Source organism: Kribbella sp. NPDC049227 (genome assembly GCF_043197265.1).
In the GTDB taxonomy this organism is placed as follows: Bacteria; Actinomycetota; Actinomycetes; order Propionibacteriales; family Kribbellaceae; genus Kribbella.
The window spans coordinates 891367-1002831 of the sequence record NZ_JBICST010000001.1; the positions used below are offsets into that span (position 1 = coordinate 891367).

At 68.3% G+C, this 111465-nt stretch carries 116 protein-coding genes, 1 tRNA gene and 1 pseudogene (2 of these 118 cut by a window edge); 66 read left to right on the plus strand and 52 right to left on the minus strand.

Translation table 11 applies throughout. The features are described 5' to 3' along the window. Together ACGFH6_RS04525 and ACGFH6_RS04530 are read right to left on the minus strand one after the other, a co-directional pair. On the minus strand, window positions 1-1076 hold the 5' portion of the coding sequence (locus ACGFH6_RS04525) for an extracellular solute-binding protein (protein ID WP_393380422.1). The gene continues 235 nt to the left of window position 1, outside the view; 1076 of the gene's 1311 nt are visible here — the first part of the coding sequence; its start codon is at window positions 1074-1076; its stop codon lies beyond the left edge, outside the window. 2 nt (window positions 1077-1078) lie between these two features. After that, entirely contained in the window at window positions 1079-2953 is a 1875-nt protein-coding gene (locus ACGFH6_RS04530) for a glycoside hydrolase family 127 protein (RefSeq protein ID WP_393380423.1), read from the minus strand. Between the two features lie 171 nt (window positions 2954-3124). Here ACGFH6_RS04530 and ACGFH6_RS04535 point away from each other — a divergent pair, with 171 nt between their 5' ends. From ACGFH6_RS04535 to ACGFH6_RS04545, 3 genes are all read left to right on the plus strand, one after another. Then, complete coding sequence (locus ACGFH6_RS04535; protein ID WP_393380425.1) at window positions 3125-4123, plus strand: LacI family DNA-binding transcriptional regulator; 999 nt, start codon at window positions 3125-3127, stop codon at window positions 4121-4123. A 69-nt stretch (window positions 4124-4192) separates the two neighbouring features. After that, window positions 4193-5413: a hypothetical protein gene (locus ACGFH6_RS04540; RefSeq protein ID WP_393380426.1), complete on the plus strand. Its 1221-nt coding sequence runs from the start codon at window positions 4193-4195 to the stop codon at window positions 5411-5413. A gap of 26 nt (window positions 5414-5439) precedes the next feature. After that, entirely contained in the window at window positions 5440-6261 is an 822-nt protein-coding gene (locus ACGFH6_RS04545) for a TrmH family RNA methyltransferase (RefSeq protein ID WP_393380428.1), read from the plus strand. Between the two features lie 204 nt (window positions 6262-6465). Here ACGFH6_RS04545 and ACGFH6_RS04550 read toward each other — a convergent pair whose 3' ends face one another. Then, window positions 6466-7260, minus strand: coding sequence for a class I SAM-dependent methyltransferase (locus ACGFH6_RS04550; RefSeq protein WP_393380430.1), 795 nt, complete (start codon window positions 7258-7260; stop codon window positions 6466-6468). A gap of 167 nt (window positions 7261-7427) precedes the next feature. Between ACGFH6_RS04550 and ACGFH6_RS04555 the strand changes: the two genes are divergently transcribed. Continuing rightward, entirely contained in the window at window positions 7428-7724 is a 297-nt protein-coding gene (locus ACGFH6_RS04555; protein ID WP_393380431.1) for a putative quinol monooxygenase, read from the plus strand. Continuing rightward, on the plus strand, window positions 7721-8494 hold the full coding sequence (locus tag ACGFH6_RS04560) for an isocitrate lyase/phosphoenolpyruvate mutase family protein (protein WP_393380433.1): 774 nt from the start codon (window positions 7721-7723) through the stop codon (window positions 8492-8494). The genes ACGFH6_RS04555 and ACGFH6_RS04560 overlap by 4 nt, the downstream gene beginning before the upstream one ends. Here the strand turns inward: ACGFH6_RS04560 and ACGFH6_RS04565 are convergent. Then, window positions 8437-9609: a helix-turn-helix domain-containing protein gene (locus tag ACGFH6_RS04565; protein ID WP_393380435.1), complete on the minus strand. Its 1173-nt coding sequence runs from the start codon at window positions 9607-9609 to the stop codon at window positions 8437-8439. The genes ACGFH6_RS04560 and ACGFH6_RS04565 overlap by 58 nt on opposite strands. Before the next feature lie 137 nt (window positions 9610-9746). On the opposite strand from ACGFH6_RS04565, the gene ACGFH6_RS04570 reads away from it, so the two are divergent. From ACGFH6_RS04570 to ACGFH6_RS04580, 3 genes are read left to right on the plus strand one after another with little or no spacing between them, the layout of a single operon-like run. After that, window positions 9747-10295, plus strand: coding sequence for an AAA family ATPase (locus ACGFH6_RS04570; protein WP_393380437.1), 549 nt, complete (start codon window positions 9747-9749; stop codon window positions 10293-10295). Window positions 10296-10338: 43 nt separating this feature from the next. After that, window positions 10339-11016 carry an RraA family protein gene (locus ACGFH6_RS04575; protein WP_393380439.1) on the plus strand — a complete coding sequence of 226 codons (678 nt, stop codon included), beginning with the start codon at window positions 10339-10341 and terminating at the stop codon, window positions 11014-11016. After that, window positions 11013-11897, plus strand: a complete 885-nt coding sequence (locus ACGFH6_RS04580) for an aldo/keto reductase (protein ID WP_393380440.1) — start codon at window positions 11013-11015, stop codon at window positions 11895-11897. Before ACGFH6_RS04575 ends, ACGFH6_RS04580 begins: the two co-directional genes overlap by 4 nt. On the opposite strand, the gene ACGFH6_RS04585 is transcribed toward ACGFH6_RS04580, so the two are convergent. After that, entirely contained in the window at window positions 11898-12782 is an 885-nt protein-coding gene (locus ACGFH6_RS04585) for an LLM class flavin-dependent oxidoreductase (RefSeq protein ID WP_393380442.1), read from the minus strand. 92 nt (window positions 12783-12874) lie between these two features. Here ACGFH6_RS04585 and ACGFH6_RS04590 point away from each other — a divergent pair, with 92 nt between their 5' ends. Next, complete coding sequence (locus ACGFH6_RS04590) at window positions 12875-13300, plus strand: MarR family winged helix-turn-helix transcriptional regulator (RefSeq protein ID WP_393380444.1); 426 nt, start codon at window positions 12875-12877, stop codon at window positions 13298-13300. Then, complete coding sequence (locus ACGFH6_RS04595; RefSeq protein WP_393380446.1) at window positions 13301-13975, plus strand: alpha/beta fold hydrolase; 675 nt, start codon at window positions 13301-13303, stop codon at window positions 13973-13975. It abuts the gene before it with no gap. A 2-nt stretch (window positions 13976-13977) separates the two neighbouring features. Here the strand turns inward: ACGFH6_RS04595 and ACGFH6_RS04600 are convergent, their stop codons facing one another. The 3 genes from ACGFH6_RS04600 to ACGFH6_RS04610 all read right to left on the minus strand — a co-directional run bounded on the left by ACGFH6_RS04600 (window position 13978) and on the right by ACGFH6_RS04610 (window position 16062). Further along, window positions 13978-14499, minus strand: coding sequence for a YciI family protein (locus tag ACGFH6_RS04600; protein WP_393380448.1), 522 nt, complete (start codon window positions 14497-14499; stop codon window positions 13978-13980). 19 nt (window positions 14500-14518) lie between these two features. Then, window positions 14519-15622, minus strand: a complete 1104-nt coding sequence (locus ACGFH6_RS04605; protein ID WP_393380449.1) for a hypothetical protein — start codon at window positions 15620-15622, stop codon at window positions 14519-14521. A 182-nt stretch (window positions 15623-15804) separates the two neighbouring features. Further along, window positions 15805-16062, minus strand: a complete 258-nt coding sequence (locus tag ACGFH6_RS04610; protein WP_393380451.1) for a hypothetical protein — start codon at window positions 16060-16062, stop codon at window positions 15805-15807. Between the two features lie 243 nt (window positions 16063-16305). Between ACGFH6_RS04610 and ACGFH6_RS04615 the strand changes: the two genes are divergently transcribed. The 4 genes from ACGFH6_RS04615 to ACGFH6_RS04630 all read left to right on the plus strand — a co-directional run bounded on the left by ACGFH6_RS04615 (window position 16306) and on the right by ACGFH6_RS04630 (window position 19485). Continuing rightward, a complete protein-coding gene (locus ACGFH6_RS04615; protein ID WP_393380452.1) occupies window positions 16306-17040 on the plus strand; it encodes a VOC family protein in 735 nt (244 codons plus the stop codon). A gap of 320 nt (window positions 17041-17360) precedes the next feature. Beyond that, window positions 17361-17873 (plus strand): hypothetical protein, encoded by a 513-nt coding sequence (locus tag ACGFH6_RS04620; protein WP_393380454.1) that lies wholly within the window; start codon window positions 17361-17363, stop codon window positions 17871-17873. A 353-nt stretch (window positions 17874-18226) separates the two neighbouring features. Then, window positions 18227-19126, plus strand: coding sequence for a DUF6602 domain-containing protein (locus ACGFH6_RS04625; RefSeq protein ID WP_393380455.1), 900 nt, complete (start codon window positions 18227-18229; stop codon window positions 19124-19126). 119 nt (window positions 19127-19245) lie between these two features. Beyond that, complete coding sequence (locus tag ACGFH6_RS04630; protein WP_393380456.1) at window positions 19246-19485, plus strand: DUF6221 family protein; 240 nt, start codon at window positions 19246-19248, stop codon at window positions 19483-19485. 68 nt (window positions 19486-19553) lie between these two features. Here ACGFH6_RS04630 and ACGFH6_RS04635 read toward each other — a convergent pair whose 3' ends face one another. The 3 genes from ACGFH6_RS04635 to ACGFH6_RS04645 form a co-directional block, all read right to left on the minus strand. Beyond that, window positions 19554-20849, minus strand: a complete 1296-nt coding sequence (locus ACGFH6_RS04635; RefSeq protein WP_393380457.1) for a HEPN domain-containing protein — start codon at window positions 20847-20849, stop codon at window positions 19554-19556. A 51-nt stretch (window positions 20850-20900) separates the two neighbouring features. Then, the gene (locus tag ACGFH6_RS04640) at window positions 20901-22019 is read right to left on the minus strand and encodes a hypothetical protein (RefSeq protein ID WP_393380459.1); all 1119 of its coding nucleotides are present in this window, start codon (window positions 22017-22019) and stop codon (window positions 20901-20903) included. Window positions 22020-22164: 145 nt separating this feature from the next. After that, window positions 22165-23268, minus strand: a complete 1104-nt coding sequence (locus ACGFH6_RS04645; RefSeq protein WP_393380460.1) for a hypothetical protein — start codon at window positions 23266-23268, stop codon at window positions 22165-22167. 714 nt (window positions 23269-23982) lie between these two features. Here ACGFH6_RS04645 and ACGFH6_RS04650 point away from each other — a divergent pair. Next, window positions 23983-25299 (plus strand): DUF1254 domain-containing protein, encoded by a 1317-nt coding sequence (locus ACGFH6_RS04650; RefSeq protein ID WP_393380461.1) that lies wholly within the window; start codon window positions 23983-23985, stop codon window positions 25297-25299. A gap of 63 nt (window positions 25300-25362) precedes the next feature. After that, complete coding sequence (locus ACGFH6_RS04655; protein ID WP_393380463.1) at window positions 25363-26934, plus strand: alkaline phosphatase family protein; 1572 nt, start codon at window positions 25363-25365, stop codon at window positions 26932-26934. A 157-nt stretch (window positions 26935-27091) separates the two neighbouring features. Here ACGFH6_RS04655 and ACGFH6_RS04660 read toward each other — a convergent pair whose 3' ends face one another. From ACGFH6_RS04660 to ACGFH6_RS04670, 3 genes are all read right to left on the minus strand, one after another. Then, entirely contained in the window at window positions 27092-28138 is a 1047-nt protein-coding gene (locus ACGFH6_RS04660; RefSeq protein WP_393380464.1) for a hypothetical protein, read from the minus strand. A gap of 108 nt (window positions 28139-28246) precedes the next feature. Beyond that, on the minus strand, window positions 28247-28801 hold the full coding sequence (locus ACGFH6_RS04665) for a flavoprotein (protein ID WP_393380466.1): 555 nt from the start codon (window positions 28799-28801) through the stop codon (window positions 28247-28249). Further along, complete coding sequence (locus ACGFH6_RS04670) at window positions 28798-29991, minus strand: helix-turn-helix domain-containing protein (protein WP_393381152.1); 1194 nt, start codon at window positions 29989-29991, stop codon at window positions 28798-28800. The genes ACGFH6_RS04665 and ACGFH6_RS04670 overlap by 4 nt, the downstream gene beginning before the upstream one ends. Before the next feature lie 485 nt (window positions 29992-30476). Between ACGFH6_RS04670 and ACGFH6_RS04675 the strand changes: the two genes are divergently transcribed. The 14 genes from ACGFH6_RS04675 (at window position 30477) to ACGFH6_RS04740 (ending at window position 41574) form a co-directional block, all read left to right on the plus strand. Further along, window positions 30477-30695 carry a hypothetical protein gene (locus ACGFH6_RS04675; protein WP_393380468.1) on the plus strand — a complete coding sequence of 73 codons (219 nt, stop codon included), beginning with the start codon at window positions 30477-30479 and terminating at the stop codon, window positions 30693-30695. Window positions 30696-30791: 96 nt separating this feature from the next. Next, window positions 30792-31040, plus strand: coding sequence for a DUF6284 family protein (locus tag ACGFH6_RS04680; RefSeq protein ID WP_393380469.1), 249 nt, complete (start codon window positions 30792-30794; stop codon window positions 31038-31040). A gap of 257 nt (window positions 31041-31297) precedes the next feature. Continuing rightward, window positions 31298-32266, plus strand: coding sequence for a hypothetical protein (locus tag ACGFH6_RS04685; RefSeq protein WP_393380471.1), 969 nt, complete (start codon window positions 31298-31300; stop codon window positions 32264-32266). Then, window positions 32266-33837 (plus strand): DNA cytosine methyltransferase, encoded by a 1572-nt coding sequence (locus tag ACGFH6_RS04690; RefSeq protein WP_393380473.1) that lies wholly within the window; start codon window positions 32266-32268, stop codon window positions 33835-33837. Before ACGFH6_RS04685 ends, ACGFH6_RS04690 begins: the two co-directional genes overlap by 1 nt. Next, window positions 33834-34037, plus strand: coding sequence for a hypothetical protein (locus tag ACGFH6_RS04695; RefSeq protein WP_393380475.1), 204 nt, complete (start codon window positions 33834-33836; stop codon window positions 34035-34037). Before ACGFH6_RS04690 ends, ACGFH6_RS04695 begins: the two co-directional genes overlap by 4 nt. Continuing rightward, window positions 34034-35185, plus strand: a complete 1152-nt coding sequence (locus ACGFH6_RS04700; RefSeq protein WP_393380477.1) for a hypothetical protein — start codon at window positions 34034-34036, stop codon at window positions 35183-35185. The genes ACGFH6_RS04695 and ACGFH6_RS04700 overlap by 4 nt, the downstream gene beginning before the upstream one ends. Further along, window positions 35131-36336 (plus strand): hypothetical protein, encoded by a 1206-nt coding sequence (locus tag ACGFH6_RS04705; protein WP_393380479.1) that lies wholly within the window; start codon window positions 35131-35133, stop codon window positions 36334-36336. The genes ACGFH6_RS04700 and ACGFH6_RS04705 overlap by 55 nt, the downstream gene beginning before the upstream one ends. A gap of 249 nt (window positions 36337-36585) precedes the next feature. After that, window positions 36586-36912 (plus strand): hypothetical protein, encoded by a 327-nt coding sequence (locus tag ACGFH6_RS04710; RefSeq protein ID WP_393380481.1) that lies wholly within the window; start codon window positions 36586-36588, stop codon window positions 36910-36912. Window positions 36913-36923: 11 nt separating this feature from the next. After that, on the plus strand, window positions 36924-37280 hold the full coding sequence (locus ACGFH6_RS04715) for a hypothetical protein (protein WP_393380483.1): 357 nt from the start codon (window positions 36924-36926) through the stop codon (window positions 37278-37280). After that, on the plus strand, window positions 37277-37570 hold the full coding sequence (locus tag ACGFH6_RS04720; RefSeq protein ID WP_393380484.1) for a hypothetical protein: 294 nt from the start codon (window positions 37277-37279) through the stop codon (window positions 37568-37570). Before ACGFH6_RS04715 ends, ACGFH6_RS04720 begins: the two co-directional genes overlap by 4 nt. Before the next feature lie 207 nt (window positions 37571-37777). After that, window positions 37778-38236, plus strand: coding sequence for a DUF2742 domain-containing protein (locus tag ACGFH6_RS04725; protein ID WP_393380486.1), 459 nt, complete (start codon window positions 37778-37780; stop codon window positions 38234-38236). Next, a complete protein-coding gene (locus tag ACGFH6_RS04730; protein WP_393380488.1) occupies window positions 38233-39876 on the plus strand; it encodes a YfjI family protein in 1644 nt (547 codons plus the stop codon). The genes ACGFH6_RS04725 and ACGFH6_RS04730 overlap by 4 nt, the downstream gene beginning before the upstream one ends. Window positions 39877-39943: 67 nt before the next feature. Beyond that, the gene (locus tag ACGFH6_RS04735; RefSeq protein ID WP_393380490.1) at window positions 39944-40144 is read left to right on the plus strand and encodes a helix-turn-helix transcriptional regulator; all 201 of its coding nucleotides are present in this window, start codon (window positions 39944-39946) and stop codon (window positions 40142-40144) included. After that, the gene (locus tag ACGFH6_RS04740; protein WP_393380492.1) at window positions 40141-41574 is read left to right on the plus strand and encodes a tyrosine-type recombinase/integrase; all 1434 of its coding nucleotides are present in this window, start codon (window positions 40141-40143) and stop codon (window positions 41572-41574) included. The genes ACGFH6_RS04735 and ACGFH6_RS04740 overlap by 4 nt, the downstream gene beginning before the upstream one ends. A gap of 112 nt (window positions 41575-41686) precedes the next feature. Here the strand turns inward: ACGFH6_RS04740 and ACGFH6_RS04745 are convergent. Continuing rightward, window positions 41687-41772 (minus strand) — tRNA-Tyr (locus ACGFH6_RS04745). Between the two features lie 82 nt (window positions 41773-41854). On the opposite strand from ACGFH6_RS04745, the gene ACGFH6_RS04750 reads away from it, so the two are divergent. Next, a complete protein-coding gene (locus ACGFH6_RS04750) occupies window positions 41855-42346 on the plus strand; it encodes a YajQ family cyclic di-GMP-binding protein (RefSeq protein ID WP_393380494.1) in 492 nt (163 codons plus the stop codon). Between the two features lie 131 nt (window positions 42347-42477). After that, window positions 42478-43413, plus strand: coding sequence for a phosphotransferase enzyme family protein (locus tag ACGFH6_RS04755; protein WP_393380496.1), 936 nt, complete (start codon window positions 42478-42480; stop codon window positions 43411-43413). Here ACGFH6_RS04755 and ACGFH6_RS04760 read toward each other — a convergent pair. Together ACGFH6_RS04760 and ACGFH6_RS04765 are read right to left on the minus strand one after the other, a co-directional pair. Continuing rightward, window positions 43410-44144 (minus strand): hypothetical protein, encoded by a 735-nt coding sequence (locus ACGFH6_RS04760; protein ID WP_393380497.1) that lies wholly within the window; start codon window positions 44142-44144, stop codon window positions 43410-43412. The genes ACGFH6_RS04755 and ACGFH6_RS04760 overlap by 4 nt on opposite strands. Window positions 44145-44211: 67 nt before the next feature. Beyond that, window positions 44212-45447, minus strand: a complete 1236-nt coding sequence (locus ACGFH6_RS04765; RefSeq protein WP_393380499.1) for a vanadium-dependent haloperoxidase — start codon at window positions 45445-45447, stop codon at window positions 44212-44214. Between the two features lie 148 nt (window positions 45448-45595). On the opposite strand from ACGFH6_RS04765, the gene ACGFH6_RS04770 reads away from it, so the two are divergent. Beyond that, window positions 45596-46348, plus strand: coding sequence for a response regulator transcription factor (locus ACGFH6_RS04770; RefSeq protein ID WP_393380500.1), 753 nt, complete (start codon window positions 45596-45598; stop codon window positions 46346-46348). Here the strand turns inward: ACGFH6_RS04770 and ACGFH6_RS04775 are convergent. After that, the gene (locus tag ACGFH6_RS04775; RefSeq protein WP_393380502.1) at window positions 46345-47118 is read right to left on the minus strand and encodes a helix-turn-helix domain-containing protein; all 774 of its coding nucleotides are present in this window, start codon (window positions 47116-47118) and stop codon (window positions 46345-46347) included. The two genes, ACGFH6_RS04770 and ACGFH6_RS04775, sit on opposite strands and share 4 nt — an antisense overlap. Window positions 47119-47219: 101 nt before the next feature. On the opposite strand from ACGFH6_RS04775, the gene ACGFH6_RS04780 reads away from it, so the two are divergent. Together ACGFH6_RS04780 and ACGFH6_RS04785 are read left to right on the plus strand one after the other, a co-directional pair. Beyond that, the gene (locus ACGFH6_RS04780) at window positions 47220-48083 is read left to right on the plus strand and encodes a phytanoyl-CoA dioxygenase family protein (RefSeq protein WP_393380504.1); all 864 of its coding nucleotides are present in this window, start codon (window positions 47220-47222) and stop codon (window positions 48081-48083) included. Next, a complete protein-coding gene (locus tag ACGFH6_RS04785) occupies window positions 48080-48394 on the plus strand; it encodes a hypothetical protein (RefSeq protein WP_393380506.1) in 315 nt (104 codons plus the stop codon). The genes ACGFH6_RS04780 and ACGFH6_RS04785 overlap by 4 nt, the downstream gene beginning before the upstream one ends. On the opposite strand, the gene ACGFH6_RS04790 is transcribed toward ACGFH6_RS04785, so the two are convergent. Further along, window positions 48384-49898 carry an HD domain-containing phosphohydrolase gene (locus ACGFH6_RS04790; RefSeq protein ID WP_393380508.1) on the minus strand — a complete coding sequence of 505 codons (1515 nt, stop codon included), beginning with the start codon at window positions 49896-49898 and terminating at the stop codon, window positions 48384-48386. The two genes, ACGFH6_RS04785 and ACGFH6_RS04790, sit on opposite strands and share 11 nt — an antisense overlap. Before the next feature lie 119 nt (window positions 49899-50017). On the opposite strand from ACGFH6_RS04790, the gene ACGFH6_RS04795 reads away from it, so the two are divergent. Both ACGFH6_RS04795 and ACGFH6_RS04800 read left to right on the plus strand, forming a co-directional pair. After that, window positions 50018-51193 carry an MFS transporter gene (locus ACGFH6_RS04795; RefSeq protein ID WP_393380509.1) on the plus strand — a complete coding sequence of 392 codons (1176 nt, stop codon included), beginning with the start codon at window positions 50018-50020 and terminating at the stop codon, window positions 51191-51193. Window positions 51194-51204: 11 nt separating this feature from the next. Then, window positions 51205-51801 carry a hypothetical protein gene (locus ACGFH6_RS04800; RefSeq protein ID WP_393380511.1) on the plus strand — a complete coding sequence of 199 codons (597 nt, stop codon included), beginning with the start codon at window positions 51205-51207 and terminating at the stop codon, window positions 51799-51801. Between the two features lie 23 nt (window positions 51802-51824). Here the strand turns inward: ACGFH6_RS04800 and ACGFH6_RS04805 are convergent, their stop codons facing one another. Both ACGFH6_RS04805 and ACGFH6_RS04810 read right to left on the minus strand, forming a co-directional pair. Next, on the minus strand, window positions 51825-52841 hold the full coding sequence (locus ACGFH6_RS04805; protein WP_393380512.1) for a lactonase family protein: 1017 nt from the start codon (window positions 52839-52841) through the stop codon (window positions 51825-51827). 26 nt (window positions 52842-52867) lie between these two features. Next, window positions 52868-53395: a GNAT family N-acetyltransferase gene (locus ACGFH6_RS04810; protein WP_393380514.1), complete on the minus strand. Its 528-nt coding sequence runs from the start codon at window positions 53393-53395 to the stop codon at window positions 52868-52870. A gap of 17 nt (window positions 53396-53412) precedes the next feature. Between ACGFH6_RS04810 and ACGFH6_RS04815 the strand changes: the two genes are divergently transcribed. Further along, entirely contained in the window at window positions 53413-54270 is an 858-nt protein-coding gene (locus ACGFH6_RS04815; RefSeq protein ID WP_393380515.1) for an arylamine N-acetyltransferase, read from the plus strand. Here ACGFH6_RS04815 and ACGFH6_RS04820 read toward each other — a convergent pair. From ACGFH6_RS04820 to ACGFH6_RS04850, 7 genes and pseudogenes are all read right to left on the minus strand, one after another. Further along, window positions 54259-55710 carry an NADH-quinone oxidoreductase subunit N gene (locus ACGFH6_RS04820; RefSeq protein ID WP_393380517.1) on the minus strand — a complete coding sequence of 484 codons (1452 nt, stop codon included), beginning with the start codon at window positions 55708-55710 and terminating at the stop codon, window positions 54259-54261. The two genes, ACGFH6_RS04815 and ACGFH6_RS04820, sit on opposite strands and share 12 nt — an antisense overlap. Next, window positions 55707-57236 (minus strand): NuoM family protein, encoded by a 1530-nt coding sequence (locus ACGFH6_RS04825; protein ID WP_393380518.1) that lies wholly within the window; start codon window positions 57234-57236, stop codon window positions 55707-55709. Before ACGFH6_RS04825 ends, ACGFH6_RS04820 begins: the two co-directional genes overlap by 4 nt. Beyond that, window positions 57233-58996, minus strand: a complete 1764-nt coding sequence (locus ACGFH6_RS04830) for an NADH-quinone oxidoreductase subunit L (RefSeq protein ID WP_393380520.1) — start codon at window positions 58994-58996, stop codon at window positions 57233-57235. Before ACGFH6_RS04830 ends, ACGFH6_RS04825 begins: the two co-directional genes overlap by 4 nt. Continuing rightward, entirely contained in the window at window positions 58993-59340 is a 348-nt protein-coding gene (gene nuoK / locus ACGFH6_RS04835) for an NADH-quinone oxidoreductase subunit NuoK (protein WP_393380522.1), read from the minus strand. The genes ACGFH6_RS04830 and nuoK overlap by 4 nt, the downstream gene beginning before the upstream one ends. Before the next feature lies 1 nt (window position 59341). Continuing rightward, entirely contained in the window at window positions 59342-59842 is a 501-nt protein-coding gene (locus tag ACGFH6_RS04840; protein ID WP_393380524.1) for an NADH-quinone oxidoreductase subunit J, read from the minus strand. Between the two features lie 140 nt (window positions 59843-59982). Next, window positions 59983-60210, minus strand: a pseudogene (locus ACGFH6_RS04845) (4Fe-4S binding protein); the annotation flags it as partial. 200 nt (window positions 60211-60410) lie between these two features. Then, the gene (locus ACGFH6_RS04850) at window positions 60411-61169 is read right to left on the minus strand and encodes a methylenetetrahydrofolate reductase (RefSeq protein WP_393380526.1); all 759 of its coding nucleotides are present in this window, start codon (window positions 61167-61169) and stop codon (window positions 60411-60413) included. 89 nt (window positions 61170-61258) lie between these two features. Between ACGFH6_RS04850 and ACGFH6_RS04855 the strand changes: the two genes are divergently transcribed. Further along, window positions 61259-61519, plus strand: coding sequence for a hypothetical protein (locus ACGFH6_RS04855; protein WP_393380527.1), 261 nt, complete (start codon window positions 61259-61261; stop codon window positions 61517-61519). A gap of 3 nt (window positions 61520-61522) precedes the next feature. Here the strand turns inward: ACGFH6_RS04855 and ACGFH6_RS04860 are convergent, their stop codons facing one another. From ACGFH6_RS04860 to ACGFH6_RS04880, 5 genes are all read right to left on the minus strand, one after another. Beyond that, complete coding sequence (locus ACGFH6_RS04860; protein WP_393380528.1) at window positions 61523-62200, minus strand: isochorismatase family protein; 678 nt, start codon at window positions 62198-62200, stop codon at window positions 61523-61525. 29 nt (window positions 62201-62229) lie between these two features. Then, the gene (locus tag ACGFH6_RS04865; RefSeq protein WP_393380530.1) at window positions 62230-63402 is read right to left on the minus strand and encodes an RNA polymerase sigma factor; all 1173 of its coding nucleotides are present in this window, start codon (window positions 63400-63402) and stop codon (window positions 62230-62232) included. A gap of 46 nt (window positions 63403-63448) precedes the next feature. Beyond that, window positions 63449-63793 carry a YciI family protein gene (locus ACGFH6_RS04870; protein WP_393380531.1) on the minus strand — a complete coding sequence of 115 codons (345 nt, stop codon included), beginning with the start codon at window positions 63791-63793 and terminating at the stop codon, window positions 63449-63451. 92 nt (window positions 63794-63885) lie between these two features. Continuing rightward, the gene (locus tag ACGFH6_RS04875) at window positions 63886-65073 is read right to left on the minus strand and encodes a sensor histidine kinase (RefSeq protein WP_393380533.1); all 1188 of its coding nucleotides are present in this window, start codon (window positions 65071-65073) and stop codon (window positions 63886-63888) included. A 62-nt stretch (window positions 65074-65135) separates the two neighbouring features. Then, entirely contained in the window at window positions 65136-65792 is a 657-nt protein-coding gene (locus ACGFH6_RS04880) for a response regulator transcription factor (RefSeq protein ID WP_393380535.1), read from the minus strand. 115 nt (window positions 65793-65907) lie between these two features. Between ACGFH6_RS04880 and ACGFH6_RS04885 the strand changes: the two genes are divergently transcribed. The 7 genes from ACGFH6_RS04885 (at window position 65908) to ACGFH6_RS04915 (ending at window position 72446) form a co-directional block, all read left to right on the plus strand. Beyond that, window positions 65908-66420: a hypothetical protein gene (locus tag ACGFH6_RS04885; protein ID WP_393380536.1), complete on the plus strand. Its 513-nt coding sequence runs from the start codon at window positions 65908-65910 to the stop codon at window positions 66418-66420. Continuing rightward, a complete protein-coding gene (locus ACGFH6_RS04890; RefSeq protein WP_393380538.1) occupies window positions 66420-67472 on the plus strand; it encodes a peptidoglycan-binding protein in 1053 nt (350 codons plus the stop codon). The genes ACGFH6_RS04885 and ACGFH6_RS04890 overlap by 1 nt, the downstream gene beginning before the upstream one ends. Then, window positions 67469-68134, plus strand: coding sequence for an ABC transporter ATP-binding protein (locus tag ACGFH6_RS04895; RefSeq protein ID WP_393380540.1), 666 nt, complete (start codon window positions 67469-67471; stop codon window positions 68132-68134). The genes ACGFH6_RS04890 and ACGFH6_RS04895 overlap by 4 nt, the downstream gene beginning before the upstream one ends. After that, window positions 68131-69333, plus strand: a complete 1203-nt coding sequence (locus ACGFH6_RS04900) for an ABC transporter permease (RefSeq protein ID WP_393380542.1) — start codon at window positions 68131-68133, stop codon at window positions 69331-69333. The genes ACGFH6_RS04895 and ACGFH6_RS04900 overlap by 4 nt, the downstream gene beginning before the upstream one ends. A 57-nt stretch (window positions 69334-69390) precedes the next feature. Beyond that, window positions 69391-70266 carry an RNA polymerase sigma factor SigJ gene (sigJ, locus tag ACGFH6_RS04905; RefSeq protein WP_393380544.1) on the plus strand — a complete coding sequence of 292 codons (876 nt, stop codon included), beginning with the start codon at window positions 69391-69393 and terminating at the stop codon, window positions 70264-70266. Window positions 70267-70332: 66 nt separating this feature from the next. Further along, a complete protein-coding gene (locus ACGFH6_RS04910) occupies window positions 70333-71475 on the plus strand; it encodes an NAD(P)/FAD-dependent oxidoreductase (protein ID WP_393380546.1) in 1143 nt (380 codons plus the stop codon). Between the two features lie 155 nt (window positions 71476-71630). Further along, complete coding sequence (locus ACGFH6_RS04915) at window positions 71631-72446, plus strand: LLM class flavin-dependent oxidoreductase (protein ID WP_393380547.1); 816 nt, start codon at window positions 71631-71633, stop codon at window positions 72444-72446. Here ACGFH6_RS04915 and ACGFH6_RS04920 read toward each other — a convergent pair. Continuing rightward, window positions 72439-73389: an NADH-quinone oxidoreductase subunit H gene (locus tag ACGFH6_RS04920; RefSeq protein WP_393380549.1), complete on the minus strand. Its 951-nt coding sequence runs from the start codon at window positions 73387-73389 to the stop codon at window positions 72439-72441. The two genes, ACGFH6_RS04915 and ACGFH6_RS04920, sit on opposite strands and share 8 nt — an antisense overlap. A 61-nt stretch (window positions 73390-73450) precedes the next feature. Here ACGFH6_RS04920 and ACGFH6_RS04925 point away from each other — a divergent pair, with 61 nt between their 5' ends. Beyond that, window positions 73451-74659: an NAD(P)H-binding protein gene (locus ACGFH6_RS04925; protein WP_393380551.1), complete on the plus strand. Its 1209-nt coding sequence runs from the start codon at window positions 73451-73453 to the stop codon at window positions 74657-74659. On the opposite strand, the gene ACGFH6_RS04930 is transcribed toward ACGFH6_RS04925, so the two are convergent. The 4 genes from ACGFH6_RS04930 to ACGFH6_RS04945 are packed head-to-tail and all read right to left on the minus strand — an operon-like array spanning window position 74644 to window position 77927. Further along, window positions 74644-75567 (minus strand): GNAT family N-acetyltransferase, encoded by a 924-nt coding sequence (locus ACGFH6_RS04930; RefSeq protein WP_393380553.1) that lies wholly within the window; start codon window positions 75565-75567, stop codon window positions 74644-74646. The two genes, ACGFH6_RS04925 and ACGFH6_RS04930, sit on opposite strands and share 16 nt — an antisense overlap. Beyond that, the gene (locus tag ACGFH6_RS04935; RefSeq protein WP_393380554.1) at window positions 75564-76520 is read right to left on the minus strand and encodes an NADH-quinone oxidoreductase subunit C; all 957 of its coding nucleotides are present in this window, start codon (window positions 76518-76520) and stop codon (window positions 75564-75566) included. The genes ACGFH6_RS04930 and ACGFH6_RS04935 overlap by 4 nt, the downstream gene beginning before the upstream one ends. Next, the gene (locus ACGFH6_RS04940) at window positions 76517-77077 is read right to left on the minus strand and encodes an NADH-quinone oxidoreductase subunit B (protein WP_238162898.1); all 561 of its coding nucleotides are present in this window, start codon (window positions 77075-77077) and stop codon (window positions 76517-76519) included. Before ACGFH6_RS04940 ends, ACGFH6_RS04935 begins: the two co-directional genes overlap by 4 nt. 4 nt (window positions 77078-77081) lie before the next feature. Further along, the gene (locus ACGFH6_RS04945) at window positions 77082-77927 is read right to left on the minus strand and encodes an alpha/beta fold hydrolase (RefSeq protein WP_393380556.1); all 846 of its coding nucleotides are present in this window, start codon (window positions 77925-77927) and stop codon (window positions 77082-77084) included. 84 nt (window positions 77928-78011) lie between these two features. Between ACGFH6_RS04945 and ACGFH6_RS04950 the strand changes: the two genes are divergently transcribed. The 6 genes from ACGFH6_RS04950 to ACGFH6_RS04975 all read left to right on the plus strand — a co-directional run bounded on the left by ACGFH6_RS04950 (window position 78012) and on the right by ACGFH6_RS04975 (window position 84527). Next, entirely contained in the window at window positions 78012-79469 is a 1458-nt protein-coding gene (locus ACGFH6_RS04950) for a purine-cytosine permease family protein (RefSeq protein ID WP_393380557.1), read from the plus strand. Continuing rightward, window positions 79469-79999, plus strand: a complete 531-nt coding sequence (locus ACGFH6_RS04955) for a cysteine hydrolase family protein (RefSeq protein WP_393380559.1) — start codon at window positions 79469-79471, stop codon at window positions 79997-79999. The genes ACGFH6_RS04950 and ACGFH6_RS04955 overlap by 1 nt, the downstream gene beginning before the upstream one ends. 7 nt (window positions 80000-80006) lie before the next feature. Next, the gene (locus ACGFH6_RS04960; protein ID WP_393380561.1) at window positions 80007-80714 is read left to right on the plus strand and encodes a GntR family transcriptional regulator; all 708 of its coding nucleotides are present in this window, start codon (window positions 80007-80009) and stop codon (window positions 80712-80714) included. 477 nt (window positions 80715-81191) lie between these two features. Then, window positions 81192-81320: a hypothetical protein gene (locus ACGFH6_RS04965; protein WP_393380563.1), complete on the plus strand. Its 129-nt coding sequence runs from the start codon at window positions 81192-81194 to the stop codon at window positions 81318-81320. A gap of 13 nt (window positions 81321-81333) precedes the next feature. Further along, a complete protein-coding gene (locus ACGFH6_RS04970) occupies window positions 81334-81495 on the plus strand; it encodes a hypothetical protein (RefSeq protein WP_393380564.1) in 162 nt (53 codons plus the stop codon). A 113-nt stretch (window positions 81496-81608) separates the two neighbouring features. Next, window positions 81609-84527, plus strand: a complete 2919-nt coding sequence (locus ACGFH6_RS04975) for an AAA family ATPase (protein WP_393380565.1) — start codon at window positions 81609-81611, stop codon at window positions 84525-84527. 117 nt (window positions 84528-84644) lie between these two features. Here ACGFH6_RS04975 and ACGFH6_RS04980 read toward each other — a convergent pair whose 3' ends face one another. The 3 genes from ACGFH6_RS04980 to ACGFH6_RS04990 form a co-directional block, all read right to left on the minus strand. Continuing rightward, window positions 84645-84863 carry a hypothetical protein gene (locus tag ACGFH6_RS04980; protein WP_393380567.1) on the minus strand — a complete coding sequence of 73 codons (219 nt, stop codon included), beginning with the start codon at window positions 84861-84863 and terminating at the stop codon, window positions 84645-84647. A 291-nt stretch (window positions 84864-85154) separates the two neighbouring features. After that, window positions 85155-86504, minus strand: a complete 1350-nt coding sequence (locus ACGFH6_RS04985; RefSeq protein ID WP_393380568.1) for a serine hydrolase domain-containing protein — start codon at window positions 86502-86504, stop codon at window positions 85155-85157. 1 nt (window position 86505) lies between these two features. Then, the gene (locus ACGFH6_RS04990; RefSeq protein WP_393380569.1) at window positions 86506-87525 is read right to left on the minus strand and encodes a dipeptidase; all 1020 of its coding nucleotides are present in this window, start codon (window positions 87523-87525) and stop codon (window positions 86506-86508) included. Between the two features lie 43 nt (window positions 87526-87568). Here ACGFH6_RS04990 and ACGFH6_RS04995 point away from each other — a divergent pair, with 43 nt between their 5' ends. Then, complete coding sequence (locus tag ACGFH6_RS04995) at window positions 87569-88468, plus strand: ornithine cyclodeaminase family protein (protein WP_393380570.1); 900 nt, start codon at window positions 87569-87571, stop codon at window positions 88466-88468. Window positions 88469-88764: 296 nt separating this feature from the next. Here the strand turns inward: ACGFH6_RS04995 and ACGFH6_RS05000 are convergent, their stop codons facing one another. Continuing rightward, complete coding sequence (locus tag ACGFH6_RS05000; RefSeq protein WP_393380571.1) at window positions 88765-89121, minus strand: NADH-quinone oxidoreductase subunit A; 357 nt, start codon at window positions 89119-89121, stop codon at window positions 88765-88767. A 174-nt stretch (window positions 89122-89295) separates the two neighbouring features. Then, window positions 89296-90090, minus strand: coding sequence for a hypothetical protein (locus ACGFH6_RS05005; protein ID WP_393380573.1), 795 nt, complete (start codon window positions 90088-90090; stop codon window positions 89296-89298). A gap of 240 nt (window positions 90091-90330) precedes the next feature. Here ACGFH6_RS05005 and ACGFH6_RS05010 point away from each other — a divergent pair, with 240 nt between their 5' ends. Together ACGFH6_RS05010 and ACGFH6_RS05015 are read left to right on the plus strand one after the other, a co-directional pair. After that, on the plus strand, window positions 90331-92322 hold the full coding sequence (locus tag ACGFH6_RS05010; RefSeq protein WP_393380575.1) for a 2-oxoacid:acceptor oxidoreductase subunit alpha: 1992 nt from the start codon (window positions 90331-90333) through the stop codon (window positions 92320-92322). Continuing rightward, window positions 92319-93398, plus strand: a complete 1080-nt coding sequence (locus ACGFH6_RS05015) for a 2-oxoacid:ferredoxin oxidoreductase subunit beta (protein ID WP_393380577.1) — start codon at window positions 92319-92321, stop codon at window positions 93396-93398. Before ACGFH6_RS05010 ends, ACGFH6_RS05015 begins: the two co-directional genes overlap by 4 nt. On the opposite strand, the gene ACGFH6_RS05020 is transcribed toward ACGFH6_RS05015, so the two are convergent. Both ACGFH6_RS05020 and ACGFH6_RS05025 read right to left on the minus strand, forming a co-directional pair. Next, complete coding sequence (locus tag ACGFH6_RS05020; RefSeq protein ID WP_393380579.1) at window positions 93391-94146, minus strand: alpha/beta fold hydrolase; 756 nt, start codon at window positions 94144-94146, stop codon at window positions 93391-93393. The genes ACGFH6_RS05015 and ACGFH6_RS05020 overlap by 8 nt on opposite strands. Further along, window positions 94127-95278 carry a serine hydrolase domain-containing protein gene (locus ACGFH6_RS05025; RefSeq protein ID WP_393380580.1) on the minus strand — a complete coding sequence of 384 codons (1152 nt, stop codon included), beginning with the start codon at window positions 95276-95278 and terminating at the stop codon, window positions 94127-94129. The genes ACGFH6_RS05020 and ACGFH6_RS05025 overlap by 20 nt, the downstream gene beginning before the upstream one ends. Before the next feature lie 81 nt (window positions 95279-95359). On the opposite strand from ACGFH6_RS05025, the gene ACGFH6_RS05030 reads away from it, so the two are divergent. Further along, window positions 95360-96340, plus strand: a complete 981-nt coding sequence (locus ACGFH6_RS05030) for a GlxA family transcriptional regulator (RefSeq protein ID WP_393380581.1) — start codon at window positions 95360-95362, stop codon at window positions 96338-96340. A 147-nt stretch (window positions 96341-96487) separates the two neighbouring features. Here the strand turns inward: ACGFH6_RS05030 and ACGFH6_RS05035 are convergent, their stop codons facing one another. Genes ACGFH6_RS05035 through ACGFH6_RS05050 form a run of 4 tightly spaced genes read right to left on the minus strand, consistent with a single transcriptional unit; the run spans window position 96488 to window position 100238 of the window. Further along, complete coding sequence (locus tag ACGFH6_RS05035) at window positions 96488-97135, minus strand: HAD family hydrolase (protein WP_393380583.1); 648 nt, start codon at window positions 97133-97135, stop codon at window positions 96488-96490. Continuing rightward, complete coding sequence (locus tag ACGFH6_RS05040) at window positions 97132-98238, minus strand: lactate 2-monooxygenase (RefSeq protein WP_393381154.1); 1107 nt, start codon at window positions 98236-98238, stop codon at window positions 97132-97134. Before ACGFH6_RS05040 ends, ACGFH6_RS05035 begins: the two co-directional genes overlap by 4 nt. Next, window positions 98159-99670 (minus strand): nitrilase-related carbon-nitrogen hydrolase, encoded by a 1512-nt coding sequence (locus ACGFH6_RS05045; RefSeq protein WP_393380585.1) that lies wholly within the window; start codon window positions 99668-99670, stop codon window positions 98159-98161. The genes ACGFH6_RS05040 and ACGFH6_RS05045 overlap by 80 nt, the downstream gene beginning before the upstream one ends. Further along, window positions 99651-100238, minus strand: a complete 588-nt coding sequence (locus tag ACGFH6_RS05050) for a TetR/AcrR family transcriptional regulator (protein ID WP_393380587.1) — start codon at window positions 100236-100238, stop codon at window positions 99651-99653. The genes ACGFH6_RS05045 and ACGFH6_RS05050 overlap by 20 nt, the downstream gene beginning before the upstream one ends. A 162-nt stretch (window positions 100239-100400) precedes the next feature. Between ACGFH6_RS05050 and ACGFH6_RS05055 the strand changes: the two genes are divergently transcribed. The 3 genes from ACGFH6_RS05055 to ACGFH6_RS05065 all read left to right on the plus strand — a co-directional run bounded on the left by ACGFH6_RS05055 (window position 100401) and on the right by ACGFH6_RS05065 (window position 104033). Next, window positions 100401-101384: a hypothetical protein gene (locus ACGFH6_RS05055; protein WP_393380589.1), complete on the plus strand. Its 984-nt coding sequence runs from the start codon at window positions 100401-100403 to the stop codon at window positions 101382-101384. Continuing rightward, the gene (locus ACGFH6_RS05060; RefSeq protein WP_393380590.1) at window positions 101362-102600 is read left to right on the plus strand and encodes an MFS transporter; all 1239 of its coding nucleotides are present in this window, start codon (window positions 101362-101364) and stop codon (window positions 102598-102600) included. Before ACGFH6_RS05055 ends, ACGFH6_RS05060 begins: the two co-directional genes overlap by 23 nt. Window positions 102601-102785: 185 nt before the next feature. Then, entirely contained in the window at window positions 102786-104033 is a 1248-nt protein-coding gene (locus ACGFH6_RS05065) for a DUF445 domain-containing protein (protein ID WP_393380592.1), read from the plus strand. A 151-nt stretch (window positions 104034-104184) separates the two neighbouring features. On the opposite strand, the gene ACGFH6_RS05070 is transcribed toward ACGFH6_RS05065, so the two are convergent. Continuing rightward, window positions 104185-104931, minus strand: coding sequence for a D-Ala-D-Ala carboxypeptidase family metallohydrolase (locus tag ACGFH6_RS05070; protein ID WP_393380593.1), 747 nt, complete (start codon window positions 104929-104931; stop codon window positions 104185-104187). 132 nt (window positions 104932-105063) lie between these two features. On the opposite strand from ACGFH6_RS05070, the gene ACGFH6_RS05075 reads away from it, so the two are divergent. Both ACGFH6_RS05075 and ACGFH6_RS05080 read left to right on the plus strand, forming a co-directional pair. Further along, entirely contained in the window at window positions 105064-105672 is a 609-nt protein-coding gene (locus tag ACGFH6_RS05075; RefSeq protein ID WP_393380595.1) for a SigE family RNA polymerase sigma factor, read from the plus strand. After that, the gene (locus ACGFH6_RS05080) at window positions 105669-107048 is read left to right on the plus strand and encodes a hypothetical protein (RefSeq protein ID WP_393380597.1); all 1380 of its coding nucleotides are present in this window, start codon (window positions 105669-105671) and stop codon (window positions 107046-107048) included. Before ACGFH6_RS05075 ends, ACGFH6_RS05080 begins: the two co-directional genes overlap by 4 nt. On the opposite strand, the gene ACGFH6_RS05085 is transcribed toward ACGFH6_RS05080, so the two are convergent. Beyond that, window positions 107045-107797 carry a sugar phosphate isomerase/epimerase family protein gene (locus ACGFH6_RS05085; protein ID WP_393380599.1) on the minus strand — a complete coding sequence of 251 codons (753 nt, stop codon included), beginning with the start codon at window positions 107795-107797 and terminating at the stop codon, window positions 107045-107047. The genes ACGFH6_RS05080 and ACGFH6_RS05085 overlap by 4 nt on opposite strands. A gap of 142 nt (window positions 107798-107939) precedes the next feature. On the opposite strand from ACGFH6_RS05085, the gene rarD reads away from it, so the two are divergent. From rarD to ACGFH6_RS05105, 4 genes are read left to right on the plus strand one after another with little or no spacing between them, the layout of a single operon-like run. After that, complete coding sequence (rarD, locus tag ACGFH6_RS05090; protein ID WP_393380601.1) at window positions 107940-108857, plus strand: EamA family transporter RarD; 918 nt, start codon at window positions 107940-107942, stop codon at window positions 108855-108857. Between the two features lie 45 nt (window positions 108858-108902). After that, window positions 108903-109385 (plus strand): RrF2 family transcriptional regulator, encoded by a 483-nt coding sequence (locus tag ACGFH6_RS05095; protein ID WP_393380602.1) that lies wholly within the window; start codon window positions 108903-108905, stop codon window positions 109383-109385. 45 nt (window positions 109386-109430) lie between these two features. Beyond that, window positions 109431-110840, plus strand: coding sequence for an MFS transporter (locus tag ACGFH6_RS05100; protein WP_393380604.1), 1410 nt, complete (start codon window positions 109431-109433; stop codon window positions 110838-110840). Window positions 110841-110868: 28 nt separating this feature from the next. Then, on the plus strand, window positions 110869-111348 hold the full coding sequence (locus tag ACGFH6_RS05105; RefSeq protein WP_393380606.1) for a cupin domain-containing protein: 480 nt from the start codon (window positions 110869-110871) through the stop codon (window positions 111346-111348). Here ACGFH6_RS05105 and ACGFH6_RS05110 read toward each other — a convergent pair. After that, window positions 111335-111465: the end of a hypothetical protein gene (locus ACGFH6_RS05110; RefSeq protein ID WP_393380607.1), read on the minus strand. Its footprint extends 427 nt past the window's final position; only the last 131 of its 558 coding nucleotides appear in the window; its start codon lies off the right edge, out of view; it ends in the stop codon at window positions 111335-111337. The genes ACGFH6_RS05105 and ACGFH6_RS05110 overlap by 14 nt on opposite strands.

Genomic DNA, 111465 nt, shown 5'->3' on the forward strand with positions numbered 1-111465 from the left:
CGGACCGGCGTGTAACCGCCCGCCGGCAGGTCGATCTGTTGCGGCAGGTCCAGCGCGAACCGAACGAACTCCCACGCCCCGGACGCGTTCTTCGCGCCGCGCGGGATGCACATGTTGTCGCCGCCGTCGAAGAACGCCGAGCCCCCGTCCGGCCCGGACAGCAGCCGGGGCGTGACCTTCTGGTGGAACTTGGCGTCCGACGCGGACACGACCACGCTGTAGTTCGACGGGAAGATGCCGACCTTGCCGGCCCGGAAGTCGCTGCCCCAGCGGGACGCGTCGTCGGAGAAGTTCGCTCGCGGCACCAGCCCGTCGACCCACAGCTGCCGGTGCAGCTCGAGCATCCGCTGGACCACGTCGTTGCCGACGATGTTGCCGGACTGCTCGCCGATCGTGCCTTTGATCAGATCGGTGTCCGCCGCCCAGATCATCGGCTGTACGACGAACCCGAGGGCCCCCGGACTGTTCGCCGGGAAGCTCCAGGCGTAGATGTCGTCGCCCAGCTTGCGCAGCTTCCGGGCCGCGTCCAGCAGATTGTCGAAGGACTTGATCGCCTCGTCCGGGTCGACCTCCGCGCGGTCGCACAGCTCGGTGTTGAACCAGAACATCGAGTTGTCGGCCAGGTACGGGACTCCGAACACCCGGTCGCCCTTGGTCGCGAGCCGGAGGTGGCCCGGGCTGATCTTGTCCCGGAAGTCCAGCGCCTGCAGCGGTTCGGTCAGGTCGGTGAACGCATCGCGGTAGATGAACAGCATCGAGTTGATGTCGTCGATGTCGACCAGGTCCGGCACGCCCCGGCCGCGGATCGCGGTGGCCAGCTTGGTCACGTACTGCGCGTCCAGCACCGGCGTCAGCTCGACGGTGAGCCGTTGCTGGGACGCGTTGAACTTCTTCACCAGGTCGGTCAGGCCGGTCTGCGTCGCCGCCCGGCACCACACCTGCACGGTGCCGGTGGCTTCCTGCCCGAACCCGGCCGCTTGCACGTCGGGTTCGGGCAGGACAGAGCTGCAGCCCGGCACGGCGCCGGCCGCGGCTGTCGCCGCCGTCAGACCGAGGAACTTCCGCCGGGTGAACACGATCAGGCCCTGGGCAGCCAGACGCGCATGGCACCGATCTCACGGTTGGCCCACGCGTAGTACGGAACTGCGACCACGTCGACCTCGTCGGCGACCCCGTCCGCGCTGTCCGTCGCGAACGGCCAGACGGCGTCGCGATGACCGGCGCCAGCTCGCCCGCGCGTCCTCAGCACGGTGACGCCGTCGAGCAACTGATCATCGTGGCTTGCAGCTACTGATGCCCCAGGCAACAGATGGAGATCGTCGACATCGGCCTGCTGGTCGGCCTGCTCGACCGCGTAGACGAGCGGACCGCGTTCCAACGCTACGCAGCCGCGCACAGCGTCGACGCGCGGGTCTGCACCGACGACGCGGGTTGCCATCGGCAACTTCAGCTCGATCACTTCACCAGCAGCCGCATCCACGCGTGCGTAGCCGGCGGCATCCACCGGCTTGCCGTTGACGGTCGCTCCCTCCGCCCACGCCGGGATCCGCAGTTCCACCGCGATCGGACCACTGGCCGTGATCCCGACCGCGCCGTCCCACGGGTACGCCGTGTCGACGGTCAGCGTGACATCGCCGGCGGTGAGCGTGCCGGCGGCGTACTGGTGGATCTGGATGGTGCCGTCACTGGTGCTCGCGAGGTAGCCGTCGAGGCTGGCCAGCGTGCGCATGATGTTCGGCGGGCAGCACGCACAGTCGAACCATCCGCGCCGACCGTGCGCCGGGCTGCGGCCGTTGTCCGCGTGCGCCCCGCCGCGCAGCTGCAGCGCGTTGACATAGAAGTACTCGGTCCCGGCGAGCGACACCCCGGCCAGGAATCCGTTGTAGAGCATCCGCTCGATCGCATCGGCGTACGACGCATCTCCGGTGGCGAGCAGCATCCGCCACGCCCACTGGATCCCACCGATCGCCGCACAGGTCTCGGCGTACGCGCGGTCCGAGGGCAGCTCGTACTCGTCGCCGAACGCCTCACCCTCCCAGCGCGCGCCCAGCCCGCCGGTGACGTACGTCTTCGTCGACCACATGTGCGCGAACTGCCGCTTGAGCGACTCGAGCAACTCGGTGTCGCCGGTCTCGACCGCGACATCGGTCGCCCCGGCGGCGAGGTAGACCGCGCGGACCGAGTGACCTTCGACAGTGGTTGCCTCGCGCACCGGGACACGGTCGGAGAAGTACGCCGGCTCGTGGCCGTGGTTCCTGATGATCCCGTGGCCGCGGGCGTCGACGAACCACCGGGCGAGGTCGAGGTAAGCCGTCGTCCCCGTCTCCCGATACAGCTCGACGAGGGCCATCTCGATCACCGGGTGGCCGTCCACGTCCACGGTCTTGCCGTCGCCGAACGTCGCCACCAGATGGTCGGCGAGCTTGATCGCCACCTCGAGCAGTTCACGGTCGCCGGTGCAGCGGACCTGCGCGACGGCGGCCTGAATGAGGTGACCGGCGCAGTAGTGCTCGTGGCTCCAGACGAGTTGCTTGTAGCGGCCCTCGTCGCCGTACCGGAGCTGGACGACCGAGTCGAGATAACCGTCCTCGCGCTGAGCCGCGGCCACGATCGCGGTGAGGTCGCGCTGGCGCTGCAGCAATTCCTCGCTCGGGTTGCGTCCGTACTCCCAGGCGGCGGCCTCGAGCCACTTGTAGACGTCGGAGTCGGCGAACACCGGGCCGATCGCCTCGCCCTCGCCGATGCCGGCCGCGAGCCGGAGGTTCTGCAGGTTGCCGGCCTTCTCCAGTTGGTCCTGGCCGCTGGGGATGGCGCTGTCGCCGTTGCGCTGCTGGCGCGGCGACCAGAAGCCGCCGGTGATCTTCGCGTCGGCGAGGCCGACGGGGCGCCATCGGCCGCGGGTACCGGCGGCGGGGCTGCGGGAGCTGTCGACTGCGTCCGGGGTAGCGCTCATAGGGCGTGACTCCTGGGAGGCTGGGAGGGCTTCTCGGAAAATCCAGAATACGTTTTCCTTGATGAAGCTAGAGAGCTTCGGCAGCCTGGTCAACCCATCGGACCTGGCGAAATCCGGTCACGCCGAGCTTCATGAGGTACTGTTTCCGGAAAGTTCGGAAAGGAGTTGCCGATGGCGTCTCGCGGTCCTTCGCTGCCCCGGATCACGGATGTGGCCGCGCTGGCCGGCGTCTCCACGAGTACGGCGTCCAAGGCGCTGAACGACACCGGTCAGCTCCGCGAGGAGACCAGACAGCGGGTACGCCGGGCCGCCGAGCAACTCGGGTTCACCCCGGACAGCCGCGGTCGCGCGCTGTCGTCCGGGCGGAGTTTCACGGTCGGGCTGATCACCACGGACAGCTCCGGCCGGTTCAGCATCCCGATCATGCTCGGCGCGGAGGACACCCTCAGCGCCGGCGAGATGGCGCTGGTGCTGTGCGACACCCGGGACGACCCGCTGCGCGAGCAGCACTATCTGCGCTCGCTGGTGTCCCGCCGCGTCGACGGGATCATCGTGACCGGACGACGTACCGAGCCGCGCGCGCCGATCGACGTACCGATCCCGGTCGTGTACGCGTTCAGCCCGTCGACCGACCCGGCCGACATCTCGGTCATCGTGGACGACCACGGCGGCGCTGCGTCCACAGTGCAGCACCTGCTGTCGCTGGGCCGGCGGCGCATCGCACACATCACCGGTCCGGCGACGCACCACAGCGCGCAGGTCCGCGCCGCGGCGGCGGTCCAGACCGCGGGCAGTTCGCTCGTCGGCGAACCGATGCACGGTGAGTGGAGCGAGCGGTGGGGCCGGCATGCGGTCGACGTACTGCTGCGGTCGAACCCCGAGATCGATGCCGTCTCGTGCGGCAGCGACCAGATCGCCCGCGGGGTCTGCGACCGCCTGCGCGAGCTCGGCCGATCGGTGCCGGACGACATCGCGGTCACCGGCTACGACAACTGGTCGGTCATGGCCCTCGCCAGCCGCCCGCCGTTGACCACGGTCGACCTGGAGCTGGAAGAGCTCGGCCGCCGGACCGCCAACCTGCTGCTGGACGCGATCGCGGGCTCACCGCACCCCGGCGAGATGGCGCTGCCGACACGCTTGGTCACCCGGGAGTCGACGCTCGGTACCTGAGCCGTCCGGTCACCGGATGGTCGCCCACAGGTCCGCCGTTGGTTGCCCGTTTCCTCTAGTTTGATTCGGGTGCTGCGCAAGCTCCTGATCGGCGTCGCGGTGATCGCCACACTGGTGGCGGGGGTGGGCACCGCGCGCCTGGTGCTTCCTCGATCCGATCCCACCGGCGGCGTGGTCAAACAGCTGGCGTTCCTGCGTGCCGAGATCGAGGGTGGCGCGGACCACGCGGCGCAGAAGCAGTTCCCGGAGGGCTACTTCTTCCTCAACGCGCTCTACGGGCTGACCTGGGTCCAAGTCGGCCTCGCCGATCCGGAGCGGTCCGTCGACGCGGCGACCGAAGCACGATGGGCGCTCAACCGGCTGGAGTCGCCGGACGGGACGGCCGTCTTCGACGCAGCGCTGCGGCCGCGGTACGGCATCTTCCACGCGGGCTGGACGAACTGGTTACGCGGTGGGCTGATCGCCCTCCAGCACTCCGACGCGGCCGAGTTCGACGAGTTCACCAGCTCGTCGGTCGAGATCGCGACCGCGTTCCGGACCGCGAAAACCCCTTATCTGGAAGCGTATCCAGGTCAGGCCTGGCCGGTCGACTCCGCCGTCGCGATCGCCTCACTCCGCCTGTACGACGACCTGGTGGCACCGCGGTTCGGCCGGATCGCGACGAACTGGGTGGCGGCGGTGAAGACCAAGCTGGATCCGGGGACCGGCCTGATCCCGCATCAGGTCGCGCCGGCGACGACCGGTGCGCGAGCGTCGTCGCAGAGCATCATCCAGCGGTTCCTGGTGGAGATCGACCCTGTCTTCGCCCGGGCGCAGTACGAGATCTTCCGGGACCGGTTCGTCCGCGCGATCGGCGTCCGGGAGTATCCGGAAGGTGTGGCCGGCACAGGTGATGTCGACTCCGGCCCGTTGATCCTCGGCATCAGCCTGTCCGCGACCGTGGTCACGCTGGGCGCCGCCCGGGTCCAGCACGATCCGCTCGCGGACCGGCTCGCCCGCGAGGGCGACTTGCTCGGATTGCCGATCAGTGGCCTGAAGACGAAGCGGTACCTGTTCGGCGCGCTCCCGATCGGCGACGCCTTCCTGGCCTGGTCGACGTCCGCCCGGCCGTTCGTGGCCGGCGACCATCCAGAGCTCGACGGCGGCTCCGGCTGGTGGCGCGGCCCGTGGCTACTGCTGCTCTGGCTACCCGCGTTGATCCTGTGGACCTTCGTCCGATTCAAGCGGCGCCGAAGACGAAGACGCGCACACCGAGCCCGTGGCCGCATCAGCATGAGCCGCTCGGGCTGAGGTCGTCGCCGCCGTAGGGTGGGGGTGTGCAACGGATCTCGTCGCGGAACGCTCGGTTCCAGGTGTGGCAGGCGTCGCTGACCAACCGGGCCAAGCGGCAGCGTGCGGGCGAGTTCCTGGTCCAGGGCGTCCGCCCGATTTCGCTTGCCGTGGACAACGGATGGCCGGTGCGGACGGTGATCACCGACGCTTCGCGGCCACTGTCGCGCTGGGCTCAGGAGTTGCTGCAGCGGTTGCCGACCGCCGAGCGCGTCGCGATGGCGCCGGAGCTGCTGGCCGAGCTCGGCGAGAAGGACGAGGCCGCACCGGAACTCGTCGCGGTGCTGGAGCTGCCACCGGACGATCTGGACCGCATCCCGGTACGGCCGGACTTCCTCGGTGTCGTGTTCGACCGGCCGACCGGGCCGGGGAACATCGGGTCGATCATCCGGTCCGCCGATGCCTTCGGAGCGCACGGCGTGATCGTCACCGGGCATGCCGCCGACGTCTACGATCCGAAGGCGGTCCGCGCGACGACCGGATCCTTGTTCGGCATCCCCGCCGTACGCGCGCCGTCGCAGCGTGAAGTGATCGAGTGGGTACGACGCTCGGCCGACGTACCGATCGTTGTCGTGGGCACCGACGAGCACGGGTCGGTCGACGTGTTCGACTTCGACTTCACCCAGCCGACACTGCTCCTGATCGGGAACGAGACCAACGGCCTGAGCGCCGGATGGCGGGAGGCCGCCGACCAACTGGTGCGCATCCCCATCACTGGATCAGCCAGCTCCCTCAACGCCGCGAACGCCGCCACCGCCGTCCTCTACGAGATCTCCCGCCAGCGCTCCCATTCGTTCAAGACCCGGTGACTGCGCGGCGCCTAGCGTCGTTCTCATGAGACCGCAGCCGTTGATCGCCGTAAGCGATGTCGAGAAGAGCAGTGCCTGGTACTGCGAGGTCCTGGGAGCCGTGAGTGCTCATGGTGGGACATCCACGTGAACCCGAACGCCGACCACCTCGAGCTGTGGCTGCGTGATCCGGACGACTACTTGGTCGTCCTCGCTTCGGTTTGATCAGGCCGTGCAGAGTAGTTCGCCGTGGAGGATGGCGATCCAGCCGTCGGGCCGGGCCGCCCAGGTTTGCCAGGCGGCTGAGATAGAGGTGAGTGTCTCCTCCGGGACGCCTGCGCGGCGGGCCTGATCGGACATCGCCGACTTGAGGATGCGGTCCGCCCACATGCCGCCCCAGAACGCGCGATCCTCCGGGTTGGCGAACGTCCAGGTGCTCGCCGTCGCGTCCACCTTCTCGAAGCCGGCCTCCAACGCCCAGCTCAGCAGTCGCCGGCCGGCATCCGGTTCGCCACCGTTCGCACGCGCCATCCGCTGGTAGAGATCCATCCACTCGTCGAGCTCGGGCAGCTCCGGATACCAGGTGAAGCCGTGGTAGTCCGAGTCCCGGACCGCGACGATCCCACCCGGCTTGCAGACCCGCCGCATCTCCCGGAGCGCCTGCACCGGATCCGCCACATGCTGCAGCACCTGGTGCGCATGGACCACGTCGTACGTGTCGTCCGGAAGGTCCAGCGCGTGCACGTCGCCGACCACGAACTCCACCTCGAGATCGAGCTTCGCGAAGGTCGCGCGCGTGATGTCGAGCGCCTCGCCCGTCGCTTCGAGGGCCGTGGCCGGTCCCGGCTCGACCAGTCGAGCGAGGTCGGCGGTGATGGTGCCGGGACCTGCGCCGACGTCGAGCAACGCCATCCCCGGCCGCAGATGCGGAAGCAGATAACCAGCCGAGTTCTCCGCGGTCCGCCAGCTGTGCGACCGCAACACCGACTCATGATGCCCATGCGTGTACACGTTGTTCATCCCAGGCTCCTTTGCCCTCTGCCGACCTTCTCACGCTAACCCAGAATCTTGTTTCGTGAGACATATCGTCTCGAATATTGGAAGCACAGAGATGGCCGAATATGGCCAGACCCGGAGCCGGCCGGCGAGTCACGCTTGGGTTGTTCAGTCGGACTCAGGAGGAACAAGTGCTGGCCAAGGTGTTTCCGATCAAGTTGAAGGACGGCAATCAGGCGGCGGCCGAGGAACTGGTGCGGGAGTTCGCGCCGGTGGGGCCGGGGGCCGAGGAGGGGACGTTGTCGTTCCGCGTCTATCGCGATCCGGCGAACCCGGACTATCTGCTCTTCGTCGAGCACTTCGCGCATCAGGCGGCGTACGACGCGCACACCGGGTCGGCGGCGTACCGGGAGCTGATCGCAGGGAAATTCGCCGGGCTGATCGTGGAGTTCGTCGAGATCGATCATGAACTGCTGGTGAGCGTGTGAGCAGCCACGTCGAGTTGGCACGGCGGTTGCGCGCGCTGCATGAGCGGCCGCCGTTGGTGTTGCCGAATGCGTGGGATGCCGGGTCTGCGCGGGCGATCGAGGCGGCGGGTGCTGCTGCGATCGCGACCACGAGCGCGGGTGTCTCGTGGGCGGCCGGGGTCGCGGATGCCGGCGGGTTGGATCGTACGGCGGCGATCGCGGCGGTCCGCGCGATCGTCGCGGCCGTGTCGGTGCCGGTGACCGCGGACGTCGAGTCCGGCTACGGCGATGTCGAGGCAACGGTTGCCGACGTCATCGAAGCCGGTGCTGTCGGCCTCAACCTCGAGGACAGCTCGGGCGGCTCGCTGATCGATCCGGCCTTGCAGGCCGAGCGGATCGCTGCCGCGCGGGCCATCGACCGCGAGCTCGTCATCAACGCGCGGACGGACACCTATCTGTTCGGCGACGGGAGCGGCACGATCGAACGCGCGAAGCTGTACGCCGAAGCCGGCGCGGATGTGCTGTTCGTCCCAGGTGTCGTTGATCCCGCGACGATTCGCGAGCTGGTGGCCGCGTCGCCGTTGCCGCTCAACGTGATGGTCGGCCCGGGTGCGCCATCGGTTGCCGAGCTCACCGCGCTTGGGGTGACCCGGATCAGCGTCGGCCCGGCGATCACCGCCGGCGCCTACGGGCTGGCTGCGGCCGCGGCGAAGGAACTGCTGACGAGCGGAACCTACGAGGCGTTGTCCACCGCGGCGGAGTTCGGCAAGCTCAACTCTCTCCTCCGCTGAGTGTCCAGCCGCATCGCGATCTGGCGGGCTGCGTCGGCGCTGACGCCGGGCACGGTCTCCAAGGAACCGATCCCGGCGCCGTGATCGAGTACGACGTTGCCTGAAGCAACAGCTTGCGCCAGCGGCCCGACCAGCTCGGCCTCGGTCAGCGCCTCGGCTCCCGGGAACGCGTGCGTGAGGCCGTGGCCGAGCCCCGCGACCGGAACGCCGTACACCTCGACGAGTTTGCGCAGTACGTCGTCCGCATCCTCGGGCGGTAGCTGATCGCGGACCACCGCCTGGACCGCGACCTCGAACGGTCCCCACGCGCCCGGCACACGGACGTCCGGGTCGGCTTCGACGGCGACGAGTCGCGCGGCTCGTTCGACGACGTGGATGACACCTTCCCAGTACGGGAGATGTGCGTGCAGCAGCAGGTGATCGGGGCCGCCGGGACCGATCTCGAGCAGACCGGGATCGCCGTCGAGAGAGATGGTCCGGCGGTAGACACCGTCCTCGACCGACTCGACGCCAGGGATCGCCTGCGACGCGAGGAACGTGCTCATCGCCTCCCAGTCGTACGGCGTGGTGAACGGCAACCGCAGCGCCAGGCCACCATCGGCGACCAGGCGGTCGGTCCGGCGCCGCCGGTCGCGGAGCTCCCGCGGGGAAGCCCGGAAGATCTCACGCATCGCCCGGTTGAACTGCCGCAGACTCCCGAAGCCGGACGCGAACGCGATGTCCGCGATGGACAGATCGCTGTCATCGAGGAGTCTGCGGGCGAAGTGGGCCCGCCTCGAGCGGGCGAACTGGTCCGGCGTGACACCGAGGTGCTCGTGGAACAACCTGCGCAAGTGGCGCGCCGACAGCCCCAGCCGCGCGCCGAGCGCCGCCTCGCCGGACTCGTCCAGCACACCGGCGATGATCAGTTGTACGGCGCGGCAGACCAGCTCGGGCGCCTCGTCCGGCACCGTCCCCGCGACCCGGTACGGCCGGCAGCGCAGGCAGGCGCGGTATCCGGCCGCCTCGGCGGCCGCCGCCAGCTCGAAGGTCCGCACGTTCTCCGCCCGGGGCTTCGCCCCGCATCCGGGCCGGCAGTAGATGCCCGTCGTACGAACCGCGGAATAGGTCGTCATCCGTCCACTGTCACCCCCTGCCGACCGACGTTCTGGCCACATCCGGACCTCACGCTAACCGCCCGCACGGACACTTTTCGGTGACGTCTCCTGCAATTCTGGTGCGGGCGGACGTCGGGGATGGCTAGGGTGCGGCGGTGCAGTCCAAACCTCTTGTCGTAGTGGTGAGTGGCCCGCCAGGGACCGGGAAGACGACGCTGGCGCATCGGGTGGCCGCCGCGATCGGGTGCCCGGCGATCTGCCGGGACGAGATCAAGGAGGGGATGGCGCACGCGACACCCGGGTTCGTGCCCGGGCCCGGCGACCCGCTGACGATGCGGACGCTGTCCACCTTCTTCGACGTGATCGGGCTGCTGGTAGGCCGCGGTACGACGATCGTGGCCGAAGCCGCGTTCCAGGACCGGATCTGGAGTCCCGGGCTGACCCCGCTGCTCAACCGCGCCGACCTTCGGATCATCCACTGCACGGTCCCCGCCGACGTCGCGCTCGCCCGGATCACCGCGCGTACGGCGACCGACCTCAAGCGGACCGCGCACGAGGACGCACAGATCAGCGCCGACGCTCGGCTGCGGACCCACAACGCCTTCCAGGCGGTCGATCTCCCGGTTCCGTCACTGACGGTCGACACCTCGAGCGAGGCCTACAATCCGTCGCTCTCGAAGATCGTCGCGTTCTTGTCCGAGTGACCGGCTAAGGTCCTTGAGCAGTCGACTGATCGGGGGTCTCGGGATGCTGTTCGAAGGTTTGACGACGGCGCATGTCGCGGACGCGTGCCTTCGGGCCGGCGTGCCTGTGAGGACCGCGTCGCTGACGGCTGTGGTCGGAGGCCGGGTTGCCGGACGCGTGTTGCCCGCGCAGCACGTGGGCAGTGTCGACGTGTTCCTGGAGGCGTTCGAGTCGGCCGAGGAGGGCGACGTACTGGTTGTGGACAACGGCGGACGGCGGGACGAGGCGTGCGTGGGCGACCTGGTCGCGCTCGAAGCCAAGGCCGCCGGACTCGCCGGGATCGTGATCTGGGGACTGCATCGCGACACGGTCGACATCACGGCGATCGGGCTGCCGGTGTTCAGCCTCGGCGCGATGCCGACCGGTCCGTTGCGGCTCGACCCGCAACCCGACGACGCGTTGTCCACGGCAACTATCGGCGACTGGCCGGCGAGCCGGGACGACGTCGTACTGGGTGACGAGGACGGTGTGGTCTTCGTGCCGGCCGATCGGGTCGACGAGGTGACCGGGTTGGCCGAGTCCATCCGCAACACCGAGCATCGGCAGGCGGCCGGGATCCGGGCTGGACGGTCGTTGCGGGAGCAGGTCCGGTTCGCGGACTACCTAGCGGCGCGGGCGACAGATCCCTCGCTGACTTTCCGGCAACATCTACGCGCAGTTCGAGGAGCGATCGAGGAATGAGCACCGCGGATGCCGCAGGCACCTGGAAGCTGGGCGACGTCACCGTCAACCGGATGGGTTTCGGAGCCATGCGGATCACCCCGAACCCCGATCGTCAGGTGGCGATCCGGGTCCTGCGACGGGCAGTCGAGCTCGGCGTCAACCACATCGACACGGCCGCGTTCTACCGTTCACCGGGCGGGACGCTCGGGGTCGGCGACGGCGAAGCGCGGTATGCCAACGAGCTGATCCGCGAAGCCTTGGCGCCGTACCCCGATGAGCTCGTCATCACCACCAAGGTCGGGCCGGGCGAGGACCCGGAGCGCGGCTTCTACCACGCGACCACCGCGGCCGAGTTTCGCACGCAGGTCGAGACGAACCTGCGCCAGCTCGGCCTCGACCGCCTCGACGTGGTGAACCTGCGCATCATGAAGAAGCCGGGCGCCGACTCGATCGCCGACCGGTTCGGGGCGCTCGCTGACCTGCGGGACGCCGGACTGATCCGGCAGCTCGGGGTGTCGAACGTGCGCGCCGACCACCTGGACGAGGCACTGGCGATCGCGTCGGTGGTGTGCGTGCAGAACAGCTACGCCATCGACATGCGCCGCGAAGAGGACGCACTGATCCGGCTGTGCGCCGAGCGGGACATCGCCTACGTACCGTTCTTCGCGATCGCCGGCCCGAAGCGTGAGAGCGACGCGACACCCGAGGACTCGTCCGCTGTCGAGGCGATCGCCGCCCAGCACGGCGTCTCGCCCCAACAGATCCGCCTCGCGTGGACTCTGCATCAAGGTGCGAACGTCCTGGCCATCCCGGGCACAGGGAGTCCCGCCCACCTCGAGGAGAACATCGCGGCCGGCGCCATCCGGTTGTCGCCCGCGGAGCTAGCGGCGCTGGGCTGACTAGCTGACCGCGGCCCGCACTGCGGGGACGACCTCCTGCGCCCACCTCGCGACCTGGACGTCGTACGCGTCGGCGCCTCGCGGGAACAAGGTGAACCCGGCAGCGCCGTGCTCGAGGATCGCACCGGTGAGTTCCTCGATCCACTGCGCCGGGGAACCGCCGATCCAGCGACCTTCGTCATCGCGGGTACGGCGGCTCGGGGACGCGGTGAGTGCGCCGGGGAAGTTGTAGATCGTGGCGACGTCGGACGGCTTGCGACCGACCGACAACGCGGCCTCGTCGATGATCGGGCGGGACCAGCGGTAGCGGTCGCTCAGCCAGTCCGCGGCGCGACCCGGGATCCAGCCGTCCGCCCGCCGGCCGGTCGCGGCGAGCGACTTCGGGCCGTTCGATCCGGTCCAGATCAGCGGCGCGGGAACGTTCGCCGGCCTGAGCTGCCCGATCGGGTAGTGCTTGGTCGGTTCGGGGCGACCGCCGTCGGACATCGTGTGGAGGAGTTGCATCGCCTCCTCGAAGGCCTCGACCGCTTCGGCGGGCCGCAGTTCCGGTACGCCCATCGTGGTGATCCGGTCCCAGGCGCCACCTGCGCCGAGGCCGAGGATGAACCGTCCGCCGGACAGTGCCGCGAGGGAGGTCGCCGTACGTGCAAGCACCGGGGCCGGGCGGAGCGGGAGGTTGGTGACGTTGACGAACGCGGACAGGTGCTGGGTGCGGCCGAGGAGTACGCCGATCGTCGCGTAGCCGTCGAGGAGGTCGGCGACGTACGGGTGGTCCGAGACCGAGACATGGTCCAGCCCGTCCCGGTCGGCCTGCGCGGCCAGGCGCAGCAGGGCGGTCACGTCGTGGACGTCGGCCGGGGAGCCGTAGCCGAACTTGGGGGTCATGATGAGATCTCCTTTTAGTTCGTAGACCTAAATAGTAGCGCTACGAACTATGAGGTCTGCAAACTGTTTGCTGACCGGACTACCATGAGGGCATGGCCACGACGACAGCGCGGGACACGGACCTGGCCGGTGCCCTGGTCCAGATCATGCACGTGCTGCAGGACCTGTACGCCGAGACCAGCCGGCCGCTCGGCCTCACCCCGCAGCAGGCCCACCTGCTCTGCGTCCTGCTCGGCGGCCCGCTCGGGATGACCGAGCTCAGCCGCATCCTCAGCATCGAACGCTCCAGCCTGACGAGCATGGTCGACCGCCTCGAACGCCGCGACCTGGTCAGCCGGATCCCCAACCCCACTGACCGCCGGGCCTGCCAGATCGAACTGACGGCCCCCGGCCTCGCCCTGGCGCACGACGCCCACAACGGCTTCACCGAGCGCATCGACGCGATGACCACGGGTCTGACCGCGGCCGACCGTCGTACCCTCGCGGCGACCCTGCAGAAGATCGTCGCCGAGGCCTGAGTGTCCGGGGTCTTCCGCGCTGGGGCGCGGATCGCCTACGAGGTGAGCGGTGACGGGCCGGCCGTCGTATTGGTCCGGAACAACCGGCGGCCGCGGGACTTTCGACCGGCCGGGTGGCTCGCCGACCGGTTCCGGGTCGTGCAGGTGCAGCCGATCGGGTTCGGCGCGAGTGAGCGGCCGGCGGAGTACGACTTCGGGAGCATCGGCCAGCAGGTGCTGGCAGTGCTCGACCACGAGGGCATCGACCGGTTCGTGGTCTGGGGGTTCTCCCAGCCGGCCTGTATGGCAGCGATGGTCGCGCGCTCGACGAGCCGCGCGGCGGGCCTCGTCATGGGCGGGGTCGCGCCGATCGGATTCCCGACCGACGGCGACATGCGCCGGATGGAACGGGAACCTCGGCTACCCCGCCCGCCGTTGGAGTTCTGGCGCGCCTACCGAGCCCACGACTGGCACCACGAGCTCAGATGCTTCACCGGCACCAAGATCGTGTACGTCGGGACTGCGGACAAGGCGATCAACCGGGTCCGGCGTCTGAAGCCGGTCCTGCGGGGCATTGGCTACGTGTGTTTGGAGTTCGAGGGGCTCGACCACGCGGCGTCTTCTCTGGGCGTGGACACACCGGAGGGCCGGCTGATCGTCGAGGCGGTGGTGGATCACCTGCCCGACGGGTGGTGAGGTCAGCGGCGGCCGCCGAACTCCCACGGGAGGACTTCGGCGTCCGGTGCCTCGATCAGAATCGCGGCTGCTTCAGGCTGGGGAGCTTCGACGAGCGCGGCGCGGCCAACGTGTTTGCCGGCGTCCAGGCCGAGGAGGTCGCCGTACATGATGAGGTGCGGTGAGGTGAGCGGCCGGGGCTCGTCGTCGGTGATGACGAGGTAGCGGTTGTACCCCTCGACGGCGTTCGCGAAGTCCCACATGGTGCTGCCGACGTGCTTGCGGAATCGGTGGATCACGACCGAGTCGAAGGCACCGGCGCGGTAGTACGGCTCGTCGTACGCGAAGGTGTGGACAGCCTCGTCGTCCGGCAGATCGACGATGTGCAGGCTGCCGGTCGTTTCCTCGCCGTCCGCAGTCAGCGTGGGACCACGGGCGACGAGCTCTTCGGCGTACCGATCCATGAACGCCCAGTGCTCCTCGTTGAGGCTCACCTTGACGTCGTACCCACCGATCCGGTCCCGCCCGTACACGAAGTACTCCACGGGACCGGACCCTAGCCGGTCAGGAGTTCGCCGCCAGGTGGAGGCGGAGGAGGGAGTCGTAGTCGACGATCTCGATGGCGGCGTCGGTCACGTCGGCGGGGTCGACCGTGTCCTGGGTGCCGATCACGAGCAGCTTGCGCGGGTCGCTGATCTCGACGCCGTACTTCGTCTGGGCGAAGGCACGGTGCTCGGGGGACGTGAAGTAGTCCGCGTACCGGGCGAGGGCGGCCGCGCCGTCGTGCACCGACGTCGTGCGGTGGTGCTTCTTGCCCTCCAGCAGCGGGAGACCGAGGTCGCCGACGATGTGGGTGCCGTCCGCGGTCTCGAGGATGAAGTCCGGCTGCAGCGCGTCGCCGTCCTCCTGCCGCTCGAGGAACGGCCGGCGGATCAGCCGGGTCGCGTCGAACGCCGACAGCAGGATGCTCTCGTTGTCCTCGAGGAACTCCTCGACGGTCGAGTCCGGCAGGCCGTGTCCGAGGTACGTGCTGGCGAACGGGGAACCCTTCAGATCCAGATCGCCCACCGGCACGCTCAGGGTGCCGATCGGGTCGAGGTGGTCCGCCGCCTGGGCGTAGTTCCGTAGGAAGGCCAGGTACTTGGCGGCCGGCTCGGAGCGGTGGATCGCGAGCGCGAAGAACGTCCAGTGGACCCGGATCGACGCGCCGACGGTGTGCACCAGCAGGACCCGGTCGAACGTCGAGTAGTTGCCCGGCGCGAACTGCAGGATCTGCTCCCCCGGTCCGACGAACTCGTTGCCGATCATCTTGTCCGCACCCGGGAACCGATCCACCAGCTCCCGCCGGCCGACCTCGGTCGCGACGGTGGCGTCCTTGAACAGGTTCTCCCCCGGCAGCGTGACCACGGCCGCGCCGTCACCGAGCCCGAAGTACTCCTCGACGCTCGCTGCCTTCCGCCGCCGTACCTCGAGCGACCGGTACTCCCGGCTCACCCCGACCAACTCCAGGATGTTCCAGTCCGGTGTCTCCGTCAGCACCATCATCCGCGGGAACAGCAACGGCCCCGGCAGCTCGTTCCGGTGACTCCCGGCCAGATGCTCCCCCACCCCCTTGAGGTGCTCCCCCCAGAACTGACCATTCACCTTCACAAACTCAGTGGGCTTCATCGCCTGCTCTCTCTCGCGCTCACACACTCCGACGTAACAGCCAACTCCAGGCTGACCTACCGCTATTCCCGCGGGTACGCCGGGGGGTCGTGCACGAGCGCCATCCAGGAGAGAGCGGGTGGCATCCCACCTCCGAGAGAGGATGCCACCCGCCAGGTCAACGCGCCGGCCTAACGGTCAGCTCATTCCTCCCACTGGAACTGCCAGCCCAGAGCGCAGGGCCACTCGGGAACGCAAGTCGTGTTCGGATCCCGGTACCAGACGTCGGACACCGCGTACCCGTAGTGCCGGTACACGTTCTGCTTCTGAATGCACTCGTCCTGGCTCGCACAGGTGACGGTGTGGATGGTCTGGGTCTGCGCCTGGGCCACCGTTGCGCCACCCGCAACCACAGCCACCGCAGCCGCGCCCATCGCCACCATTCGCCCGATCGATCTCATGCAGTATCTGCCTTTCAGGTCAATTATATAGTTGCCCAATGCAACTCTCGCTCACGCTAGTGCCAGCCTCGACGGCCACGCAAACGATTCGATCCAGCAGAAATAGCGTTTAGCGAGTGAGTGCCGTGGGCAACGACCAGACGTGGACTATCCACAACCGGCTGACCCCGGGTGAGTACGACGTACAGTGGGGACTGCCGACCGGGCGGAGGACGGGCGCGCGACCGAATTATCATCGTCGCCATGGCAACGCGGCTTGTTCAAATCAACATGAAGGCTCGGGACGACTCTGCCCTGGGCGGTTTCTGGGCGGAGGCGCTCGGCTGGGGTATCTCCAGCGAGGGCCCCGGCGTGACGAACCTCGAACCTGAGGGCTTCGTCTACCCCGACCCCGTCGCCGTCTGCATCGACCTCATCGCCTCCCCGGAACCCAAGACGGTGAAGAACCGAGTGCACGTCGACCTCGCCACCACCTCGGCGGCTCATCAGGCGGAGGTGGTCACGCGCCTGAAGGATCTCGGCGCAACACCCGCCGACGTAGGCCAGGGCGACGTCCCCTGGACGGTCATGGCCGACCCGGAGGGCAACGAGTTCTGCGTGCTGGACCCCCGACCGCTCTACCGAGACACCGGACCGATCGCCGCGGTAGTGGTCGACTGCGCGGATCCGCGAGCCATGGCCCGCTTCTGGGGACAGGCCATGGACTGGACACTGCACGAGGTGACTGACCACACCGCGGTACTGCGTTCCGCCAAGGGCGTCGGCCCCTATCTGCAGTTCCGCCGCACGCCCGACGTGAAGACCGTGTGGAACCGCGTCCATCTCGACGTCCGCCCGTACCCAGGTGACGATCCGGAGGCCGAGGCGACCAGACTGCGGACTCTCGGCGCCACCGCCATCGACCTAGGCCAGAGCATCACCTGGACGGTCCTCGCCGACCCAGAAGGCAACGAGTTCTGCCTCCTCACTCCAGCCTGACCCAGCCCTCGCCCCCCGCCCCCTACGGCCACCAGGCATGAGACAGGCCCTGAACCGCGTTTCCGCAGGTCAGGGCCCTGTTGTCGTGCTGGTGGCGGGTGCAGGGTTCGAACCTGCGTAGGCATACGCCGACAGATTTACAGGGGGTGGCGTCTCCTGCCCTGACCTGCGGTCAAGCTACCCGAGGCCCAATCTTGCGCACCAGTTCCACACGGAGGACCCCTGGACAGTCCAGTCATGGCGTAGGTGATTGAGTAGGCAGGCGTAACGGCGGTGCGCACTACGTCGATGTTCGACTCGACGGAAGGGGTGTACACACGATGTCGGTCGAACTCTGGGCTGCGATTCTCTCCGCCGCGGCACTCGTGGTCGCGCTCCTCGCGGCGTACTACGCCAAGCACAGCGCGAGCGCAGCCGAACGCTCGGCGATCGCAGCCGAACGCTCGGCCGACGCAGCGCGTGACCAGGCTGACGAGGTGCGGCGCGCGAACGAGCTGACGGAACGGGCGCACCAAGCAGACGTCGAACGGCGCGAGGCCGCGGCCCGTGCGAACGCAGTCGCGTGGAAGGTGGAGAAGCAGGGCAACGTCTATATGCTCCGCAACATCGGCGTTGAGACAGCCGAATTGGTGTGGCACAGGGACCGCCCGATCCAGCCGGGTGACGTCATGGGCGACGACGCTTATCGCGAAATGGTGGCCGGAACCATAGGACCGAATCAGGCCGTGCCGTTGCCGTACTGGCCAGCGTTCACCAAGCCTCTGCCGACCGAGATCTATGTCATGTGGGAGGGGTGCACAGCCGCAGCCGTCGTCCCCTACCCGCCGACATGACGAAAAGCAGCGGCCGCCATCTCGGCGGAGATGGCGCGCACGACGTTCGTACTCGCTTCGTACCGTCACCAGCGTCTGGGTTATGAGCAGCCAGGACAGCGTCTCCGGGGGGCTGCGCGCCGTGTCGCAGGCCAAGGTGCGCCGCCTCACCGCCGTCCAATTCGTCGCACCTGTCTCATCGCATCCGCTGGCTCTCGGAGTGCCGTGGGTACGAATCTGGGTACGCGGCTGACGCTCTCGAGGCACCTGCGACTGCACGCGGGCCAATTGAATTCCGCTGTGCCTCGGGCAGCACGCCAGCTACCCACTGTGGCTGCCGAATCGGGCCCCACGACACTCAGACGGTAGCCATCGTGGGAACGATCCGCGATGCTGCCGGAATGACGCCTAGTCACGATCTGGTGGAGTTGGTTCGTCAGGCAACGCAGGAGATGTCGGCGGAGTACCGGCGGATCTATGTGCGGACACGCGAGGATCCAGGCACGGCGGGCGACCAGGGCGAGGAGAACTGGGCTGAGCTGCTGAAGAGATGGCTGCCCTCTACTCATCATGTAGTGACGAAAGGGCGGATCCTGGCGTCTAATGGCCAGACGAGTCCCCAGGTTGACGTCCTAATCCTGAGTCCCTACTACCCGCGCGGCCTGATCGACAAGAAGCTGTACCTCGCGGCCGGAGTGCTCGCGGCCTTCGAATGCAAAACCACCCTGCGGCCGCCACACATCCGGAAAGCTGTCGATACGGCCGCCTCAATTGCCCAGCTCGGCCGCAGTGATGAATCCGTCAGCAGGAAGATCATGTACGGCCTGCTGGCGCACTCCGCCCAGGTTCCAGAGAAGAAGACGTCTGCGAGCGAGACCGTTGGTCGCCTCCTGCGCACGGCGGACCAAGACCAAGTCAATGACCTGCGGGACTGCCTGGACTTCGTGTGTGTTGCCGACCTTGGCACATGGGCGATGCAACAAGGCCACATCGCCCCTGATGGGCTCTATCCAGAACACATCATCTCTGGCTATATGGCGTCGAGCCCGAGCGATCCACTCACCCCTGAGCCCATCGGTCGATTCCTGACATGCCTGCTAGGTGCCCTTGCGGAACAGGACGCCGGCCTGCGGCCGTTCGCGGCATACTTCCGCACCGCGGGTCTGTTTGGCGTCGGCCATGGCACGCTGCGGAGGTGGACCATGAAGGGTCAGCCATTCGAAGAACATCCCGATGGTGATCTCGTATTCCGTGACTGGACAATAAGGCGATGAGCGACTCTCCGGCGTCGCAGGACCCGCCCACACCTAGCCCGGCCCGCCCCCCGGGTGGTCTGCGAAGCAGGTTGTCCCCGTAGCCGATTGGACAGCGGCACGTGACGGGCGCGGGCCCGATGGCCCACCGCTACGCCGCAAAGGTCCGAGCCGACTGTGGTGCGTTCCGCCGCATCGTCCTGCTCTACGTCGAAGCGACGGCCGCGGTGGAGGCAGCCGACAACCAGCCCGACCGCGAAGCCGCCGAAGAGCGCGCGCTTGGGCTCCGGATGGCGCTATGTGCTCTTGCGGCGCGCTGGTCCAATCGTCACGGATACAAAGACGAATGGTCGGCACCGGGCACGTCGCATAGCTCATGACGGAACTACGGGTTCCGTCCGAGGCCCGCCTCCGGCGGAGTCTGCCGCCAGCGGCGAACGCCGACGTACTACGGCTGCGCGGCGTCTCCGTCGACCGCATAGACCTCGGGGAGGTAGACAACGGCGCGCTCACGGAACAGGTGATAGGCCGACTGAACGCGGAAATGGGCTGTGATATCGCCAACGCCTACTCCCACCTCGCTAAGGAGGAGGGCCGTCACGACCCACCGCAGACTCTCATACAGCACGTAATTTTGGGACGCAAACAGTCGTAAATCCTCCGGAGAGGTCCGTTTCATATGGGCAACACCATTCCGCGCTGCCTTAACAGACTGAACCCAGCGCTGGCGACCACCTTCCGGCTCAATCACTTCTGAACCAGCCAGGTCGTCTGTTAGAGGCTCGAGTCGGCCAAGCGACAGTTGTAGGCGCTCGTCGAAGGTCAGCTTCTCCATTCCGAGGAGCAGCATCCTGACGACATCTTTAGCCTCGTCTGGTACGCCTGCAACGGCTGCCCGCCGGATCGCCTGTGCTTCTTTCGCCGTCATTCGCAGTTCGTTGTGTAGCTCCCTATGGATGGCCTCCAAAGAGGCAGCCAATAGAAAGGTTCGCGTTTCAACGTCGAGAGTTGAGTCCGTGATGGCCTTCACGACAACTGCTGCGACTGGCGTCAATTTGTCAATTGCCAGGTACCACTTCTGCAGACCTGACAGACCGAACCTCAGACTGACGATTGGGCTAGTCCCCTGGCGAACTACCGGGCCCGGTCGCAGGAGCGATACGGCCTGCCCCTCGGCTGTCACGAGCAAGATTTCGATTGGATCGACACGTTTTCCAGCCAGGAGCGACAACAATAGCCGCATTGGTCCAATGATGAACCGCTCGACTTGGAGTTGCGAGAGGTTCGGAACGTTCGCGAATGTGGCCCCGTCATTGAACGCAATCTCTATGTCCCCAAAGCGAGGAATATTCAGGGCGCCGATCCAAGACGCATTACCGATGTACCGATTCCATGCGCCAGCAAACTTGACGGCAGCACCGACGTACTGCTCATCAAGGGCAACGTGACCGCCGCGCAGACCGCACAAGAATCGGAAACATTGCACGCTGCCTTGCTCCTGGCGGCCAGGAACGCGGATGCCGTCGTGAATCGACACTTCGGTACCGTCGTCCAGCTCACCAAAAATCACGTACTCGATATTATTGTCGAGTCGAGGCGTCATTTCCCGGTAGCCGTCGTGCTGGGTCGTCACAAGCCAGCTGACCAGTTCATCATCAAAAAGGTCAACCGAGCCTTCGTCGAAATCGAGTCGACCCCTGACTCGATGTTCGGGAGTCTCGGCTACCCAGAACACTCCTTCCATCGATCCACCTTTCTAGTGCCCAACATTATGGCAGTCGTCTCACAGACCGTCCTACCCTGTCGCGACCCTGCTCGCCATTCGATCAATTCGCAGGTTAGCCTTTAGAGCCGACTTCCGCAGACCCAACCGGCCAGCAATCCAGTATCTGAAGACCAACAAAGACTCCCAATATGCCTTGAATAACTCTGACGGCTCAGGAAGCGCGCGGTTTGCATGTTTCACTGAGTTGTACAGCCTGCGCATATCAGTGACCCATGCGTCCTCATCGATGGGAAATGATCCTGGGCAATCTGCCGCCAATCTCCGGAGCCGCAGCTCGAATGACTCATTCCCCGCCTTCTCTATACTGAGGCCAGCGTCGCGAGCGAGTGTGAACCCGAGAGCTTCCAGTCCAATCCCAAGTTGGGCGAAATGTGTTTCTATTGTCGCCTCTCGAAGCTCCAGCAGTCGCAAGATCGGATTGATACCGCGCGACATTCGCTCCTTCAATCTCATCCACTTAGCGACACCAGTCGGACCGATGTCGTCGAAAGAGAATAGAAATCCGATGTGACCGGATGTCGACGACTTTGGTGCCATTCCAGTTCGAAAAGTGTCTACTTTGTACCATTGCCTACCGTGGCTCGTTCCGTCAATGGTTCGGAGTGGATCATCATCCCGTGTCGCCTCATGGTCTTGAAAGTTGAAGCTTCGCCATGCGGAAACTCGAATTAGGTCACGAACAGCACTGTGCAGGCATAGATGATCCTCCCAGTCACGTGGACTAGAGACCCTTGTCTCAACCAGCATTCTTTCATTGATCGTGGTCTCATCTGGATGCTCACCTGGACCGTAACGATAGGCAGGTCGAATTGTGAGGTTGAGCTGTCTTCCTACTCTCAATGGCTCCGGTGATCGCAAATGCAACGAGACGGTCTTCAGTCGACCATCTTCTGTGAATATTCGCTCGCTGTCTAAACTTCCCAGCCCCACCCAAGCACCGATACCCTCGATTTCGGAGCGCAAGCCATTTATTCGAGAATACCGATTCGCCCCTAAGGCGCCTATTAGGGCATAGTCGGCCGACAGGATTCCCAGGCCGGTGGCCAGGATGACGCGGCCCGGCGACGCGTTGAAGCAGCACTCTCGTCCGACTACCCGCACGCTGCCTGAACCCTGGAAGAGACGCACAGTTGATAATGCTGACGTCTTTGACCTGCCTCCGCCTTGCGAGTCAGAGGCGTCAGCTCAACCTGCGGTCGGGCGGTATCAGATGCTGTGCCGTCACACCTGGCTCAGTGAATAGCGGCCTTGCAAAGAGCCTGACACGACGACTTCACCACGGTGGTGGCGTCAGCACACCGGTAGCGCTTCGAAGATGAGTCCGCACGTCAGCGCCGGTGATGGTTCCGGCCCGGACTTGCTCAAGTACCCGGAAGAGGGTGACCGTATCGATGATGAGCCCGCCGTCTTCGGCGAAGGTGCGGATGTCTTCACTCTTCCCATGCAGCATCGGTTGACGGACCGAAGGATCCTGTTTGCGAAACTGATTGGCGATGTACCACTCTGCCGCGGGTGATGCGCCGGTCCGCTGAAGGTACCGCTTGTTGAATCTTGCCAGTTGCTGGAAGGCTGCCGTCGACGCTCCCTTGGTGTACCCCTTCACCTCGGCGATAGCGAGCCACGCGCTGTGATCTGGGTCCGAAATGTGGAGGTCTTCGAGGTTATCGCCAGGGGTCGCGTGATCGTCGGCGTTGACCACGGTGAAGCCCAATTCTCGGAGTGCTCTGATGACGGCTTCGACGAGCTCGTCAGAATCAGCAGTCAGTAGCGCCCGCTCGTACAGATCGGCTCGGCCTCGTGCGGCATCGAGCCGGTTGTGCAGACTCGCGGCACGCTGGTCGAGATGGGCGGTGATGTGCAGGCGCTCGGCCTCGACGGTCGAGAGCGCAGCCACCTTCTGTCTCTCATCACGGGTTTGCCAGTGCGGTTCGTGAGACCAATCCGGGACACCAGGGAAACGATCCGGGTCGAGCTGATGCCATTCGGCGAGCGCAGCTCTGACCCACGGCACGATGTCGGGTACATCGCCGGGCAGGAGCCACACCTCGGCCTGGGACTGACGCGCGTATCGGCCAGCCAGCATCCGCCCGGCGGCGGTCGCTAAGAACGGGTCCGCCTCCGTGTGGTCCACGCCGAGGACAGAGAAGCAGGTGTGTTGTTGACGTGCCGTAACGATGGGCTCCAGCACCTCACGGGTGAGCTGCCGGATCTTGTCGGGAACCGCGTAGCGCAAGAACTCTTCGGCAGTGTGGCCCTGGACCATCTGGACGAGCAGTGCCGGGTCGAACCGCTGGTCAATCGTCCAACTGCCGCGCGCGAGCGCGTGGAGCTCGATTGGTGCCCGGAGGACCACGAACAGGTGCTCATCGGCGCCCATGAGTGAAAACTGGTCTGAAACCACAGCATCCCATTCGGCCTGTCGGACCTCGCGGAGATCATCGACTCTCCTGACCGTTGGGATGAACTCGGCTAGCTCCTCAGCGACGTCCGTGCCGAACCCCAGGACAAGGACTCGTGGACGCGGCTTGCTGTTGATTAGGACCGGCGGAGCGGGCTGCTGAGGGTCAGGCATGACCAACAGTCTGAAGGATCAGCGCCGCGCAGGTCGGTCCTCGGCGCTAGGGGCTGCAAACTTCCGCACGGATTCCGCACGGACGGCCGTAGATACCCGACGCCAGCCGGACACACTCGGACACAACGAAGCAGCCCCTGAGCTGCGTTTCCGCAGGTCAGGGGCTGGTTTGGTGCTGGTGGCGGGTGCAGGGTTCGAACCTGCGTAGGCATACGCCGACAGATTTACAGCCCAGACCGCAACCTAGGCTCTGACCAGGCAAAACGCCGCTGCCAGTCGATGCCAGGGCACCAACAGGGCAAGACGGCGCAGAAGCAGCCCACACCGGACCGCTTCCAGTGGACCCTCGCCTTGCAGCTCTCAGGGGGGCGAGGCGGGGGTGCCGAGGGATATTCGGCGCGTGATGGGGCGCTCGGCGTTCGCGCCTCGGAGTTCATCCGCATGGGGGGATGCCCGATCCGACGGGACTGCTGAAGAGTCCGAACCCAGGCATCCGACCACGGGAGGGGAAGCCGGATCATGGACGGCGAGCTCGCAGAGATCATCGGTATCGAGGGCTACACGTACTTGTACCCGCTCGTCCTCATGGACCTGACGCGGCTGCAGGTCACCAACACCGAGAAGGTGAGTTACACGCCGCTGCGAGTGCCGCCTGACACGTTCCTCAACGTCCCGGCGTTCCCGCCGGCCGACTTCCGCGTGGTCGTTCGGCCGAACTTCGACACGCTCTACTCGACTGCGTTTCTCGATCTCCGGCAGGAGCCGCGGATCGTCTCGGTGCCACCCGCGGACGGCAACTATTACCTGCTGCCGTTCTACGACATGTTCGGAGAGGTGTTCGCGTGTCCGGGCACCCGTACCACGGGCGGCGAGGCCGGCGACTTCGCGATCGTCGGGCCTGGCTGGTCCGGCGATCTCCCCGCCGGCGTACGACGCTACGACGCGCCGACGAGCTGGGTCTGGATCATCGGCCGGACCGAGGCCAGCGTCGCCACGTACGACAAGGTGCACGCGTTCCAGGACAAGCTGCAGATCGTGCCCCTGTCCGCCTGGGGAAGCGAGCCTGCGGAGATCGTCGGCACGGTCGACCCGTCGGTGGACAACACGACGGAACCTCTCCGCCAGGTGTTCGCCATGGACGCTGCGAAGTTCTTCGGGTACGCGTCGGAGCTGCTGCAACAGCATGCACCGCATATCCAGGACTACCCGGTGCTCGACCGGCTGGCCCGGGTCGGTTTCACCGTCGGCGAGACCTTCGATCTCAACCAAGCCGATCCGGTCGTGCAGGGCGCCCTGGCGAAGGCCGTCCCGGCCGCCCAGCAAAGAATCACCGACCGCCAGAAGCGACTCGGCCGGGTCGCCAACGGCTGGCAGATGACGACCGAGAACGTCGGCAACTACGGCACCGACTACCTCCAGCGGGCCTGCGTCGAGCTGATCGGCCTCGGTGCGAACCTGCCCGACGACGCGATCTATCCGCTGGCCTACGTCGATGACCAAGGCCGGCCGTTCACAGGAGACAACCACTACACCTGGCACCTGGCCAAGCAGGAGCTGCCTCCGGTGAACGCCTTCTGGTCGCTCACGCTCTACGACGCGGAAGGCTTCCAGGTCGCCAACAACCTCAACAGGTTCGCGATCGGCGACCGCGACGACCTGGAGTTCAACGACGACGGGTCGCTCGACATCCACATCCAGAACGACACGCCCTACAGCGGCACCTCCAACTGGCTCCCGGCCCCGCAGGGCGGATTCAACCTGTGTGCCCGCCTCTACTACCCGAAACCCGAGGCCCTCGACGGCACCTGGACGCCGCCAGCGGTGACCAGGGTCTAGCGCTCGTCAGCGTCACTCTCCAGACAAGGGGGCATCTGTATGTCGGTCAGTCGAAGTCAAGCGATGGATCACATGATCGTGGTCCTGTTCGAGAACCGCTCGCTGGACAACGTGCTCGGGCATCTCTACGGCCCCGACGACGGCAAGACGTTCGAGGGTGTGATCGGTAAGAACCTCTCAAACCCGATTCCGGAATGGGCGGAGGACGGCGCCGATCGCAAGGCCGTGCCGTACACGGTTGCCTCGGACATGGACACGCCGAACCCGGACTCGGGTGAGGAATACCCGCACACGAACACCCAACTCTTCAACATCCTCAACGAGCACAACCGCTTCAAGGTGGGCGCGGACGTCGCGGAGCCGTGGAACGCGCCCGAGCCCGGACAGACGCCGACGATGGACGGCTACGTCACCGACTACATCAGCGCCTTCACCGCCGAAGAAGGCCGGCAACCGATGTACGAGGAGTACGCGAAGATCATGACGGGTTACACGCCCGAGCAGATCCCCGTGCTGAACGGGCTGGCCCGCGGCTTCGGGGTCTTCGATCACTGGTTCTGCGAGGTGCCGTCCCAGACCCTGCCCAACAGATCCTTCTGGACCGCGGCCACCTCGTCGGGCTTCAGCGTCAACGCCCCGGTCAAGAACTTCGTCTTCCAGAACCAGGCGGAAACGATCTTCAACCGCCTCGACGACCACGGCCGGTCGTGGAAGATCTACGTCGCGGAACCGCAGCGGCTGTCCGGCACCGCCCTGGCGCACTGGCAGCGACTCAAGGACAAGGCCGCCACCCACATCGTGCCGTTCTCACAGTTCGAGGAAGACGCGGCCGCCGGGAACCTGCCCGACTTCGCCTTCATCGAGCCGTGCCTGACCTTGGGGCACGGTGACTACCACCCTGCCTGCGGGCGCGCCATCGGCCACGGCGTAGCAATCCCCAGCTTCGACCCGCCGTCGTCGATCCTCGGCGGTGAAGCGTTCCTGGCCCGCATCTACGACACCTACAAGGGCATGCAGTCCCCGACCGGAGCAAACGTCTGGAACACGACCTTGCTGGTCGGATGGGACGAGCCCGGCGGTACCTACGACCACGTGCCGCCTCCCGCGGTCCCACCGCCCGACCCATCAGCTCCCGCCGGACAGCACGGGTTCACCTTCGATCGCTCCGGTTACCGGGTTCCGGCCATCGTCGTCTCGCCCTGGATCCCCGAAGGCGAGGTGTTCAACGACGAGCACCGGCACACGTCGCTGATTGCGACACTCCGCGAACAGTGGAACCTCGGGGACGCCTTCACCGCGCGCGACGCCGGCGCCCGAAGCTTCTCCCACGTGTTCACCCTCGACACGCCGCGCGACCCGAAGACCTGGCCAGAACTCACACCACGCCCGGTCCCGAAGTTCACCATGGACGCCCTGGCACTCGGCACGGTCTTCTCCCAGCTCGGCAAGGACTTCCTCACCGGGATCCGGCACTATGCGTACACGCACGACATCAAGGTCGAGGGCCTCCCCGACGACCCCGATGCCGAGATCCCGCCGGCCGACATTATCGAGGTGCTGCAGAACTCCATGGGAATGTTCTTCCCAGCCCTGGCCCCCACCACCACCGCAGCCACCGCCACACCGACCACCTGAGGCTCCAGACGAAGCAGACTCCAGTACCTCCCGGCGATCCTCGACCCACTTGGCACGGGACGCGGATCGTCGCCGGAGGGACTCCGTACCCGCGACTCCCGTGCTCAGGCGACAGGTCGGGGCGTCGCCACTCAAGATTGGGCGGGCCGCTACATGCTCACTCGCCCTCTTCCAGAACCTGCGTATCCCACCAAGCCGGCGGCCACCCCGGAGTCGGGGGCGCGTTGCCGATATGGTTCGAGATTAACCACTTTCCATTGTCATTATGAAGAACAAAGACCAAAGCATTTCTAAGTTGAGTGGCTGTTTCGACGTAGTAACCGCCGCTGCTGCCCAGCGGCGCCAAGACCACTACGTCATAGTCTTCTGAAATCCGTCGCCGTTTACTTGCCGCACCGTAGTTGTCTGGATCAATTGGTCCCCAAACCTCAACGAACCTGGCAGATTCAATCGCGATGAAATCGGTCCAGAGTTCGACCGGATCCCTCCGCTCCACCATCGAATCTGCCAGCGAGTCAAGGCGCTCAACGTCTTCACCAAACTCTGAGCGGTTGTTCCACAACCAGGATTGGACTCGGCAGTACAACCAGTTCCGATCCGCCAACTCTAGCCCATCTTCATACAGTCCCTCTCGCATTGCTCTGAGGAACCGATACGAAACACCCACTTGCATGTCCGGATCGAATCGCGAATCGACAGCGCCAGTCGCCGCAAGCACGACCGGTGCCGCAACTTGCTCAAGTCCCTCGGCTTGTACAGGCACAGCGCCTTCCGGCAGCTCCGGATCAACGGCCTGCTCTCTATTTGCAATCATTCCAATAACGGATACGAGCATCAGAAAGGCGACCACACCCGGAAAGACCGAGTACCACACGAACTGATCTCGATCTAGATACCAGGTCCACCATCCGAAAACGAGCGCGAGCACACCAGCAAGGCTGACGCTCCCCCAGGGAATCGGCTTCTTCGCTACTCCCAGTCGTTGACCCGCAAGTCGTGCGACGTCAATGGCCACTCGCCCGTGGAGCCAAGCAACCGCTGGTGAGTGGTGACTAATGACTTTGTTCTGCTCCAACTCCTTGATGAGCGACAGATTTTCGCGAACTTCATGACGAAGCCGCCTGCGCCGACTCCCCACGCCAATGAGCGTGCCAAGCGGTACAAGAATCGCTGTGGCTGCTTGGATGACAGAGTCCACATCCATACCCACACCCCCCGCCCGTCCCCACGGGCATATGTTGACATACTCACGCGCGACCTAACCATGCCCCTGCGCCGGGAGTTTGCCAAGACTCAGTGCATGCTGCGGGCACTAGCTCTCTGGAGGACTGCCAAACGATTCGAGCTCACCGAAGATCCAATCCCATCGAAAGGCCTGGGCGACCCGGTCACCGGTTCCAGAGCGAACAGGGGTCAGTGATGAAGTCGAGCCGTCTTGCGGATCAACGATCGTCACCCCCGCATACCGCAACACAGCAAGCGACGCTAGCCATGCAGGGTGGCCCGCAAGGTCCGCCTTTGCGAACGGGACGGCGACAGTCGGCGTGCGAGAGCCAAGCGCTGCGCACAGGGTTGTAAGTGGAAAGGTATCCGCGTTGCCGTTTGCCCAAGCATTGAGTGTGTTGAAGGTGGTTGGGACGACGGCGACCGCATCAGCTCTGGGAGAACGCTTCGGATCGCCAGGCGCTCGATTGCCAGTCAGGACCGGAACACCGGCAAGGTCCTGCTCCTCGAGCCATTGGAGTGCGGCATCCGTGGGAATGACATAGGGAGTCCAGCCCCGATCGCGGGCGGCTCGCACGCCGTCTTCGATACGCGCGGCGAGGGGGGCCCCGCAGGTGACGAGATACAGGATGCGGTCGGTCACGCGAGGACTCCTGCGCGGGTTGCGATGGCGGTCAGGGCGGGGGTGGGTTTGCGGGAACGCTTGAGGAGTTCGCGGACGAGCTCGCGGGCGATGGTGTGGTAGCGGATCGACTCCGGTGCGACGCGTTCGGCTTGCTGTAGGTGGAAGATCGCTTCCATGTCGTTCTTCGCTTGCGTCTGCGCCCAAGCGAGGTCGAGATGCAGACGGGAACGGCGGCCCTGGAGGCCGGCCGGCATGGCTTCGGTGTCGATCTCGGTAGCCACCCGCAGAACACCGCTCGGATCTCCGAACTCGGCGGCGACTGAGGCGCGGTGGATCAGAACGTTGGTTGGACCGAATGCGGTCCACCAGTGATTGCCGTCGTGCGCCAGAAGGTCAGCCAGCTGCGTAGCTGTGGCGAGGCGCTCAGCGGACGTGCCGCGGTCAGAGCGGCGAGCGGCGATAACGGACGAGATGAGCCAGAGAGACCCAGCAAGCGAGACCGCATCCGGAGCGTCCGAGCCAGCTAGGGACATCAGCCCTTCTGCCGAACGGACGGCAACACGTTCGGCATCCTCGGTCCGCTGGCTGCGAAGCAGAGCGATGACCACCTGGTACGCGGCCATTCCTTGAGCGGACTTTGAATCGGCTGCCATGGCCGCATGGGTGGCGCGGTCTGCTGCCAGCCAGCCGAGCTGGTTCTCGCCGACTTTGGTCAGGAGCTTTGCCGCTGCCGTGTAGACCGAGCAGCGAGCGAGATGCGTCTCCCGGCCATCGCGGCCCTGATAGCCGTCGTAAGCGTCGGCGGCTTCGATGAGAGCTGGGAGCATTCCGGTTGCTTGCTTGTACTTGGCTGCCTGGTAGGCCTGGTTGACCTGCACGGCGCCGTTCCGGAGTTGAGGTAGGGGCCACGGCATTGCCGGTTCGCCTAGCAAGTGGTGGTAGCTGGCGAGCTTGCTCCGTACGGCGTCAACCGCCGTCACGTGCTCTGTAGCGTCGGGCGCGAGTACCCAATCACGGCCGATCAGGTCAGCAACATCGATTCGCAGTACGGTCGCGAGGTCGTTCAGGGTGGACAGACGATCGACACCACGGATTCCGCGCTCGACCTGAGACAGCCACGAGCGCGACATTCCGATGAGGCCGGCCAGGGCTTCCTGCGACATACCGCGGCGCTTGCGATACGCCCCGATGCGCTCACCTACGTGCATCTGCACTTCCCCTCGTTGTTGGTCCCTCCAGTGAACCGCCTTCGAGCACAGCTAATGCGCACAAAAGTGCGCAGCTTCCCGAGTGCACTTCAATCGCTCGTTTTGCCTCGACGCTTGACGCATGAACGAGCCGACCACTCAGGAGCTGACCCGCTTCGGACCAGGCGACGCCGGCGGGACGCCCTCGGCGCGGGCAACCCGGCGGATGTACGCCGCCGTGAACGGCGACAGGCGCTCAACCTCTGTCGGTGGCACACCTCCTCTCAAGGCGGCGAGCACAGCCGCCATGAGTTCCTTCCGAGCCTCCTCATGGGCGGACTCGGTTCGTCGGTATCGACGGGTTGCCACTGACAAGTCATCCCTCAGGTCACTCACCGAACCAGTGTACCGCACCTCACTTGCGCAACCTGTGGCGAATCGATACTGTGGTGCGCACCTTAGGTTCGCTCTATTCGAGAAGCTGACCGAACGAGCAGGAGACGCAGATGAGCAACAAGCAGGCGAAGCTGACCAAGCAGCAGCGGGCGGACGAGAGGCGCGACCGGGCTGAGTCGCGCAAGGTCAACAAGGCGCTGAGGGCCGCGCATCTGCGCGCTGAGGCCCAGGGCCGGGAGCCTACGAGCTCCGCGAACATGCACGCGCTGGTCAACCGTCTGGAAGACCTCGACGACCGCATCGTCCGGCGTCGTACCGGCCGCCTCTGAATCTCGCACACACGATCCCACGAGTGACGCCCCGGCGGTGGCACCCGCCGAGGCGTCTGGGTCGCACAAATCCATTCGCTAGAAGGAGCACAACCCATGAGCATCATCCACCTTGCGGCCGTCAGTGGCGAGGAGCCGACTGCGGCCGAGCTGGCCGCGATCGAGCAGGAGTGGCCGTTGATCGCGGCCGAGCTGGACCTGTTGGATGCCGAGATCGCGTTCGTCAACGCGGGTCCGGAGTTGTCGGTGCTGGACCGGCGTCGGGTGCGCCGGGCGGAGCGGCGGGTCCTGGAGGTCAGCCGGGAGCTGGCCGACCGCGACCCCCAGTCCCAGGGCGCGGCATGAACCGCCGCGAGAGCCACCGCCGAATGCTGGCGTTGCAGGATGCCTGGGCCGCTCGGCTCGGGATCGACAGCACGGACAGCATCGGGGACGAGCTGGCCGAGCGCTTCGCGCACCTGTCGCAGTACGTGCTGGCCGGCCCCGTGGATCAGGCCGGGCGAGGCATCGGCCGAGGCCGCCACCGCGTATGGCGAACTGTGGGTGCTGGCCGGATTCCTGGCCGACGCACGCCGCCTCCTGATTGACCAGGACGTGCCTCGATGACGACTGACGAGCTGGTTGCCGCGAGCAACCCCGAAGGCCAGAAGGCATCCGCCGTCGCCCGGCTGCGCACGACCGCTGCCGAGGCCTCCCAGGTGCGGGCGCTGTCCACTCACCCGGACGTGGTGGCGCTGCGGGTCGAGTCGGTGCGTACGCAGGTCGATCGGTGCATGTGGGTCGGGATCGTGCTCGGTCTGGCCTTCACCATGGTGAACGTTCAGGCGTTCGCCGCCCAGGGCGCGGAGGTGGGTTCGCTGCCTTGGCTAGCCGCGTGGCTGCTGGACCCGATGGTGTCGCTGGTGCTGATCGCCGTCCTGCGCGCGGAGCAGATCACCGCTCGATACCAGGTCAGCGACCACACCAAGTGGATCGGCCGCACGAAGCGGTTCGCGTTCGCCGCGACGTACGCGATGAACACGTGGGCGTCGTTCGGGCACGGTGACGTGGCCGGCGTGGTGCTGCACTCGGTGCCGCCGGTGCTGGTGTTCTGCGCGGCCGAGACCGCCCCGGTGCTGCGCGACCGGCTCACCGAAGCGGTTCTGCGGGCCGAGCATGCGGCCGCTCTGGCCGACCCGCAGAAGGCCGCTGAGCGACTCGACACTCCCGAGGGTCCTGCGGGCGTGGAAAGCGTCCACAGCGCCGCACGGCCACCCGATTTGGCCGAGGTGCCTTCCCGTCGGCATGTGGCAAGGACGGCGGCTCAGAAGCCACGCAAGAAGGCTCCCGCGAAGGGTGGTCGAAAGCTGCTGGCCGACTACGTGACCGAAGCCCTCGCGGCATTCGAGCCGGGCACGGCGGCCGACGACATCACCCCTGCCTGGGCACGAAATGCCACCGGCTGCTCTGCCGGGCTGTCGTCCAAGGTCGCTGCTGGCGTGCGACTGGCGCTGATTAGCAGCGCAAGGCAGGCCGCGACCGACGCCAGCGACGAGACGACGACGACGCAGGACGAGCGGAAGGCTGCCTGATGCTGACGATGACGGATCTGTTCTGCGGTGCGGGCGGTTCGAGCACCGGTGCGATCCAGGTGCCGGGCATCACGGTGCGGATAGCTGCGAATCACTGGCAGCTCGCCGTGGACACCCACAACACCAACCACCCGATGACCGATCACGACTGTGCTGACCTGTCGCAGGTCGAGCCACGCAAGTACCCGCGTACGGACGTGTTGTGGGCGTCGCCTGAGTGCACGAACCACTCGCAGGCCAAGGGCCGCAAGCGCAACGTGGACCGGACGCCGGACCTGTTCGAGGAGTCAGAGCCGGACGAGGCCGCGGAGCGGTCTCGGGCGACGATGTGGGACGTCGTGCGGTTCGCCGAGCATCACCACTACGCCGCGATCGTTGTCGAGAACGTCGTGGACGTGGCCCAGTGGGTGCTGTGGCCCGCGTGGCGGGCCGGACTGGACGCGCTGGGCTACTGCTCCCACGTCGTCTACCTGAACTCGATGCACGCCCAGGCCGGCGGGCAGCCTGCCCCGCAGTCCCGCGACCGGATCTACATCGTGGCGCACCTGCGCGCCACCGGCTGCCCAGACCTGGACCGGTGGACCCGCCCGGCCGCGTACTGCCCCGGCTGTGACCGGACCGTGCGCGCCATGCAGGCATGGAAGGACCCGAAGGTCCGCTGGGGCCGCTACCGCTCGCAGTACGTGTGGCGCTGCCCCAACGTTGCCTGCCGCAACCAGGTCGTAGAACCGGGATGGATCCCGGCCGCTGCCGCGATCGACTGGACGATCCCGGGTACGCGGATCGGTGACCGGCCCAAGACGCCGAAGAAGCCCGAAGGGCTGGCCCCGGCGACGATGGCGCGGATTCGCGCGGGCCTGGAGCGGTACGGCGCCGAACTGCTGGTCCCGGTGGAGGGACGCGACGGCAAGACCGCCGCGCCGGTGGGCGACGCGCTGCGGACGATGACGACCCGCAACGAGACCGGGCTACTGGTCCCGGCGGGCGGAACGTGGAACGAGACCGCGACCCACACAGGGGAGGTGATGCGGACGCGGACCACGACGGAGTCCGAGGCGCTGGTGGTGCCGCTGCGCAACAACAACACCACCAAGGCCGCGACCGCCGCACCGTTCGACACGTTCGCCGCGAACGGCAACCACCACGGCCTGCTGATGCCGTACTACGGCAACGCGACCTCGCGCACCACGACCGACCCGCACGGCACGTTCACGACCGCCGACCGGTACGCGCTGGTCATGCGCAACAACTCCGGTGGTGCGGAGATGTCCACTCCGGTGAACGAGCCGCTGCGGACGCTGACCACGGCCGGGCATCAGTCGCTCCTCGAGTACGGCGTACCGGTCGCGGTCGAGGACTGCCTGTTTCGGATGCTGGAGGCCCACGAGGTGGCCGCCGGCATGGCGTTCCCCAGCTCGTATGTGGTGCTCGGTGACTCCAAGCGAGTCAAGGTGCGCCAGCTCGGCAACGCCGTCACCCCACCCGCCGCCCGTGACCTGCTCTCGGCCGTCGCGGAATCGCTCGGCCACGAGATCCCCAACACCGGCTCGGCCGAGGCGGTGGCGGCATGACCGTGCGAGTCCGGCTGTCCGGGCAACCCGACCAGCTCGCCCGCGTCGTCGCGCTGCTGCGCGCGACCTACGACACCAGCGGCGGCGACCGGTCCTACCCCAACCGCGGTGCGGTCGGCGTCCGGGTCTACCTCGACGTCCACGCCACCACCCCACCCACCACGAAGACCACCACTGACGACGCCGCGAGGAAGTCATGACCACCAACCACGACAACGTGCACCGGCTTCACGCAGACCTTCACGACCAGGTTCACGACGACGTTCACGAAGCCGACGCCGCGATCGTTCATGAAACCGCCGAGCGGATCGACACCAGCGACGTTCACGACGACGGCACCGGCACCGTTCACGACGGTGAGGTGATCGACGCCGAGGTAGTCGAGGGCGAGATCCTGACCGAGGAGGAGTCCGCCGCCCTGGACGAGCGACTCGCCAACCGAGGCGCGCTGGTACGCCGGGCAGTGTCCACCGGGCAGGTCGCCAAGCGGGTCGCGGTCCAGGTCGGCACCCACGACCGCACCAAGCAGGGCAGCAAGGCCGCCGCCCGCTACGCCTACACCGTCGTCAAGGGCGGGGAGTCGTTCGCCAAGCGGGCCTGGGACGCCGGGACCATGGGTGTCTACCGGCGCCAGATCAAGGCCGCCGAGGCGGCCGGTGACCGTGAGGCGCTGAAGGAGTGGACCGCCGCGAAGGAGGCGGCGACCGAGCGCCGCCACCGGCGACTGATGGACGCACCGAAGCTCGCGTGGGGAGTGCTCAAGGTCGCCGTGGGCGCGACCATCGCGACGCCGGTGATCGTGTTCATGATCGCGGTGTTCGCCAAGCTCACCGGCTCCGGTTCGTTCACGGGCGTGTGGGGCGGGTTCTTCGCGCTGATCGGGTTCATGATCGCGCTCGGCGGCGTGCTGTGGACGCTGCTCACGTTCGCGCTGCCGGTGCTGGCCGTGATCGCACTGTTCCGCGAGGGCAAGCGCGCGGCTGAACCGCCCGCGTGGATGGTCACCACGGCCGATGTCGAGCTGGACTCCGCGATCGATGAATCCACCATCGCCCAAGCGCTTGATTCGCTGCGCATCGCCAACATCACCCGCTATCTCAAGCAGGGCTACAAGTTGCAGTTCATCACCCCCGCCCGCCAGCAGGGTCGCGGCACGCACGCCGTGATCCGGCTTCCCGGCGGTGTCCCTGCCGAGGAGATCTCCAAGCGCCGCGTTGCGCTGGCGACCAGCCTGCACCGCGCCGGCTCCGAGGTGTGGCCGACCACCGGCGACGAGGCCGGAATCCTGGACCTGTGGGTGGCCGACAAGGGCGCGCTCGCGGGTGCCCCGGCGCGTATCCGCTGCTGACCGGCGGCCTGGTGGACGTGTTCAAAGGCGTCCCGGCCGGGAAGACGTTGCGCGGCGAGGAGCTGCGAGAGCCGGTGATGGGCCGCAACTCGGTCGTGGGTGGCGCTCCGGGACAGGGCAAGTCGTCGGCGTCGAAGACGTTCATGGCGGGGTGTGCGCTGGACCCGACCGTGGAGATGCGGATCTGGGTGCCGGACCAGAACTTCGACTTCGAGCGGTTCAAGCGCCGTTGCTCGCGCTACGTCATGGGCGCTGACGACGAGTCGATCCGCCAGATCCGCGACGACCTCAAGGAGATGCACGACGAGATGCAACGTCGCGGCGACCTGCTGAAGGTCTACGAGACCGAACAGGTGACCCGGGAACTCGCTGACAAGAACATCGGTCTGCACCCGCTGGTGGGTCTGCTGGAAGAGGCGCACGTGGCGTTCCAGCACGAGGAGTACGGCGAGGAGATCGCCAAGTACGCCGTCGCGCTGGTCAAGCTGGGCCGCAAGCGCGGCATGCACTTCCGGGTCTCGACGCAGGCCCCGACCGCGACGTCGCTGCCGAAGGACGTCACCCGCAACTGCACCAACAACGTCGCGTTCTACGTGCAGGACTACGTGGCCAACGACGGCCTGCTGGGTCAGGGAGCGTTCAAGCAGGGCGTGCGGGCGACCGACCTGATCCCCGGCGAGAACCGCGGTACGGCGATCGTGAAGGGCTTCACCGCCGCCAAGTACGAGACGTTGCAGTGGTACTTCCTAGACGGTGCCGAGGGCAACGACCAGATCACGCCGATCATCGACCGGGCGCTCGCCGCGATCAAGAAGCGCGAGCTGCCCGCGCCGGGCGACTCGCGGCGACCCGAGATTGAATCGCGCGACCTGCTCGCCGACCTGGACGAAGTGCTCGGAGAGGACCCGGTGCGGATCGCGGACGTGCCCGCGCTGCTCAAGCGGCTCGCCCCGGCCTGGACGCCGTACCAGTCGCTGACCGGCAAGGCGCTGCGCGAGCAGCTCGCGGCCGAGTTCGGTATCAAGGTCGCCTCCACCGGCAACCGCTACCCCCTCGACCCGACTACCGTCCGTGACGCGATCGTGCGACGGGAACGCGACGCCGACCAGGACGACGAGGCCAGCTCGGACGGCGACCAGCTCGCCGGTTAACCCGGCAACCGGGGCCGCGAACCGCCCGAAACCGGCCCTGATCAGGCCGGTTCCCGGGCCCGGCTAACCCACCTCACTCGATAACTATCCGCAGGTCAGACCGCAATTAGGCCCCGCACAGGGCGCAGGTTACGGACCTAACCCGATCACCGCCAGCTAACCAGCCCAACAACCATCCAACGGACGGCCACCCACAGGTGACCCGTCCCGGCCACCCACACCCACCGATCGCTACAGAAAGTGACGAACGTGACTGATTCAGTCCACGCCGTACTGCTCGGCAGCTCCGGGCTTGTCCTGGCCGGCGCCGCCACCGCGGCCGACGCCGCCGAGGCGTTCAGCCGCCCCGAACAGGTCGCCGTCCTCGTCCTCGCCGCGCTCATCCTGACCGGCCTCTACCTGCTCGCCTGCGCGATCTGGCCCTTCGCCAACTGCCCCCGCTGCAACGGCGGCGGCAAGTCCCGCTCCCCGTCCGGCAAGAAGTTCCGCAACTGCCCCCGCTGCAAAGGCACCGGCCGCCGCAAACGGATCGGCCGCCGCCTCCTCGACCACCGCGCCAACCTCACCAACCGCTAGGAGACAGCCCGATGACCGGCCAACACGCCCCGTGGTACCAGCCGTTCATGCCGCCCAACATCGAGGCCGCCACCTGGCGGGACGCGATGAACAACGCTGCCTGGCAGTGCGAGTGCACCGGCCAGTGCGGCCGAGCTCACCTCAAGACCCTCGGGCGCTGCGGAGCCATGCACAGCACCGCACACCGCCTGGCCGTCGTCACCACCGACCCGCTCGCCCCCCTCACCGACGCGGTCAACGGCGCCGGGCTCACCGCACTATGCGCGCCCTGCGACACCGCGATCCACCGCGCCGCCAAGACCGCCCGCAACAGGGCCGAGACCGCCCAACCCGACCTGTTCGAGATCACCCGAAACGAGGCCGCATGACCACGCAGCACACCGGCACCCAGCACGCCGACGCCGAGCACCTGGCCGACAGCGACCAGATCGCCGCCGAGTACGAGGCCTACGTTGCACATCAGGAATCCGACCTGGCCGAAGCCCTAGCGAACGCGAGCAGCGCCGTGCACCGCGCCACCCGAGCCCTGGCCGAGCTGATCGAGCTGGACGCGCCGCAGTGGACCCAGACCACCGAAGGCGACGACGCACAGGCCGCGCTGACCGTCGCTGCCCGAGCACTCCGGGCCGCGAACCGGTGCGCGTACGCCGCGACCTAGACCCCCTGACACAACCGACAGAACTGACGAAATCCCGTGCGGGGAGGGCCGTGCACCCCATGACAGAACCGACAAAACCGACAAAACCCCCTAGTTCTGTCAGTTTTGTCAGTTCCGTCAGGCCCTCTCCGCGCCCGGACCACCGATCGAACCCGACCCGAACCACGGCCGGATTCATGGCACCGACCCGAGGAAGGAACCGAGCTGATGAAGGTCCCGCGCTGGACCCCCACCGACGCCGCCGCGATCCGTGCACGGCGGGACTGGGCCAAAGCGATGGTTGCCCGCATCAACGACCGGCCGACCTACGGCACCCCGCGCTGGGCCGCGCTGGCCGACGACGACCCGCGCAAGCTGGCCGCTGCCGTCATCGCCGCCGAGTGCTGGGCGACCGCCCTGGACGAACTGCCCGACCGGGTACGCCGCGACCTCGACACCCTCCGCACCGCCCACGAGGCCGCCGAACAGGCCGACTGGGACGCACGGTTCGAGACCGCCCGGCAGATCGCCAGATCCGCCGCCACCCCCGCCGCGTTCACCCTGCGCGCCCACTACGCCAAGACCCAGGTCGACCGCATCGCCGAAGCCCGCCGACCCCGCCCCGCCGACCGACCACCCGCCGAGCAGCACCGGAACGCCGTACAGGACGGAGAAGCCGCCGCATGAACGCCGCGCAAGTCCCCGACTGGCTACCGCCCCTGCCACCTGTCACCGAGCCGCCAGCCGACGACCCATGGGCCACCGAAGCGACCGCACCGGTCCAGCTCCGCACCACGACCGAAAGCCAGATCACACCTATGCATCACGATCGAACGGCCCCGCCGGCCGGGCGGCCGTGGGACGGCGAACCGGTGCCGCTGAAGACCGACCGGCTCGTGCGCCCGTTCCCGGTCGAGGTGTTCCCCGAATGGCTCGCCGACCAGGTGACTGCGGTCGCCGAGGCGACCCAGACGCCGATGGACCTGGCCGCGTCGGTGGCATTGGCGTGCCTGTCCACGGCAGCAGGCGGCAAGGTGCTCGTGCGGGTCGACCGGTCCTGGGTCGAGCAGGTCAACCTCTACACCGTCACCGCCCTGCCACCCGGCTCGCGCAAGTCGCCCGTCTTCCGGGCCATGACCGGCCCGCTGTCCGTCGCCGAGGAGGCCTTGCGCGACCAGACGGCCGAGCGCCGGGTGGAAGCCGAACTGGCGTCACGGATCGCGTGGGCCAAGGCCGAACAGCTCGCCAAGAAGGCCGAGACCGCGCAAGCCGAACCGCAGACGGCGCTGGCCGACGCGACCGCCGCTGCCAAGGAAGCCGCGGGCATCGTCGTCCCGGAGCTGCCTCGGCTGATGACCGACGACGTCACCCCCGAGTCGTGCATCTCCCTGCTCGCCACCCACGGTGGACGCATGGCCGTGCTGTCGGCCGAGGGCGACGTGTTCGCCACCCTCACCGGCACCCGCTACTCGGCCGCGCCCAACCTGGGCGTGTTCCTGAAAGGCCACGCGGGCGACAAACTCCAGGTCGACCGCAAGGGACGCCCGTCGGAGTCGATCGAACGGCCCGCGCTCACCCTCGGAGTCACCACCCAGCCCGGCACCCTGGCCGGCCTGGCCGCACAACCCGGCTTCCGCGACCGGGGCGTCCTCGCCCGCATCCTCTACAGCCTCCCCGTCAACACCGTCGGCAGCCGCGACAACCAGGCCCCGCCCGTCCGCGAGGACATTGAGACCACCTACACCGACGCGCTCACCACCCTCGTCCTCCTCCTGGCCGACCACGAGACGCCACACGAACTCGTCCTAACCGACGACGCCCGGCAGGCGCTACTCGAGTTCCAGGACTGGATCGAGCCGAGGCTGCACCCACGCACCGGCCAGCTCGCCCCGATCACGGACTGGGCGTCCAAACTCGCCGGGGCCGTCGTACGGCTCGCCGGACTCCTCCATGTCGCCCACACCTTCACTACCGGCTACGCCCAACCCATCACCGCCGACACCCTCCACGCCGCCGAACAGATCGGCCGCTACTACCTCGACCATGCCCTAGCCGTATACGACCTCATGGGCCGCTCCGACCCCGACCTGGACGACGCCCGAAGCATCCTCGACTGGATCCGAAAACGCGGTCTGGACACCTTCACCCGCCGCGACGCACTCCGAGGACTCCAAGGCCGATTCCCCACCGCCAAAGACCTTAAGGCGCCGCTGGATCTGCTCATGGAGCACGGCCACATCCGTCTCCAAGAAGCTCAAACCACTAGCAAGGGAGGCCGCCCCTCAACCACCTACGACGTCCACCCCGCGACCCACCAGTCCCTATGAACCGCACGCGGTTTTGTCAGTTCTGTCAGTTCTGTCAGGCCAAACCAAGCCCGAAGGAGACACCTGCGTGAGCACGGCAACGCGAGCCCGGCACTCGCATTTGACCATCGCCGACTTGTGCGCCGAACTCGGCGTGGCTCGCTCGACCTTCTACGACTGGCGAGCAGCCAACAAGGCGCCTCGTTGCATCAAGCTCCCCAACGGGGAGATTCGCATCCGCCGGGCTGACTTCGAAGACTGGCTGATCACCTTGGAGGACGCCGCGTGACCAATCCCCGGATGGAACTCTCCTACGACGTTCGCCTCCACAAAACCGAGGTGGTCGTGGGGAAGCGCACGACCAGCTACAAAGTTCGTTGGTCGGTTGCCAAGCGCCCGTTCAAGCTCGCCCACCGCACCTCAAAACTGGCTGAATCCTTCCGCTCGAAACTCGTAACCGCTGCCCGCGAGGGCCTCCCGTTCGATACGAAGTCAGGGCTCCCAGCGCCGATGGCCAAAGCCCTCTACAGCCGATCCTGGTTCGATCACGCGTGCCAGTACGTCGACACGAAGTGGCCTCGGATCTCGCCTGGGCACCGGCGCGGGATTTCCGAGACTTTGACTCTGGCCACCTTGGCGCTCCTCGGCCGTGGAAATGGCCGGCCCAGTGAGGCGGAGATCCGGAAGGCGTTGCACACCTGGGCATTCAGCAAGGCGGCACGCGGAGGACTGCCCTACGACCAGGCAATCCCTCCTCAGGAGTACGAGGCGGCAATCGTCTGGCTGAAGCGAAACACCCTCGATCTATCCGAACTTGAGCAGAGCGAGATCCTTCGCGAAACGCTCGACAGGCTCGCGACTCGGCAAGATGGAAAGGCGGCAGCAGCGAAGACTGTCACGAGGCGACGAGCCACCTTGCACGCGGCGGTTCAGTACGCCGTCCAGCTCGGCCAACTGCCCGCGAATCCTCTCGACACGGTTCAGTGGGAATCCCCGCGCAGCACCGACCGGGTCGATCCGCGACTGCTTCCCAACCGGCGTACGGTCAAGCGGCTGCTCGCGGAGATCCGCGAGTTCTGTCCATGGCTGGAGGCCTACTACGCCTGCCTCTACTACGCGATGATGCGGCCAGCCGAGGCAAGACACCTCAATCTGGACAACCTGATAGACCTGCCCGAGGAAGGGTGGGGTGAGCTCCTGCTCGACGGGTCAACACAGCAGGCAGGCGAGCGGTGGACCGACGACGGCTCCGTGCGCCAAGAACGGTCGCTCAAGCATCGTCCAGATAACACCACCCGCCGAGTGCCGGCGGATCCGAATCTCGTCCGAGTGCTCAGGCGCCACGTCGAACTCTTCGGCGCTGGCCCGGACGGTCACCTGTTCGTCACTCGCACCGGGCGCTTCGGCCGCCCCGTGCCCGCGGCCTATTGCAAGCCGGTTCATCCCAACACGGTGACCCGGGTGTGGGCGAAGGCTCGTCAAAGAGTCCTGACCGCTGACCAGATCGCCAGGAAGCTCGCGGCACGGCCGTACGACCTCCGGCACGCAGGCATTACGTTCCAGCTCAACGGCGGGGTCACCGCTACGCAGGTGTCCGAGTGGGCAGGAAACTCCGCCAAGGTCGTCATGGAGGTCTACGCGGGCTGCATCGACGGCCAAGCCCAGACGGCGCTGAGGGTGCTGATGGCGGCGACGACGCTGGAGGAGGCTGCGGGCTAGGGCAGGAATAGGGCAAGGACAGCCGTAGCTCGCCGGATCTGGCCGGACACCACCGGACACAGCAAGAGAGCCTCTGGTCTGCGTTTCCGCAGGTCAGAGGCTCTTTTGGCGCTGGTGGCGGGTGCAGGGTTCGAACCTGCGTAGGCATACGCCGACAGATTTACAGTCTGCTCCCTTTGGCCGCTCGGGCAACCCGCCAGGGTGGTGCTGGTTCGTGAACCGGCGTGGGAGACGATACAACAGACAGTGCCCCTGACAGCAAATCGGAAAGGATGTGCCCATGGCTTCGGAGTCCTCCTTCGACATCGTGAACAAGGTCGACCGTCAGGAGGTGGACAACGCCGTGAACCAGGCGGCGAAGGAGATCAGCCAGCGGTTCGACTTCAAGAACGTGGACGCCGGGATCAAGTGGTCCGGGGAGTCCATCGACCTGCAGGCGAACACCGAGGAGCGGGTGAACGCCGTACTGGACGTGTTCAAGGACAAGCTGGTCAAGCGGCAGATCTCGCTCAAGGGACTGGAGACCGACGAGCCGAAGCTGTCGGGGAAGATCTACAAGATCAACGCCTCGATCAGCGCCGGCATCACCCAGGAGAACGCGAAGAAGCTGTCCAAGCTGATCCGCGACGAGGGCCCCAAGGGCGTCAAGGCGCAGATCCAGGGCGAGGAACTGCGGGTCTCCAGCAAGAGCCGCGACGACCTGCAGTCGGTCCAGGCACTGATCAAGGGCCAGGACCTCGACTTCGCCGTCCAGTTCGTCAACTACCGCTGAGATCTGCCCACCCGCCTCGCCCTGAGTGGTGGCGCACCCGTCGTGCGCGTAACCGAGTGCGGCGCCGGCCTGACGGTTGTGAGCGGTAATCGAGTCGCTTTGGTGGGCGGTTGGCGGGCATGCTGGCGGGCGTGGGAGACACGTTGATGCGGCGGTGGCTGGCCGAGGACTTCGGGCTGGATGTGGTGGAACTCTCACCGGTGGCCCACGGGGCGGACATTGCCGCGCAGGTGTGGAAGGCGAGTACGGCGACCAACACGTACGCCGTCAAGTGGAGTGGCGCCGGCACGAACACCGGCCACCAGGTGGCGGCGTTCCTGGCGGACAGCGGGCTGCCGGGTATCCCGGAGATGATCCGTACGACGGACAGCGGCCTGTGGAGCGTCCACGCGAAGAAGCGGCTCACGATCACCCCGTGGATCAACGGCGTACGCGCGGCCGAGACCGGGCTGACGAACGAGCAGTGGACGGAGTACGGCGTACTCCTGCGGCGGGTCCATGACGCGGAGCCGCCGCCCAGGCTGCGGGATGCGCTGCCCAAGCACAGTCACATCGACGCCCGGATCCCGGCGATCGCCGAGAAGCTGCAGACCCGGCTCGCCACGCAGACGCCGGAGAACGAGATCGAGGAGGAGCTGGGGGCGGTCTGGAAGGAGCACGAGGACACGATCACGCACCTGCTGACCGCGCGGCCCCCGGAGCCGGCCGGTCCCCGGGTGATCTGCCACGGCGACCCGCATCTCGGCAACGTTCTCGTCGACGACCAGCTGCACCTGATCGACTGGGACGATGTGATCCTCGCCCCGCGCGAGCAGGACCTGATGTTCATGCTCGGCGGGATGGGCGACGTCGGCCCGACCCGCCCGGAACACCTCGACGCGCTCCTCACCGGCTACGGCCCGCACACCATCGACGACGACGCCGTCCGCTACTACCGCCACGTCCGAGCGTTCGAAGACGTCTTCAGCTGGGCCGACCAAGCCATCACCGGCCCCGACAACGCCTACGCCCTCCAGGTGACCAAAGGCATCCTCACCGAAGGCCTCGCCGCTCTCGCGATGAGCTAGGCGTGGCGCATCCAGACATTGGGTTCCGTGTAGATGCCTTGATTGGTTGCGTGGTCGATTTCCAGCACGGTGAGGCCGGCGGGGATGACGTAGGTGCCGGAGGAAGGGAAGGGCATGCTGGTCCACTTCTCCCAGTCCGCCACGGTGCCGGTCATGGTTTGGGAAGCGGTCGCCGGCGCCAGCAACTCCGCGCCCAGGCGGACGTGGGTGCGGATCCAGGGGTCGAGGGGGAGACCGTCTTCGCGGGTCCAGGTCATGAAGGTTTCGATGGGGGTCAGTGGATAGCTCGACTTCAACGTCGGGCGGACCGGGGCGATGACCTGACGAAGGCCGCCGGCGACCGCGCGGTCGCGGACGGAGGTGATGACCCGGCCGGCGTGGCCGCGCCCCTGTTCGTCGGAGCGTACGGCGGCCGCCATCAGCACGAAGGTGTTCGGTACGACGCCCTCCTCGTACCCGAGAACCGAACGCACCAGGGAATCCGTGAACCCACCGGGAAGATCCTCGACGGTCCCGTCCCACGCGAGCGGCACACCCCAGCACCCCGCGATGAGCCGCTCGTCGTCGGACACGAGATAGAACTCCCACTCCGGGAAGTACTCCTGCCGCCGATCGGTGTACTTCCGCACCTCGACGTCGTGGAAGATGAACTCCGGCCACTCCTCCGCGAAGCGCTCACCGGCCTCCTCGTCGTACTGCGGTGCCTGCTGGACCGGAATCAGCTCATACATGGTCGGCACGCTAGCCCGCCGGGAGGGCACCGGCCACCGCATTAGCGCCGGTGGCGATGCCACCGCACTAATGCCGGGCAGCGATCCACCTGGCGACCTGGGTGCCCAGGGCGTCGCCGTCGTTCATGGAGTGGCGGAAATGCAGGCCGGAGAGGATGCGGGCCTCGCGGACGTCGCTGCGTACGGCGGACAGGTCCGGGTACGTCCGAGTGGTGTTGGTGACCAGGCTGCTCATCACCAAGCGCACCTTGCCGGTGTGGAAGAACGCCTGCAGCGCGCGGGTCACGCCAGCGGTGAAGCACGCATGACCGGACGGGTACTCCGGGTGGTTGACGTTCAGCAGGGACTGCCAGGTCGGGTCAGCCTGCGTACGTGGGTTGCCGTCCGTGGTGGCGCGCTGAATGGCGTGCACCGGCCGCCAGGCCACGTAGTGGAACTTGGCGTCCCAGCACGCGATGACCGAGTCACCGGCAGACACGTGCGCCAGCGCGAGCATCTGCGCCGCAGCGGACAGGGAAAGATGCCGATCGGCTGCCAGTTGCAGCAGCGTTCGGCTCCACTGCTGAGCGGTCTGCTCGGACCAGAACATCGCCGTCTCGGTCTGCTTGGCGGTGCGCGTCGTACTGTCCTTACGGCCGAGTGAGGCCACCTCGGCGACGTCACGCGTGTAGCGCTTGCTGGTCAACGGGTCAGGACCGTCAGGCCGGAACTGCGACCGGTAGCGCAGAGCCAGCGGCCGGACCTGCGTGAGGACGATGTCCACGGGAGGCGTCGGAGCGGTCGGCTCCCACACTCCCGGCCCTGGCGGGCGCTGCTGGTAGGGCACTGTGTTGGCGAGCCCGTCTCCTGCACGCCACGCGAGTACGGCGGCCGCCACCGACCGGCCCAGCGTGATCCCGCGAGCCTTCGCTCGCCCGTTCGGCACACCAGCCAGGTAGTCGGCGTACGTGCCGTCCAGCCCCGGCGCGGGTACCCGAGCCCGGAGTACGTCGTATGTCGCGGTGGCGACGGCGGCCGCGGCAGATGCCTTCCGATCGGGTCGTACGGCGAACCGGAACGGCCGGCCCTGACCCAGTCCGGCCACGGTGTCCGCGATCGCGATGTGCACGATCCCCAGCAGCACCTCGGAACTCGCCGGTGGGCGCCCGGCCACGATCGTCTGGGTGGCGATCCGGCTCCAGTCGAGCACCGGCGCGGCGCTCGTCGAAGCAGACGCCACCGATGGCACCGGCGACAACCCCGCGCCGGTGAGCGCCAGTACCCCGACGATCAGCAGCGTGGCCGGACGAGACAGCGACCTCATGACGTTCCCCCTCGAACAACGGAACGGCACGACGCCGCCCCCACCACAGCCACCCTCCTCGGGCTGGACCGCCCGCAGCCATACGACGTTCGACGTATTCGCAAACCGCCGGACCGGGCCTAGCCTGACGGGAGGGGAGGGGTACGTCATGGGGAGCCAGCTGACCGTCACCGAACGAGACCTACGCCAACTGCTGGATGTCGTCGAACGAGGTCGGGAGGCCGACCCCGAGGAGTACTTCCCGCGCGGCCTGCTGCGCGCACTGGCCGACCTGATCCCCGCCGAGGACATCACGTACCAGCGCAGCCGACCGCTGGAACGCGAGATCGTCGGGCTCGAGGAGGTGACCGGCGACGCCGTCGAGCTCGACGGCGACTGGGAGGATCTGTTCTGGCGGTCGTACTGGGAGGGCGAGGCCTGCAGCCGGCCGCAGCGCACCGGCGACTACGACACTGTCTGGAAGGTGTCGGACTACCTGCCCGGGCGCAAGCTGGCGAACTCGATCGTCGGCGAGTGGTTCCGCCTCTGCGGCATCCGCCACGAGATGACCGTCCCGTTGCCCGTCCGCGGTGCGGAAGACCGTCGCCTGCTGCTGTTCCGCGCCTCCGGACGCGACTTCACCGAACGCGAACGGCTGCTGCTCACGATGCTCCGGCCGCACATCGTCGAGATCGACCGGGCCCACGAACGCCGCCGGGCCGGCGTACCGGACCTGACCAGCCGTCAGCTGCAGCTGCTCCGCCTGGTCGCCGACGGGCACAGCAACACCCAGATCGCGCACCGGCTATTTGTTGCTGAGGGCACCGTTCGCAAGCACCTGGAGAACATCTACGAACGGCTCGGAGTGACCAGCCGAACGGCGGCGGTCGCGACCGCCTTTCCCGTCACCCACTCGGCCTAGCCGGTCGGCCCCGCCGTACGCACGGCGCGCGGCGAGCTGCCGAGTTCGCGGCGGCAGGTCTTGTTGAAGGCCTGCAGGTCGGGGATGCCGACCGAGGCGGCGACGGCCGGGATCGACAGGGTCGAGGAGACCAGGAGATGACGGGCGCGGCCCATCCGACGACGGCGGATGTAACCGATGACGGTCTGCCCGGTCTCGGCTTGGAACAGGCGGGTCAGGTGGTTGTGCGAGACGCCGGCGAGGCGGGCCAGGGTGGGGACGGTGAGCGGCTGGGCGAGGTTGGCCTCGATGTACGCGATGGCGGTGGCGACCGCCGGGTGGCGAGCGTCGCCCTCGGTGGTCGCGGCGGTCAGGTCGACGATGCGCCACAGTGCGGTCCACACCTCGGCCGTCGTACGCGACGATCCTGACGGCGACGCCTCGACGGCCCAGCGCAGCAGGTCCGACAGCATCGGCGCGGCCGCGCCCGCGTCCTGTACGACGGGGAGGTACGACGGCTCGCCCGCCACGACCGGCCGGAAGTGGGCATACAGGTGCTCGGAGCGTCCCCGGTAGTCGAACTGCACCTGCGACCCGGCCGGTGTCAGTGACACGTATCCGGGCGCCACGGAGTACGTCGTCCCCGCGAGGGTGAGATCGGCGGAGTACGAGTACAGATGCAGCTGCCACAGGTCCGGCAGCCGGAACACATCCCGCAGGCTGCGCACTCCGTGGATGCCCACCCCGACGTTCACCACCTCCGGCGGCTCCTCCAGATGCAGCTCGATCATGGTGAGAAATTACCACCAGTGGTGAACACAGCCAACGCGTTGCAACGTGGAAGGAATCTAACCTGGTGGAGTAGTTACCACTACCCCCGAGAGGGAGTCCCATGCCCCACCCGCATCAGAAGAACCTGCTCACCTCGGTTCAGATGGCGCATTTCGTGGCCACCGGGTCGTTCCGGATGGACGCCGTGGTCCCCGACGAGATGAACCAGCAGGCGCTCGAGGTCCTGAAGGCCGGCATCCCCGGCGTCCCGTACGGCACCCCGCTGTCGGAGGCGTTCGCGGACAGCGAGTTCGTCCAGCGGCTGGTGCAGCTGCCGGAGGTCGCCGGTGCGATCCACAGCCTGGTCGGGCCGGAGCCGACCGTCGACCACCACGCCGTGCACATCCGCAAGGCGAACGAGGGCGAGGCGCAGAACCTGCACGGTGACGCGATCATCGACGTCCGCCCGGACGCGTTCGACGTACAGCTGATGTACTACCCGCAGGACGTGACGCTCGAGATGGGCGGCACGCTCAGCGTGCCCGGCAGCCACCTGCGCCGGACCAACGAGTCCGACACCGGCCGCTACCAGAACCTGCTCGGCCAGACCCGGCTGGTGTGCCCGGCCGGCACCGTGCAGTTCCTGCACCACGGCATCTGGCACGGCGGCCGCAAGAACGACAGCGCCATCGACCGCTACATGTTCAAGATCCGGTTCAACCCGACCGTCCGCCAGGTGCGGCTCTGGAACGTCGAGGACCTGTACGACCCGGAGGTCGCGCGCGAGCTGGACCAATCGTTCCCCTGGTACGAGAACGCCACCGGCCGGCTGGAGAAGTACAACCGGATCAAACTGTGGCAGGCGATCACCGGCGACGACACCTTCGACCCGGAGTTCTGGGTCACCCGGGTGTCGAACCGCCCGCAACGGGTGGTCGCCCAGCGCAGCATGAACCCGCACGCCACGAAGAAGGAGATGGCATGACCGCCCCCGCCACCAGCGCCGCCCCCGCCGAGACCGGTCAGACCGTCCGGCAGCAGGTCCTGGTCCTCTACCTGGCGTCCTCCGCGCTGGACGCCCGCGTGGTCGGCTGGTCGACGTACGACGGGACCGGAGCGACCCACCCGACCACGGGTGACAGCGACGTCCCGCCGTACGCGAGTGGTCTGGACGCCCTGAAGGACGGCTGGCGCCTCTTCCAGGCCGCCCAGCTCCTGCCGCCGTTCCCAGGACACGAGTACGACGTCTCGTTCCTCAAGCACGAGTTCTTCTTCGAGAAGCTCGTCACGGTGTGAACAGGCCGTGCTGCATCGCGAACAGCGCGGCACCGGCTCGGGTGGACACGCCGAGCTTGCCGTAGATGTGCTGGACGTGATGCTCAGCGGTACGGCGTGACACCACCAGCTCGCGCGCGATCTCCGCGTTGGACGAGCCACGTGCGAGCAGACGCAGTACGTCGACCTCCCGCTCGGTGAGGCCGGCCGGACGGCTCATGCGGCCGGGCACCTGGTGCCCGGCCGCTCCGAGCACAGCCTTCACGCAGTCGGCATCCAGCCTGCCGGCCGCGGCCTCAGCCAGGACGATCTCCGCAGCTCTGTCCGGTGGGTGCGCGGCCCGGTGTGGCCGGTCCTGAGTCAATGCCTGATAGCAGTCGGCCGCAGCGAGGATCCGCGCCGCTGTCGACAACTCGCCACCCTTGACCTGGCGTGGATAGCCGGTGCCATCGATCCTCTCGTGGTGGAGTGCGGCCAGTGCGGCGACCGGTTCGAGTACTGCGGACCGCGCGAGGATCCGCTCGGACCGGTACGGGTGCAGGCGCACCTGCTCCCAGTCGGCGCGGCGCAACTCACCGGGCCGCTCCCAGACACTCGTCGCTACGGCGACCCGCCCGAGGTCGTGCAGGAGCGCTGCCCGTCGCAGGGTTGCCCGGTCGGCGTCGTCCAGATGCAGCAGCCGCGCAGCCTCGTCGGCCAATGTCGCCACTCCGGTCGAGTGACCGAACAGGTACGGCGACTTGAGGTCGACGAAGTAGGCGAAGGTCCGGGCAACGTCGTCGAGCCGGTCCGGCCGGATGAGTGACCACGGGCGTGGTTCGTTGTCCAGAGTCTCTTGCCACACGTCGATCTCGGCGAAGTCGGCCAGCAGGGAGTCGTCGTACGCGGCAACCACCTCCGGGTCGAGCCAAGTGCCTTGGCGTCGCGTAAGCGTTGCCTGAACCGGCTCCCCCAGACTGTGGAAGATGACGGCCTGGGTCGCCACCTCCGCGATCCGGGTGGCGATGTGGATCTCGGTGGCGGCCAGTCCCTTCGGCGTACCGGTACCGTCCCAGCGCTCCAGGTTCTGGTAGAGCGCTTCTGCCACGGACGGGCCGAGGCCCAAGCGGTCGGCGAGCATGCTGCCGACCTCGCAGATCGCCCGGAAGATGTCGTCCTCCCCGGCGGCGAGGGTGCGGGTGAGGTACTGGAGGCGGCGGATGCCCGCGCCCCGGCCGATCTGCCGAAGGACTGTGAGCGACTCGCGGCGGTTGGCGACGTCGGTGCGCTCGGCAAGCGGACGGAGTTCGCCGGACCGCGGGCCCATCCGGTGCGCCTCCTCGTGCGTCGTGGCAGTGCATCCGAGGTGGCGGAGCAGTGTCGCGTAGTAGACCGTGCGCTGGTCGGAGACGCCGAGTCTGTCCGCCAGCCGGGTGGCGACCAGGCAGCTACGGATCGACTTCTCCGGGACCTGCGCCATCGCGAGATCGAGGGTGACCGACAGCGCACAGAGGAGCTCGGCGAGTCGCAGGTCGTCCTCCGCCATGGCGCACCTCCCCCGGTCCCCTCGAAGCACGCCCGCTCGTTCCGCCCGGAAATGGGCAGAACTACCGATGCTCCGCTGGAGCCCGCATGGCCATTGTGGGCCTGACCAGAGGAGATGCCATGAGTACAGCGACTTCCGCCGTCCCTCGACTCGTCACCCCGCAGTTCGTCGTCCTCGGTGCGGCCGGGCTGGCCTACTTCCTCGCCGACGGGATCCTCGTGCCGGCCGTGCCCCGGTACGTGGCCGGCGAACTTACCGGCGGTAACATCGCGGTCGGCCTGGTCGTCGCGGCGTTCAGCCTGTCCGCCCTGGTACTGCGTCCGTGGGCCGGACGACTGGTGGATCGGCGCGGCCGGTCGATCGCGATGGTCGGCGGCGGCATCATCTTCGCCGGCTCGGTCGCCGCGTACGGCGTGACCGACTCCATCGGCGCACTCGCGGCGCTCCGGCTGCTCACCGGCGTCGGCGACGCGTTCTTCTTCGTCGGCGCCGTCACCGCGATGAGTGACCTGGCCCCACCCGAACGCCGCGGCGAGGCGATCAGCCTGTTCTCCCTCTCGCTGTACGCCGGGCTCGCGGTCGGCCCGCCGATCGGTGAAGTGCTCATCAGCACGGCGGGCTTCACCACGGTCTGGGTGGTCGCGGCAGGCTCGGCCGGCATCGGCGTACTGCTCGCCCTGCGCGTCGGCGACACCCGCGCGCCGACGACCGATGGAGCAAGCGCCGAGGCTGTCCGGCTCATCCCGCGGGCGGCCGTCGTGCCTGCGCTCCTGCTGCTCGCGTTGGTGTGGGGCATGGCGGGTTTCCTCGCCTTCGTGCCGCTGTACGCGCTCGACCTCGGTCTGCCGAACGCCGGGTTCCTGCTCGGAGGTTTCGCTGGGATCGTCGTACTGATCCGGAGCGTCGGGGCCCGCATCCCCGACCGGTTGGGCGCCGGCCGGAGCGTCCGGATCTCGTTGCTCTGCGCCACGATCGGACTGCTGGTCATGGGCGGTTGGCGAACGGTGCCCGGGCTGGTCAGTGGCACGGTGCTGCTGGGCGTCGGTGTTGCGCTCGGCACGCCCGCGATCATGATGCTCGCGCTGCAGCGAGCACCGGCGACCGAACACGGCGCGGTGATGGGAACCGTCAGCATGAGCATCGACCTGGCCGCCGGGCTCGGTCCGGCCAGCTTCGGGCTGGTCGCTGCCGCTTCCGGGCGCGGCACCGGGTTCCTCGCCGCGGCGCTTCTCGCCGGCGCGGGACTTGCGCTGTCCTTGTCCTTGGCCACCGTGATTGCGCCCCGCAAGCCGTAGCATCGCCTGTCATGGCGCAGCAGACTCCCTACCCGGGGCCGCAGTACGGCGTACCACCGAAGCGGAGCCGGGGGCCGGTGGTGCTGGTCATCGTTCTCGGTCTGGTGCTGGTCGCGGTGCTGGCGACTGGGACGGTGCTGATCCTGCGTGGACGCGACGACAAGCCGACAGCGGCCGCCGGGAGCAAGCCGGCCGCGGCGGATTCGGTGCAGTTCCGTCGGGTGCTGGCGGCCGAGCCGAATGCTTGCAACGGAAGTTCACCGGCTGCCGGGGAGCTGCGGTGCGGAACGGATGGCACCCGGTACAAGCTCGGCGCGGTCGAGCTCGACGGCAGCCACGTGTCCGAGGTGAAGGCAGCGCAGTCGTCCAACGATCCGACCTGGGTGGTCAACCTGAGCCTGGATCAGACGGGCACGAAGTCGTTCGGTGAGCTCACGACGGAGCTGACCGCGAAGCAGCCGCCGCTCAACCAGCTCGCGATCGTCGTCGGCGACCGGGTGGTGAGCGCGCCCAGCGTGAGCGCGCCCATCATCGCGGGCCAGGTTCAGATCTACGGCAACTTCTCCCAGAAGGACGCCGAGAAGCTCGCCGCCGACATCACCGGCTGAGCCAGCGGCCGGACCGCAGTGGGTCAGACCGGGAGGATGCAGACCGGCTTCGGCCAGGTGATTCCGGTCCCGTCGGCGGTCAGCCTGCCTTCGCCGTCGATGGCGAACGTCGCGATCGTGTCCGAGCGCTCGTTCGCGGCGTACAACCGGCTCCCGTCGTTGCTGAAGGCAAGGTGTCGCGGCCAGTCCCCGCCGGAGCCGATCGTCTGCACCAGCTCGACCGACAGCCCGTCTCCGGCGATCGCGAACACCGCGATGGTGTTGTCGCCGCGGTTCGAGCCGTACAGGAAGCGCCCGTCGGCGGAGATCAGCAGCTCGGCCGGGAAGTTCTCGCCCGGCGAGTCCGCCGGTCGCGTCGACGCGGTCTGCACAACCTGAAGCTTGCCGTCGGCGTAGCTGCAGACGGTCAGCGTCGAGTCGAGCTCGTTGATCACGTACGCCGCTCCGGCGCGCGGATGGAACACCAGATGCCGCGGACCGGCGCCCGGGTGGATGCGCAGCCGGTCGACCTCCTCCAACTGCCCATCCGCGGTCAGCGTGGACGTGTAGACGGTGTCCGAGCCGAGGTCGACGTCGAACGTGTACGTCCCGGACGGGTCGAACACCACCTGATGGGCGTGCGGGCCCTCCTGGCGCTCCTGGTTCGGTCCGCTGCCCTCACGCTGGAGGAACTGCGTCGCCGTACCGAGCGAGCCGTTGGCACCGATCGGGTGGATCGCGACCGACCCCGAGGTGTAGTTGGCGGTCAACAGGTAGCGACCGGACGGGTCGATCTCCAGGTGGCAGGGGTGCATGCCCTCGGTCGGCTGGTCGTTGAGCAACTCGAGACCACCGTCGGGCTGGATCGCGAACGCGCTGACCTTGCCCTCCGTGCCTTCACTGGTCGCGTAGAGGAACCGGCCGTCGGCGGACCTGACCAGGAAGGACGGATCCACGGTCGCCACCGCGAGCGTGATCGCCTCCAGCGGCCCGAACCCGATGCCGTCCCCACCGCCCGGCTGATTGGTGTAGCTCCCGACATAGATCCGCTCAGAAGTCATGGCCCTACCCTGCCAGGTCCCGGTGCCTACGGCACCGCCCTGTCCAATCCGTAGAGCGCCGACCCCCAGCCCAGATCGGGGACGAGGAGCTGCCATCCCATCCGTCGGTACAGCCTCGGCGCCGGGCGATCGTCGACGTACGTCGAGAGGAGGGCCTTGCGATGCGGGAGATCGGTCATCAGCGCGTCCATCAACGCGGTCCCGAGTCCCTGGCGCTGCGCCTCGACCGCGACAGCGAGCTCCACGACCTCGAAGTGACCGCCGATCCACTCCTCGGCCAGCTCCGCCGGCACCGCGGCCGCGACCCGGTCCGGCCACCACTGCCCGCGCTGCCCGGTGAACCCGTACGCGAACCCGACGATCCTGCCGTCCGAGCGGGCGGCAACGAGTTTGAAATCGTCCCGTTCGGCGTGCACCGGTAGCTGCTCGGTGGCGAACCGCTCGGCGTCGGCCGGGTCCTCGTCGTACCCCGGGGCGCCGAAGGCGGAACCGAAAACCTCGGCCAGCTCCGGGGCTGCCTGAACGGCTTCGGCCGGGGCGAGTACTTCGATCACGTGGCTAGCCTATGCGGATGGACACCCGGGCGTTCCTCCAGCGAATCGGGCTCGGCGCGTACGACGGACCGCCGCGGCTGGAAGGTTTGTCGCAGCTGCACGAGGCGTTCGTCGGCCAGGTGCCGTACGAGTCCGTGCAGTTCCAGCTGGCCCCGGGCGGACCGTTGGAGCCTGAGGAGTCGGCGAAGCGAATCATCGCGCGGGAGGCCGGTGGGTACTGCTTTCAGCTGAACGGAACCATGGCCCTCTTGCTCACCGAGCTCGGGTACCACGTGCGGATGCACCGTGGTGGCGCGGAGACTCCGACCCGCGCGGGCGACGTCGACGCCAGCCACATGGTGCTCACGGTGAGCGGGCTGGTCGAGGATCCGGACCAGGTCTGGATGGTCGATACCGGTCTCGGTGAGGCACTGGTGCATCCGCTGCCACTCGAGGAGGGCAGCGCGTACCAGGAGCCGTTCCAGCTGCGGTTGCGCCGATCCGGGAAGGTCGATGGCTGGCGGCTGGACCATGACCCACGGGCCAACCTGATCGGCATGGACTTCGAGTCCGCCGCGGTCGGCCTGGACGCCTTCGCCGCCCAGCACGCGAACCTGTCGACCAACCCGGACTCCGCGTTCCGCCGGTTGGCCTCCGCGTTCCGCCGGAAGCCGTCGTCAGTAGTCGTACTGCGCTCTGTCGGCCTGTCCGAGACGTACGCCGACCGGATCGACACCACCGTCATCGAGAACCCGACCGACTACTTCGCCGTACTCGCGGACGTGTTCCTCCTCCCGCTCCCCCACTACACCCACGCCGACCGCGACCAACTCTGGCGCCGCGTCTGGTCGCAGTACGAGGACTTCCTGGCTGGCAGGAAGGGGTCAGATGGCTAGGGAGAAGAGGGTGCTCGGGAGGATGGAGAGGACTGCAGCGGTCGCGGCGCAGAGGGAGATCATGGCGACGGCCGGGGACTCGATGTCGACCGAGAAGGGGTCGTCGGCGGGCAGGCGGAAGAGTTCCGCGACCCAGCGGAGGTAGACGGCCAGGCCGATCATCACGTTGACCGCCATCACGATCGCGAGCCAGCCGAGGTGCGCGTCGATGACCGCCTGGAAGGCGGCGAACTTCGTGAACAGACCGGCCAGGCCCGGTGGCAGACCGGCCAACACGACCAGGAAGAAGATCAAAGCGCCGGCCAGACCCGGCTCGGAGCGCACCATGCCGCGGTAGTCGGTCAGCAGCCCACCTGGCCGATGCCGCTGGACGACCGCGACGGCTCCGAACGCCCCGACCGTGACGACCACGTACGCCGCCAGGTACCCGACGACCGCCTGGGCGTCGCCGACCGCGAGCGGCGCGAGGAGGAAGCCGACCTGACCGATCGACGACCACGCGAGCAGCCGCACCGCCTCCTGCTGACGCAGCGCGGCCAGGTTGCCGACAGTCATCGTCAGCGCAGCCAGGATCGCGACCACCGTCCGCAACTCCGACCCGCTCGGCGCGACCCCGGACGTCACCAGCACGAGCAGACCGGCCACACCAGCCGACTTGGACACCACGGCGAGGAAGGCGGTCACCTCGACCGGCGCACCGACGTACGTGTCGGGCAACCAGCCGTGGAACGGCACCGCCGCGATCTTGAACCCGAACCCGACGATCACGAACAGCCCCGCCGCGAACGCGACCCGGCGCAGCTCCGGATCGAGGCCGGACAACCGGTTGGCGATGGTGGACAGGTACAGCGATCCGGTCACGCCGTACAGATAGGAGATGCCGAACAGCATCACCGCGGTCGAGAGCACTGACACCAGGAACGCCTTCAGCGCACCCTCGGATCCACGTCTGTCCCGGCGCAGGGCGACCATCGCGAAGCTCGGCAGCGACACGACCTCGAGCCCGATCACCACCGTGGCGAGGTCGCGCGCACCGGCGAGGACGGTCGCGCCGACCAGCGCGCTCAGCAGCAGGAAGTGGTACTCACCGACCGGGATGTCCGCCGACAGCAGCCGGTACGCCGACAGTCCGACGACGCCGAGTGCGCCGATCAGCAACACCGCCCACAACCCGGCGGTCAACGGCTCGAACACCAGACTGCACTCGGCCGGCCCTTCCACCGCGGGACGGCAGAACGCGGGCTTGAAGTCGTCCCGCTGGGCCCAGACGAACACCAGCCCGAACAAGATCACGGCCACCGTCAGCAGCGTGACCACCGTGTGCCGCAGCTGCGCCGATGCGCTGCGCCAGAAGCTGTCGATCAGCAGTACGGCGACAGCGCCGACCGCGAGCACGAGCGGTACGGCGATGGCCTGCCAATCGGTCCAGGTCAGGGTCACAGGGTCCCCCACTGGTGCAGAAGGAGCCCAGGCCAGACGCCGAGCAGCACGGTCAGTGTGATCAGCGGCGCCCAGGTGATCAGCTCGATCCGGCTCAGGTCGACCGCGAACGCCGACGCCGGATTCTCGGCCGGGTCACCCTGGCACAGGTTGCGTACCAGTCGCAGGAAGTACGCCGCGGTCAGGACCGTGCCCAGGCCCGCGATCACCATGAAGACCAAGTAGGTTGTCCGAGGCAACGAATCGGCCGGGCGGTAGGCGCCGAGCAGGACCAGCATCTCGCCCCAGAACCCGGCCAGCCCGGGCAACCCGAGCGACGCCAGGCAGGCGAACGTGAGCAACCCACCGATCCTCGGCAGCCGGGCGTAGAGCGCGCGGCCGAGCGCGCGCAGGTCGCTGGTGTCGTGCCGGTCCTTGATCGCACCCGCCAGGAAGAACAGCAGACCGGTGATGATCCCGTGCGCGATGTTCGCGAACAGCGCGCCGTGCAGACCGGCCTGCGACAGCGTGAAGATGCCGAGCACGATGAACCCCATGTGCCCGACGCTCGAGTACGCGATCAGCCGCTTCACGTCGGTCTGCGCCAGGCACGCCAGCGACCCGGCGATGATCGCCACCGTCGCGAAGCCGGCCAGGTACGGCGCGATAGTCACGGTGGCGTCCGGCAGCACCGGGACCAGAATCCGGATCAGGCCGTACGTCCCCAGCTTCAGCAGGACGCCCGCCAGCAGGACCGACCCGACCGTCGGCGCCTTCGCGTGCGCGTCCGGCAGCCAGATGTGCAGCGGCCACAGCGGCACCTTCACCGCCAGGCCGACCGCGATCAGGAGCGCCGCGGCCAACGGGACGCCGTGTCCGCCGAGCACCGGGGAGTTGGTCAACCGGACGAGGTCGAACGTCCCCGCCTGCCGGTACACCAGCAGGAACCCGAGCAGCATCAGCGCCGACCCGAGCACCGTCATCAGCACGAACGTGTTCGCGGCCGCCTTCCGGCCGGCCGGGTCGTGGTCGTCACCCCAGATGTCGATGACCAGCCACATCGGGATCAGCACGATCTCGAAGCAGACGAAGAACAGCACCAGGTCCATCGCCGAGAAGGCGCCGATCACGCCGGCCTCGATCACCAGCAGCAGGGCGATCAGCGACCGGGTCCGGCCGATCCGCGGCGTGATCTTCAACGAGTACAGGCAGCACAGGAAGGTCAGCAGCGCGGTCAGCACGATCAGCGGCATCGAGATCGAGTCCACCGCGACGTGGAACCGGACGCCGAGCGCAGGGACCCACGGCACGTCCGTCACGGCCTGCAACGGTCGGCCGTCCTCCCGCAGCACCTGGTCCTGCGAACCTACGTAGGCGAACCAGCCTCCGCTCCGCGGCCAGAGCAACAGCGACCCGATCAGCACGAGCCCCGAGATCACCGAGCCGTACATCGCCGCGAGCCGGTCACCGATCGACGCCGGGACCGCCCACAACGCGAGCGCCGCGAGAATGGGCAGGGCCAGGATCCCCAGCAGGATCGCGCTCATGAACTGATCACCCCAGCGAGCACCGCCAGCGCGACCACACCGACCACAGCCGCGGTCAGATAGGTCTGCACGTTCCCGGTCTGTAGCCGCCGGAACCCTTGCGACGCCAGCGTCCCCGCACGCCCGGCCGCCCGCACGTAAGCCCCGATCACGTCGCGATCCCCCGCGACCGTCAGCTTCGCCAGCCACCGCACCGGCACGACGAACATCCCGTGGTAGGCCGGGTCGACGCCGAACTCACGCTCGAGCACGACCGGCCGCGGATCCGCGCCGCGCGACCACAAGGAGTACGCCGGCAACGCGCCGAGCAGCACGAGCACGGTCGACACCGCACCAATGCCCCAGTTGAGGTGGACGCCGTCGACGTACCCGAGCACGATCGAGGCCACTGCGAGCAGGACCAGCGGCGCGAGCATCACCCAGGGGGCGTCGCGCAGCTTGGAGGTGTCGGGCTCGTCGAGGTCGGCCGTCGCGTTCTCGTCCTCGAAGGCGCCGAGCGCCCCGGCGAGCGCCGGCGTCCGGAAGAACACCCACAGCCACATCCGCATGCAGTAGAACGCCGTGAACGCCGCAGTCAGACACACCGATACCAGCACGATCCATCCAACGACCGAACTGTCCCGCGCGTGATGCCAGGCCGCCTCGATCACCGCGTCCTTGGAGAAGAACCCCGCGAACCCCGGTACGCCGGCCAACGAGGCGAGGCCGATCGTCATCGTCACGAAGGTGACTCGCAGCGCCTTCCGCAGCCGGCCGCGCCGGGTGTAGCGGCGGAGCACCACGAACGCCGCGCTGCCAACCTGATGCAGCAGCACACCGGCGCAGAGGAACAGCAGCCCCTTGAACGCCGCGTGCGTGACCAGGTGGAACAACGCCGCATGCCGGCCGTCCGCCGTACCCAGGGAGAGAGCAGAGAACATGATCGCCAGTTGGCTCACGGTCGACCAGGCGAGCACCCGCTTCACCTCGACGGCGGCCATCGCACAGAGTGCGGCGAACAGCATGGTCACGCAGGCCACCACGGCCAGCACGGTCATGGTCGTCTCGGAGGCCACGAACACGTCGTACAGGCGGGCGATCAGGAAGACGCCGGCGGCAACCATCGTGGCCGCGTGAATCAGGGCGCTGACCGGGCTCGGGCCAGGCATCGCGTCCGGAAGCCAGGTCTGCAACGGGACCTGGGCCGACTTGCCGACCACGCCGACGAGGAGCAGCAGGGTCCCGGTGGTCAGTACGCCGGGTGACATCGCCGCCGGGTCGAGCTCGGAGATCCGGAACGTGCCGGCGCCGAGGCCGATGACGAAGATGCCGAACAGGAACCCGACGTCGCCGAGCCGGGTCATCAGGAACGCCTTGACCGCGCCGGAGCGGGCGTCGCGACGCTCCCAGTAGTGACCGATCAGCAGGTACGAGCAGGCGCCCATCACCTCCCACCCGATCAGCAGCAGGAACAGGCTGTCCGAGATGACGACGGTCACCATCGCTGCGGTGAACAGCGTGACGAGCGCGTGGTACGACGCGGGGCGCTGCTGCAGGTAGCCGAGTGAGTACACCTGGACGCAGGTCGCGATCACGCCGACGACCGCGAGCATCAGCACGGTCAGGTCGTCGGTGCGGACGGCGAAGCCGATGGTGAGGTCGCCGACGGACGAATTCAGGAAAGCGACCTGGTCCGGCGAGACGCCGTACAGCAGGCAGGCGGCCAGGACGACGAGCAGGGAGAAGCCGACACCGGCCACCCGCCAGGCGGTTGCGATCACGTCGCCGCACCCTTCTCCTGCAGCTCCTCCCGCGGGTCCTGCTCGGCCAGGTCGCGGGCCGCGTCGGCGTCCACGTGGCCGTGGCCGCGGAACAGCAGCAGGACGATCGCGAGCCCGAGGCCGATCTCGGCCGCGGCCAGCGTGATCACGAAGACCGCCAGCGTCTGGCCGGTCGCCAGGCCGTCGATGCGCCAGGCATCGAAGGCGATGAGGTTCAGGTTCACCGCGTTGAGCATCAGTTCGAACGACATCAGCATGGTGATCGCGTTGCGCCGGGCCAGGACGCCGTACACCCCGATGCAGAACAGGACGACGGCGAGCAGCAGCGGGAGGATCAGCGGCACGTCAGTCCTCCTTCGCCTTCTTGCGCTGAGACAGGGCGATCGCACCGATCAGGGCCGCCAGCAACAGAACCGACAGCACCTCGAACGGGAGCACCCAGGTCCTGAAGATCGCCGTGCCCACGTCGGTGGCGGATCCGGCCGGCACCGGGTCGATCTTCTCGTTGCCAAAGGCAATCACGACACCGGCGCCGAGCAGCACCGCCAGGACGCCGGCGACCACGGCGGCGAACGGGCTGCGGCCGGTGGTCAGCGCGGGCAGCGGATTCGTCGGTGCCCGGGTCAGCATCAGGGCGAACAGCACGAGTACGACGATCGCCCCGACGTACACCAGGATCTGGACCAGGGCGACGAACTCGGCATGCAGGGCGCCGAAGCAGCCGGCGATCGCGCCGAGGGCGACGACCAGCCAGAGGGCGGCGTGCACGATCCGGCGCGAGGTGACGACGAAGACGGAGGCAATGAGTGCGACTGCTCCGGCGACGCTGAAGAGGGCAGTCGTCACGCGTCGTCCTCCGGCGCGGGAGTGACAGTGGGGCCCGGGTCGATCGGCTGCGGCGCGGGGACCGTCCACATCCAGTCGCGGAGCCGCTCCTTCTCGTGGGTCAGGTTGCGGATATCGGTCTCGGCGTACTCGAACTCGGGCGACCAGAACAGCGCGTCGAACGGGCAGGCCTCGATGCAGATCCCGCAGTACATGCACAGGCTGAAGTCGATCGCGAACCGGTCCAGCACGTTCCGGCTGCGCTCCCGGGCCTGCTCACCGACCGACGGTGCGGTCTCGGTGTGCGAGTCGATGTAGATGCACCAGCTCGGGCACTCGCGGGCGCACAGCATGCAGGAGGTGCAGTTCTCCTCCAGCAGCGCGATCACCCCGCGACTGCGCGGCGGCAGTTCCGGCTGGACATCCGGGTACTGCTCGGTGACGGACCGGCGGGCCAGCGTCTTCGCGGTGATCTTCAGCCCCTCGATCAACCCCTTGCCAGGAACACCCACGCCTCCTCCTCCGTCCGTAGCTCCGTTACTAGCAGGAGACTAGTCGGTTCCGGCCCGATCCGGCGCCGACCCGGCGGTCAGAGCTCGCGCTCGAGACGGGCCGCGACCTGGCGGTAGCGACTGACGGGGATGAGGTGTACGCCATCGAAGGCGCCGCTGTCGCGGATGCTCAGGATCAGTTCGCAGGCGTGGTCGACGCCGGCGTCCCGGTCCCGCTCGACCGCCTCGATCAGCGTTTCGGGGATGGTGAGTTGCGGAAGTGCGGCCAGGTTGTGGGCCATCTTCGCGCTGGCCAGCACCATGACTCCGGCGTACACGGGGATGTCGAGGCTGACGCTCTCCCGCCAGCGGAGGAGTTCGTCGAGGTCGTAGCTGACCTGGACGTACAGGAAGTCCGCCTCGGCCTTCCACCGCGGCACCGCCCGCAGCCGCGTCGCCGCCCCGACCTGGAACGGATTGCAGCCCGGGTACGACGTCTCGCGCGCCTGCTCGATCATGGTGCGAACCGTCAACTGGCTGGTCCGCGCACCCTCGGCCGGGTCGTCCCCGTGCACGAACAGGAACTGCTCGACGCCGTACGCCGCCGCAGTCAGCAGGTCCCGGCGGAAACCGAGCAGGTTCCGGTCCCGCGAGTTCAGGCAGGCGATCCCACGCGACCCCATCGCCTGTACCTCGTTCGCCACCGCCACACTCGACACGGTCGCCCGGCCGATGTGGTTGTCCGGGATCAGAAACGCATCCGCGATCGGACTCATCACCCCGATCTGATGCCGAACCCGCTTCAGATCCGGCCGCGTCGGCGGCTCCACCTCACACACCACCTCAAATCCCCGCACCCCCCGGACCCTACTGAATCCGCCGGTGCACCCAGCGCGGCGCGCCCGGTGCAGTTTCCGGAATTCGGCGGCGTACTTACGCTCGTGAGATGGGGCGCTCTCAGGTTCTGGCCGGCGCGGTGGTCGGTGCTTTGGCGATGGTGTTCGCCAATGTGGCGTTCTCGTGGTTTGCGACTGGGCCTGATCACTACGAGTGGACCGACTCCGCGATCTTCATGAGTCCTGTTGCGGCCGTGTTCGGTGCGATCGTCGGAGCCCTCGGCGCCCTCGCGATCCGGATCACCCGGCCGGCCAGCCGCCGCCGCGACACCCACAACCAGCGTGAGAAGCGCAAGTACCGCCTCCGCTAGCGGTCACCGCACTTCAGGGTCGAGGAGTGCGAGGAGTTCTGAGGTCGGGCGGACGTCGCCGAAGGTTCGGTAGACGGTGTGGAGGGTGGCGTTGAGGTCTTGGTCGCGGCGGGCGGCGTTGGCGTCGGCGACCATGACGACGCGGTAGTCGAGGGTGCTCGCGTCCCGGGCGGAGGACTCGCAGCAGACGTTGGCCACGGTGCCGGTGATCAGGACCGTGTCGATGCCGCGCTCGGAGAGCAGCCCGTGCAGGTCGCAACGCCCAGGGAAGAACGCACTCGTCGCGGTCTTCTCCACCAGCAGGTCCGCCTCGTGGATCTCGAACTCGTGCCAGACCCGCTCGCGCACCGGACCGGTCCCACCGGACTCACTGAACAGCTTGGCCACCTCAGCTCCAAGGAACTCGACCGTCACCGCGGTCGGCTCGCTGAACCCGGGCACCACCCACGCGACAGTCCCACCGGCAGACCGCAGGACGTCGGCGAGCCGAGCGATGTTCGGCACGATGCCCTGCTGATAGCCGCCGAGGTCGACGAAGAACGGCACCATGTCGACGACGACCAGCGCGGTCCGCGCTGGATCCAAGCTCTCGTACGCATGCCGCCGACCACGACGACTCTCCTGTCGCGCGTACTCCCTGGGCTCGATGTGCCAGTCGTGCAGTGCCGGGGCTTCAGTCATGCACGGAACCCGGCCAGGCCCCACCGACATCAGAGGCGGGCGCGGAGGAACGCCTGCTCGGCCTCGTTGGAGGTGAGGTCGAGGGCGGCCTGGTATGCCGTGCGGGCCTCGTCGGAGCGGTCGAGGCGGGTGAGGAGGTCGGCGCGGATGGCGTGGAAGAGGTAGTAGGAGCTCAGGTCGAGGTCGTCGATCAGGGCTAGCGCGGCGTCTGGGCCTTCGACCTCGGCGACTGCGACGGCGCGGTTGAGGGCGACAACCGGAGTCGGGGTGAGCGTGAGCAGGTGGTTGTAGAGCTGCAGGATCTGCGGCCAGTCAGTGTCGTCCGCGGTCGGCGCATCGGCGTGGACGGCGTTGATGGCGGCTTGCAGTTGGTAAGGACCAGGCTGGTTCCGGCGCAGGCAGCGGCGTACGAGGTCCTGACCTTCGGCGATCAGCTCGCGGTCCCAGCGGTCGTGATCCTGGTCGGCCAGCAGAACCATCGAACCGTCCGACCCCACCCGCGCCGAACGGCGGGATTGCTGGAGGAGCATCAGCGCGAGTAGGCCGACGGCCTCGGGCTCGTCGGGCATCAGGTCGACCAGTACGCGGCCGAGCCGGATCGCCTCCGCGGACAGTTCGTCGCGGACGAGAGTCTCGCCGGACGAAGCGGCGTACCCCTCGTTGAAGATCAGGTAGACGACGGCGAGCACACCGCGGACGCGCTCGGGCAGGTCGGCCTCGTACGGGACGCGGTACGGGATGCCGGCCGCGCGGATCTTCGCCTTGGCACGGACCAGGCGCTGCGCCATCGTCGGCTCCGGCACCAGGAACGCCCGGGCGATCTCGGCTGTGGTGAGCCCGCCGAGCATGCGCAGTGTCAACGCGACCCGCACGTTCAGCGCGAGCGCCGGGTGGCAGCAGGTGAAGATCAGCCGGAGGCGGTCGTCGTGCACAACGCCCTCCTCCACCGGTTCGTCCTGCGCATGCAGCAACGCCGCCTGCGCATGCTTGTCGTCGCGCACCGACTCCCGCCGCAGCCGGTCGATCGCCCGGTTCCGCGCGGTCGTGATGATCCACCCGGCCGGAGCAGGCGGTACGCCGCTGTCCGCCCACTTCTCCACGGCCGCCGCGAACGCATCCTGGACGGCGTCCTCCGCGATCCCCAGATCCCCGAACACCCGGGCCAGTACCGCAACCGCCCGCCCATGCTCAGCCCTGAACACACCCGCAATCCGCTCAGGCGTGGCGTCGGGTCGTCGGGGTTCGGTGTCAGCCGGCAAAGGGCCGCACCTCGATCGACAACGGACTCAACACGCGAGCCAGCCGCCGCGCCCACCCCAACGCCGCATCCAGGTCCTCGACCTGGATCACGGTGAACCCACCCAAGTGCTCTTTCCCCTCGGTGAACGGCCCATCGGTCACGAGTACGTCGTCACCGGACACCTTCAGCACAGTCGCAGTCTCCGGCGGATGCAACCCCGCCGCAAACACCCAAACCCCCGCAGCCTGCATCTCCTCGTTCAAAGCCCCCAGCTCCCGCATGATCGGCTCCAGAACCTCCGGCGCCGGCGGCGGCCCATCGGGCTGATAGATGCTGAGCAGGTACTGGTTCATCTCGGCCTCCTCGTAGGTTCCCGTCACCCCTACACGAACAGGCTCAGCCCGGATCGACAGGCAGCGACACCCGCGTCGATCCATCAGGTCGGCTAGAGCAGGCTCGAAGTCAAGGCATGGACCGGGAGCGTGACGCGGATTTCCAGGCCGCCTGTCGGGCGGGGAGTTGCCACGACAGTGCCGCCGTGGGCCTCGGCGACCGAGCGGACGATAGACAGGCCGAGGCCGGAGCCCTTGCCGGCGACCAGGCGTTCGGCACCCAGGCGGTAGAAGGGTTTGAAGAGGGATTCCACCTCGTACGGCGGGATGTCGGGCCCGGTGTTGGTCACGACGAGCTCCACGTGATCACCGACGGTCTTGCTCACCACGCGCACCCAACGCTCGCCCGATTCGGCCTGCGCAGGGAGGTTGTGACGGATCCCGTTCTCCACCAGGTTGTGGACGAGCCGCTCGAGCAGGAGGGCGTCACCGCGGGTCGGGGCCTCGCCCGGTCCGTGCATCAGTTCGACGTCCGCGGCCGCGGCTTCGGCAGAGCGTTGGCCGGCGACGTGGTTGACGATGTCGCCGAGGTTGACCGGGTAGACCGTGGTCAGTTGCTTCTCGGAGTCGGCGAGGATCAGCAGGCCGTCGATCAGTTGCTCGTGCCGCGCGTTGATCGTCAGCAGGCTCTCGCCGAGTTCCTTCACATCGGCGGACGCGGTACGCCGGTGCATCGCGACCTCGACCAGGGCACGGCCGACGGTGAGCGGCGTACGCAACTCGTGGGAGGCGTTGGCGACGAACCGCCGCTGACCGTCGAACGAGTGGTCCAGCCGCTCGACCATGGTGTCGAAGGCGTCGGCCAGGTCCTTCACCTCGTCGTCCGGACCGCGAAGCGCGATCCGTTCGTGCAGTCCGTGTCCGGCCGCGGGTGCGGCGGCGATCCGGCGGGCGGTGTCGGTGACGCGGTGCAGCGGCGTCAGGACCCTTCCGGCGACCAGCCAGCCGAGGCCAGCGGCCAGGGCGCCGACCACGACCAGGGCGATGCTGCCCTGGGTGAGCAGCGACTCGATCGCGGCCTGCCTGACCTCCTCGCGCTGCGCCTTGATGACCCGTTCGGCGTCCGTGCCGGTGAGTACGTCGCCCTCCTTGTTCAGCACGAACAGCTGGTCGGGCCGTGGCGCCGGCACGGTGGAGGACGTCGCGGCCGGTGGCCGGAGGTAGGTGCCCTGGATCAGCACCCGGTACTGCCCGGCGAAGTTCTGGCTGAACAGCACGTAGGTCACCCCGAGCAGCAGCACACCCGCGACCAGGAACAGGCCGCCGTACAGCAGTGTCAGGCGGCCCCGCAGACTCAGTCGCCTCAGGGGATGCGGTAGCCGACTCCGGTGACGGTCTCCACCAGTGCCGGCTCCCCCAGCTTCCGGCGCAGCTTCAGGATGGTCAGCCGAACCGCTCCGGTGAACGGATCCACGTGCTCGTCCCATGCCTTCTCCAGCAGTTGTTCGGCGGACACGGTCGCACCGTCCGCTCGGAGGAGTTCCGCGAGTACGGCGAACTCCTTCTTCGACAGCGGCACGTACCGGCCGTCCCGGAACACCTCGTGCCTGGCCGGGTCCAGAGTGACTCCCGCACGCCGCAGTACCGGCGGATCGGCCGGCCGGCTCCGCCGCCCCAGCGCCAGCACCCTGGCGGCCAGTTCGGTGAAGGCGAACGGCTTGGTCAGATAGTCGTCCGCGCCCAATCCAAGCCCCTCCACCCGATCTGTGACGGCGGCCGCGGCGGTCAGCATCAGCACCCGCGTGGCCGACGCGGATTGCACGAGCTGCCGGCACACCTCGTCCCCGTGGACGACGGGAATGTCGCGGTCCAGCACCAGTACGTCGTACTCGTTCACGGCCAACCGTTCGAGCGCGGCACCACCGTCGCCGGTCACGTCGACGGCATGCGAGTCGTCGCGCAGCCACTCCGCGATGGCTGCCGCCAGCAACGGTTCGTCCTCGACCACCAGCACCCGCACGCACCCATGATCCCCGACGCCGGTGTTTCCCCCGTGTTAGCGACTGCGGAAACCCTCCGGAAACGGCGCACGGCGAAGGCTGACGGCCTGAACCTAGCGAAGGAGACGAGACGTGATGCGCAAGCCCATTCTGGCCGCGGCGATGCTGGCGGCCACCGTACTGCTCACCGGCTGCGGTGCGGACGAACCGGAGGTCCAGGTGGCGTCCGGCACCGGAGGCCAGCCGCAGGCGACCGCCCCGAGCAGCGCGCCGGCGAGCCTCAGCCGGGACGAGATGGCGGTCAAGTTCACCCAGTGCCTGCGGGAGCAGGGTCTGGATGTACCTGATCCGGAGCCCGGCAAGGGACCGATGCTCAAGTTCGACAAGGGCTCCGGCGTCACCAAGGAGAAGGTGGACGCGGCCATGGAAGCGTGCCGGCAGTACAACCCGCAGGGCGAGAGCGGTCCGAACCCGCAGCAGGAGGAGAACGGCCGCAAGTTCGCCGAGTGCATGCGGAAGAACGGTGTGGAGAAGTTCCCGGACCCCAAGCCCGGTCAGCGCGGCGTCATGATCGGCCCGGGCGTCGCCGACGACCCCGACTTCAAGAAGGCGCAGGAGACCTGCCAGAGCATCCTGGCAGGCAAGTGATGCGTCGAGCACTGACCGCTGTGATCCTCCTCGCCGCGGGTGGCGCGGCGAGCGCGTTCCTGGTGAACCGAGGCGACACCAGCCAGGCCGCGGACCAGACCGCCGTCGCACTGCCGGTCAACACGGCCAAGGTCACCCAGCAGACCCTCAAGGACACCGAGACCGCCGACGGTGAGCTCGGCTTCGGTACGACGTCCACCGCGGTGAACCGGGCTGCGGGAACTATCACCGGACTGCCTGACAGCGGACAGGAGCTCCGCCGCGGACAGACCGTCTACAGCCTCGACAACAAGCCCACCACACTCCTGTACGGTGCGTTGCCGGCGTACAGGAGGCTCGCCTCTGGCAGTGAGGGGCCCGACGTCTTGCAGCTCGAGCAGAACCTCAGTGCGATGGGCTACACGGGCTTCACCGTCGACGACGAGTACACCGACGCCACTGCCGAGGCGGTGGAGAACTGGCAGGAGGACCGCGGCCTGGACGAGACCGGCGTGGTCGAGCTGGGCAGTGTCCTGTTCGCGCCCAGCCGGATCCGGGTCGACAGCGTGCAGGCCCAGGAAGGTACGCCGATCGGCCCGAGCCAGACCGTGCTCACCTACACCGGCACGACGAAGGCCGTCACGGTCCGGCTGGACGCCTCGGACCAGCGGCTGGCGAAGCAGGACGCGAAGGTCTCGGTCACGCTGCCGGACGGCGCGACCGTGCCGGGCCGGGTGGAGAAGGTGTCGACGGTGATCATCCCGGCGGAGAGCGCGGACAAGGACCCGGAGACCAAGATCGAGGTGATCGTTGCCATCGACAACCAGAAGGCGGTCGCAGCCTGGTCGCTGGCCGCCGTCGACGTGATCTTCACGGCGTCGGAACGGAAGAACGTGCTGACCGTTCCGGTGTCCGCTCTGGTCGCGCTGCGCGAAGGCGGCTTCGGCGTGGAAGTTACCGACGGTAAGTCGTCGAACTATCAGCCGGTGAGAACGGGTCTCTTCGCCGGCGGCCAGGTCGAGATCAGCGGTGCGGGCATCAAGGCCGGCACCGTGGTGGGGATCCCGAAGTGATCGAGCTGACCGAAGTGACCAAGGTGTACGCGGGCGGCGTCGCGGCGCTCGGCGGGGTCAGCCTGCGGATCGACCGCGGCGAGCTCGTCGCGATCGTCGGCCCGTCCGGATCAGGGAAGTCGACCATGCTGAACGTGCTCGGCACCCTGGACCGGCCGACCACCGGCACGGTCCGGATCGACCGGTACGACGTCGCTCGGCTCCCCGACACGGGTCTGTCGGCGTTGCGCGCGACCCGGATCGGTTTCGTCTTCCAGCAGTTCCATCTCGCGTCCGGCGTACGGGCACTCGACAACGTGGCGGACGGTCTCCTGTACTCCGGGCTGCGGCCGGCGCACCGCCAGAAACGAGCCGCGGCCGCGTTGGAGCGCGTTGGTCTGGGGCACCGGATGGATCACCGGCCGCACGAGTTGTCCGGCGGTGAGCGGCAGCGGGTCGCCGTGGCCCGGGCGGTCGCCGGTGAACCCGCCGTACTGCTGGCTGACGAGCCGACCGGCGCGCTCGACTCCGTGTCAGGCGCCGGCGTCATGCAACTCCTGCGGGATCTCCATGCGGGCGGTACGACGGTCGTGATCATCACGCATGACCGGGACATCGCCGCGTCGCTACCCCGCCAGGTCCGGATGCGCGACGGCCGCATCCTCGAGGAGGTCCTGGCATGAGCGACGTACTGAAACCTGCCAGGTTGTGGCCGCGGGATGTGGTCAGGGTCGGTGCGGTCGGGCTGCGGACCCGACCGCTGCGCGCCTTCCTGTCTGCGCTCGGCATCGCGATCGGGATCGCCGCGATGGTCGCGGTGGTGGGCATCTCGTCGTCCTCGCGGGCCGAGCTCGACGGTCAACTCGATGCTCTGGGCACCAATCTGCTGACCGTCGCGCCAGGTGTCCGCCTGACCGGAGAACAGGCCCAACTGCCGCTCACCGCCGAAGCGATGGTCGGCCGGATCGGACCGGTCCGGGCGGAGTCGGCGGTCGGCAAGGTCGACGACGCCTCCGTCTACCGCAGCAACAAGATCCCGGTCGTCGAGACCAACGGCATCATCGCGTACGCCGCCCGCGACAACCTGCTCGAGACGATCGGGGCGACCGTACGCAGCGGCAAGTGGATCGACGCTGCGACCGGCAGGTACCCGGCCACTGTGCTCGGCGCGACGGCGGCCGACCGGCTCGGCATCACGCGCGCCGGTCCGGACGCCCAGGTGCTGATCGGGAACAAGTGGTTCACCGTGCTCGGCATCCTCGAACCGGCCGCGCTGGCTCCGGAGCTGGACAGCGCGGCCCTGATGGGCTGGCCGGCCGCGGACACCACGCTGTCCTTCGACGGGCATCCGACCACGATCTACACCCGTTCCGACGACGCCCAGGTCGAGGCGGTCCGATCGGTGCTCGGGGCAACAGCCAACCCGGAGTCACCGAACGAGGTCGAGGTCTCCCGGCCGTCCGACGCGCTGGCCGCGAAACAGGCCGCGGGCCAGGCGTTCACCGGACTGCTCCTCGGCCTCGGCGCGGTCGCGCTGCTGGTCGGCGGCGTCGGCGTCGCGAACATCATGGTGATCTCGGTGCTCGAACGCCGGGCCGAGATCGGCCTGCGCCGCTCACTCGGTGCGACCCGGGGCCAGATCCGGACCCAGTTCCTGACCGAGTCGTTGCTCCTGTCCGCACTCGGCGGGGTCGGCGGAGCGTTACTCGGATCAGCGGTCACCACCGCCTACGCGTCGTACCAGAACTGGCTGACCGTCATCCCTGTCTGGGCCTTGGCCGGAGGTATCGCGGCCACCCTGGTCATCGGCGCCCTGGCCGGCCTCTACCCCGCGATCCGCGCCTCCCGCCTCTCCCCCACGGAGGCACTGGCAACACCGTAGGCGGGCCGCGGCCTGCCTAGAGTGATCATTGATCACAGTGGCGGCGGGAGGGTGAGGGTGGAGGAGCAGACCAGGGCGTTGTCGGAGGCCGATTGGGAAGCGCATCGTCCCGCGGTCTTCGGGGCGGCGTACCGGATCCTCGGCACCGTGACGGAGGCCGAGGACGTGACGCAGGACGTCTGGTTGCGTGCGGCCGCCGCGGATCTGTCCGAGGTCCGGGACCTGCGGGCGTGGCTGGTGACCCTGGCCGCGCGTACGTCGTACAACGTGCTGAAGTCGGCGCGCGTCCGGCGTGAGTCCTACGTCGGGCCCTGGTTGCCCGAACCGCTGCTGACCGGTCCGGACGCCGCCGCCAAGGTGCTGATGGACGAGTCGGTGAGCACCGCGATGCTGGTGGTCATGGAGACGCTCACCCCCGCCGAACGCGTCGCCCTCGTGCTGCACGACGTCTTCGACTTCCCGTTCGCCCGGATCGCCGAGGTGCTCGGTACGACGCCTGCCGCCAGCCGCAAGCTCGCCTCCCGCGCGCGGGCGCGGGTCGCCACGGTCGAGGAGACACCGCGGGCCTCCAAGACCGAGACCGAACGCGTGCTCAAGGCGTTCAAGGCGGCCGCCGACGCGGGAGACCTGGCCGGGCTCGTCGCACTGCTGGATCCCCAGGCGGTGTACGTCGCCGACGGCGGCGGCAAGGTGACCGCCGCCCGGAGGCCGGTCACGGGTCCCGAGCGGATCGCCAAGCTGACGGCCAGGCAGATCGAGCTCAGGCGTCCCGACGCTGTCCGGATCATCGAAGTGAACGGGCAGCCGGCGCTGGCGACGTACCGCGGTGGCACGCTCGTCTGGCTCGACACCGTGGAGGTCGCCGACGGGCGGATCACGGCGTTCCGCAGGCAGGTCAATCCCGAGAAACTGGCGCACCTCGGTCACATCTGAGGCCCCCGTGTTGTCTCCCTGCCGCACGCCCCGATCCGCGGGGCGCGGCCGAGAGAGGACGAGACAGTGGCACACGTTGTGATCATCGGGGGCGGCTTCGCCGGTGTCTGGAGCGCGGCGGGAGCGGCGCTCGCACGCGGCGACGCTGATATGCGCATCACACTCATCGCACCGAACGAGCACCTGGTACTGAGGCCACGCCTGTACGAGCCGGAGCCGGATCTGGCCAAGGTGGTGCTCAGCCGGGTCCTCGGTCCGATCGGAGTCGAGCACGTGCGAGCCTCGGTGAGCACGATCGACACCGACCGCCGCGTGGTGGTGGCCGACGGCAACGAGATCGGCTACGACCGGTTGGTGCTGGCGGCGGGCAGCAAGCTGGTCCAGCCCGATGGGCTGCCAGGCGCTGAACGGCTCTTCGACATCGACACCCTGGACGGAGCTCGGCGGCTGACCGACCATCTGCGCGATCGGCGTGACTACGCCGTCGTAGTCGTCGGCGCCGGGTTCGTCGGCCTGGAGGCTGCGACCGAACTGGCTTCGCGCGGCCGGGTGCTGCTGGTCGATCGGTCAGATGTGGTCGGGGCACAGCTCGGGCCGGGGCCGCGCAAGGAGATCGAGGCCGCGCTGGACGAGCTGGGTATCGAACGCCGCCTCAGTACGACGGTGACGGAGGTCGGCGACGGGTACGCCGTACTGTCCGACGGCAGCAAGGTCGACGCGGACGCGGTCGTCTGGTCCGTCGGGATGCGGGCCAGCGAGCTCACCCGTCAGATCTCCGACGAGCTCGACCACCTCGGCCGGGTGCCGGTGGACGATCGGCTGCGTGCGCTTCCCGAGGTGTTCGTTGCCGGGGATACGGCTGCGGCGGCGTTCGACGCTGAGCACACGGTCATGCAGGCCTGCCAGCACGCGACACCGCTCGGCAAGGTCGCTGGGTACAACGCGGCGGCCGACCTGCTCGGCGTCCCCCTCCGCGATTTCACCCCCGGCCCCTACGTCACCTGCCTTGACCTGGGCGCCGCCGGTGGAGTCTTCACCCGCGGCTGGGACCGCCGAGTCATGGCGTCGGGCGCCGAGGGCGCATCCGTCAAGAAGGGCATCAACCAAGCCATCCACCCACCGGTGGACGACGCCGAAAAGATCCTCGCCGCCGCCGACCGCGTCAGCATAGAACTCCCGTTCTTCCCCCGCGAAGAGTCGGCCGCCTGACCGGGGCGTTGTGCAGCCCGACAGGTAGTGTCCGGCGGTTCGTAGTGCACCTGAGCGCACCCGCGCACCGGTGTACGGCGTCTCGCCAGCGCACTACCTGTCGGCGTGCACGCGGTCCAGGAATACCAGTGCGCACGGAGCTGGTTGGAGAGACCATGCGCTACGCCACCTATGTGAAGTCGTTCGGCGAGTACGGCAGCCCGAAGGTCCTCCGCGATCTCGCGCGAGCGACCGAGGACCACGGCTGGGACGGGTTCTTCGTGTGGGACCTGCTCAGCGCGCCCACCTACGACCCGCCGGTTGCCGATCCCTGGGTCACTCTCGCCGCGATCGCGCAAGCGACCAGCAGGATCCTGATCGGCCCGATGGTCGTCCCCCTGCCCCGGCGCCGCCCGGCCAAGCTTGCCCTCGAGGCCGCCACGCTGCAGGACCTCTCGAACGGCCGTCTCATCCTCGGCCTCGGAACCGGCGCGGGGTGGGACTACACCCGGTTCGGCGAGTCCGCGAAGCGCAGAGAGCTCGCCGAGCGACTCGACGAGGGCGCCGACCTGCTGCACCAGTTCCTCGCCGGGGATCCCGTCGAGCACGAGGGCAGGTACTACCGAGCCACCGACGTCCGCTTCCCTGCCAGCGACATCCCCATCTGGACCAGCGGCTTCTGGCCACGGACCGGTCCCGTCCGAGGCGCCCGCAACGCGGACGGCCTGTTCCCGCAGATCAGGGACGAGGCCGACGACTTCCGGCTCCCCACCATCGACGAACTCGCCACGATCCGCGCCGACTTCGAGAAGTCCGGCGGCCGCCGGAACGCCGACATCGCCATCTGGTCCCCAAGCCCGGCCGGCGCCCCGGACGCCGCCCTGGCCGCACAGTACGAAGAAGCCGGCGTCACCTGGTGGTTCCAGGACGGCTCCGAGATCTCCCCCGAAGAACTCCACACCCGCCTGGCCGCCGGCCCACCGATCACTTGAAGAGCGTGACGCCGATGCCCGTGATCGCGAGTTGGAGCAGGGCGATCGGGACCAAGGCCTGCCAGGCGAGTTTCTGGAGTTGGTCGGCTCGCATGCGGGGGAACGACACCCGCACCCAGATGACGACGACCGAGACCAGGGCGACCTTGAGGATGGTCCAGATCCAGCCGATGGAGTCCGGCCCGGGACCACTCCAACCACCCAGGAACAGCACCGTCGTCAGCCCGGCCAGTACGACGATCCCGGCGTACTCGGCGAGCAGGAACATCGCGAAGCGCAGACCGGTGTACTCCGTGTAGGGCCCGAAGATCACCTCGGAGTCCGCGACCGGCATGTCGAACGGCGGCCGTTGCAACTCGGCCAGCCCGGCGATGAAGAACACGACCAGGCCGGGCAGTTGCCACAGCAACCACCACGGGTTCCACGCGGTCGCGATCCCCGACAGGCTCAGCGAACCGGCCGCGACCGCGACGCTCGCCGCGGACAGCACGAACGGCAACTCGTAGCTCATCAGCTGCGCCGCGACCCGGAGTCCGCCGAGCAGGCTGTACTTGTTGCCGCTCCCCCATCCCGCCATCAGCGACCCGAGGACGCCGATGCTCATCACCGCGAGCACGAAGAACAGCCCGGAGTCGAGGTCCGCACCGACGATGCCCGGCGCCAGCGGGATCGCGGCGAGCGCGGCCAGGTACGGCAGGATCGCGACGATCGGGGCCCACTCGAACACCCGCCGGTCCGCGGCCGCCGGGACCACGCTCTCCTTCTGCACGAACTTCACGCCGTCCGCGACCAGTTGCGCCCAGCCGTGGAACGCACCGGCGTACATCGGACCGAGCCGTGACTGCATGTGCGCCATCACCTTGTGCTCGGCCTGGCCGACCAGCAGGGGCGCCACCAGGAAGGCGACGAGGACGCCGACCACCCGCACCACGAACTCCAGCATGACCGCACCCTATCGAGTCCGACTTGACCTCAACCACCGTTGAGGTCAAAGGGTGGGTCGTATGAGCGATGAGAAACAGACTCAGGTGAGCACCGTGCTCGTGACCGGAGCGACCGGGCGCGTCGGCCGGCATGTGGTGGACGGACTGCGCGCGGCGGGTGTGACCGTCCGCGCCCTGGTCCGGAAACCTGACCGCGCCGGCTTGCCGCCGGACGTCGAGCTGATCCAGGGCGATATCTATGATCCGGCAGCGGTACGACGGGCTGCGACTGGAATGGATGCGGCGTTCCTGCTGTGGCCGGCGTACAGCGCGGAGGGCGCGGAGGCAGTCGTTGCGGAACTGCCGCGGCGAGTCGTGTACCTGTCCTCGCTGAACGCACCGTCCGGCGGCGTCTGGGGCGACGTCGAGGAGTTGCTCCGGCAGGCGGGTAAGGACTGGACCGCGGTACGGCCCGGAGGATTCGCCGTCAACGCGCAGGGCTGGGCTGAGGACTTCCGGGGTGGTGACGTCGTACGGCTTCCGTATCCGAAGGCCGGCCGGTCACTGATCCACGAGCGGGACATCGCGGCGGTCGCCGTACTCACGCTGCTGGACGATCGGCATGTCGGGCAGGCGTACGACCTGACCGGACCGGAGGTGCTGACCCAGGCCGAGCAGGTGGAGACGATCGCGCGAGCCGTGGGCAAGGAGATGCGGGTCGAGGAACTGTCCGCCGAGCAGGCTCGGCAGGCGATGCTCGACCAAGGCGCTGACCCTGCGCTCGCGGAGAGCGCGGTCACCTACTGGGCGAAGCTCGTCGACGATCCCGAGCCTGTGACGACCACGGTCGCGGAGCTCACCGGCCGCCCGGCGCTGAGGTTCGCGGACTGGGCCCGGGAACACGCGGACGAGTTCCGTGTCCTGTCCACAGCCGAGGTCGCGAACCGCTACGTGAGCCTCCTGAGCGCCGGCCGCGTCCACGAGGCCATGGCGCTGGCCGCGCCGGACGTCGTCCGCGTCGCGCCGCTCGAAACCGGCGGCGAGGAGATCGAACTGAAGGGAGCCGACGCCATCCTCGAGAACGCACAACGGCTCAGCGCCGGCATCGAGTACGTCGGCGTCGAGGTCCTCGGCCCTCTCCTCCTCGACGACCACTTCGCCATCCGCTTCACCTTCGACCAGCGCGACCCCACCACCGGCCACCCCACCCAAACCACTAAACTCTCCCTCTGCACCGTAACCACCGGCCAAATAACCCGCGAGGAAGTCTTCTACTACAAGGGCAACTGAAGCCAGCCGCCGATGTCGTGGCGGGCGGCGGTCAGGGCTGCGGTGCGGGCGCCGCGGTTGGCGGAGTGGATGGTGCCGATGAGGATGCGGGTCGGGTCCGGCAGGGCTTGGGCGAGGAGGGCGCTCAGGTGGCGGCCGTAGCCTCGGCCCCGGTACTTCGGGGCGAGGATCATCTCGCGTACGACGTACGCGGGGAGGCCCAGTGAGTCTTCGGGGTTGTCGACCCCGGCCGCGTATCCGGCCCACTCGCCGTCGACGGTGATGTCGAAGAGGAGGCCCTCCTCGGCTGACTCGGCCAGATCCTCACGGTCCTGAAGCGATGCCTCTTCGGCATGATGTGGGTGGGCGGCGTCCACGGCGTCGTACGCACGCTGGGCCTCGTCGTAGTGGTCGAGGTCGCGCGCCGGGACGAGTACGAGCTCGGGCGGTACGTCGTGAGGTTGCAGCTGACTGATCGGGGCGGCGAGGAAACGGCGGTCGGGTTGAGTGCCGGGGATCTCAGGTTCGGCACTCCACAGACGGACGTAGCGCGGGTTGTGGATGCCGTAGACCTCGCGGGCGACTGCGGCCAGGGCGGGGAGGTCCGAGGTGCGCGGTGCGCGGGTCATCGGGGTCGCGTCGACGAAGGGCTTCGTCGGGTCGAGGCCCTCGAAGCGCATGCTGACCATGGCGTGCAGGTCGTCGCCGACCGGCAGCCAGTAATTGAGCATCGACTCGGCGGGCTGTCCTGGGGCGAACCGTTCGGCACGCAGCGCGGCGATCTCCAGATCTGTTGCCAAGAGCAAGTCCGGATCCGCGTGCATCTCTGCCAGGGCCTTCAGCCGCGTCGCGTCGTCCACCCAGGTGCGCGTGAGAGGGTGCTGCCGCTCGAGCGTGTACCGCGCCAACTCCTCCGCGGTAGGGATCACGCCTCGGGCTCCGCCGAGGGCGTGTCCGACGAAGGCTCGTTCGCCGAGGGCGGCGTTCCCGCCGAGCGCTCGTCCGCCGACGGCGCGCCCGTCGAAGACTCGTCCGTCGAGGACCTCACTCCCGCCGAAGGCGGCGCGTCCGCGGATGCCGCTCCCCCGGATTGCGCTCCAGCGGAGTGCGCATCCGCGGAGGGCGGCGCGTCCGCGGAGGGCGCTTCCGCCGAGGGGGCGTCCGTGGAGGGGGCTTCGGCGGGGGGAGATTCTGGTGGTGGGGGGTCGGATTGTTTGCGGGTTCGGCGTTCGGTGCCGGCGCGGCGGGGGCGGGCGGGGGTGGCGGCCGCCTGGGCGGGGGCTAGTGGATCTGGGTCAGGGGAGCCGGCGGGGCGCGGGCCCCAGGTCTCCGGGTCGGGGACGCCTGGGGGGAGGGTGCGCCGGCGGCTGGGCGCGCCGTGCGCCGGGGCGTGGTCCGACTCGCCCGGCTCCTTGGCACCCGGCCACGGCTTCGCGACCCGGGACGCGAGCACGAACTCCTTGCGCAACGGATTGCCCTCGAAGCCGTCCGGCAGCAGCAACGGGATCAGGTTCGGATGGCCCTCGAAGCTGATCCCGAACATCTCGAACGTTTCCCGCTCATGCCAGTTCGCCCCGGCGTACAACTCCGACAGCGTCGGCAGCACCGGCTTGTCCCGCGGGATCAGCGTGCGCACCAGCAGATGCTCGACGTGCGCACCACCCCAGAAGTCCGCAAGATGCGAGACCACCCGGAACCCGTCCGTCAGCTCGTCCGCTGCCGACAGGAAATCGAAGAACGTGTACCCGACGGCGTCCCGCAACACCTCGTGCGCCGCCACCCACGACTCCGCGGGTACGTCGATCGCCGTCGGAGAGAAGCTGTCGGACTGGGTCGCGGCGATGCCGGCCGCGGTCAGCGCCTCGAGCGCGTCGCTGCTCACTGAGGCGTCACCAGGTCGCGGGTCAGTGCCGCGGCGGACGGCTCGTCGTACCGGCTCGGCATGTTCTCGCCGGCGATCTTCTCCTGCAGCTTGAGGATGCCCTGCAGCAGCGCCTCCGGCCGCGGCGGGCAGCCGGGCACGTACACGTCCACCGGGATGATCTGGTCGACGCCCTTGGTCACGCAGTACGAGTCCCAGTACGGGCCACCGGAGTTCGAGCAGGAGCCGAACGAGATCACGTACTTCGGCTCCGGCATCTGGTCGTAGAGCCGCTTGATCGCCGGCGCCATCTTGTCCGTCACGGTGCCGGAGACCACCATCAGGTCGGCCTGCCGCGGACCGGGCGCGAACGGGATCACGCCGAGCCGGATGAAGTCGTGCCGGCCCATCGACGCCGCGATGAACTCGATCGCGCAGCAGGCCAGGCCGAAGTTGAACACCCAGAGGGAGTACTTGCGGCCCCAGTTCAGCAGGTACCGGACCGGCTCGGGCGCGAGCTTCGCCAGCGCACCCACAGCCGGCCGCACGGTCGGCATCGGCAGCTCGGTCTGGGACATATGGTCAGCCTAGTCCGACAATCTCCTCGGCGAGGACTTCCGGGTACTCCAGCGGCGCGTAGTGCCCGACGCCGTCCACGAGCCGCAGCCGTACGTCGCTGAAGAAGTCGTCGAGCCGATCGGACCAGGCGCGCGGGAACAGCGGATCGAACTCCGGCCACAGCACCACCGTCGGTACGCCGATCCGGTCGTACGACGGCGGCGACGACTCGGCCGCGGAGGTGGCGACCGAGCCCGCACCCGCCCGGTACCAGTTGAGCGAGGCGGTGAACGCACCCGGCACGGAGTAGGTCTCGACGAGATGATCGAGTTCCGGCTCGAAGCCCGGGCCCGACCAGTGCGTCCAGAAGTGCCGCAGATAGGACCGGACCGCGTCGGGCTTTCCGTCGATCAGCTCCTCGATCACCGGCAGCCGGTGGAAGGCCTGGTACCAGAACTCCGCCTGCGCGCGCTCGGAGAAGACCCGCTTGCCGATCCCGGGCAGCGGTGGCGCGACCACCATGCCCTCGATCAGGTCGGCCCGGCTCCGCGCGATCCCCTGCGCGATCCGGCTGCCGACGTCGTACCCGGCGAGCACCGGACGCTCCAGCCCGAGCTCCTCCACCAGCGCGATCACACTCCGCCCCTGCGCCTGGACGCCGTACTGCGCGGGATCCGCCGACTGCCGGTCCGATTCGCCGAAACCGCGCAGGTCGGGCACCACCACCTCGCATCCGCGCTCGACCAGCATCGGTGCGAGCAGCCGGTAGTCGGTCCGGTCACCCGGCCATCCGTGCAGTAGCACCACTGCCGGCCCCTCGCCCGCCCGGTCGTACGCCAGCCTGAATCCGTCCACCGCGTCGCTCAGCATGGCATTCATTGTTGACCACTCCGACCCTCCGTCCTACCGTGATTGAACAGGACTGAACAGGTCCATTCAGGGTGGGGAGTCACCATGGCTGACCAGCTCGAGGTGCAGCAGACCCGGGCGCTCGCGGTGGAGAGCAACGGGCTGAACGTGATCGCGGACGCCGACCGGAAGGGCCGGCCGAGCCAGCTGTTCTGGCCGTGGTTCGGGGCGAACGTCTCCGTCCTCGGACTGAGCTACGGCGCGTTCGCGCTGGGCTTCGGCATCTCGTTCTGGCAGGCGGTCATCGCCGGCGTGATCGGGGTGGTGTTCTCGTTCCTGCTCTGCGGGCTGATCGCGCTGGCCGGCAAGCGCGGCTCGGCACCGACGATGGTGCTCGGCCGCGCGGCGTTCGGTGTCCGCGGCAACAAACTGCCGTCGGTGGTGTCATGGCTGCTGACGGTCGGCTGGGAGACCGTGCTGACGATCCTCGCCACGCTGGCGACCGCGACCGTCTTCGAACGCCTCGGCTGGGGCGGCGGCACCCTGACGAAGGTGATCGCGCTGGTCGTGGTCGGCGTACTGATCGTTGCCTGCGGCGTGCTCGGGTTCGACCTGATCATGCGGGCGCAGACGATCATCACCGTGGTCACCGGCGTACTCACCGTCGTCTACATGATCCTGGTCGCCGACCAGATCCACTGGAGCACGGTGTCCGCGCTGCCGAGCGGTTCGAGCCAGCAGGTGATCGGGGCGTTGGTGTTCCTGATGACCGGCTTCGGGCTCGGCTGGGTCAACGCGGCGGCCGACTACTCCCGCTATCTGCCCCGTGAATCGTCGAGCCGTGGCGTGGTCGGCTGGACGACGTTCGGCGGCTCGGTGGCACCCGTCGTACTGCTGGTGTTCGGACTCCTGCTGGCCGGATCGTCGCAGGAGCTGAGCGCCGCGATCGCGGCGGACCCGATCGGTGCGCTCGCGGAGGCGTTGCCGACCTGGTTCCTGGTGCCGTTCGTGATCGTGGCCGTGCTCGGCCTGGTGGGTGGCGCCGTGCTGGACATCTATTCGTCCGGCTTGTCCCTGCTGGCGATCGGACTGCCCGCACCGCGGTACGTCGCCGCGTTGATCGACGGCGTCGTGATGATCGCCGGCACGATCTACGTGGTGTTCTACGGCGGCGAGTTCCTGGCCCAGTTCCAGGGCTTCCTGATCACGCTCGGCGTCCCGATCGCGGCCTGGTGCGGCATCATGCTCGCAGACCTCGCGACCCGCCGGCGCGACTACGCCGAGACCGACCTGTACGACCCCCGCGGCCGGTACGGCGACGTGCGGTGGCTGCCGGTGATCACGATGGTCGTTGCCACCGGCATCGGGTGGGGACTGGTCACGAACACGCTGGCGTCCTGGCTGACCTGGCAGGGCTACCTGCTCGGGCCGCTCGGCCTCGGCGGCAAGGAAGGCGACTGGGCGTTCGCGAACCTGGGCATCCTGGTCGCGCTGGTGCTCGGCTTCGTCGTCCAGCGGTTCGCCGGCGCGGCCGCCGTACGCAGGCAGGAGGCGGTCGCCTGATGGTCCTCGCACTGATCGACCTGCAGCGGATCTTCGCCGATCCCGGCTCCGGCTGGGCCGCCCCGGACTTCCGGCGGGTGGTCGAGCCGACCAGGCAACTGGTCGAACTGTTCGCACCGGACGTGGTCTTCACGCGGTTCGTGGCACCGGAGAAACCAACGGGTTCCTGGGTCGCGTACTACCAGGAGTTCCCGTTCGCGCTGCAGCCGCCGGAGTCGGCCGACTACCAGCTCGTCGACGAGTTCAAGGGCGCTGCAACTCTGGACAAGACGACCCTCGGCAAATGGGGTCCGGAGCTGGCGGAGGCAGCCGCGCCGGACGGACGGCTGGTCCTCGGCGGCGTCACGACCGACTGTTGCGTGATCAGCACCGCGCTGGCCGCTGTGGACGCCGGGATCCAGGTCCAGGTGGTCGAGGAGGCGTGTGCCGGCTCGACCACGGACAACCACCACAAGGCGCTCGACATCATGCGGCTCTACGCACCGATGCTCGAGGTCGTCACGATCGACCAGCTCCGTAGTACTCGGTGAGCGGCCGATGCCCGAGATCGAACTGAAGCACGAACGCGTCGCGGCGGTCCTGTCCCGGGAGATCCGTTCCGGCCTGGTACGCCGTGGCGCGCGACTGCCCGGTGAGGTCGAACTGGCCCGGCGGTTCTCGGTCAGCCGGAACACGGTCCGCGCCGCGCTCGCCGTACTGACCGACGACGGGCTGATCGCCACCCGGACCGGCAAGGGGTCGTTCGTGCTGTTCGACGGGCGGCCGCTGGACGGCCGGCTCGGCTGGACGCACGCCCTGTCCGAGCAGGGCGTCGAGACCCGGATGCGGACAGTGAAGATCGCCCTCGAGCAGGATCCCGGTCTGGCCGGGCGGCTCGGCCTGGACGACCCGGGCGTGATCGTGATCGAGCGCGTGAGGCAACTGTCGGACGGTGTCCCGATCTCCTTGGAGCGCAGCCGGATCCCGGCACTGGAGTCGTTGCGCGACCTGCCCGGCCGCGGCCTGGACAACGGCTCGATCAGTACGACGCTGAGCCGGGCGGGACTGCATCTCGACCACTGTGAGCAACGGCTTCGCGGCCGCCCGTTGAACCATGCCGAGGCCGGGTTGCTGGGCCGGCCCGAGGGGACCTGGTTCCTGCACACCGAGCGGACCAGCTGGACCGCGGCGGACACCTTCGCCGAGCAGGCCGACTGCCTGCTGGACCCCGAACACTTCGAACTAAGCCTCAGTTACGGCTTCTAAGGGCACCGGCCCCACGGGCATAGGGAGTTGTGCCGATGTGGCCCTCCCCCTCAGGCGAGCACTGTCTCCTCATCGACAAGCTCCCGGAGGAGATCAATGTTCTTCTACTCACCAGACTCGCTCCAGGCAGAGGTCCGTTACCGACAGAACCGCTTGCGGCGTGACTTCCAGCGCCCTGGCTGGTTCCACCGCAAGCCCAAGGTGCAGCCGCCCGAGCCCTGTGCGCCCGAGCTGCGGGCCCGTCCGGCGATGTGAACGCGAGAGACCCGCCGTCCCCCGTCCGTCCAGCGGCCGGCTCCCTTCGGGGAGCCGGCCGCACCGTCGTTCCGGGGGCACTAGGTACCCCCTACGCCGTACTCGGAGCGTCTAAGGGCGCCTGGGGCGCAGGGATAGGGAGGAACTCCGATGTGCCGGGTCACCTCAGACGAGCAGATTGAGGGTGTCGGCAGGAAGCCGGCACCAGACCAGGAGGAATCCATGTACTTCAACGACTCGGTCAAGGCGGAGGTCGCCTACCGCAGGGAGCGCCTCAGCCGCGACTTCCGGCAGCACCGGAACCCCCGGACCCGCCGGAACCTCGTCCACCTGTTCGGCCGGAAAGCCTGAAGGGAGGCACACCATGTTCATCACACCTCAGACGATCCAGGCGGAGACCGCCTACAAGCAGGAGCGGACCAAGCGTGAGTTCCGGGCGACGACGCGCCGGGAGCACGCGGAGCGGGCCCCCCAGCCCGAGCCGCGGCACGCGCGCCGGACCCTCCGACCCACGACGGCGGCATGACCGCCGGGACCGCCGTCCCTGACCCGACAAGACCGGTCAGGGACGGCGTTTTCGTTGCCCGGGAGGGTCAGCGGACGGGATGCCGTCGATTTGTGTCGGCTCCAGGGGCGAAGATGGACGATGTGCCCTGGACCTCGACACCTCTCGTCGGCCGCTCGACCGAGATGGCCGCCCTCCTCAGTGCCGTCGACGACGCCCGCACGCGGCGCGCCGGCGCCGTTCTGCTGTCCGGTGACGCGGGGGTAGGGAAGACCCGCTTGCTGGACGAGGTGGCCACCGGGGCCCACGAGCGCGGTTTCGGCGTCCTGGTCGGGCACTGCACCGACTTCGGCGACGCCGGCCTGCCGTACCTGCCGTTCACCGAGATCTTCGGCCGGCTGGCCGGCGAGCGGCCCGATCTGGTCGACAGCGTCCTGACGAACTTCCCGGCGATCGGCCGGCTCCTGCCCACCCACCGCCTGATCGGCGCCCAGCCCGTGCCCCAGGAGGGCCAGCTGGACCGTGCCGCCCTGTTCGACGCGGTCCTGGGCGCATTGACCGCGCTGTCCACCAGCGAGCCGCTGCTGGTGATCATCGAGGACGCGCACTGGGCCGACGACTCCACCCGCGACCTGATCGGCTTCCTCATCACCCGGCTGACCTCACAGCGCCTGGCCCTGGTGGTGTCCTACCGCAGCGACGACCTGCACCGCCGCCACCCACTGCGCCGCCCGATCGCCGAGTGGGCACGCAACCCGCGCGTACGCCGCGTGAACGTGGCGCCCCTGGACGCCGACGAGTCCCGCACCCTGCTGGACTCGCTGGTCTCCAAGCCGCTCTCGGAGACCGAGGTACGACGGATCCTCGACCGGGCCGGTGGGAATGCGTTCTTCACCGAGGAGCTGGTGGCCGCGGCCTCGATGGGCGACGGCGAGGCCGTACCGCCCGATCTGGCCGATCTGCTGCTGGTCCGGCTCGATCCGCTGTCCGACGACGCCCGGCAGGTCGCCCGCGTGATCGCCGTCGCCGGCCGCCGGGTGCCGCACACGCTGCTGACCACCGTCGCCGGACTGCCCGACCGCGACCTCGACCAGGCCCTGCGCGAGCTCATCGACGCCCACATCATCGACGTACCGGGCAACGCGAGCTACTACTTCCGGCACGCCCTGCTGGCCGAGGCTGTGTACGACGACCTCCTGCCGGGCGAGCGGGTCCGCCAGCACGCGGCGTACGTGCAGGCGCTGAAGGACCAGACCGTCGCGGGTACGGCGGCCGAGCTCGCCGGGCACGCCACCCGGTCGCACGACCTGGCCACCGCATTCGAGGCGCGGGTCCGAGCGGGGCAGGAGGCCATCACCGTCGCCGCGCCACAGGAGGCGCTCAAGCACTACGAGATGGCGCTCGAGCTGTTCCCGAACGCGTCGCCCGACAACACGATCGACAAGACCTGGCTGATCGTCGACACCGCGCTGGCGGCCACACTGTCCTCGCAGCATCTGCGCGCGCTCAAGCTGCTGCGCAAGGCGCTGGTGGATCTGCCGACGGACGCGCCGAAGCTGCAGCGGGCCCAGTTGCTGCTGCCGCTCGCGGACATCGCGCTGATCATCGACCATGACCAGGAGGCGAACGAAGCCGTCACGCAGGCGCTCAAGCTGGTGTCGGACGAGCCGTCGACCGTCTTCAAGGCCCAGGTCGCCTCGCTGTACGCACGGGTGTCCGACGCGCTCGGCCGCCCGATGGAGGCGGAGCGCTGGGCGCACAAGGCACTCGAGATCGCTCGCGAGGCCGGTCAGGAGTCGGCCGCCGGCGACGCCGGGATCACCCTGGCCCAGCTCCGGCGCCGGGCCGGTGACCCGGTCGCGGCCGCCAGGCAGTTGGAGGAGGCGGCCGTCCGGGCGCAGCTGACCGGTGACGCGGCGGCAGAGGTCCGGAGCCGGTTCCTGCTCGGTTCGACGTACTACGAGGAGGGCGACCTGCAGGGCGCGAAGATGGCGCTCATCCATGCCTCGCAGCGCGCCGGTGAGCTCGGCCGGCAGTGGGCGGCGTACGGGTTCGACGCACGGCGGATGCTGGCGCTGACGCAGTTCGTCCTGGGCGAATGGGACGACGCGGCGGACACCGCCAGGACGGACTCCAAGACTCCGGCCGCGTCGGCGGCGGCGCTCCGCGCGGTGGACTTCGCGGTCCGGAGCGGACGCGGGGACACCTCCGTCGCGGAAGAGCTGGAGCGGATGCGGAAGTGGTGGGACCTGGACGTCATGCTGCCGATCATCGGGCTGCAGCCGGCCGTGGACGCCTACCGCCAACTCGACCAGGTCGCCGACGCGGAGAAGCTGATCGCGGATGTGTCCGCACTGTTGGCGGACGTGTTCCAGACCGAGTGGTTCATGGCCCAGATCCGCTTCACGACGCTGGGAATGCAACTGCTGTGCCACCGGGCGGTCAGCGAGCCGTCGGCGGCCGAGGAGCTGGTTGCCCGCGGCTCCGACCTGCTCGCGACGGGACAGGCGACGGTGGAGAAGGGGCTACCGCCCGGCCGGGTGATCGGTGTCGAAGGGCTGGCCTGGCTGTCGCGGCTGGAGGCGGAGTGGGAGCGGCTCCGGTGGCTGACCGGGATCGATCCGCCGTCACCGGAGGAGCATGTGGCCGTGTGGCAGCGGACCATGGACGCCTTCGGGTACGGGTACGTCTTCGAGCAGGCCTGGTCGCGCGTCCGGTTGTCGGCCGCGCTGCGTGCCGCGGGCCGGGTGGCCGAGGCGAACGAGCAGGCGGCGCTGGCGGCGGAGGTCGGCCGGGAGTTGGGGTCGAAGCCGCTGCTGGACGAGCTCGGCGGGGTCGAAGGACCCGGGCTGGGCTCAGGTGCGCTGACCGCGCGCGAGACCGAGGTGCTGAAGCTGGTCGCCGACGGGCGGACGAACCGGCAGCTGGCCCGGGAGCTGTACATCAGCGAGAAGACCGTGAGCGTGCACGTGTCGAACATCCTCGGCAAGCTCGGCGTCCGGTCGCGGACCGAGGCGGCCGCGGTGGCCCGGCGGGACGGGCTGCTGGACTGAGATCCCACAGTCTCTGACGCGGTCCCACAGCCGCTCACGTTCGGCGCTGTGCGGGCCACCGAACGTGAGCGGCTTGGGCGGAACCCGGGTGGGGACCGGGCGTCTCGTCGGGTCGCGTCATCCGTGCTTGCGGCGCGGCGGCGACGGCGGTGGGATCCGGCGGGCCCTCGCCTGGGCGAGTTCGTCACCGGATGGATCGGACTGGCTACTCCCGGCGGAACGGTCGATGCGGGTGATGTCGTCGAAGACGTGCTGGGCGTGCCGCATTCGCCACACGACCAGGATCACGAGTCCGGTCGCTGCGAGTGCGATCGGCACCCACAGTTGCCACGCCATAGCCTCACCACCCCGTACTCACCCCGTTCCCCCGAGTAATCACCATAACTCCAGGCTGACCACTTGGCGACAGGCTGTACGCAATCCGTTATCCGGGTACGGCGGACCCTCACAATAGTTGCCGTCCGCAATCACAAAGGGTGACCAGGCAACGATCCGGTGAGGGCGAGGCAGGTGACTCTCGGTGACAGCGCAACGTGCCACGGCCCCAGCCACGCCGCACGTCACTGACACTCCTTCCCAGTGCCGCCGGACTTCATGCACCGGTCGGTCCGCTTGAAACGAGTGTTCTCAACTGCTGCGCGGTGTGAGCCGTCCGCCCTGGAACAGGTACGCCGCCCGGCCGTCCACCGGATCCCGGAACGCCAGGACCTCGTGGTCACCACGCTCCGGCTCGGCCGCGATCAGCCGCGCGGCATCCAGCGGGACCAGCCGGGTACGCCGTGGCTCGGGCAAGAGCACCTTCGCCTGCTCGGTGACTGCCTCCTCCACCACCCAGAACTCACCTTCCTCGACGCTGACGGTCGAAGCGGTCAGCACACCTTCGTACCGGCCGGTGACCAGGTCGGCCGAGATCTCGACCGGCTCGGCCGGCGGCACCGGCCGGGCAGGCAGCTCGATCCCCGAGGTCTCCCGCAGGACGTGGCCGACCAGCTCGTCGTACAGCGACGAGGTGTTGCCGCCGTTGGTGAGGAGCGCGACCACGACGCCCTTGTCCGGGACCAGCCGGAAGAACGCGGACTGGCCGATGGTCCCGCCGTCGTGACCGTAGACCGTCCCGCCGTCGAGCGTGAAGATCATCCAGCCGAGGCCCCAGTGAGCCGGAAAGCCACCGGTCGGCGGTACGTCGACCTGCGGCTCCCAGAGGCGATCGATGGTGGCCCGGTCCAGCAGCGACGCGTCCAGGTACGCCCGGCCGAAGGTGATCAGATCGCTCGCCGTCATCGCCAGCAACGAGCCTGCCGGCGCCATCGCGTGTACGAGACTCCACACCGACGCGGCCTGCAAAGGCTCATCTGGCTTCGGCGAGATGTGCCCGACCGCGGCCCGGTACAGCAACGCCTCGTCCGGGATCGTGGCCAGGTGCTTCAACTCCAGCGGTACGCCGATGTGTTCGCGGATCAGCTCGTGATACGGCTTGCCCCGCAGGACCTCGGCGATCCGGCCGAGGACAACGAAGCCCGAGTTGTTGTAGGAGAACCCCGCGCCGGGCGGTACCTCCTGGGCCAGGCCGGGCAGCACATCGCGCATGAACAGCTCGACACCGTCGTCGCCACGCGACGTCGGGGTGAAGGCGTCACCGGAGAACCCGGCGGTGTGCGTGAGCAGGTGCCGCGGGGTGATCGACGCGGCCGCGGCCTCGTCGCCGAGCTTGAACTCGGGCAGACAGTCGCGGACCGGCCGGTCGAGGTCGACCTTGCCCTCGACAACCAGCTGGGCGATCAGCGTGGTGGTCCACAGCTTGGTGATCGAGCCGACCTGGAAGACGGAGTCGGTGGTGGCCTCGACGCCGGTGTTGAGGCTGAGGATGCCGGCCGCCGCCGTACTCAGCTCGCCGTCGGCCCAGACCGCGACGGACGCGGCCGGCACCTCGTGCTTCTCGATCAGCCGACCGAGGTTGTTGTCCAACCAGCTTTGCATCTCACGCCTCCGATGAGAGAACACGAACCAGGTTCTGGCCGAGCACCTTGCGAATAGTTGCCTCTGACAACCCACGGCGCTGGAGCGCGTCGGTGACCAGCGGCATCCCGGCCGGCCCTTCGAGACCGGGCACGAACACCTCGACGTCGAGGCCCTGGATGACCAGCGGACGGTCGCAGGACGGGACCTTCTCGCCGAACACCTCGGCCACGAAGTCGCTACCCAGCCCGACATGGTCGGCGCCGGCGACGTTCACGACGTACTCGAGGTGGTCGGCCAGATGCTCGACGGTCGGCTTCTCCGCGGCGGTGAGGAATCCGGCGAAGAAGTTCACGCAGATGACGCCGCCGGTGGCCGCGATTCCTCGCAACTGCTCGTCGGTCAGGTTGCGGTGGTGGTCGCGCAGGGCGAATGCGCTGGAGTGCGACGCGACCAGCGGTTTGGTCGCCAACTCGAGGATGTGCTCGACACCGCCGCGGCCGACATGCGAGACGTCGATCAGTACGCCGAGCTCCTCGAGCAGACCGACCGCCTCGACGCCGGCGTGGGTGAGCCGGCTGCCGGCCGCGTCCTCGCCCGATCCGTCGCCGAGCGCGCTGCGACCGAAGTGGGTGAACGACACCATCCGCACGCCGAGCCGCTGCAGCGTCTGCAGGAGTTCGAGGTCGTTGTCGATCTGCGGGCAGCCTTCGAGCGCCAGCACCAGCGCGATCTTGCCGGCGCCGGTCGCGGCCGCGATGTCGCCGGGCGCCGTACAGAGCGCGACCTCACCGGCGTTGCCTTCGGCGATCCGATGCGCGGCCTCGATCATCCGCAGCGTCTCGCGCAATGCACCTTCGGGCCGGAACTCGTCGTCGATGAACACCGGCAGCACCTGGACGTCGATCCCGCCCTCGCGCAACTGCGGGATCCACCGCTCCCGGAAGTACTGCGCCCACCTCGCCTTCGGCCTTCGCGCCACCAGCATCAACAGGTCGTTGTGCGCATCTGCCACCAGAGCTTCCCGATGCAGGTCGTTCACTCGATCCCCTCACGGTCGGTGGGATCAGAATATGCTCGGGCCGGTGAAGGTGCTTTCGGCTCAGGATGTCCGGCGTGCGGTTCCGATGAGTACGGCGATCGACGCGGTGCGGGACGCGTTCCGGGAACTGGCGGCGGGGAACTTCGTGCTGCCGCCGCGGCAGATCTTCGGCAACGGGTCGGTGCTGGTGATGTCGGCGTACCACACGCCGACCGGGAGCGCGGTGGTCAAGAAGATCGGTATCGCGCTCGATCAGGTGCCGGCGATCCGCGCGACGGTGATCTGGACCGGCGCCGGCGATCAACTCGTCGCGGACGGCAGCTCGATCACCACACTGCGGACCGGAGCGGTCGTCGGGGTCGCCACTGATCTGCTCGCTCCGCCCGACGCGACCCGGCTCACGTTGATCGGGACCGGCGCTCAGGCACCCGACCAGGTCCGCGCGGTTCTCGCCGTACGACCGATCGCCGATGTCATGGTCACCGGCCGCTCAGCTGACCGCGCTACGGGGCTGAGCAAGGCGTTGGCCGACGAGTTTCCCGAGGTGAAGTTCACTCCAGGCACGGACATCGACGACGCGATCGCCGACGCGGACATCGTCTGTTGCGCGACTTCGTCCACCACGCCGCTCTTCACCGCCGGCGCGCTCCCCGACCGCGTCCACGTCAACGCTATCGGCGCCTTCCGCCCGACGATGCGCGAGCTACCGCGCGACCTCTTCGCCACCGCGTCCACGGTCCTGGTCGATCAGCGGGAAGCGGCGCTGGAAGAGTCCGGCGAGATCATCGACGCCATCACGTCGGGCACCCTGCAACGCACAGACCTGATCGAACTCGGGCCCGCCCTGTCGTCTCCCCCACCCTCGACCGGTCGCACCGTCTTCAAGTCCGTCGGCATCGGCCCCCAGGACTGGGCCATCGCGGCGGCGCTCGCCCGCACTTAGAACCCACCCGCGCCCAGAAGCCAACCTCCTCGGGTGTCATCACCCGCCAGCGGACGTGTGCCACTCACCAACCCACCCGGCCTGCCGCCGAGCGTGCGCCCCCCGAGGAGCCGCGCTTGCTGAGTGTCGGCGGTCCGGACGCCCAGGCCATCACAACGCACTCCGCGGGGACCGCCTGAGCGTGGCCGCGCAGAGTCGACGCGATTGTGATGGCCTGGCCGTCCGTACCGCCGACGCAGGACGCGCGGCGAGGTACGGCGCGGGCGCTGGGCGATCGCGGCGGCGCTGGCGCGCGCCTAGGTCCAGCGCAGGACGCCCTTGCGGTAGGCGTACAACAGGCCGACCGCGACGAAGGCGAGGAAGACGAACATCTCGATCAAAGTGGAGAAGCCGAGGGTGGCGAAGATCGTCGCCCACGGGAAGAGATAGATCGCGTCGACGGCGAAGATCACGTAGAGGTAGGCGAACAGGTAGTACCGGATGTGCACCTGCGCCCAGCCCTCGCCGACCGGGTCGACGCCGGACTCGTACGTCTTGAGCTTGCCCTCGGTCGGATAGGTGACGGTGAGCGCCTTGTTCAGCGCGAAGGCGCCGATCAGCCCGACCAGGCCGAGCGCGACCACCGCGAGGATGACCCCATAGCTCTCCGACACGGCAGCAGCTTAGCTTCGATCCGTTGGTCCTGGCAGCAGCGAGCAGGTGCTCGGCGGAGTGCAGCGCAAGGCGGAGGGCGAGGCTCGGAGTGGGGTTCTCCGTGCCTCGCCCTCCAACGCCGCGATGTGCCCGCCGAGTGCCGCGCAGCGCGCCAGGACCAACGGATCGAAGCTTTAGTTGGTGCACAGCATGAGGGAGTCGATCGAGGCATAGGGGCCGTAGCCGGATTTGAGGTCGGTGACCTGGAGGCGCAGTCGGGTGACGCCGAGGATCTTGGCATCGAGCCAGGTCTCGGTCTCCTGCGCCTGCCGCACCGAGGTGATTGCCTTGGTCCCGTTGTGCAGCGACACCCGCACAGTCCCGTCGGTGAGGTTGCCGAGCCAGTTGCGCACGGAGCTGCAGCCGGTCGAGTCGACGTCACCCCAGACGAACCCGCCCTTGTTCGCGAGCAGGTCGGCCTCCGCCCGCCGCGGACCTTCGTTCGGCGGCACCACGGTGAACTGCGGCGCCCCCTTCCCACCCGCTGCGAGCACGCCCCGCTTGAAGATCCCGCGCCAGACGTAGTGCTTGAGGCTGATCCCCGGCGAGATCGCCGCCGGGTACGGCGCCTGTGGCCCGACCGCGATGCGATACGTCCGGACCGATCCGGGCTGCACGGTCTTGATGGTCACCGAGCTGCCCGACGAGTACCCGTGCGCGATCTCCTGCCACCGCTTCGCGGCGGGGATCCACTGGTGCAGCGGGATCCGCGTTCCCGCCTTCGGTGCCGGCGACAACGAGCCGATCACCGTGATCACACCCTTGGTGGAGTCCGTCGTCCGGATGGTGGTGATCTTGGCTGTCCGCGCCGGTGCCGCGGCCGACGCCGGGGCCACCGCGGGCGCCGTACCGCCGAGACTCATCGCGGGCGCCACCTGCGCGGCGCATCCGGTCAGGGCAAGGATCAGCAGTCCGACAACGGCACGCATGCCGACATGCTGCCGGTTGTGACTGCGGATCGCAAGCGAACGACTGCGCAGGGTGACATCGGTGAATTCGTCCCTAGCGGATGTATCCACCCACTAACACCGTGTCCCAGGCTGTGGACCACCGGGGCTTCCGCATGGTTCTGTACTAAGGGCGAACTAATATTGGGGTTATCGCCCTGAACTGGGGGGATCGACCTGTCGCCCACGACGCGGCGGGCCGGCCCAAGCTTCGACTTGGAGATGAACAGAACAGTGACCATCGAGGTCAAGCAGCTCGACCGCGTGGTGATCCGCTTCGCCGGCGACTCCGGCGACGGGATGCAGCTCACGGGGGACAGGTTCACAGCGGAAACGGCATCGTTCGGCAATGATCTGTCGACCCTGCCCAACTTCCCCGCCGAGATCCGGGCACCAGCCGGAACTCTGCCGGGAGTGTCGTCCTTCCAGCTCCACTTCGCCGACCACGACATCCTCACGCCGGGTGATGCGCCCGATGTGCTGATCGCGATGAACCCGGCGGCGCTGAAGGCGAACCTGCGCGATGTACCGCGCGGGGCGACGCTCATCGTCGACACCGCGGACTTCACCGCCCGCAACCTGAAGCGGATCGGGTACGACGAGAACCCGCTGGAGACCGGCGAGCTGGACGCGTACCACGTGATCGGCCTGAACCTGACCGGCATGACGGTGGAGTCGGTCAAGGAGTTCGGCCTGACCCGCAAGGACGCGTCCCGGGCGAAGAACATGTACGCGCTGGGGCTGGTGTCGTGGCTGTTCCAGCGCCCGATCGAGTCGACGATCACGTTCCTGGAGACCAAGTTCGCCAGTAAGCCCGACATCCGGGACGCGAACATCGCGGCCTTCCGGGCGGGCTACAACTTCGGCGAGACCGCCGAGGAGTTCTCGGTCCGGTACGAGGTGAAGCCGGCCAAGATGGCCAAGGGCACCTACCGGAACATCTCCGGCAACCTGGCACTGGCGTACGGCCTGGTGGCGGGCGCCCAGCGGGCCGGGCTGCCGCTGGTCCTGGGCGCGTACCCGATCACCCCGGCCTCCGACGTACTGCACGAGCTGTCCAAGCTCAAGCGGTTCAACGTGACCACGATCCAGGCCGAGGACGAGATCGCCGGTGTCGGCGCTGCCCTTGGCGCGTCCTTCGGCGGAGCGCTCGGCGTGACCACGTCGTCCGGCCCGGGCATCAGCCTGAAGTCCGAGACGATCGGCCTCGGCGTGATGCTCGAGCTGCCGCTGGTCGTGTGTGACATCCAGCGCGCCGGCCCGTCGACCGGCATGCCGACCAAGACCGAGCAGGCCGACCTGCTGCAGGTGATGTTCGGCCGCAACGGCGAGGCGCCGCTGCCGGTGGTCGCGGCCCAGTCCCCCGCGGACTGCTTCGCGATCGCGGTCGAGGCGGCCCGGATCGCCGTCACCTACCGGACGCCGGTGATCGTGCTGTCCGACGGCTACCTGGCCAACGGTTCGGAGCCGTGGCAGATCCCGGTGGTCGACGACCTGCCGACGATCGACCCGGACTTCACCCTCGAGCCGAACGCCACCGACGACAAGGGCGCACCGATCTACCTCCCCTACCTGCGCGACCCGGAGACCCTGGCCCGCGCCTGGGCGATCCCGGGTACGGCGGGCCTGGACCACCGCATCGGCGGACTGGAGAAGGAGGACAAGACCGGCAACATCTCCTACGACCCGGCCAACCACGACCTGATGATCCGCACCCGGCAGGCGAAGGTCGACGGCATCGCCCGTTCCATCGACCCGATCCAGGTCGACGACCCGGACGGTACGGCGAAGGTCCTGGTGCTGGGCTGGGGATCGACGTACGGCCCGATCGGCGCCGGTGTCCGCCGGGTCCGCAAGGTCGGCGGCAAGGTCGCGCAGGCCCACCTGCGGCACCTGAACCCGTTCCCGCCGAACCTGGGTGACCTGCTGCGTAGCTACGACAAGGTTCTGGTCCCGGAGATGAACCTGGGCCAGTTGGCGATGCTGCTGCGGGCGAAGTTCCTGGTCGACGTCGTCTCCTACGCGCAGGTCCGGGGCATGCCGCTCGGCGCGGCCGAGCTGGCCGAGGTGATCGGCAACCTGGTCGAGGAGACCGAGGGCATCGACGACGACGCGCGCCACCTGGGCGAAGCCGCCGCCAACCTGACGCACGGCGAGGCGCTGAACGGTAACGAGCACGATCTGCACCAGTCCCGATTGGGAGGAGCACGATGAGCACGGTCGACCTCGGCCTGCCGAGTCTGCCCGGTGGGCTGCACGGCGTCCCGGCCGCGAGCGAGCCGCAGAACCGCAAGGAGTACGTGTCGGACCAGGAGGTCCGGTGGTGCCCCGGCTGCGGTGACTACGCTGTGCTGGCCGCGTTCCAGGGCTTCCTGCCCGAGCTCGGGGTCAAGCGCGAGAACATCGCGATGGTCTCCGGCATCGGCTGCTCGTCCCGGTTCCCGTACTACCTGTCGACGTACGGCATGCACTCGATCCACGGGCGTGCGCCGGCGATCGCGACCGGTCTGGCGGTGGCCCGGCCGGACCTCAGCGTCTGGGTGGTGACCGGTGACGGCGACGCGCTGTCGATCGGCGGCAACCACCTGATCCACTCGCTGCGGCGGAACGTGAACCTGAAGATCCTGCTGTTCAACAACCGGATCTACGGCCTCACCAAGGGTCAGTACTCGCCGACCTCAGAGCCGGGCAAGGTGACGAAGTCGACGCCGATGGGCTCGGTGGACAACCCGTTCAACCCGGTCTCGCTGGCGCTCGGCGCGGAGGCGACGTTCGTGGCCCGCACGATCGACTCCGACCGCAAGCACCTGACCTCGGTCCTGCGCGCGGCCGCCGAGCACCGCGGCACCGCGATCGTGGAGATCTACCAGAACTGCCCGATCTTCAACGACAACGCGTTCGAGGCGTTCAAGGACCCCGACACCCGCGACGACGCGATCATCCCGCTGGTGCACGGCGAGCCGATCCGCTTCGGCAAGGAAGGCCGGCTCGGCGTGGTCCGCGACGGCTTCGCCTCGCTGGCTGTGAAGGAGGTCGCCGACCTGCCCAACGGCGAGGCCGACCTGGTCGTCCACGACGCCCACGCGGACGACCCGGCGTACGCGTTCGCCCTGTCCCGGCTGACCGACGCCGGTATCTTGCACCAGGCCCCGATCGGCATCTTCCGTGCGGTCGAGCGCCCGGCGTACGACGACATGGTCCGTCAGCAGATCACCACCGCCCAGGAGGCTCAGGGCACCGGCGACCTGCAGGCTCTCGTCACCGGCTCGGACACCTGGACCATCAACTGAGGAAGGCCCGGACGGCTTTCTGGAAGCCGTCCGGGTCCTCCACCCACGGGTAGTGCCCGACATCGTCGAGCACTACCCGTTCCGCGTTCGGCAGCGCGCGCAGCAGACTGTCGGTGACGTACGGCGGCCGCAGATCCTCCGCACCGTGGATCAGCAACGTCGGTACGTCGATCCGCTCGCAAGCACCGGCCCGGTCCGGCACCGCACGGAGCTCGGCCCGCAACGCGTCGGCGCACTCCTGGTTGGGCTCGAAGCGTGGTGTGTTGAGCCGGCGTGACTGCTCCAGTGCCGTCGTCCGGTCGGCGAAGTTCGTGGCGATGCGCACGATCCAGGGATCATCTGACGGCACGAGCCGCTCGGCGACGCGGTCCCGGTACGACGGGGGTGGTCCGTCGAGGCCGGTGCTCGAGACCAGGATCAGGTGGCTGAGGTGGTCGAGGTGCGCGGCGGCGTACTGGAGCGCGAGCGCCGCGCCCCAGGAGTGGCCGACCAGGATGATCTTGTCGTGGCCGCCGCGGATCGTCTCGAGGTCGGCGACTGAGCGTTCGAGGGTGTAGGGACCGCGGCGATCGGACCGGCCGCAGCCGCGCTGGTCCCACCGGTGGACCCTGAAGCCGGGCAGCAGCCGAGGGAGGTCGTCGAAGACGTCCCACCAGCCCGGTCCGCCGTGGACGAGGACGACGGGCGGTCCGTCGCCGGTCGCCTCGGTCCAGAGCCGGCAGCCGTCGTCAGTCGTCGAGTGAGGCATAGACGGCGGCACGCAACTCGCGACGGATCGGATAGCTGGAGGACGGACGCAACTGGGTCAGGAAGACGACGGCCAGCTCGTCGGCCGGCGAGACGAAGAACGCTGTCGACGCGGCACCACCCCAGAAGTACTCGCCCGGCGTGCCGATCGTCTGCGCCACCGTCGGATCCAGCAACACCCCGAACCCGAGGCCGAAGCCTTGTCCCGCTCGCTTCGTCTCGCCACCGAAGTCCGCCACCGCCGCGAGGTCCTGGCCACCGGGCAGGTGGTTCATGGTCATGAACCGCAGTGTCCGCGGTCCGATGATCCGCACACCGTCGAGCGAACCGCCGGCGGCCAGCATCCGGGCGAACCGCAGATAGTCCCCGGCCGTCGACACCAACCCAGCCACGCCGGACAGGAACGCGCGCGGCCGAAGGTACGCGCTCGTCAACGGGTCGTCCGCGGGCGCGAACCCGCCGTCGGCGTACGTGTAGCTCGCCGCGAAGCGGGAGATGCTTGCCTCAGGCACCGAAAATCCGGTGTCCGTCATACCGAGCGGGTCGAAGATCCGGGTGCGCAGGTACTCGTCCAGCGGCAGACCGCTGATCACCTCGCAGAGCAGGCCTACCAGGTCGGTCGAGATCCCGTAGATCCAGCGCGTCCCCGGATCCGCCTGCAGTGGAAGGTCTGCCAGCCGGGCCGGTAGTTCGGACAACGGTGCGTCCGAGTCCATCCCGGTCAGCCCGGCGTCCTGGTAGAGCCGGCTGACCGGGTGCTTGCCGTTCGAGGCCGCGAGTCCTGACATGTGCATCAGGACGTCGCGCACCGTCATCTCCCGGGTGGAGTCGCGGAGAGCGCCGTCCACGAACACCTTCGGTCGGCCGAGCGCGGGCAGATACTTCACCACCGGATCGTCGAGTTGGAACCGGCCCTCCTCGTACAACTGCATCAGCCCGAGGCTCACGATCGGCTTCGTCATCGAGAAGATCCGGAAGATCGTGTCCGGCCGCATCTCCCGGCCACGCTCGGCGTCCGCCAGTCCGCAGGCCTCGAACAGCTCGACCTTGTCCCGCCGGGCCACTGCCGTGACCGCGCCCGGATACCGTCCCGCCTCGACGTACCGCCGGACCAGGGCTGCGACTCGCTCCATCGAACCTCCTTGTAGCGAACACTTCAGAACCGACGGTATGTGTTGTGAACGTTACACCGCAAGAGCGGATACCGTGGCGCCGTGGACGAACGCCTGGTCCTCCTGGTCGCGTACGACGGTGCCGAGTTGCTCGACATCGCCTGTGTCACGTCGTGTCTCGACATCGCGAACCGCATCGGCGCCAGCCCGCCGTACCGGATGGTGCTGGCGACGCCGGGGAAGCGCACGGTGCGCTGTGACTCGGGTCTGCAACTGCAGGCCGATGTGGCGCTCGAGCGGTTCAACGAGCCGATGGACACGCTGCTCGTGTCCGGCGGACTCGGACACGAGGACGCCGCCGCGGATCGCAGTCTGGTCGGGCACGTACGACGCCTGTCCGCGCTCGCCCGCCGGGTGTCGTCGGTGTGCACCGGCGCGACCGTGCTCGCGGCCACCGGCCTGCTCAGCGGGCGCCGCATCACGACCCACTGGATGTACGCCGACCAGCTCGCGGCGAAGCACCCGGATGTGCAGGTCGACGCGGACCCGATCTACATCCGCGACGGCGAGATCGCGACCTCGGGTGGCGTCACGAGCGCACTGGATCTGACCATGTCGTTCATCGAGGAGGACCACGGCGAGGCGATCGCCCGCGGTGTCGCGCTGGGCACCGTCACCTACCTCCAGCGGCCGGGCGGCCAGTCCCAGATGAGCATGTTCGTGGCGAGCCGGCTGAGTGGCGACCTCCTCGTCCGTCGGCTCCGCGACCACATCGTCAGCCACCCGACCTCGGACCTGAGTACGCCGGCCCTGGCGCGACTCGCCGGGGTCAGCGAGCGGCATCTGTCGCGGTTGTTCCTCACCCACGTCGAGCAGACGCCGGCGCAGTACGTCCGCGGTGTCCGCACCGAGGCAGCGGCACACCTCCTGGTTTCGGGCGAGCTGCCACTCGCGGCCGTCGCCCGGCAGTGCGGCTTCGGCTCGACCGAGTCCCTCCGGCAGGCGTTCCTCGACCGGTACGGCGTACCTCCGTCGCAGTACCGGCGGACCCAAACACCGGCACAGACACCGGCACCGGCCTGATCCCAGGAATCCGGTCCGGTCCAACAGACATCCGGACCTGATCGGTCCGGATGGATGGCCCGCCCGCGGACAGTCCGGAAGATCGTGCCATGACGAACGACTTCTCCGACTCCGAAGACCGGAATCTCAGACCAGTGTCCTTCCGACTCAGGGCACTAACTCGGCAAGGGTCACGCCTGCTGCGCGATCGAGGTGGTGCGCGGTCAGGCCGACGGCGCGGGCCGCCAGCACGTCCAGCTCGAGGTTGTCGCCGATCATCACGGTGTCCGCCGGGTCGACGCCCAGCGCCTCGCACGTCCGCAGGTAGGTCTCCGGGGCGGGCTTGCTGACGCCGAGGGACTCCGTCGTACAGACCACGTCGACCAGGTCGGCCAGTCCGATCGCCTCGAGCTTCGCGTTCTGCTGTTTCGTGCTGCCGTTGGTCAGCACGCCGATCCGCCAACCGTTGCTCCGGGCAACTTCCAACGCCGGGCGGGAGTCCGGGTACGCGGTCCAGCTCGACCGGTAGTGGTGCAGGTAGCCGGTGAACAGCTCGTCCAGTTCCGCATCCGTCGGCGGCACCGGGTGGCCGAGCAGGGGCAGGAAGTCGCGGAGCCGGCCACGCCGCTGCTCCTGGTGCGTGATCTCGCGGGCCATGAACCGGCCGTAGACGCGGTCCTCGATCACGAACCACTGCGCGACCAGCTCGTCGGTCGTCGTACCACCCAGCTCGGGGATCCAGCTGCGGATCGCGTACGTCGCCGACCCGGTGTGGTCGAACAGTGTGTTGTCCAGGTCGAAGATGACCGCCTTCACGCCCGGACCACCGAGTCCCGGTTGAGCTCGCGGTGGTTGGCGTAGCCGGACAGGGCCAACGTCAGGTCGAGCTCGGCCAGGAAGCAGCGCAGGACGTGCTCGACACCCGCCTGCCCGGCCAGTGCGAGGCCGTAGAGCAGCGGACGGCCGAGCAGGACTGCCTTCGCGCCGAGGGAGAGAGCCTTCGCCGCATCGGACCCGGTCCGGACACCTGAGTCGAAGAGGACCGTCAACTGCTCACCGACCGCGTCCGCGATCGCCGGCAGCGCGTCGAGTGACGCGATCGCGCCGTCGACCTGGCGGCCGCCGTGATTCGAGACCACGACCCCGTCCACGCCGTGCTCGGCGGCCAGCTTGGCGTCCTCGACGGCCGTGATCCCCTTCAGCACGATCGGGCCGTCCCAGTTGTCCCGCAGGAACGACAGCTCTTCCCAGCCCAGGCCGACGTTCGGGAACATCTGCGCCCAGTGCATCACCGCCGCGCCCGGGTCCTCGGCGACCGGCTTGGCCAGCTTCGCCTGGAACGCCGGGTCGCTGAAGTAGTTCGCCAGGCCCTCCCCCTTGAGGAACGGCAGGAACCCGCGGTCCAGGTCGGCCGGACGCCAGCCCAGCGTCCCGGTGTCGAGGGTGACGACCAGCACGCTGTAGCCGCTCGCCTTCGCCCGCTGCAGGAAGCTGAGGCAGACGTCGCGGTCGGTCGGCCAGTAGAGCTGATACCACTTGCTCTTCGCCTCGATCTGCTCGAAGGCGTGACTCGCCTGCGTCGAGTGCGTGTAGGTCAGGCCGAGCGTGTCCGCCGCCCGGGCCGTCGCCAGTTCGCCGTCCGGGTGGGCCAGCGTCTGTACTCCGATCGGCGCGACCAGCACCGGCGCGGGCATCGCCGTACCGAGGATGGTGCAGGACAGGTCGCGGTCGGTGCTGCCGCGCAGCATCCGGGGCACCAGTCGCCACCGATCGAACGCCGCCAGGTTCGCGCGCGCCGTCGCCCCGCTGCCCGCGCTCGGCACGATGTACCCCATCGCCTCAGCGGACAGCGTCCCGGCCGCCTGCGACTCCAGCCGGGCCAGGTCGGTCGTGATCTCCGGCCGTGTCCCCTGCAGCATCCCCTGCAGGTAGATCTGCAACTGGTGATCCCCATAGTTGGCCATGCCGGATGCTCCCACGCCCACCGCGCGACCTCAACCACACCACCCCGGCCAGGGCGACGAGGCAGCACAGCCAGGCGAACCAGTCGCCCCACGCGGTGTAGACGGTCCGGTCCCTGCCGGGCTGAAGCTCGCCGATCAGGACGGCCGGCGCGTCGGCAGGGGCCGTCGTCTCGGACACGATCCGTCCCTGTGCGTCGCTGAGGGTGAGGCGGCCCTTGCTGCCGTCGCGGGCCATCGGGATGCCGTTCTCGATCCCGCGGAGCAGTGCCATCCGGCTGTGCAGCCAGCCGTCGTTCTCGAAGTCGAGGGCCGGGACCAGCAGCAGGCCGGCATCTTCCTTCCCGTACGAACGGGAGAGCGCGGGGAAGTCCAGGTCCTTGCAGATCAGCAAGCCCCAGCTGTTGAAGACAGCGAGGTGGTCGCCGGGCGTGTACGGCTCGATGCCGGGGATCAGGTGGTGCTTGTCGTACGACGTGGGCGCACTGCCGTCGGGATGGAAGACCAGGGCCCGGTTGTAGTCGTCGGGACCGAAGACGGTGATGCCGACGACGAGCTCGACCTTGTTGCTCGTGGCAAGTGTCTGGAACTGCTCGGACAGCCGAGGAAGTGCGGTCGCGTCGAGGTCGATGATCTTCTCCGGGAGCAGGACGACCTGTGCGCCGGATCGTGCCGCGTCGGTGATCATCGGGCGGTACCGCTCCACCACGGCAGGTCCGCCGCCGTCCGGCCAGCGCGCGTCGTCCTCACCTTGCGCGGAGAGTACGGCGATCCGCACTGGCTGACTGTCCGCGGTCCCGTCCAGCCGGAGTACGCCGTACAGGCAGGTGCTGGCGGCAACAACCACGAGGGCGCCGACCAGGACGAGACGTCGGGTCGCGATGACGGCCGCGGGGAAGAACAGGAGGAAGCTGAGACCCCACGGACCGGTCAGCGAGACGATCTGGTTGACGGGTTCGACCTCGGCCTGGGTGTACGCGAGGCTGGTGAAGGCGCCGTGGGGCGAAACTGTCGCGATCAGGTAGTCGAGAGCCGCCCACAGCGCGGGAGCGGCGAACGCCGCGAGTACGAAATGTCTTCGGACAACGAGGGCCCGGAAGAGCAGCACGGTCGCGGTGAAGACGCCCGCGAGCAGGATCAGGAAGGCGAGCACGACAACGGGAAGCTCGAGGTCGCCGCGCAGGTAGCCGACGAGATTGGTGAGCCCCAGAAGCCAACCGATGAAGGCGGTCAGGGCGGCCGGGCCTGGTTTCAGCCTGGGTGCGACGAGCAACACCGGCAGTGGCGCGAGCCAGGTCAGCACGGGGAGCGTGTGCAGGCCGGAACCGAAGTACAGCAAGGCACCGGTCGCGACCGCGGCGGCCACGCACTTAGGTACGGAGGAGGCCATCGATCATCCTTTCGGCGAGTCTGAGGCACAGCGCGCGGAAGGCGGGGTCGGGCATGCCGATGCGATCGCCGTGGTGGAGCTGGATCAGGCCGTGCAGGAGCGCGGCGAACATCAGGCTGATTTCCAGGATGTCGTCGTCGCCGCGGAAGAGGCCCTGGTCGACGCCGTCGGAGATCGCGTCGGCGACCAGGTTGAACGTCGGCGACCTGCGCGCCCGGAAGTCGTCGGGGAACTTCCGCGCCTGGTCGCGCCGCTCGGTGAACATGTAGTCGTACAGCCGCGGCTGGGCGAGCGCGAAGTCGACGTGGTCGACCAGCATCTCCCGCATCCGCGCGTCCGCCGCCGTACTGCGCGGGGCGGACTCCCAGCGCCGGACCAACTCGGCGAAGGCCGCGTCCGCGACCGCGTTCAGCAGGGTCTCCCGGTCCGGGAAGTACTGGTAGATCGCCATCGGGGTGATCCCGACCGCGGCCGCCACCTTCCGCATCGACACCCCGGCGGCGCCGTGCTCGGTCAGCAGCCACGTCGCGGCCGCGGTGATCCGGTCCTTCGTCGTCACCTCGCTCATGAATGCCATTCAACCCGCATTACCTATACGGCGTATAGGGAAATGACCCTGAATGATCCCTGAGCCATGACATTCGTCAGGTCCGGGACCCGACGTCCGTCAGCGCAGGATCCGGACGGATCGCATCGGTGCCGGCGCCGGTCGACCGCGAGAGTGAGGAGCGTGACTGACAAGACAGATGTGGGTGTGATGAGGCGGACCCTGCCGGCCCTCGGACTGTTCTTCCTGGCGCCGCTGGTCGCGGAGTTCCTGCTGGGAAACATCCCGATCAGCCAGATCTTCGCGCTGCTGTTCCTGGCACCGCTGTACGGCGGTGGCGCGGTGCTGATCCGCGAAGTCGTCAGGCGCCGCGGCTGGGGCTACCCGAGCGTGATGATCCTCGCGCTGGCGTACGGCGTACTCGAGGAAGGGGTGACCACGCAGTCGCTGTTCAACCCGAACTACGCGGACCTGCGGTTGCTCGACCCGGGACACATCTCGGCGCTGGGCATGGGCGCGCCGTGGACGTTGTTCGTACTGGCGCTGCACACGGTGTGGAGCATCACCGTGCCGATCGTGCTGGTCGAGTCGGCCTCGCGCCGCCCCCGCGAACCGTGGCTCGGCAAGATCGGTCTCTGGGTGTACGGCGCGATCTTCGCCGCCGGCATCGTCGCGAACACGGCGTTCGCCCTGAGCAGCGACTCGTTCGTCGCCTCGCCCGCGCAGTTCGCCGGGACCGGGATCGCGATCGTCGTCCTCGTCGCCATCGCGGCCCGGGTCGGCTCGCGCGGACAGCGTCGTACGGCGGGCACGGTGCCCTCGGCGTGGCTGGTCGGCGCCGCCGGGCTGGTGCTCAGCTCGGCGTTCATGCTGGCGAACGACCTGGTGAAGAACGGCTGGCTGCAGGCCGGGCTGATGGCCGCGCTCGACGTACTCGCGGTCATCGTGGTGGTGCGGTGGTCGCGGCGGACCGGCTGGACACAGCTGCATTCGCTCGCGGTGGCGGGTGGCGCGCTGCTGACCTATGCATGGCACGCGTTCCCGGAGGATCCGGTGATGGACGCGTCGCGGACCACCGACCTGATCGGCAATGTGGTCTTCGCCCTCATCGCGGTGGCGGTGCTCACGGGTGCGACAATCAGGCGTGAAAAACTCAGTGACTCCTGACAGCCGCAGCACCGAGTGGCCTGTCGGCCTCGCTCTGTTCGCGCTGGCGACCGGTGGTTTCGCGATCGGAACCACCGAGTTCGTCACGATGGGAGTACTGCCACAGATCGCTGACGGTGTGGGGATCTCGATCCCGACCGCCGGCCACCTCATCTCGGCGTACGCGCTCGGCGTGGTGGTCGGCGCACCGGTGATCGCGGCGCTCGGTGCCCGGACCGGCCGGAAGCGGCTGCTGCTCGGGCTGATGGCGGTGTTCGTGATCGGCAACGTGCTGTCGGCCGTTGCCTCGAGCTACGAGTTCCTGATGGCGGCGCGGTTTCTGACCGGCGTACCGCACGGGGCGTTCTTCGGCATCGGCGCGGTGGTCGGGACCACACTCGTGCCGGTCAATCGGCGGGCCTGGGCTGTCTCGATGACGATGGTCGGTCTCCCGGTGGCCAACATCATCGGCGTACCGATCACCACTCTGATGGGCCAGCGACTCGGCTGGCCGGCGCCGTTCCTCGCGGTCGGCGCGCTCGGGCTGGTCACGCTGGTGGCGGTGTGGTTCTGGGTCCCGCCGCAGCCGGTCGGCAGCGACGTCAACATCCGTAGCGAGCTCAGTGCCCTGTCCCGACCGCAGGTGTGGATGGCCCTGCTGGTCGGGATGGTCGGCTTCGGCGGCATGTTCGCGACGTATTCCTACATCGCCCCGACGATGACGGAACTGGCCGGTTTCTCCGAGGCCGCGGTCACGGTGGTGCTGGCCGTGTACGGCATCGGCATGACCTGCGGCACCGTCGTCGGCGGCCGGCTCGCCGACCGCGCCCTGATGCCCAGCCTGTACGGCGGCCTGCTCGCGATCACCGTCGTCCTCGGGACGTTCGGGTGGCTGGCGCAGACCCGGCCCGGAGCCCTGATCGCGGTGTTCGCGATGGGGTTCTCGGCGAGCATCCTGGTGCCGGCGCTGCAGACCCGGCTGATGGACGTCGCGCACGAGGGACAGTCGCTGGCCGCGTCACTCAATCACTCGACGCTGAACATCGCCAACGCCCTCGGCGCCTGGCTCGGCAGCGTCGTCCTGGCCGCCGGCTACGGCTACCAATGGCCGAGCCGCGTCGGCGCCCTCCTGGCCGTCGCCGGGCTGGTCCTCGCCCTCGTCTCCGGCCTGATGGATCGGCGTACCGTCCGCAATTCAGGGGTGGACCAGGTCGTGTCTGGTGGTCTCGCGCCGTAGCGAGCAGGTGCTCGGTGCGGTGCATCGGCGTGCTGGAGCGAAGGTCTCGATGCGGAGCATCGTGGCCTTTGCGCCAGTGCGGCGAGGTGCCGTGCCGAGTGCCGCGCAGTAGGCGGGAGACCACCAGACACGACCTCAGTCGTCGCCTGACCGACTGATCACCGGGGACTTGGTTAGATCGGGGTATGGCGACATTGACGTTGGGCGCCGCCGACCTCGTCCGGCGGCGCGGGCTGCGGCAGATGCGATCGGTGGCGTTGTCGTTACTGCTGCTGGCCGCGGTGATCTATGTGGCCACGCTGCACCGCGACGGCGGCTGGGCGTACCTGAACGCCGCGGCGGAGGCCGCGATGGTGGGTGCGCTGGCGGACTGGTTCGCGGTGACCGCGCTGTTCCGGCGGCCGCTCGGGCTGCCGATCCCGCACACGGCGATCGTGCCGACCCGCAAGGACAGCCTGGCCGAGAGCCTGGAGCAGTTCGTCACCGAGAACTTCCTGTCCCAGGAGGTGGTGGCGGAGAAGATGCGGACCGCCGAGGTGAGCCGCCGGGCCGGTGAGTGGCTGACTACCGGCACCCATGCCGAGCGGATCGTGGCCGAGGGCGCCCGGACAATCGGGGCGGCGCTGCCGCGGCTCGGCGACGAGGACGTGGCGGCGTTCGTCCGCGGGTCACTGCTGCCGCGGTTCGTGCAGGAGCCGTTGAGCCCGATCGCGGGGCATTTCCTGCAGTCGGTCGTCGAGGACGGTGCGCACCACGCGCTGTTCGACCTGCTGATGGTGGAGGCGCATGACTGGTTGCGCGACAACCGTGAACTGCTCGCCGACGTGGTCGGACCGCGGGCGCCGCGGTGGTCACCGCAGTGGGTCGACCGGCTGGTGATCGACCGGATCCATCGCGAGGCGCTGGCCTGGCTGGCCGACGTACGGGACAACCCGACGCATGCGGCGCGGCGGGCGGTCGACCGGCTGCTCGGGCAGCTCGCCCACGACCTGCAGAACGATCCGGACACCATGGCGCGCTTCGAGGCGTTCAAGGCGCGGATGCTGACGCATCCGGACATGGGCTCCAGCCTGACCGCGGTGTGGGACGCCGTACGCACCGCCCTGATCGACTCGATCGCCGATCCGGACAGCACACTGCGGGTGCGCGCGACCAAGGCCATCCACGACCTGGGGCAACGACTGCAGGACGACGAGGCGCTGCGCGGGAAGGTCGACGCCCGCGCCTCCGAAGCCGTCGGTTACGTCGTCCGCACCTACGGCAACGAGATCGTCTCGGTCATCTCCGACACGATCGAACGCTGGGATGGCCGCGAAGCCGCCGCCCGCATCGAGCTCCACGTCGGCCGGGACCTCCAGTTCATCCGCATCAACGGCACCGTCGTCGGCGCCCTCGTAGGCCTCCTCATCCACACCGTGAGCCAACTCCTCTGACAGACACCTCCGCGCGAGTGCCCTGTGGGCTTGGGATGGTGGACTGGGATGAGCTCGCGGAGGCATGGTGGCTGCTGGCGGGTTGCGTGCCGGCTGGCGGGTTGTTTGTGCGTCAGCGGCGAAACAACCCGCCAGCGGGCACCCGGCATACCTAGATCCCGCAGTTGGGGGCGTCCCAGACGTTGCCGGTGCGGATGTCTACGTGGGTGTGGTCGTTGTGGCCGGGGTAGCCGGGGCCGAAGATGCCGCCGAAGCCGTGGTTGCGGGCTTGTTTGGCGAGGGTGCAGAAGGAGTGGACTCCGGTCAGGTCGGCGGACCGGCCGTACAGGTGCTGGCTGTTGCTCGCGCCACCGACCGAGTTGTTGCACGGGATGCTCCGGAACCCGCTGGAGATGTTCAGCGGCTGGTCGCCGAGCGCGTGCCGCATTGCCTCCAACTGCCACATGGTCTGCAACGCGTTGGCCTTGGTCGCCGCCGCGGACAGCGGTCCGCCGTCCCAGCCGGAGCCGCCGCACCCGTCGTCGAGTTCGGTGTACGCGAAATGGATCGGCGTGCAGTCGTCGTCCTGCAGCGCATAGATCTTGCTGAACGTCGCCGGCCCGGCCACCCCGTCCGACCCCAGCCCGTACGCCGACTGGAACCGCTGCACCGCGGCCTTGGTGGCCGGCCCGAAGTCCCCGTCGACGGCGAGGTGACCGCCGTACCCGGGATATCCGGCGACCCTGATCTGCAACTGCCGCACGTCCTCGCCGTTCATGCCCTGGCTGAGCGTGCGGCCCCACGTGTAACAACCATCAGCGTGCGCCTTGGTCGCGGTCACGACCTGACTGGTCGTGAGCGTCGCCGCGAACAGCAGCAGTACGGCGATCAGCCGCGGCAACGGTCGGGTGATGGACATCGGACACCTCCGGGGCGGTGAAGGAACCTGTCCCGGCCCAGCATCCCGTCATCATCCACCGCTTGGCCAGTGCTCAGCGAAACTTTCCGACGAGAAGGCAACCATCCGTCCGACCCACCCGGTCGAGAGGATGTGAGCATCGAGAACGGCGCGTTGACCGCGCGGGAGAGGGGGGTGGCGGTGCCGACCGTGGACACGTTCGACGCGTTCGTCGCGGCGCGGTCCCCGGCCCTCCTGCGTACGGCGTACCTGCTGACGCGCGATCACGCGCTCGCCGAGGACCTCGTCCAGACCGCCCTGGCCAAGGCCTGGTTCCACTGGTCCCGGATCCGCGCCGACGACCCCGAGCCCTACGTACGCCGAATCCTCGTCACCACGTACTCGTCCTGGTGGCGACGCCGCTGGACCGGAGAGATCCCGACAGAGAAGCTGCCGGACTCCCCTGCTCCGGCCGGCGAGGACCGGCTCGACCTCTGGGACGCGATCGGCCGGCTCCCCCGCCGCCAGCGCGCCGTCGTCGTACTGCGGTTCTACGAAGACCTCACCGAGGCGGAGACCGCCCGGCTGATGGGCAGCAGTGTCGGCACCGTGAAGAGCCAGACCGCCAAGGCCCTCGCCAAACTCCGCCTCGATCCAGCGCTCGCCTCCGGCACCCGCTCCGACGGTGCACCAGTCGAAGGTGGGCCCGCCGAAGGTGCACCTGCCGACGGCGCCATCGCCGATCAGGAGACTCCGCGATGAACCTTCAGAACCTGCGCGACGAACTGACCGCGCGCGCCGCCACCGTCGACGACCACCCGGCCGACCTGCTCCCGGGCGTCCGCACCAAGATCCGCCACACCCGCCGGCGCCGCGTCCTCACCGCCGCGGGGGCGGCCGTCGCGGCCGTCGCACTGGTCGCGACGATCCTGCCCGGCACGCTCACGAACTCGTCCCCCGACCCGGCCGAGCCGGCGCCGTACGTCCAGAACGGCTTCTCGGTACCCGGCGAGTTCGATGACGGACCGCTGATGAAGGGCTGGGCGGGCACGGTCGGCCAGAACCGGGTCGAGTTCGACTGGACGCCGATGTCCAAGGCGCTCAAGTTCGTCGGGATGTGCCGGACGGACTCCGAGGCGATGATCTGGGTTCGCGTCAACGGCTTCACAGTCGACAGCGTCCCCTGCATGAAGGACCTGTCGCCGTACAAGAACGGCGTACCGAGCGAGAGTGCACTCTGGGCCGACGCCCCGATCGGTCAGCCGGCCAAGGTCACGCTCGACCTGGTCGACCTCAACGGGCGCCCGGTCCAGGATCCACAGCAGCAGCTCGCGGTGGGGATCTACTCCGACCAGACCTACAACCCCTCGGCGCAGTGGGGACCGAGCCAGCCGGGCGACTACGTGCGCGACGGCCTGCGGTTCCGCCAGCAGGTCGGTCCGCAGACCCGTCTCGCCGCGACGATCGGCGACCGTGGCGACATGCAGGTCGGCACCAGCTTCATTGCCCACAGCCGGTCCGTTGTCGTGCAGACGCTCGGGACTCCGGGCGACTATGTGGTACAGGACAACGTCGAGTACCGGATCCAGGTGCGGCTCAGTGACGGGAGCTCGGTGAACGGGTACCCCGGAGCCGGCGACCAGTCCCAGCTCGACACGAGTCAGCACATCCAGCTGGCCGTGCCAGCGGGTCAGCGCGTGCAGGTGACGGCACGCCTGGTGGACAAGTTCGGCCGGCCGATGTCGGTGCCGAAGGCAAGAATCGGGGTGGCGATCTACGACCCGGGCCCGCAGGTCACCACGAACGGGATCGACCTGGACCGGGAGAAGGAGGTCGACGGCACCCGGTACCGGTTCGTCCGATCGGTGGTCGTCCCGGCCTCCAGCGGCAAAGTGGAGCTCACGACGCCGGTCGGGCAACGGTTCCTCTGGGCGTACGGCAACACGAATCTCGGCCCCGGGGTGACCACTCGCTGGCGCGGAGTGACCGCAGACCAGGACGGGCCGCCCGCGTCGAGCGGCTTCGGCTGGGCGACCGAGGACGCGCAGCCCACGCCGAAGACTGTCAATTACCGGATCAGCTCGGGTCGCCCCACCGGCGGCAAGCTCGTGATCGCTCTCTACCTGCCCCTGAGTTAGACCCAGGCGTGCAGGTCGGCGGCGTCCTTGGCCAGCTGCTCCGGGGAGTCGTCGGCGACGAATTCGAGGAGAGCGTTGATCTCGCGGGGCTCGGCGGCGAGGCGGTCCAGGACCGGGCGCCAGAGCGACTCACGGCCGGCCAGCGGGAGCCGGGTGTTCGACGGCCACCAGGAGAAGACGTGGACAGTGGTCAGCCACGGCATCAGGGCTTCGAGCTGGTCGAGACACTGGGCGTCGTCCAGGTCGACGGGCGGCTGCCAGTACGTCTTGAGGTTGGGAGCCCCGACGTCGAGCAGCAGCGTGATGGTGGAGTCGACCTCGTCGGTGAGCGTGTTGCGGTGGAACTCCATCGCGATCTCGATCCCGGACGACGCCGCCACATCGGCCAGCTCGGCCAGCCCGCGGGTCACCGCCATCCGGTCCCCTACGCCCGCTTGCGCCGTACCGACGTTGCCGGCCCAGACGCGGATCCGGGGCGCGCCGAGGGCCTCGGCGGTCGCGACCGCGGAGCGCATCTCCTCCCGGTCGATGCTCCCCGCCCGCAGGTAGGAGCCGTACGCCGCGATCCCCAACCCGTGGACCTCGCACAGCGCCCGCACCCGCTTGGCGGTGACCAGATTGCCGAGCGGGACGTGCACGTCACCACCCCACTCGATCGCGCCGAGTCCGGCCTTCGCTGCCAGCTCCACCACCTCGTCGGCCGGCAACTGGCGGAACGTCACCGAGACCAGACCGGTCCTCACACCCACGCGTGCCTCCTCGTGTCCACCCCTCTATCCAACCGCATCGCACCAGCGGCGCTCCGGGGACGACGGGCGCTGGACGGCAATCCGTCTCACGTCATGAGCAAAGCAATTGGATGCGACTGTCGCGTGGGCATAGTCTGACGGCGTGCCAGAGCAGCGCAGAGGGTTCATCTACGGGTTCGCCGCCTACCTGATCTGGGGTCTGTTCCCGCTCTACTGGAAGCTGCTGGACCACTCCGGCGCGATCGAGCTGCTGGCCCACCGGGTGCTGTGGTCGCTCGTGACGATCGCGATCCTGGTCGTCGTACTGCGGAAGTTCGGCCACGTGAAGGCGTTGCTGCGAGAGCCGCGGCGCCGGTGGCCTCTGATCGCGGCCGCGTTCCTCATCTCGGCCAACTGGGGCACCTACATCTGGGCGGTGAACCACGGCCGGGTCGTGGAGACGTCGCTCGGGTACTTCATCACCCCGCTGTTCACCGTGCTGCTCGGCGTCGTCGTGCTGAAGGAGCGGTTGCGGTCGCTGCAGTGGGTCGCGCTCGCGGTCGCCTTCGTCGCCGTCGCCGGGCTGACGATCGAGAACGGCCGGCCACCGTGGGTAGCGATCATTCTCACCTTCTCGTTCGGGTTCTACGGGCTGACGAAGAAGCAGGCCGGCGCCGGCGCGATCGAGGGCATGGCGGTCGAGTCCGCGACCGTGGCACCGCTCGCACTCGTGGCGATCGTCGTACTCGGGGCGCAAGGCCAGTCGACGGTCACGCATCACGGCGCCGGCTATCTCACGCTGGTTCTGCTGACCGGGCCGATCACCGCCGTACCGCTGCTGCTCTTCGGGGCGTCCGCGACCAGGGTCTCGATGACCACGCTGGGCCTGCTGAACTACATCGCGCCGATCATGCAGTTCATCTGCGGCGTACTGGTGTTCCATGAAGAGATGTCGCCGATGCGGTGGGCCGGGTTCGGGCTGGTCTGGCTGGCACTGGTGATCTTCACCCTCGACAGCATGAACCGGCGGCGCCGGACGATCGCGATCGAGCGCGCCGCGGTCACCGCCTCCGCGGTGTGATCATTCGCTTGACGACCGGGATTCAGGACATTTAGTATCCAGGTTATGAAGATGAACGAGGGCGTCGAATGGGCGATGCACAGCTGCGTGAATCTCAGCTGGCTGCCCGGTGAGGCGGTCACCGCCAAGCGACTCGCCGCCTTCTACAGCCTTCCCACGGCGTACCTGAACAAACAGCTCCAGGCGCTCACCCGGGCCGGCATCCTCACCTCGGTCTCCGGGCCGAAGGGCGGCTTCCAGCTGGCCCGCGACCCGCACAAGATCACCCTGCTCGACATCGTCGTCGCGATCGACGGGCCGGACGACGCGTTCCGCTGCACGCAGATCCTGAAACAGGGCCCGGGCGCCGACCCGAAGGCCGACTACACCAAGGTCTGCGTGGTCTCCCAGGCGATGCGCACCGCGGAGCTGGCCTATCGCCGGACGCTGGCCGGCCAGACCATCGCGGACATCGCCGAGCGGGTGGTGAGCACGTCTCCGGACGCTCCCGCCAGCACCCGGAACCGGTTCGCCAACCTCAAGTCCTGAACTTCGCCCACCACTTCTCCGTCCAGACCCAGGAGTTGATTCTGGATGTTGGATATCCTGAATAAGCCACTGATCCTGTCCCTGCTCGCGTTCGCCCAACTGATCATCTCGATCGACTACACCATCGTGTACGTCGCCGTCCCGGACATCGGCCGCGACCTCGGCTTCGCCGCCCACAACCTGCAGTGGGTGGTGAGCGGGTACGCCGTCGCCTTCGGCGGGTTCCTCCTGCTGGGCGGCCGGATGTCCGACCTGCTCGGCCGCCGCCGGATGTTCACTGCCGGTCTCGTCCTGTACGGCGCCTCGTCGCTGGCCGGAGGTTTCGCGACCGGGCCGGGCCTGCTGGTCGGCGCCCGGGCCGTGCAGGGACTCGGCGGTGCCGTCCTCGCGCCCGCCACGCTGTCCCTGATCGGCACGCTGTTCGCGGAGGGCCGGGAACGCAACCGGGCGTTCTCGATCTGGGGCGCGGCCGGCGGCAGCGGGATGGCGCTCGGCTCGCTGCTGGGTGGGGTCCTGACCCAGTCGTTCGGCTGGGCGGCGATCTTCTTCGTCAACGTCCCGCTCGCCGCGATCGGTGTGGTGGCGGCGCTGATCCTGCTCCCCGTCGACGGGACGGATCGCGGTCGCCGCAGGTTCGACGTACCTGGTGCGGTGACGGCGACGGCGGGGATCACCGCGGTTGTGTTCGCGTTGGTGCAGGGGCCTGCGACTGGGTGGGACAGCGTCAGCGTGGCCGCCGCTGTGGCCGGCGTCGTACTGCTGGCAGCGTTCGTCCTGATTGAGCTCCGGTCGCCGGATCCCCTGCTGCCATTGGGATTGCTGCGCGTTCGCAACCTCCGCAACGGCGTCACCGTGATCCTGCTGTTCGCCGCGACGCTCGGAACGCTGCTGTACTTCGAGACCGTCTATTTCCAAGATGTCCTGGGCTACAACGCGCTGGAGACGGGCCTGGCGTACCTCCTCCCGATGCTGGCGATCTTCGTCGGCTCCAACCTGGGCGGACGGCTGGCGACCCGGTTCGGCCTCCATCTGACCCTCGCGGTCAGCCTCTCCGTGTCCGCGGTCGGCGTCGCACTCCTCGGCCTGGTCCTGTCCAGCAATGCGTCGTACGGCGTCCTCGTCCCGGCACTGTTGATCCTCAGCTTCGGCCAGGGCAGCGCGTTCAGCACCATGTACGCCGCCGCGTCCACCGGCGTCGCCGCGGAACACCAGGGCATCGGCTCGGGGATGGCGTCGACCGGTCAGCAGATCGGGAACGCGGTCGGTCTCGCGATCCTCGTTGCGATCGCCAACCGCGGCACGGCCGGCCTGACCGGCGAGTCGTTGCGCACCGCCACCACCCACGGGCTCCGGCTCGCTGTCCTGCTCACCGCGGCCGGGGTCGTCGCCACCGCCGCGATCGCGCTCACCGGCCAGCGCCGGACGCCGGTCCTGGTCGATGCCGTCAGCAACTGATTTCCCAACCACCGAAGGAGAAACCGTCATGAGCACCACCAAGCCCGTCCTGGTCCGCGCCGCCGAGGCCGAGGTCCTGCCCGCCGCCGGAGTCACCCTGTTCGCCGACGTCACCGACACCGGCGGTCACCTGACCAGCCACCGTTCGCTCCTCAGGCCCGGCAAGGACAGCGCTCCCCCGCACCAGCACAAGGAGGCGTCAGAATTGTTCTTCGTCCTCACCGGCAGCCTGCGTGTCCTGCTCGGCGACGACCTCATCACCCTGGCCAAGGGCGACGTCCTCGTCGTACCGCCGAACACCCCACACGCCTTCGAGGCGGCCGGCGACGAGGACACCGAGGTCTTCTTTGTCCTCACCCACGCGAAGCCGCGCTTCGACTACTACCGCCTCCTCGAACGCGTCTACCGCGGCGAAACCGCTGCATCCGACCTCGCCAAGACCAGCAACCTCTACGACAACCACTACATCGAAAGCCCCACCTGGAACGGCCGCGTCAGCGGAAGGTGAGGTAGAGGACGGCTAGGGCGAGGAGGGTGTCGAGGACGGCGCAGAATTCGGACATGGAGAGGGCGACTACTCGGTGGGTGCGGTGGTGGTAGGTGTCCCAGCCGGCGTGGACGAGGA

Bases quoted from the DNA above. Each gene is read 5' to 3' on its own strand.
- ACGFH6_RS04530 (WP_393380423.1), bottom strand. From the start codon at position 2,953: ATGAGCGCTACCCCGGACGCAGTCGACAGCTCCCGCAGCCCCGCCGCC.
- ACGFH6_RS04535 (WP_393380425.1), top strand. From the start codon at position 3,125: ATGGCGTCTCGCGGTCCTTCGCTGCCCCGGATCACGGATGTGGCCGCG.
- ACGFH6_RS04550 (WP_393380430.1), bottom strand. From the start codon at position 7,260: ATGAACAACGTGTACACGCATGGGCATCATGAGTCGGTGTTGCGGTCG.
- ACGFH6_RS04565 (WP_393380435.1), bottom strand. From the start codon at position 9,609: ATGACGACCTATTCCGCGGTTCGTACGACGGGCATCTACTGCCGGCCC.
- ACGFH6_RS04575 (WP_393380439.1), top strand. From the start codon at position 10,339: ATGCTGTTCGAAGGTTTGACGACGGCGCATGTCGCGGACGCGTGCCTT.
- ACGFH6_RS04580 (WP_393380440.1), top strand. From the start codon at position 11,013: ATGAGCACCGCGGATGCCGCAGGCACCTGGAAGCTGGGCGACGTCACC.
- ACGFH6_RS04585 (WP_393380442.1), bottom strand. From the start codon at position 12,782: ATGACCCCCAAGTTCGGCTACGGCTCCCCGGCCGACGTCCACGACGTG.
- ACGFH6_RS04590 (WP_393380444.1), top strand. From the start codon at position 12,875: ATGGCCACGACGACAGCGCGGGACACGGACCTGGCCGGTGCCCTGGTC.
- ACGFH6_RS04605 (WP_393380449.1), bottom strand. From the start codon at position 15,622: ATGAAGCCCACTGAGTTTGTGAAGGTGAATGGTCAGTTCTGGGGGGAG.
- ACGFH6_RS04610 (WP_393380451.1), bottom strand. From the start codon at position 16,062: ATGAGATCGATCGGGCGAATGGTGGCGATGGGCGCGGCTGCGGTGGCT.
- ACGFH6_RS04615 (WP_393380452.1), top strand. From the start codon at position 16,306: ATGGCAACGCGGCTTGTTCAAATCAACATGAAGGCTCGGGACGACTCT.
- ACGFH6_RS04620 (WP_393380454.1), top strand. From the start codon at position 17,361: ATGTCGGTCGAACTCTGGGCTGCGATTCTCTCCGCCGCGGCACTCGTG.
- ACGFH6_RS04630 (WP_393380456.1), top strand. From the start codon at position 19,246: ATGGCCCACCGCTACGCCGCAAAGGTCCGAGCCGACTGTGGTGCGTTC.
- ACGFH6_RS04635 (WP_393380457.1), bottom strand. From the start codon at position 20,849: ATGGAAGGAGTGTTCTGGGTAGCCGAGACTCCCGAACATCGAGTCAGG.
- ACGFH6_RS04645 (WP_393380460.1), bottom strand. From the start codon at position 23,268: ATGGGCGCCGATGAGCACCTGTTCGTGGTCCTCCGGGCACCAATCGAG.
- ACGFH6_RS04650 (WP_393380461.1), top strand. From the start codon at position 23,983: ATGGACGGCGAGCTCGCAGAGATCATCGGTATCGAGGGCTACACGTAC.
- ACGFH6_RS04655 (WP_393380463.1), top strand. From the start codon at position 25,363: ATGGATCACATGATCGTGGTCCTGTTCGAGAACCGCTCGCTGGACAAC.
- ACGFH6_RS04660 (WP_393380464.1), bottom strand. From the start codon at position 28,138: ATGGATGTGGACTCTGTCATCCAAGCAGCCACAGCGATTCTTGTACCG.
- ACGFH6_RS04670 (WP_393381152.1), bottom strand. From the start codon at position 29,991: ATGCACGTAGGTGAGCGCATCGGGGCGTATCGCAAGCGCCGCGGTATG.
- ACGFH6_RS04675 (WP_393380468.1), top strand. From the start codon at position 30,477: ATGAGCAACAAGCAGGCGAAGCTGACCAAGCAGCAGCGGGCGGACGAG.
- ACGFH6_RS04680 (WP_393380469.1), top strand. From the start codon at position 30,792: ATGAGCATCATCCACCTTGCGGCCGTCAGTGGCGAGGAGCCGACTGCG.
- ACGFH6_RS04685 (WP_393380471.1), top strand. From the start codon at position 31,298: ATGACGACTGACGAGCTGGTTGCCGCGAGCAACCCCGAAGGCCAGAAG.
- ACGFH6_RS04690 (WP_393380473.1), top strand. From the start codon at position 32,266: ATGCTGACGATGACGGATCTGTTCTGCGGTGCGGGCGGTTCGAGCACC.
- ACGFH6_RS04695 (WP_393380475.1), top strand. From the start codon at position 33,834: ATGACCGTGCGAGTCCGGCTGTCCGGGCAACCCGACCAGCTCGCCCGC.
- ACGFH6_RS04700 (WP_393380477.1), top strand. From the start codon at position 34,034: ATGACCACCAACCACGACAACGTGCACCGGCTTCACGCAGACCTTCAC.
- ACGFH6_RS04715 (WP_393380483.1), top strand. From the start codon at position 36,924: ATGACCGGCCAACACGCCCCGTGGTACCAGCCGTTCATGCCGCCCAAC.
- ACGFH6_RS04720 (WP_393380484.1), top strand. From the start codon at position 37,277: ATGACCACGCAGCACACCGGCACCCAGCACGCCGACGCCGAGCACCTG.
- ACGFH6_RS04725 (WP_393380486.1), top strand. From the start codon at position 37,778: ATGAAGGTCCCGCGCTGGACCCCCACCGACGCCGCCGCGATCCGTGCA.
- ACGFH6_RS04730 (WP_393380488.1), top strand. From the start codon at position 38,233: ATGAACGCCGCGCAAGTCCCCGACTGGCTACCGCCCCTGCCACCTGTC.
- ACGFH6_RS04750 (WP_393380494.1), top strand. From the start codon at position 41,855: ATGGCTTCGGAGTCCTCCTTCGACATCGTGAACAAGGTCGACCGTCAG.
- ACGFH6_RS04760 (WP_393380497.1), bottom strand. From the start codon at position 44,144: ATGTATGAGCTGATTCCGGTCCAGCAGGCACCGCAGTACGACGAGGAG.
- ACGFH6_RS04765 (WP_393380499.1), bottom strand. From the start codon at position 45,447: ATGAGGTCGCTGTCTCGTCCGGCCACGCTGCTGATCGTCGGGGTACTG.
- ACGFH6_RS04770 (WP_393380500.1), top strand. From the start codon at position 45,596: ATGGGGAGCCAGCTGACCGTCACCGAACGAGACCTACGCCAACTGCTG.
- ACGFH6_RS04775 (WP_393380502.1), bottom strand. From the start codon at position 47,118: ATGATCGAGCTGCATCTGGAGGAGCCGCCGGAGGTGGTGAACGTCGGG.
- ACGFH6_RS04780 (WP_393380504.1), top strand. From the start codon at position 47,220: ATGCCCCACCCGCATCAGAAGAACCTGCTCACCTCGGTTCAGATGGCG.
- ACGFH6_RS04785 (WP_393380506.1), top strand. From the start codon at position 48,080: ATGACCGCCCCCGCCACCAGCGCCGCCCCCGCCGAGACCGGTCAGACC.
- ACGFH6_RS04790 (WP_393380508.1), bottom strand. From the start codon at position 49,898: ATGGCGGAGGACGACCTGCGACTCGCCGAGCTCCTCTGTGCGCTGTCG.
- ACGFH6_RS04795 (WP_393380509.1), top strand. From the start codon at position 50,018: ATGAGTACAGCGACTTCCGCCGTCCCTCGACTCGTCACCCCGCAGTTC.
- ACGFH6_RS04800 (WP_393380511.1), top strand. From the start codon at position 51,205: ATGGCGCAGCAGACTCCCTACCCGGGGCCGCAGTACGGCGTACCACCG.
- ACGFH6_RS04805 (WP_393380512.1), bottom strand. From the start codon at position 52,841: ATGACTTCTGAGCGGATCTATGTCGGGAGCTACACCAATCAGCCGGGC.
- ACGFH6_RS04815 (WP_393380515.1), top strand. From the start codon at position 53,413: ATGGACACCCGGGCGTTCCTCCAGCGAATCGGGCTCGGCGCGTACGAC.
- ACGFH6_RS04825 (WP_393380518.1), bottom strand. From the start codon at position 57,236: ATGAGCGCGATCCTGCTGGGGATCCTGGCCCTGCCCATTCTCGCGGCG.
- ACGFH6_RS04855 (WP_393380527.1), top strand. From the start codon at position 61,259: ATGGGGCGCTCTCAGGTTCTGGCCGGCGCGGTGGTCGGTGCTTTGGCG.
- ACGFH6_RS04860 (WP_393380528.1), bottom strand. From the start codon at position 62,200: ATGACTGAAGCCCCGGCACTGCACGACTGGCACATCGAGCCCAGGGAG.
- ACGFH6_RS04870 (WP_393380531.1), bottom strand. From the start codon at position 63,793: ATGAACCAGTACCTGCTCAGCATCTATCAGCCCGATGGGCCGCCGCCG.
- ACGFH6_RS04885 (WP_393380536.1), top strand. From the start codon at position 65,908: ATGCGCAAGCCCATTCTGGCCGCGGCGATGCTGGCGGCCACCGTACTG.
- ACGFH6_RS04890 (WP_393380538.1), top strand. From the start codon at position 66,420: ATGCGTCGAGCACTGACCGCTGTGATCCTCCTCGCCGCGGGTGGCGCG.
- ACGFH6_RS04900 (WP_393380542.1), top strand. From the start codon at position 68,131: ATGAGCGACGTACTGAAACCTGCCAGGTTGTGGCCGCGGGATGTGGTC.
- ACGFH6_RS04915 (WP_393380547.1), top strand. From the start codon at position 71,631: ATGCGCTACGCCACCTATGTGAAGTCGTTCGGCGAGTACGGCAGCCCG.
- ACGFH6_RS04920 (WP_393380549.1), bottom strand. From the start codon at position 73,389: ATGCTGGAGTTCGTGGTGCGGGTGGTCGGCGTCCTCGTCGCCTTCCTG.
- ACGFH6_RS04925 (WP_393380551.1), top strand. From the start codon at position 73,451: ATGAGCGATGAGAAACAGACTCAGGTGAGCACCGTGCTCGTGACCGGA.
- ACGFH6_RS04940 (WP_238162898.1), bottom strand. From the start codon at position 77,077: ATGTCCCAGACCGAGCTGCCGATGCCGACCGTGCGGCCGGCTGTGGGT.
- ACGFH6_RS04945 (WP_393380556.1), bottom strand. From the start codon at position 77,927: ATGCTGAGCGACGCGGTGGACGGATTCAGGCTGGCGTACGACCGGGCG.
- ACGFH6_RS04950 (WP_393380557.1), top strand. From the start codon at position 78,012: ATGGCTGACCAGCTCGAGGTGCAGCAGACCCGGGCGCTCGCGGTGGAG.
- ACGFH6_RS04955 (WP_393380559.1), top strand. From the start codon at position 79,469: ATGGTCCTCGCACTGATCGACCTGCAGCGGATCTTCGCCGATCCCGGC.
- ACGFH6_RS04960 (WP_393380561.1), top strand. From the start codon at position 80,007: ATGCCCGAGATCGAACTGAAGCACGAACGCGTCGCGGCGGTCCTGTCC.
- ACGFH6_RS04965 (WP_393380563.1), top strand. From the start codon at position 81,192: ATGTACTTCAACGACTCGGTCAAGGCGGAGGTCGCCTACCGCAGGGAG.
- ACGFH6_RS04970 (WP_393380564.1), top strand. From the start codon at position 81,334: ATGTTCATCACACCTCAGACGATCCAGGCGGAGACCGCCTACAAGCAG.
- ACGFH6_RS04975 (WP_393380565.1), top strand. From the start codon at position 81,609: ATGGACGATGTGCCCTGGACCTCGACACCTCTCGTCGGCCGCTCGACC.
- ACGFH6_RS04980 (WP_393380567.1), bottom strand. From the start codon at position 84,863: ATGGCGTGGCAACTGTGGGTGCCGATCGCACTCGCAGCGACCGGACTC.
- ACGFH6_RS04985 (WP_393380568.1), bottom strand. From the start codon at position 86,504: ATGCAAAGCTGGTTGGACAACAACCTCGGTCGGCTGATCGAGAAGCAC.
- ACGFH6_RS05005 (WP_393380573.1), bottom strand. From the start codon at position 90,090: ATGCGTGCCGTTGTCGGACTGCTGATCCTTGCCCTGACCGGATGCGCC.
- ACGFH6_RS05010 (WP_393380575.1), top strand. From the start codon at position 90,331: ATGAACAGAACAGTGACCATCGAGGTCAAGCAGCTCGACCGCGTGGTG.
- ACGFH6_RS05015 (WP_393380577.1), top strand. From the start codon at position 92,319: ATGAGCACGGTCGACCTCGGCCTGCCGAGTCTGCCCGGTGGGCTGCAC.
- ACGFH6_RS05020 (WP_393380579.1), bottom strand. From the start codon at position 94,146: ATGCCTCACTCGACGACTGACGACGGCTGCCGGCTCTGGACCGAGGCG.
- ACGFH6_RS05025 (WP_393380580.1), bottom strand. From the start codon at position 95,278: ATGGAGCGAGTCGCAGCCCTGGTCCGGCGGTACGTCGAGGCGGGACGG.
- ACGFH6_RS05040 (WP_393381154.1), bottom strand. From the start codon at position 98,238: ATGCTGCAGGGGACACGGCCGGAGATCACGACCGACCTGGCCCGGCTG.
- ACGFH6_RS05045 (WP_393380585.1), bottom strand. From the start codon at position 99,670: ATGGCCTCCTCCGTACCTAAGTGCGTGGCCGCCGCGGTCGCGACCGGT.
- ACGFH6_RS05050 (WP_393380587.1), bottom strand. From the start codon at position 100,238: ATGAGCGAGGTGACGACGAAGGACCGGATCACCGCGGCCGCGACGTGG.
- ACGFH6_RS05065 (WP_393380592.1), top strand. From the start codon at position 102,786: ATGGCGACATTGACGTTGGGCGCCGCCGACCTCGTCCGGCGGCGCGGG.
- ACGFH6_RS05070 (WP_393380593.1), bottom strand. From the start codon at position 104,931: ATGTCCATCACCCGACCGTTGCCGCGGCTGATCGCCGTACTGCTGCTG.
- ACGFH6_RS05080 (WP_393380597.1), top strand. From the start codon at position 105,669: ATGAACCTTCAGAACCTGCGCGACGAACTGACCGCGCGCGCCGCCACC.
- ACGFH6_RS05095 (WP_393380602.1), top strand. From the start codon at position 108,903: ATGAAGATGAACGAGGGCGTCGAATGGGCGATGCACAGCTGCGTGAAT.
- ACGFH6_RS05100 (WP_393380604.1), top strand. From the start codon at position 109,431: ATGTTGGATATCCTGAATAAGCCACTGATCCTGTCCCTGCTCGCGTTC.
- ACGFH6_RS05105 (WP_393380606.1), top strand. From the start codon at position 110,869: ATGAGCACCACCAAGCCCGTCCTGGTCCGCGCCGCCGAGGCCGAGGTC.